The organism is Virgibacillus sp. AGTR, from assembly GCF_016919725.2.
Lineage (GTDB): Bacteria > Bacillota > Bacilli > Bacillales > Amphibacillaceae > Virgibacillus > Virgibacillus salarius.
In genome coordinates, this window is record NZ_JAJERH010000008.1 from 1 (window position 1) to 93448 (window position 93448).

Consider the following 93448-nt stretch of genomic DNA (forward strand, 5'->3'; position numbering starts at 1 on the left):
TGGTTGTTTTGTTCAGTTTTCAAAGAGCAAATATTGGTTTGCTGCTGTCAAAAACACAGCGTTTAATATAATACCAAATCAAAGAGATTATGTCAACTAAAAGACGACTTTGATTTCACAACAATAAAAAACAATCGAATGAACAAATTCGACATTTTCTATATCGCGGATTGTTATTATAGCATCAATCCCATTTAACTGTCAATAAAAAATTACATGTTTTTTAAATGTATTACTTTTTTTGCGACAGCAATAACTATAATACAGTTCGAACAGAAAAAAGTCAACCCTTTTTTCTGTTCTCATCAAAATTCCCCTTCTACTTCGTAACAGCACCTTTCCATTCAAGCATGCCACCAGTCATATTAGACACATTATAACCATTTTCACTTAAAAACTCTGCTGCTCTCATACTTCTTCGACCTGAGCGACAGACCAATACATGGTGTTTTGATTTGTCCAATGAATTTATCGCATCTGGAATTTCTTGTAACGGTATATGTTTAGCATTTTTAATCATACCTTGAGCTACTTCTTCATCTTCTCTTACATCAACAACCTCAATGTCTATTCCTTCTTTTAATTGACTTTCTAATTCTTCTGGAGAGATTTCATTTATTTTTTCCATCTTATCACCCTTTATCGTTCATTCATGTTTATGATACGTTTTCTGAGGATAACTTGCAACTTCCTTACACACACTAGCATTAATAAAAAATATTGGAGAGATGGTATATGAAGTATTTGATTACTATTATATTTATTTTTCTTGTATCAATAGGATTATCTGTTGATAACTTGAAAGCAACAGAAACAAAGGCAACATTAATTCATACGTACGAAGCTGATGTAACTGGTGATGGTCAACATGAAAAAATTGAGCTAAAAGGTATTTTGTTTTCACCAGATACGACATTTTATCGAAAGGTTTGGGCTTCTATTACTAGCAATAATCAAAAGTGGAAAATAAATTACAATGGAGGTTATGATCCTTCACTACAGTTAATTGACTTAAACCATGACACTATTAAAGATATTTTTTATCAGAGCGCAACGGGCGGAAGTGGTGGTTTATATAATTATCAATTAGATACCATCACAAATGATGAAATAAGTAATATACCATTGCCTGAGCAAACATACCTTAGTGGTGAATTTGAAGATAATTTCAACGTTACCATTCAATTAACTCCAAGTGAAAAACCGATTCAAATAGATGTCAAAAATCGTGCTGATGATTATATAAGACTTGGGATATACAATAAAGAAGGAAAATTACTTGAAACAAATAAATCTGTAATGATTGATCCCATTGCCTTCTTCGAACCATTATTAATTAGTGAAAGTAAAGGATATGGTTTAAAAAGTTATCAACAAATAAGCGGGGCTTATCATGCGGACAGGCTAGGAACAGTTGAAACAATTTGGTATTTTGAAAATGGCAAATGGATTATCTTACAAACTAAATGGATCCCCTCTTAAAATAAAGAACCTATTATAGCATAAAGCAAAGCCGAACGAATTGGTACCTACCTCAGAAGTTAGATTTTTCACTCTAACTTCTGGGGTAATCACCTTCAAACCCGTTCAGCTTTTGTTAATTCTACTATACGTAAAATCCAAGGAGAGAAATGACCACAGTAAATCTCGCCTGTATAAAGCTTTTATCACTTCATTATAATTTTGCTCGTCTTTAATGATACGTATGTGCGAGTCTTCTTTCAATTAATTTGCTACGATATTGACTAGCTTACCGGGTACTACGATGACTTTACGAATTGTTTTCCCTTCAATTAGTGCTTGAATCTTTTCGTTTTCTAAAGCTGTTTTTTCCAGCTCTTCTTTAGATATGTCTTTAGAAACACTAATTTTCGCTCGTACCTTACCCATTATCTGTACAACGATTTCAACTTCAGCTTCAACCAATTTACGCTCATCGTATGTTGGCCATGGTTCGTAGCTGATCGTTTCTGTATGGCCCAAAACACTCCATAGTTCTTCTGACACATGTGGTGCAACTGGAGATAACATCTTTACGAACCCTTCCATATAAGCTTTAGGAAGTTTATCCGCTTTATAACCTTCATTGATGAACACCATCATTTGTGAAATACCCGTATTAAAATGGAGATGATTAAAATCATCTGTTACTTTTTTCACTGTTTCATGGTACACCTTATCTAAGGCTGTATTCCCTTCATCTACTACTTTCTCTGATAATTCTCCATTTTCACCTACAATTAACCGCCATACTCGATCAAGGAAACGTCTAGCGCCATCTAAGCCATTTTCTGACCAAGCAACGGATGCATCAAGCGGTCCCATGAACATTTCATACAGTCGAAGTGTGTCCGCACCATGCGATTCGATAATATCATCAGGATTAACCACGTTTCCTTTCGACTTACTCATCTTTTCATTTCCTTCGCCAAGTATCATCCCTTGATTAAATAATTTCATAAACGGTTCTTTTGTAGGAACCACGCCGATATCATAAAGGAATTTATGCCAAAATCGTGCATATAACAAATGAAGGACAGCATGTTCTGCTCCACCAATATAAATATCAATCGGTAACCATTCTTCAAGAGCTTTTGGATCCGCAATTTCATTAGGGTTATTCGGATCAATATACCGTAAGAAATACCAGCAGCTTCCTGCCCACTGAGGCATTGTGTTTGTTTCTCTTCTACCTTTCATACCCGTTTCTGGATCGATAACATTTACCCAATCGCTATTTGCTAATGGTGATTCACCATTTCCAGAAGGCTTAATATTATCCATTGCAGGGAGCTCAAGCGGTAATTCCTCTTCTGGTACAGTGGTCATTGATCCATCTTCCCAATGGATAATAGGAATAGGTTCACCCCAATAGCGTTGTCGTGCAAACAGCCAATCTCGTAAACGATACGTAACTTTCTTCGTACCTTTACCAGTTTCCTCTAACCAGTCAATCATTTTTGCTATGGCTTTCTCTTTATCCAATCCATTTAAGAAATCAGAATTTACGTGTTCACCGTCACCCATATAGGCTTCTTTCGTAATCTCTCCCCCGGCTACCACTTCTACAATTGGCAATTCGAATTTAACTGCAAATTCATAGTCTCGGTCATCATGTGCGGGGACTGCCATAATAGCTCCTGAACCGTAGCTCATTAATACATAATCAGCGATCCATATTGGCATTTTTTCTTGATTAACTGGATTAATGGCATAGGCCCCAGTAAATACACCTGTTTTATCCTTAGCTAAATCCGTTCTCTCCAAATCGGATTTCGTTTGGATATCTTTAATATAAGTATCAACAGCAGCTTTCTGTTCATCTGTCACGATCTTTTCAACCATTGGATGTTCAGGAGCTAATACAGCATAAGTTGCACCGAAAAGTGTATCGGGTCTAGTCGTAAATACCGTAAACGTTTCATTTGAATGATCAACTGAAAACTGTACTTCAGCACCTTCTGATCGCCCAATCCAGTTACGCTGCATATCCTTCAAGCTTTCTGGCCAATCCAATTCATCTAAATCTTCGAGTAAGCGATCAGCATAAGCAGTTATTTTCAACATCCATTGCTTCATAGGTTTCCGAACAACAGGATGACCGCCTCGCTCACTTTTCCCATCTATTACTTCTTCATTCGCTAGAACCGTTCCTAAAGCAGGACACCAGTTCACAGCAACCTCATCCATATAAGCTAGACCTTTTTCATAAAGCTTCGTAAAAATCCATTGTGTCCATTTATAGTAATTCGGATCCATTGTACTAATTTCACGATCCCAATCATAGGAAAATCCAAGTGCTTGAATTTGTCTCTTAAAAACAGCAATATTTTGTTCTGTAAAATCCGCTGGACTATTTCCAGTATCAATCGCATATTGCTCAGCCGGTAAACCGAAAGCATCCCATCCCATTGGATGAAGTACTTCGTAACCCTGCATCCGTTTCATTCTTGAAATAATATCTGTTGCTGTATAGCCCTCTGGATGCCCTACATGTAATCCAGCACCAGATGGGTATGGAAACATGTCTAACGCATAAACTTTTTCTTTTTCAGAAAATGTATCCGTTTTGAATGTTTTGTTTTTCAACCAATACGTTTGCCACTTTTTTTCAATTTGTTGATGATGAAAACTCATTACATTTCCTCCTTTACTTCTACATATGTTTTTGTAAACGAAAAAAAGCCACTCATCCCTATAAGGGACGAGAAGCTTTTCCCGCGGTACCACCCAGATTAATGCAAATTCCTGCATTCACTTGAGATCCGTAACGTGGATCCACGGCAGAAACTACTTTATCACTTCTGCAACATTAAAGGTGAGTTCATAAATTTCCAGGGACAGTTTACACCAACCACTGCCTCTCTTTTCCTGTAGGGATTTATTACTAATCCTTTGCATAGTCATTATCGTATATGATGTATAAGAATTGTAATGAATTGCATACACTTTGTCAAGACAATACTACGTATAATCTGGTAAAATAAGTCTAACCATCATATTAAAGGAGTATACCATGTTACACGGAATATTACATTATGCCCATTATTTATTGGAAAATTCTATAGAAAAAAATGAGACGGTAATTGACGCGACTTGTGGTAATGGTAATGACACTTTATTTTTAAGTAAAGTTGTCGGTGAAAATGGACGAGTCATTGCTTTTGACATTCAACAGGAGGCGATTCGTTCTACGAAGCAAAAACTAGTAGAAAATAACCGTGAGAATGTCGACCTGATCCTTGACAGTCACGCAAATCTAAAAAAACACTTACCCTCCGAAGAAATTCTATTAGGTGGGGCTGTGTTTAATTTAGGTTATTTACCAAAAGGTAATAAATCAGTTATAACCAAAGGAACTTCAACAATTACTGCAATCGATACGATATTAAAGTATTTAAAGCGTGGTGGATTGATCGTAATTGTGATCTATCATGGACATGAAGGAGGAAAAGAAGAAAAGGAAGCTGTAATAAAACATGTCATGAGGTTAAATCAACGATGGTATCATGTTTTACAATATGGCTTTATTAACCAAAAAAATAATCCGCCTTTTATAATCGCTATTCAAAAAAGATAATAATGGTCTATCTCCATGCAAGGTACGCCTAGTTTCTGAGCGTGGCCCAACACGCGCCTATTTATCCACATGGGCAAATTTTGTAATTTCCTAGACTACCAGTAAAGTGGAGGACCTCCTCCACTTTTATGCTACTATACGTATTTTCATTTTCCCTTTTTATGAATATCATCCTTAAAATATCTCCCGCTACTCAATCCTGTCAACTACTAGTAACTAATCTTTTTAAGTAATAATAACTTCTCGTGTTCCAGTGAAAAAATTTCGAAGCTACTCCACTCGCTTTTAATAATTGTCGCTTCATTTGACGAGAGCCGTCAATTAACTTGAGCTTTTCATCTCCTAAATACAACCCAACTAGACCCTGCAGTACCATTTGATGAAATGGAGCATCTGGTAGCATCGTTGAATTAACGTGAGCTTCTAATAAAAAGTGCCGAAATCGTTCCTGCATCGTGATTTGATCTGGGTAATAATTACAGAAGTTCAAATCTTCCTCTTCTTTATCCTCCACTTGGTCGATATAATAATCAAGTAAAATATGCAAGCACTGAATATATGGAAAATATCCAGATACTAATCGGCTTGCTCTGTCTGAACTAAGTCTCCCAGCAAACCCATAGCAGGCCAAACAATATATTCCAAGCGTAGATCCTGCTGCTGCTGAAAATTCATACCAGCTTAACGGATATGCATTCATATTCTCTGACCACTTTGTTAATCGTGGTATACGTTCTTCCATGATCACATGCTTGTGTACCTGTAAATCCATATACAATTTTGCCAATTTAAGCGCATGCTCTTGGAAAAGATCAATGTGATTTAGTGATGCTAGTGCTTCATTACAAGTTCTAACTAACTCTTTCAAATACCCTTTGTCATCTTTACTTTCAAAATACTTATAATAATCCGTTTTACTATCATTACAAGATAGTGCATCTATCATAGCATGATGTAACAATCGGAAATTTTCTGGATCCATAGAATTACTACGATCACAAAGATTATCTAAATAGTCACTTATCGTTTGATATGCAACAATAAATCGTACAGCTTTCTGCCAGTTTTGATGTGCTAATATGCTATAAACTGCTCCTCCTTGACAATGAAAACGTTTGGAAGAAATACTTGATAAAGCCTGAGTTCTCAATTCTTGATCGGGAATTTCCGCAGCACGTTTTTGCCAATAAACTAACTCTTTCCTTACAGCTGGAAAAATTTTCAGATAAACGGTTGCCATTAAAATTATTGGGTTATTTGGTACATGATTGCTCAATTTGCTGCCTCCAATCTACATTGTCCCCGCTATAATTTTGTTATACTGTTTATATCACCATATTATCCAGGAGGATTCAAATGATACATTCATATAAAGAAAAACAACCACAAATTCATGAAACTGCATTTATTGCAGAGGATGCAACCATCATCGGTGACGTTACAATTGATGAATATTCTAGTATATGGTTTAAAACTGTAGTTCGTGGAGATGTTGCACCTGTGAAAATTGGTAAAAGAATTAGTATTCAAGATCTGTCCATGCTTCATCAAAGCCCTAATCTTCCCTTAATTATCGAGGATGATGTGACAGTCGGACATCAAGTGACCCTGCACTCCGCCATGATTAGAAACAAAGCTTTAATTGGTATGGGTTCCATTATTCTTGATGGTGCGGAAATAGGTGAAAATGCATTTATCGGAGCCGGAAGCCTTGTGCCACCTAGAAAAACGATTCCGCCACATACGTTAGCTCTTGGTAGACCAGCAAAAGTAATCCGAGACTTAACTCTAGAAGATTACGCGGAGATGGAACGTGTACGAAAATCATATGTAGATAAAGCAATCTACTACAAAAAATATACAAATTCCGGTAAGTAACTTCAAGAACAAAAGCGATTGGAGCTAGTCAACGGAGATAAAGGAATCACGGTGTGCTTGCAAGCCAATGATGACTTAGATTAGGGCGATTCGTGAAGTCACCTAGATTCTGTGCGCTGGAGCTGGACGCAGCTCAACACGCCTTCTTTATCCTTATGGAAAATATTGTAATTTAGACTATGAAAAAAGGCAGCCTAGAAGATTAAATCAGCTAGGTTACCTTTTTTCGTATCATAACCATTGTGAAGCTAAAGGATGATCAAGACTTTACTACTTAATAAGTGCTTTCAATTGCTCAACTTTGTCTGTCTTCTCCCATGGAAATAAAATGTCTGTTCTTCCAAAATGCCCGTAAGCAGCAGTATTTTTATAAATAGGTTTTTGCAAGTCTAACATACGAATAATACCTGCTGGTCGTAAATCAAATAATTCTCGAACAGCTTTTACTAGTTGCTCTTCATTTACAACACCTGTTCCAAAAGTGTTTATCGAAATAGAAACAGGTTCTGCTACACCAATGGCATAGGCTAGCTGTACTTCACAGCTTTTGGCAAGCCTGGCAGCCACTATGTTCTTTGCGACATAACGGGCAGCGTATGCAGCTGACCGATCAACTTTAGTAGAGTCTTTTCCACTAAACGCTCCGCCACCGTGTCTAGCATAGCCTCCATACGTATCAACAATAATCTTTCGACCTGTTAAACCTGCATCCCCCTGAGGTCCACCAATAACGAAACGGCCAGTTGGATTAATAAAATATTTAGTCGTCTCATCTAATAACTCATTTGGTACTATAGGGCGTATAACATGCTCTATCAAATCTTTTTCTATTTGCTCTGTAGCTATATCCTGATGATGCTGTGTAGAAATTACGATGGTATCAATTTTAACAGGTTGATCATTTTCATCATACTCAACGGTTACCTGTGTTTTACCGTCCGGTCGTAAGTATTCTAATGTCTTATCCTTCCGAACGTCAGCGAGACGCTTTGCCAACTTATGTGCCAATGAGATTGGAAGTGGCATCAATTCGTCTGTTTCATCACAAGCAAAACCAAACATTAAACCCTGATCACCAGCACCTATTGCAGCAATCTCTTGATCGCTCATTTTTCCTTGTCTTGCTTCCAATGCTGTGTCAACTCCACCAGCAATATCAGGTGATTGTTCATCAATGGCAGTTAATACTGCGCATGTCTCCGCGTCGAACCCAAATTTTGCGCGAGTATATCCGATTTCTTTTATAGTTTTACGAACAATAGCAGGTATATCTACATAAGTAGTAGTGGATATTTCACCCGCTACAAGAACAAGTCCAGTTGTAACAGTTGTTTCACATGCCACTCGGGCATTTGGATCTGTTTTTAATATCTCATCCAAAATAGCATCTGAAATTTGATCAGATATCTTATCTGGATGTCCTTCTGTTACTGATTCAGAAGTAAACAAACGACGATTAGCAGCCATGTTGCTAAATCCTCCTTCAAATATCGATTACGGAACTCTATTTATCAAATATGCTCATTCAGTAATAAGTACTAAGGTTAAACTGAAATAAGAAAGGCACCAGAAAGATTACCTACTACCGTATATTCTATTGTCACTCCTGGTTCACACGTACACGCAGGCGAATGACAATTTAGCTTAGAAATTGACTAATATGTTTATAATCGGGTTAAAGTTAGTCATCTACGTGTAGAATTTTTATAACTAATAAAAAAAGCCTTTCCCGCTTGTCATGAGGAAAGGATTGCTGGCCTTTCGCTCTTATTGTTCAAGGAAAAAAATCTCCTTGCATCAGGTTAGCACCTTTTCACTAAAGTGATGGTTGCTGGGCTTCATTGGGTCTGTCCCTCCACCAACTCTGAATAAGAGAGTATCCGTTCGAAACTTAGCTTATCGGAAGAAGCTTAATGTGTCAACTAGTTTAACTGTATTCTCAGAAGTTTTTTACTCATACTAAAGGAAAGAAAGATTCTGAACGACATTTTTTGCTGTAAACATTCAACATCTTATAAAAATTATTTTATATTTAGTATGGACTATTAACTTAAATGTGTTATACTAATAAACATATTCAGGATTATTTGGTCGTTCAACAAAAGAACGTGAATACAATTTCACATAAAGGCAGGTATTTAACATGAAAACGGTAGAAAAGTCTTTCGTAAAAGAATTATACACGCATAAACAGCTACAAACAAATTTATCCGTACCTCAGCTTGTTGAAAGAATTTTAGCAAGAGAAGAAGGCATGTTAACCGCAACAGGTGCAGTTCAAGCAACAACAGGATCTTATACCGGTCGCTCCCCAAAAGATAAATTTATTGTTACAGATGAAGTAAGTGAACAGCAGGTGGATTGGGGAACAGTAAATCAATCCATTGATGAATCTGTATTTGATCGATTGTATGAAAAGGTTATTTCCTATTTAAAAAATAAAGAAGAGCTATTCCAATTTAACGGATTTGCTGGTGCAGACCACGCGTATCGCTTACCAATACAAGTTATTAACGAATATGCCTGGCACAATCTATTTGCACGGCAGTTATTTATAACTCCAACTGCTGATGAGTTACTATCACATCAAGCTGAATTCACAGTAATATCAGCCCCTACTTTTAAAGCAGATCCTGAAGTAGATGGTACGAACTCAGAAGCGTTTATTCTTGTTTCTTTTAAAAAACGAATCATTCTAATAGGTGGTACCGAATATGCAGGTGAAATTAAAAAGTCTATCTTTTCAGTGATGAATTTCTTACTACCTCAACAAGATGTATTATCTATGCACTGTTCTGCTAATGTTGGCAAAGAGGGAGACGTGGCTTTATTCTTTGGTTTATCCGGCACGGGGAAAACCACCTTATCTGCTGATCCTTACAGAAGATTAATTGGTGATGATGAGCATGGTTGGGGTCCAAATGGAGTATTTAATATTGAAGGCGGATGTTACGCAAAGTGTATTCATTTATCTCAAGAAAAAGAGCCGCAAATTTATAATGCAATACGATTTGGTTCTGTCCTTGAAAACGTTATTCTTAATAAACAAACAAGGCTACCTGATTATGATGACACAACTTTAACAGAAAACACAAGAGCAGCCTATCCAATTGAAAACATTGATAATATCGCAGTGCCAAGTATTGCTGGGCATCCAAATACAATTATCTTCCTTACAGCAGATGCTTCGGGAACATTGCCGCCAATAAGTAAATTATCAAAAGAGCAAGCAATGTATCATTTCTTAAGTGGCTACACAAGCAAGCTTGCAGGTACGGAGCGAGGAGTGACAGAACCACAGGCTACGTTCTCTGCATGTTTTGGATCACCATTTTTACCTTTAGCTCCGGCAAAGTATGCGAAAATGCTTGGTGAAAAAATTGATTTTTATCAATCAAACGTGTTTCTTGTAAACACAGGATGGACTGGGGGATCTTACGGCATTGGTAAACGCATGAAGCTGTCTTATACACGTGCAATGATTCATGCTGCATTAGAAGGTGAACTCAATAGTGTAGAGACAATAAGAGATAATATTTTTGGATTGGAAATCCCTATCCAAGTTCCAGGTGTTCCCGATGACGTCTTAGTTCCCGAAAACACATGGGAAGACAAAAACGCTTATCAAACGGAAGCAAAATCACTTGCCATGAAGTTTCATCAGAATTTCCAAAAATTCACGGAAGCAAGCGCTGATATTATGCAGGCTGGGCCAATTTATAAAGGATAATTTATCGTTTCCTCATCCCAAAAGGATTTATTATAAATGAGTGAAAAAAGTTGTATAATTTACTGTTCAGCTATAACAGCTGGTTGCCGATCTCTTATAAAGAGATCGGCTTTTTTTAGTCTAGTAAATTATAAAGCGTATTGAGCTGCGTCCAGCTCTAGTGCCCAGAAACGAGGCGACTTCACGAATCGTCCTAATCTAAGTCATCATTGGCTTGCAAGCTACCGTGCTTCCTTTATCTCCATTGACTTGCTCCAAGTGCTACGTTTCTATTCGGGAGCTTGCGTTTCTGTTCCATAAATATTTTCGTACTATTCGATCATCTATTCATTTGACTTATTTTTTTCTAGGCATTCACACATTTTCTAAGCTGTTCATAAACTGTGTTGACATATAAATATTTGAAGGGGTCGAATAGAATGAAAAAAATAATGGTTTTTATCCTGATCTCTTGCGGGTTAATTATAACTCTTACTGCTTGTAATTCGAAGGAAAACACGTCGATCAAAATAGCAGAAGTAACTCGTTCTTTATTTTACGCCCCACAATACGTAGCTCTAGAGGAAGGTTTTTTTGAAGAAGTAGGCCTAGATGTAGAGCTGCAAACAACTTGGGGTGGGGATAAAACAATGACTGCCCTGTTATCTGAAGGAGCTGATATGGCTTTAGTAGGTGCAGAGACTTCCATCTACGTTTATGCTCAGAACTCCAAAGATTATGCGATTAATTTTGCCCAATTAACCCAAACAGATGGCACCTTTTTAGTAGCAAAAGAACCTAAACCAAATTTCACATGGGAAGACCTAAAGGATACAACATTCCTTGGACAGCGGAAAGGAGGAATGCCGCAAATGGTTGGAGAATTTGTGCTAAAGCAGCATGGTATTAATCCACAGACAGATCTCGATTTACAGCAAAATATAGAATTCGCTAACATTCCGGGGGCATTTGTATCTGGTGAAGCGGAATACGTTCAATTATTTGAACCAACTGCCAGTACGTTTGAAAAGGAAGGAAAAGGACATATAGTCGCTTCATTTGGTGAAGAGTCCGGTCACGTACCTTATACAGTATATATGACTAAACAAAGCTTTATTGACAAAAACAAAGCTGACGTAGAAAAATTCACTAGAGCTATTTATAAAGCACAGCAATGGGTTGAAACACATACCCCCGAAGAAATTGCTCAAGTAATCCAACCATACTTTGAAGATACAGAACTAGAAATGCTTACCGCATCCATTGAGCGCTACAAAAGCCAAGCATCCTTTGCAACCGATCCTGTCCTAGATAAGAAAGAATGGAATAATTTGAAGAAAATAATGAATGAAGCTGGTGAATTACCTGAGGATGTACCATACGAAGAGCTCGTGAATACAGAGATCGCAGAGGATGTAATACGTAACTAAGGAGTGAGTAAAGGTGTCATTTCTAACCTTAGATCATGTCTCACATTATTATTTCTCGAAAAATAATTATACAAAGGCATTAGATGATATTTCTTTTTCTATCCAGAAAGGAGAATTTATTGCCTTATTAGGTCCTAGTGGATGTGGAAAATCAACAATACTTTCAATCATTGCAGGTATTATTAAACAAACCGAAGGAAAGGTTAGCTTACAAAAAAAGGAAGTTGAAACGACAGCATCTGAAATCGGCTACATGCTTCAGCAAGATTATTTATTTCCTTGGAAAACCATTGTGGATAACGTTTTACTAGGACCAAAAATCACTCATACACATTCAAAAAACACAGAACAAAAAGCCCTCAAACTATTGAAGGAAGTAGGATTGGCAGAGGTCGCGAATGCATATCCTAGTTCTTTATCTGGGGGGATGCGGCAACGTGCTGCCCTTGTACGCACTCTAATTAATGATCCAAAAATTCTACTTCTTGATGAACCGTTCTCTGCTTTAGATTATCAAACAAAGCTTAAATTAGAAGAGCTAGTATCAAAATTATTAAAAGCTTACCATAAAACAACTATTCTCGTAACACATGATATTGGCGAAGCAATTGCTATGAGTGATCGCATATTCGTAATGGATGCGAATCCTGGAACCATTTCAAAGGTTTTTGAAGTGCCAATTGAATTAAGAAATGAACCACCTTTACTTGTGAGGCGACACCCTAAATATCAAATCCTCTTTGATAAGGTTTGGGAGGAGCTTGATCAAAGAGAAAATGTACAAACAAAAAAGGTGGTGAGTATAAATAATGAAGGCGACTAATACGGATGAACAACTGTTTAAGGCCTATTTAAGTAAAGTTAAAAAAGAAACTAAAATCGTATATACTTGGCAAGTAAGTATACTTATAACGTTTGTGCTACTGTGGGAAATAGCTAGCAGGCTTTATTGGATCGACCCATTATTATTTAGCTCGCCTACTACAATTTGTCAAGTAATCATTGAAAAATTTAGTAACGGCTCGTTATTTACCCACCTTGAAGTCACACTACTGGAGACCATTGCTGGATTTCTAATTGGTACACTATTCGGCATACTACTAGCTATATCTTTATGGACATCGAAGCGTTTCTCTAGAATAATGGATCCTTACCTGGTAATTTTGAATGCTATGCCAAAGGTAGCGTTAGGGCCTATCATTATTGTGGCACTAGGACCTGGGTATGTTTCAATTATAGCAATGGGAGCAATTATATCCGTTATCATCACTACACTTGTTGTTTATTCAGCTTTTAATGAAGTGGATCCCAATTTTGAGAAAGTATTAATTAGTTTCGGTGCTAGTAAATGGCAAATATTTAAACATGCCATTTTTCCAGCCACTTTACCTGCTATGATTTCCACCCTCAAAGTAAATGTAGGATTATCCTGGGTTGGGGTTATAGTCGGTGAATTTCTCGTATCTAAACAGGGCCTTGGATATCTAATTATTTATGGTTTCCAAGTGTTTGATTTTTCATTAGTCATGGCAAGCTTAGTATTAATTGCTATCTTCGCTGCCATCATGTACAAATTTGTAGAACGAATGGAAGCGTGGCTGATCAAGCATTCATCTTCCTAATAAATATATAAAATCGCCCAAATAAAGGGCGATTTTTAATAATGCTGGTGTATATATTGAATACAATGCTCAAGAACGTCATCTTTCATAATAAAGCTATAGCAATTTTGATATTTCACATTTAATGGAATAGTTTCTAAGAGTATCGGCCCATCTGTTTCATAGTATGTGTCCTGTTTTTCTAGTGCTTGGATCGAAGCATAATACACATTCTTTACTACATCTTCCTTTTTACCAGATACAAAATACTGTCCCATGTAGTTCATATTTTTCACTAACCCACCAGTCTCTTCTTTTACTTCTCTTATTGCGGCTTCCTCCGGTGTTTCCCCTTCTTCCACCTTACCTCCTGGAAATTCTAACCCTCTATCTTTGTGTTTGGTTAATAACCATTGACCCCGATATTTACAGACAATCCATACATGTTTAGGGTTTTTGGAAAAAGGAAGATAATCGAATGATAACTTAATTTCATTATTGTAATAGTCTCTGAATGTATACATTATTTCAACGCCTTTACCAATACCGTATTTATTTAGCTATGTTTGATATTAGATATTCTCCAAATATCTTCATAAGTGAACTCTATTTCGATCGTATACTTACCATGTAATGCACTTTTATTATGCTGGATAAGCTTAACCTTGTCATCATGTACTGGGATGGTACGATATGAATTGTTCTCATCTATCCATGGTGGGATTTCTGTTGGAATAATATACAACCCATTTGACCGTTCTTGATAATAATAATCAATATAAGGTTCTACAACGTTTTTTGTGGCAATTTTAGAGAATTCTTCTAAAAGCTCTTGTTTGGTATTAAATGTTATTACTTGATAATTTTCATCCGTATCCTGTTGCAGGAAATCCAAAAGTTGATTGGTTCGCTTTATAATTGTATCATGACTTAAATTATTCGTAACTTGTTCATTAGAAGTGTTATTAGCTATACCTTTATCTACTCCTGTGACCGATTGCTTCTCTACTTTTGCAGCAGCAAGAATTGGCTCTTTTTCCGTACTAATTAGAAAAACGGCTAAGAAAGTAACTCCCAAAAGAGAGACTATATTCATGAAAAGCTTCCTTTTCAATGTTAATTGCCTCCTTTACGAATATAAAAGCTCACAGATACAATACTATTCCTTGTAATTGGTAATAATAAACATTTTCATGAAATAAATCAACTAAGAGATAAAAAGGGATAACATGCACGTAATGCATTTATCCCTTACTTTTAAAGAGGTCTATCTCCTAATATTCCCATGTGCTTTATATGTTCTTTCGCACTTTCATCTCCTAATTCGTATATCATACGATACGCTTCGGTCATTTCATCGTCATAATCATCATTAGACTGATCATTATGATAGGGTGTAACTGGTACGTGAGCGCGAAAAAAAGTAGTTACTCCTGCAGCATTCATCTCATTAAATTTTTCTCTCAATAATACAATTTCATCATCAGTAGCATGTATAACAAAATTATCATTATTATCATATTTTATCTTGGAAATCTCGCCTGATCCCATATTAATATAATATTTCTTTTTTCCCATTCAACTACACCTCCTTTTAGTTAATGTTCCTAAAAGCAGGTAGAAGCATGTATGAAAAATAAAAAAGCCCGCTCTGATAAGCGGGTAATGAAAAATTATGTGCATTAATTAATCGCATTTGTAGCATTAGCAAATATACAACGTCCTTTTCCATGAGGGATGCACATTGGTGTCCCAAATCGTGGATCGAACGTAACATCACACATCATTTCAAAAACTTGATGAACCAGATTACATGTAATAATCTCCTCAGGTTTCCCTTGCGCAAATATCTGTTTATCTTTAATAGCAACAATATGATGTGCATATCTACATGCTAAATTCAAATCATGAAGGACCATAACAACTGTACGTCCTTCCTTCTCATTTAATTCAAATAACAGATCAAGTACTTCTATCTGATGAGTCATGTCTAAGTAAGTTGTTGGCTCATCTAATAAAATTATATCTGTATCCTGCGCTAAAGTCATGGCAATCCATGCACGCTGACGCTGTCCACCAGACAATGAATCAACGGGGCGATCTTTTAAATCAAACATGTTAGTAGAATCTAAAGCGTGATTAACCGCTTTTTCATCTTCGTCAGACCATTGCTTTAATAAGCCACGATACGGATGTCTACCTTGTTTCACTAATTCATGTACGGTTAACCCTTCTGGACTAATGGGACTTTGTGGAAGTATCGCTAATTTCTTGGCAACGTCCTTTGTCCCCATTTTTGCAATAGCTGCACCATCTAATACTACATTCCCTTGTTTAGGCTTCAATAATCGTGCCAACGAACGAAGTAAAGTTGACTTTCCACAGCCATTTCCGCCAATGAATACAGTAATTTCACCTTTAGGTATCTCTAGACTTAAATCGTCAATAATTATATTATCCCCGTAACCTAGCGTTAAATCATTTGCTGTTAAGGTTTGCATTGGAATCTCTCCCTTTTCCCTCCAAAAATATCGTGCGTGTTATATGTATTTTTAGAGGATCAATACAAAGCGCTATCCTTAGTGTATTTGCTTTTTCGTGATTCGTCAATGACTTTGATAATCATTTTCAATTAATTTTAAAATTTTGTTCTTTACAATATTGCTTTCATCAATCAATCTCACTAGCATATTCCTAATTAGCAAGCTATCCATGGAATAAATCCAAAATCACCTACTGCAAAATACACACTCGTATCAATGAGAGGACAATTACCTAAGCTGCTTACACCCTTCTTTACCTCTAATCTGTTTCAAATGACTTCTTACAAGTTTATTGGATGCATTACGTGGTAAAGCATCTACTTCATAAACTTCTTTTGGCTGTTTATAACTTGCTACATGCTCATCTAAATAGCTCATAATTTCTTGTAGAGTAAGTCGATATTTCGTTACAATAAATGCGATAGGTACTTCACCCCATTTGGTATCAGAGATCCCCGTAACGCCTACTTCCTTAATTGCTGGATGACCGGCAAGAGCACTTTCAATTTCCGATGGATATATGTTTTCTCCTCCAGAAATAATTAAATCATGCCTGCGTTCCACAACATATAGAAAACCTTCGTCATCTAAATAGCCTAAATCACCTGTTGCCAGCCACCCACCTTGAATTGCCTTATTAGTTGCTTCGCGCTTTTTATAATACCCCGATGTCACCATTGGTCCTTTTACACATATTTCTCCAACACCAGAATGATCTGGATCTTTTATCATTAATTGCGCTGGAAATAGAGGCTTACCAGCTGAACCTACTTTTTGCAGCGCATCTCCTGCACTAAGTGTCACAATTTGTGATGCTGTCTCCGTCATGCCAAATGATTGGAAAACTGGCACATTCATTTCCTTCGCTTGCTCTAATAATGGACGAGGAGCAGGTCCACCTCCTAATAATACACAACGAAGGGAAGTTGGATAACGATCGGTTCCAAGCTCTTCCAATAATTGTTGAAGCATTACAGTAACTACAGATACGATGGTAACGCCTTCGTGCATAATTGCTTTCTGGACACTAGTTTTATCAAACTTCTCTAATAAATAGACAGACATACCATAAACTACACTGCGAATAAGGATGGATAAGCCACTAACATGAAATATTGGTAAAGCAGCTAACCATTTATCGTCAGAATGAATCCCTAAATTAAGTGCACTCCCTATTGCACTCCACCAATGGTTTCCGTACGTATGAATGACGCCCTTAGGAGAGCCAGTTGTGCCAGATGTATACATAATGGAAAACGGAGTATTTAATTGTATTTCCGTGGTAAGGACAATATCTGCATGCTCGTGATAATTATCTATTTCCTCAAACACAGCCTTATTTAAACAGGGTATTTGCACAGCTTTCACTTTTAATTCATCTGCATAGATTAAAAATGAAGCATCTGCATCTTTAATTTGATATGTTAATTCCTCATTCGTTAATCGAGTATTTAGTAAAACGACTACTGCCTTTAAGTAGCTAATTGCATGAATTGCAGTAATCATCGCTTGTTTATTCGTCGATAAAACAGCCACATGTGAGCCTTCCTTCACTCCCCATGTAGCTAATTTCTTCGCGTACATTTGGCTTTGTTCCTTCAATTCTTGAAATGTTATTTGATATCCATTTGCGTATTGGATAGCTGCACAATTGGGCGATATATCGGCCTGTTTAGATAACCAATGTGGTATCGTATCTTGCATGTTCCTACCTCCTTCGTTCTACAATCGTTTGCCGTCTAATCTATAATAGAGAGCTATGTAAGAAAAAAACCTTTGCTAAAAAAGCAAAGGTAAGAGATCACTATTTTTGACTGCATTGCTTAAGGGAACCGTGGGAATTTTTTAAAGTCTGGCTTTCTTTTTTCTTTAAATGCATCTCTTCCCTCTTTCGCTTCATCTGTTGTGTAGTAAAGCAAAGTAGCATCGCCGCCCATTTGCTGCAATCCTGCCAGTCCATCAGTATCTGCATTAAATGATGCTTTTAAGAAGCGTAAAGCTGTTGGAGATTTTTCTAAAATTTCCTCACACCATTGGATCGTTTCCTCTTCTAATTTATCAAGTGGTACAACTGTATTAACCATACCCATTTCATATGCTTCTTCTGCATTATATTGACGACATAAATACCAAATTTCACGAGCACGTTTATGTCCTACCATCCTTGCTAGGTAACCTGCTCCATAACCAGCATCAAAGCTACCAACCTTCGGTCCAGTTTGTCCGAAGATTGCATTATCTGCTGCGATTGTTAAATCACAAACAACGTGAAGAACATGTCCTCCACCAATAGCGTAACCAGACACCATTGCAATTACTGGCTTAGGAATCGTACGAATAAGACGTTGCAGGTCTAATACATTGAGTCTAGGTACTTGATCGTCGCCTACGTATCCTCCATGCCCGCGTACAGATTGGTCTCCCCCTGAACAGAAGGCTTTTTCTCCTTCACCTGCTAAAACAATGACCCCAATATCTGAATCATCACGTGCATCAGCAAACGCATCAATCATTTCATTAACAGTTAATGGTGTAAATGCATTACGCTTTTCAGGACGGTTGATTGTTACTTTGGCGATGCCATTATATTTTTCATAGATTATTTCTTCATATTCTCTTACTTTTTCCCATTGAATAGGCATGATAATTCCTCCTTAAAGTAGTATGTAATCAATTAGTAAATTAATTGCATATATCAGCCAGATAAATATCCGTGATATACTCAGATACTATTTTACCAAAAATCTCTGGTTTCTCCACATGAATTGCATGTCCAGCTTCAGATACAATGGTTAGCAACGATTGCGGAAAGCGATTGTCCATTTCCTTCATCAGTTCACAATATTTTTTATCTAACTCACCCGCAAGTAACAATACAGGTTTAGTAAGTCGCGCTAGAGCATCCCACCAAGATGGTTGAAAACCTGTTCCCATATGTAAAAGCGAGTCAGCTAACCCCGTTTTTGACTGCATGTGACGTTCATAACGAACAGATTGCTTTATTTCTAAGGGTAACGACGTTTGACTTTGAAATAACGGTATATTTTCCCAATATGACACAAACCAATCAAGCCCTTGTTCAAGGATCCTATTGGCTAATATTCTATCGTTTTCTTGTCGTTGAACTCTCTCTTCAAGCGTATCAATGCCTGGAGATGTACTTTCAAGAAGCAAGGCTTTTATCTTTTCAGGATAATGTATGGCATAAGATATAGCTGTTCTTCCCCCCATTGAATATCCAAGCAAACAAAAAGATGAAAGCTTTAATGCATTAAATAAAGCATCTAAATCCTTACAACAAGCCTCCATCGACTTCTCCTTCGCCTTTGTCTTTCCGTGTCCTGGTAGATCAATGGTAATTAATGTCCACTTGTTTTTCCATTTATTAACGAAATAATTCCAAGTCCTACTACTCCCCGTAAAACCATGTAGCATAACAATTGGCTCACCATTACCATGAATTTCATACCAATAGTTAGATTGATTAATGGAGAAATACAATATTTATGCCCCACCCTTCAATAGTTCAGCTTCAATTGCCTGCCATTTCTCTCGGTGCCATGCTGCATTTTCTTCTCTATCTGTCTTTACTTCGATAATGGATAAACCCATATTTGCATAGCTCTGAAGCAGCGCCTCTTTGACCTCTTTTTCAGTCTGAGGGTTAAAGTAGCGCCCCCCATACATCGTAACTACATGTTCAAAATTAATATTTAATGGTGTACCAAACAAAGCCTCAAAGTGTTTTCTATCATTTGCTTGAGGCAAAAACGAAAATATACCTCCACCATTATTATTCATAAGTAAAATGGTAACATCCAATTTATAATGCATCGCTGCATGCAATCCATTCATATCATGAAAAAATGAAAGATCTCCTAAGACAAGTGTTAATCTACTCCCATTCGAGGCAGCGCCTAAACCACTAGATACTACGCCATCAATGCCGTTAGCACCGCGATTAGCAAGAACCTGAATTCGCTTTTCTGTTGTTAAAAAGAAGGTGTCTAAATCCCGTACTGCCATACTATTCCCAACAAATATACTACTGTTATCTGGAATAACATCCAGTAAACCACGCATTGCTTCACCTTCTGTAACCTGATTATTTGTTTTACGTAGTAGATGTTTTTTTGTTATCTGATTGGTTTGTTGCCATTCATACAGCCAATCTTTGTCCAACTTTAATTCTGTATTTGCGGTAAGGTGCTCACAAAATAATACAGAATCTGCAAAGACAAACTCAGTTCTATTACCAGCTGGCTCCCGAAACCCACGGTCATTCTCTACGACAAATTGTAAAATGTCTTTATGCTGTTTCACATAGAATAAGTATGCCTTTGAAACTGGCATCGCACCGATACGAATAATAAATTCAGGCTTGAGCAGTTCACGAATTGTTTCATTCCGTAAGAAGGCATCGTAACCATCAATGACGACATCCTTAGCATGTTCTCCTGACCGAACTTGTGATAATGGGTCAGCTAGAACCGGCACTTGCCATTTAGCAGCTAGCTTTGTAACGACTTCACCTAACTTAGGATCAGTCTGTGGTCCACATACAATAATACCTTTTTTCTTTTGCTTTAACTTTTCATGCATCTGATCTATTTGTGTAGGTGATAGCTGTTTTTTTCCGTCATAGGTTGGCAGGTATGGCGTATTACAAGTATCTCCCCACAAATTATCTAGTTGAAAATCTACGACCAATGGCTCACGAAAAGGGAAATTCAAGTGAACCGGTCCACAATTTCCTTCCTTTGCCATAAAAAAAGCCCTTGCAGCCTTATTCCTGGCATACAGCAGCATTTCTGGAGTTGATTCAGGAAGCGCCATTTCCTGAAACCACTTCACATATTCTCCATATAAATTCAACTGTGCTATAGCCTGAGGAGCGCCTACATCACGTAATTCATGAGGTCTGTCAGCAGTAAGAATAATTAATGGAACTCTGCTGTAAAAAGCTTCGACAATAGCTGGATAGTAATTTGCAGCAGCAGTACCGGATGTACACACTAATGCAACTGGACGCATGGTTTTCTTAGCAATACCCAGTGCATAAAAAGCAGCAGAACGTTCATCAATGATGATCCATTCTTTAATTTGTTTATGTTCGGCTAAAGTCAAAGCTAATGGTGTAGATCTTGAACCAGGTGAAATTACAGCATCCGTTAATCCATTATTTGCTAATTCATCAATGAAATTTGCTGTATAGCGTGTTAACGTCTCGGTGTGGTTCATGATTCTCCTCCTAAAACAGAAAGCATAGGTGTGAATTTAATCCGTGTCTCCTCAAATTCCGCTTCAGGAATAGAGTCCTTTACAACTCCACATCCAGCAAATAAAGACGCTTCATCATTTTGAATAAGAGCAGAACGTATAGCTACTGCGAACTCTCCATTATCATTACTATCTAGCCACCCTACAGGAGCGCCATACCAACCCCTATCTAATAATTCATAGTCTCTAATAAATGTTATCGCATCATTTCGAGGAACACCACCAAGAGCAGGTGTTGGATGTAATTGTTCAACAATGTCAAAAATACTGTATCCTGCTTTTAACTTTCCCGTTACAGGTGTATATAAGTGCTGTAGATTTTTCAATGGGTAAACAGTCGGCTCCTCTGGCACATGAACATTGACACAATATTTATTTAAGCCTTTTTTGATCATTTGCACGACAAAATCATGCTCTTCTCTATTTTTTTCATCGTGGAACAGTTGATTGCTAATTTGTCGATCCTCTGTTTCTGATTTCCCTCTAGGAGCAGTGCCTGCCAAACAGGTTGATAGCAATTGTTTATTTTCAATCTTTACTAATCGCTCCGGAGTAGCGCCGATAAAGCAATTGTTGTTACGTTCAAAAGCAAAAACAAAGCTGTTTGATTGGGTTGCTAACAACTGATCCAGTATCGTGGCAATATTAGCATTTTTATTTAATTTCACACGCATTTCTCTAGCCAATACGATTTTATCTATTGATGTATGGCGGATTTCTTCCGTTGCTTTCTTTACCGTTTTTTTCCATTCTTCAGGTGCAATGACTTTTGTAGTTAACATACGTAGTTTTTCCTTCTCTGCCTTTATTGGCGTGAGAAGGAAACGTTCAGTATCACGTAGTTGATTTGCCAATTGAATAGGATGATCCGTTTTTTTAGCCAAAACATTTATTGTAAAATAATAGTTTTCCTTATATTTCGTTAACATATATTCTGGAACAGTAAATTGAATAGCTGGAAAATCGCCCCAAAGCTCGGTTCGGTCCTTTTTAGGATCAAAATCCATTCCCCCCAATGAGACTAATCCAGTACCAGGAACATCAAACGAATTATGAATAATGGCTTGATCTATTACTTGTTTCCATTTTAATTCCATATGTTGAAAACGATTTTCATTAGCACTGATATCATACGCATTTCCAACGCCAGCTATAGAAAATGCATCATTTGTGCTCGTCCAAAAGACGCGATCCTTCTCTATCTGTCGTGCTGCTTCAAAAAAACAAACCGGATTTTTAGGTTGAATCTTTTTCGTTATGCTAACAAGCTGGACCTTATTAATAGAAAGGCTACTAATTGCGTCTTCCAGGATCTCTTCCAGTTGTTTATCTTGTACTTCAATCATCTGAATAAACCTCCGTTAAACTAACAATGACAAAACTTCCATCTTTATTCTATTCTCTTTTCAACTGTTTCTCAAGAAAATCAAACCCAAACGTTGACACTATATAGCAATTTCCATATCATTAATATGATATTGGTACAAAAACAGGAGGAGCATACCATGCAATCATTAAATAAAGTTAATATAAAGGATGCAATGAATGAAAAGGATGGTTTTCAAGTATGGTGGCGTTTATTACGTCCTCATACACTGACAGCATCTTTCGTTCCAGTATTTGTTGGGTCTATGCTTGCTTTTCGAGAAGGCCATGTTCACATATTATTATTTATCGCAATGTTAATTGCCTCCATGCTAATTCAGGCGGCAACGAATATGTTCAACGAATATTATGATTATGCAAAAGGACTAGATACCGAGGATTCTGTTGGTATCGGGGGCACTATTGTTCGTGATGGAATAAATCCAAAAACTGTCCTCCGCTTAGCACTTGCTTTTTTTGGAATTGCCATCTTAATTGGTATCTATATAAGTATTCAATCTAGTTGGTGGATAGCTGCTATCGGTTTAATATGTATGGTATTTGGTTATTTATATACAGGTGGTCCTCTACCCATAGCTTATACACCACTTGGTGAGTTATTCTCCGGTTTCCTAATGGGTACGGTCATTATTGGAATTAGTTACTTTATCCAAACAAACACGATCACTGGTGAGGTACTAATTGCTTCCATTCCAATAGCATTGTTTATTGGCGCAATCATGCTATCTAATAATATTCGTGATCTAGATAATGATAAAGAAAATGGTCGGAAAACACTAGCTATACTTTTGGGAAGAAAAAATGCAGTCCGCTTTCTAGCATTGATGTTCATTGTAGCCTTCATAACGACTGCGACGCTTATTATAGCAGACATTTTCCCACTATGGTCTTTCATTACATTTATTGGAATTATTAAAGCAGTTGATGTCATTAACAAATTTAAAGGCAAGACAGAGCCAATTGAAATGATGCCAGCAATGGCAGCAACTGGTAAAACAAACTCCATTTACGGAATTTTACTTGGGATATCTTTAGTTATTAGTATGTACATTTAATAAGGGGATATTATACTATGGACCATACGTTACTGAAAACATTAGGAATGGAAATTGAGACATTGACGAAGAATAAAGTAGTAGTCACGATGCCGGTTGATGAACGTACACATCAGCCAGCTGGATACTTACATGGTGGTGCTAGTGCTGCACTTGCTGAGACCGCTGCTAGCATTGGGGCTACATTACACGCAGATATGGAGCAAGAATCTATTTTCGGCATTGAAATTAATGCGAATCATATCAAAAGTAAGCGAACCGGTATAGTAACAGCTACTGCCATCCCTCTTCATGCAGGAAAATCAACAATGGTTTGGGATATTAAGATTACTGATGAGCAAGGCTCACTCATATGCATTTCTAGATGCACAATCGGTATTGTTCCAAAAAGACAAAAAAAGCAATAAAGAAAATTTTCCTTTGCGCAAGTATCGATAAGCAACTTTAAGCTATTGCTATTTCGCCTAGAATCGATGGTGTATTCTCCCTTTTGAAGTTGGTGTACGAAGCTAAAATTGTTAATCCAAAGCCCGAACGATAAAAATAAATGTGCATACGAGCACAGCCAAATTACGTAGACTCCTTGAAAAAGAATGTTTCTACTAGTACGATGGAACGCTTCCGAAGCCTTCCTTTGAATACCCTTGCTTTCAGCTAACGCCTACGACGACCTTCACCGTTCGGGACTTTAACCCTAGAGCGTGCGCACATGCCTGGCACACCAAAAGGAGTATAGAAAAACGAGCGTTTTTCTATACTCCTACGGCGTTACATAATCGCCCTTTTTTCTATGAAGCAATATGGACTTGTTTTTGTTCAATCCAGCTTTTTAATTTAATAAATAACGGGATAAATAACGCTCCAACGATGATACCCTTTATTACATTAAATGGAAGAACATATGCGTAAACGGAGAACCATTTAACGGAATTTGACATATCCTCCCAGCCCATAAACCAGCTGTAAGCAGGTAGAATGATGAAATAATTTAACAAACTCATTCCCAGAGCCATTATGATCGTTCCCGTTACTAGTCCAGAAACAACACTTTTGACTCCTTTATATTTATGATATAAGAGGGATACTGGAATGACGAACATAATCCCGGCCATAAAATTTGCAATAACTCCTACCGGATCTGTACCACCACTTATAGCTAAATAAAGAATATTCTTTATCGCTACAACAATAACCCCAGCTAATGGTGAAAAAATAAGGGAAGCCATTAATGCCGGGACATCACTGAAATCTACTTTTAAATAGCCTGGCAACAAAGGCAATGGGAAATTCAGGAAAAATAAGAGCAAAGATATGGTACCTAAAAGTGATAAAATAATAAGTTTTAATAGCTTTGATGATTGCATGTTACGTTTCATCATTTTCCTCCTTCATCAATTATCGATTCCTATCTCGTGATGAAGGATATGAGCCTAACAGTTAGCAAATGAAAAACCCTAAAGCGCGGCCTAACCGGGGCTTTAGGGTACCATAAATTCATTAGGAAAAAGCAGTGCGAACTAACGCACCTTTTCTTGGCTCGACATCTTCTCCCATCCAGACTGTAACTGTCGGTTCTGGACTTGCACCAGATCAGCCACAGCAAAATGCCTGCTGTGGGTCACGGACTTAAAGCAATTAACTGCTTCTTACCGTCGGTCGGGAATTTCACCCTGCCCCGAAGATGGAATCGATATTATGTTGTACCGTTATTTTAACCTATCTTTATTCGTATTGCAATATCTATGTTTACCTACTCAATCGATAAGTTTTCAATCAAATTAAGTATAGACTTTAGCGGAAAAGCAATAATCAGCTAAACTATAGAATGAACAAAAGCGCAAGCATCCGATTAGAAACGTAGCGACTGGAGCGAATCAACGGTGATAATACTATTTCAATAGGCGAACCACCAGTCGTCAACAAACAAAAACTTCTTGACCAAAACATTTCTTTCCATAACTTTTTACGGACATGAAGAAAATCCATCTTGCTAAGTCTTGAACTGGCACTTTTATAGGCATTGATGAATTTCGATCATTCACTGTTGGGTTGTGCTTTAAACAAAAAAGGAAAAAAAGCCTTTGGGCTGTCACCCAACCGAAATTCATCTCCCCCTTACCGTTGGGCTACGCCCTTCACACGCTTGAAGTTGGAGACTTCTTTCGGAAGTACGTTAAAATTTCCTAGACTACAAAAAAATCACTCCGCCCCAGTAATAATGGAGCGAAGTGATTTATACATGCTAAGAAATTATGAAGGATGCTTATTCTTCGACATTGATGAATAATTTACCTTCAGCTTGCTCACGAGTTTCATTGCCATAGTCATCTTCGACCTTTACTTCTATTACTGCCCCTTCAGCAACAACATTGCTAGTTGCAGTCCAATAACCTACATAATGTCCATCTGATGTTTCCATCATTGGAAGCTCCGTAGCGTTCATAACCGTATTGGTCAATGGCATATGAATAAAGTACGTCGCTCTAAGCCCGGGTTCACTATCAAATTCAAATTTCACCGTCTCACCTGCTTCAAGTGTAACATCTTCCTCAGGAGTCAGATTCTCAATTTCTGGTGCAGTGAAATCTACATCAATAGTAACAGATTCAGTGGACGTATTGCCTGCTAAATCATGAGCAGTTACTTCAATTTCATTTTCTCCGTTTTCTAAAAGTATTCGTTTAGAATACATGCCATCTTCAACAGCCGCTTCTTGCCCATTCACTTCCACGAAATCTAGGTTGGTATCAGAAACTGAACCTTCTACAGTTACGGTTTCACGATTAGATTTCTCTCCATCCTTAGGGCTGTCTATCGTTAATTCAGGAGACTCTGTATCCAACGTTACAGTTACAGGATCAGATTCACCTGTTGGAGTACCATCAAGTAATGATACAGCAGTTAATTCATTCGCTCCTTCCATCAATTCTACCGGAATAGCAAATGAACCATCATCACCAATTTCAGCAGTACCGGCTTCTTCTCCATTATTCATTAATTGAACGGTCGTTGTTGGTGAAGCAGTACCTTCAACAGTCAATTCCGTTTCGTTTGTAATCATATCTTCAGCTGGAGAAGTAATGACAGGTTCCTCCACCTCATAGTTTACACGAGCACGAATCATGTAATTTCCTTCATTAGCAGGAGATTTAGACCAAGCCCCTCCTACTAATTGGTAGCTGCGTTCAGCATTAGGACTGCTTTCATCTGTAGCTAGACCTGGAGCACCTGTATTTGGAGCAGTTTGGATATATACCATATAGAAATCACCATCTACAGTAATTCCATGCTCAGAAAGATCAACTACCGTCCATGCATCTTTATCGCGATTTGCCTCTGCGTCAAATGGTCCAGCAAGTTTTTCACCCGGAGCACCGTCTGGTCCTGAAGCATCCCAAACTTCTACTTGGAATGCAGTTCCACCAGGGTTAGGGAACTCTTCATCCCAGAATTTGAATACACCAGAATCAACTACCCCAGCTTCTTCTCCTTCAGGAAGAGACATTTTCACTGCCCAACCATTGAAAGCATCATAAAATGCACGAGCATTTTCTGGTGTACCATCATCATATGCTATTTCTCCACCAGGAACCGTATAGAATGGTTCTAACTCGACATCTGCTGTCGTATCGCTATCCGCTAGAGAAACTTCAACTTCCGTACCATGATAACCGCTAGACACTACTTTTAGTGTATATGTTCCTTCATAAGCTGTAAGCGAATAGTTACCGTTTTCATCAGTTGTCACAGGTTCAACATTTGCATCCTCAACTAATAGAAGAGAAGCCCCTGAGATTGGCTCGCCTGTTTGCTGATCAGTTACCGTACCGCTAACTGTGTATTGATCAACTTCTTCTAGCGTAAAATCAGCTTCAGCAGCACGATCAGCTTCAATGGTTACGGATTGTTCTGCTGATTCAAACCCGTATGCTTCTGCTTTTACCGTATATTCTCCTGCGGCATGAAGTAATGAGTAACTACCTGTTGCAGGGTCCGTAGTCACCGAACGACCACTTTCTAGGACACTAACTTGTGCACTCATAGGAAGTAGTGTTGGGCTGACTGCCTCTTTATCTACTAATGGTTCTTTCTTTGGCTTTACTGGCTGAATTTTTGCAGGATAAACTTTTTCTTTTAGCGTATCCTTTGTATCCGTTTTAATAACACCTAAAGCAGCGTTATCGAAACCAACTACCCCTATATAGCCTCGATCCTTTGCCAAAGATGCACTTTCACCATTAGAAGTATCTGCTAGTGTTACGTCATCAATATACCAGCCATCTCTAGTGACACTCCCATCTGTGTCAAGATTAAAGCCAATATATACACGCTGTCCACTATATTCAGACAAGTCTACTTCTACGCTTTCCCAACCATCTGAGGTATTCGTTATTTCCGTTAATTGTGTCCAATCTTCTTGGTCAGTTGATATAAACACATGACCGTAATCCCAATTGTTTTCAATATTGTACCATTGATTGAATTGCAAGTATGCATTTCCTTCTGGTAAATCAATTGGTGGCATAACCAGTGTAGTGTTTGTGTTACTATCATACTCACCTGCTAAATTTGTAGCATATACGTTTTCTCCTGAAGCTGCACTCTCTGGTCCAGAAGTTGGAACACCACGATCCCAGCTGTTATTTTCACCAAACACTGTCCAGCCAGCCGATGCTGATTCAAAATCGTCAGAGAAACCAACTGAGACTCCAGATAATAAAGTAACCTCATACGTATCACTGGTTACTTCATTGTTACCAAAATCATTAATTGTCCAAGTATACGTTAGAGATTCACCATCTATTTGCTCTCCAGGAATCGTTACTTGGTATTCACCTTCTTTATAATCTCCTGAAACACGTTCCGCTTCGACAGTTTGTGTTTCACCATCTTGATCTGTATACGATAGATTTACACTGTTTACACTTATGTTGTCCGATACTTGAATGGACAAATTCAAATCCATTCCAGTATAAGATTCACTAGGACCTTCATGTTCGAAGACGGGAGCTTCTGTATCCTCTCCTGCCTTAGTAACCTGTCCCTCAAGTGTTCCTAACCCTGTAACAAGTGAAGAAATGGCATCATATGCATTTACAAGCCCATGACCATAACCATTATTCGGTACCTCTGTAAAGTTGTCATCTGTTAATGGCGTAGCCGTTGTTGTAAGAATTTCTTCAATTTCATCAACAGTTAGGCTAGCATCTGCTTGCTTTAATAATGCAACTACAGCAGATACTGCTGGACCAGCCATTGATGTTCCATTCCATCCACCTTCATAGCCACCACCAGGTACACTGGAACGAATATTAACACCAGGTGCTGAAATTTCAGGTTTAATTTCATCATAAGGAGATGGTCCCTGAAGAGAAAACCCTGCTAATACATCATTAACATCTGTTGCACCAGTTGCAAATGATTCCGGATAGTTTGCTGGCACAGCTACAGAACCTGGTCCACCTGGGTTTCCAAGCGATGTGTTACCCGCTGAAAATTCAGGGAATATTTCTGCTGCTCTCCAAGCAATAACCACATCACGGTACCACTCGTCTAAGCCAGGTCCACCACCCCAAGAATTATTTACGACATCTGGAGCCATTGACGCATCTCCACCAGGAGCAAGCATCCATTCAGCTGCAGCTATCAGCCATGTATCATAGCCACTACCTGCTGCATTTAATCCTTTGGCTGAAATCCATTTTGCACCAGGTGCTACACCAACTTGGTTAGAACCATCAGGTTCACTTCCAACCATTGTCCCGGTAACATGTGTTCCATGTCCATGGTCGTCATATGCTTCTTCTTCATCTGCAGTCGCATCGAAAAAGCTATAGGTATGATCAACTTCACCGGTATCATTATTATAGCCACGATATTTTTCCTGTAATGCTGGGTGATCCCATTGTGCACCACTATCAATACTAGCTACTACTGTACCAGTTCCATCAAAGCCCATCTCCCAAACAGACGGCGCTCCAACACGATCCACATTCCACTCAATATTGGTTAATTCCGATTCGATTTTTCCAGCCTCTTTATCAATTGTCACATCATAAAGTTCGCGTTCTTCATTTGGTAATATTTTTTCTACCTCTGCAAACGTCGCTAGCTTTTCTGCTATTTCTTTTGTAGCAGTTACCGCCATTCCATTTACAATATGGTAGGATTTGAAGCTCTCAATATTACCTTTTGCCTCTTGCTCCTCCAGAAAAGCTTTTACATTTGCTTGTGATTCTAGTGCAGTAGTCTTTAATTCGGATATTACAGCTGAGCGCTGCATATGCTCCGCCTTTTGTCCTGACAAGCTTGCTTTTGCTGCATCAGATCTTGCATTTTTTGCGACCTTCATGACATCTGCTTTTTCATTAAATTTTACCAGGAAGGTTACTTTGTCGTCGTCTTTAAATGCTTTTACTAATCGATCACTCACTTTTGCCTCGGCTATCTTATTAGAATCATGGGCAGACTGATGAAGCTTACCGCTTGATTCCGCGCTGGCTATTCCTGGTGTAATTAACGAAAATGTCATTAATACCGTTGCTGCAATACTTAGTGCTTTAGATTGACGTCGTCTTCTTTTAGCCTTCACAGCTATTCCTCCCCTCAATTTTTGACACATTCTGATGCAGACAAGAACCAACAAATTAAAAACACCTTCTGCCTCCCCCCTTGAAAATTTGGTTCTTAACTGACAGTGGTGCCTCCAGAAAAATCTAAGTTGTTACAGCAAGTATAGTAGATTAACTAGATAAAATAGTGTCGAATCAAGTCGAATAAAAGCTGAATTTTCAAAATTGATAGATTAGTAATATTTTTTCATCAACTTTTCATAGGTATTAATTCGTATGTTTCACCTACTAAAACTTCATAAAAAACCCCTCATTCCTTATAAGATAAGGAATGAGGGGTTACTTTCCATTACTTTACAGCCTAGAAAACAGTTTACTGCTTCACTAAAATGAAGCTATTTACCTAGGCATATCCCTATTTTAACATTGATGTTTTCTTCAATACAGAAAACATACTACTATATTACTTTATTTTGTAATATTCCATAGATAATAATTCTTATTTTTCGATACATTCTTAATGTTCGCACAATAATTCGGCCTATAGAATGAAATATTGTTAACTTTGCGTTATAATGCAGAAACCATACGCACTTACTGATAGCTACATACCTTTAATCTTCATCTAATGGGTTTAAACTTTCATTTCCAGTTAGAGAAGCAATCATCGTAACTAATAATTCAATTTCTTGTTCCATATCTTTCAAGCTAGACGTTTCTACAGGGGAGTGCATGTAGCGTAAAGGTAACGACACTAAAGACACAGGAACCCCTTTACCGGTTAATCTCATTTTATCTGCATCTGTACCTGTCATTCTTGGTGTAAGCTCATATTGTACATTCATCTTTAACTGCTTCGCGGCTCTTTCTAACCATTGATTTATTTTCCTATTAATCGGCGCCCCTTTAGCAAGAACTGGTCCACCCTCTAGTCGGACATCACCATATTTATTTTTATTCACTCCTGGATAATCTGTAGCAAAAGTAACATCACAAGCGATTGCCATATCTGGTGCAACTCCCGCAGCTGCAAAATAGGCTCCGCCCATATTTGTCTCTTCATTAACCGTACTTGCTGCATAGACACCAACCTCACAGCCTCGTTCCTTTAACCCTTTTAAAACCTCAGCCACTATAAATGCGCCCGTTCGATTATCAAGTCCTCGGCCAGAAACGTATCTATCACTTAAAATCTCTGGTTTTGTATTGTAAACAACTAAATCTCCTATTTGGATATGTTGTTCAGCCTCTTCCTTCGTTTTGTACCCACAATCAATAAATAAATCTTCCAAGCTGAAATCATTCTTTAATCCACCGTGATGCTGAGCATTTACACCGATTACACCCGTAATCGTTTGCTGATAGCCTAAAACAGTAACTTTCATTCCAACAGCCGCTTTTGGATTAATGCCTCCCATTTGATCAAAATGTAAAAACCCTTGATCATCAATGCGGTTAATCACAAGTGCAATTTCATCACAATGACCTGCAAGTAATACTTTAAAAGGTGCATCTGGATTTAGTACACCAATCGCGTTTCCAGCATGATCCGTTCTAATTTCGTCAGCAAATTCTTTTACATACTGTATCCACTTTTTTTGTATTTCCATTTCACTACTTGATGGTGATGGTGTTTGTAATAAATTTAATAAAAAATCTTGGTTTGCTAATACCACTCTATTTTCCTCCTTATTCGATAACTTGATGATGTACTACTATTATGATAGCAAAAAATTCGATGAAGAGCACTTTTGTTTACGCGTATAATAACTATGTGTACACTTTAATAAAGTGAAACTTCAATCTGTGGGGATTTTGTGTATCCCACACGGATTGGTAGTACCAAAAGGGTATGACCTAAAGGCCCTAGAACCAATCGGACATTTACGGGCAATTGATCCCTTACTTAACAATATTGGTTTTACTGTATTGCTTGATGTGGGGGGCTTACTGCCAGTTATATGGGGGATAAAAAGATTTGAAGGAGAGAAAATCGATGGACTTAAATCAATGGTATAATATTGGTATTTCACCTGACACATATATTGAAACAATGGAACAGCATCAAGAAAACTTATTACATATTTATGATCATTTCTCCTTACCAGCTGATGAGGAGTTTTTTGCAAGCGTAAAAAAGAAAAATTTACGTGTAATTGTTTTAACGGAAGACTGGTGTGGCGATGCTATGTTGAACATCCCTATTTTATTACATATTGCGGAAGTAGCCCAAATTGATGTTCGTTTATTACATCGAGATAAAAACCTGGAACTGATGGATGAATACTTAACCAACGGTAAATCTCGCTCCATCCCCATCTTCATTTTTATCGACAAAAATGGCAATGAAGTTGCCAAATGGGGGCCGAGAGCGTCAGCAATTCAATCCTTTGTAGAAAAATCTCGAAGCGAATTACCTAGCAAAGAGTCTACAGATTATAAAGTAAAATTTGATGAAATGATCCTCTTTATGACAAAGTCTTATCGAAACCGTACTTCTTTTTGGACTGATGTATACCAAAGTTTAAAAGAAACACTGCAAAAAATAGAAGTTAATCAGTGATTCAGTTAACATAGCTGTGTTAATCCGTTGTCCTATTGGAGATTATAATTAGCGAAGCCTGTCCATAATGGAGAGTATAAGAGTAAAAAACTACGTTGAATCGTGTATTTTTGGGGACAGGTGACCGTTATGAGCATTCGAATTTTTAAACAAATCTACTTCAGACTGCCTATTTTTATTAGACTACTTGTAGTTATATTTTTGCTTATGTTTCTTTTTGGTGGCCTAATCCATATCGTAGAGCCAACGCAATTCCCAAGCATATTTGATGGCGTATGGTGGGCATTTGTAACTGGAGCCACGGTGGGTTACGGAGACTTTGTACCGTTAACCGCAACCGGAAAGATCGTTGCAATTTGTTTAATCTTGACTGGCGGTGGGTTAATTGCTTTCTATATAACCTCTTTATCTGCTGCAACAATTCAACACGAAAAGGACCTTGCACAAGGTAAACTCCCTTTTAAAGGTAGTAACCATTTAATTTTAATCGGATGGAACGAGAGGACCAGACAATTAATTGAAATTATTTCAACATCTTCCGTGCATATCCGCATGGTTCTAATTGATACAACCTTGGACCATGTTTCTTTTCCAGATTATCCGGTACACTTTATACAAGGTGATCCTTCAGAGGACCGTATATTAGAAAAGGCAAATATAAAACTAGCAGAACGTGTATTAATTACTGCAGATATCACTAAAAAGGAAAGGGATGCAGATAATCATTCTATCCTTACAGCCGTTGCTATTAGAGGAAATAACGCTAAAATTCCGATCATAGTGGAAATACTTTCTTCTATACAAATAGACAATGCACATCGTGCCGGCGCAACAACCATTTTAAGATCTAATGATTTCACCAGTGCTCTTTTTTACCATGAGTTATCTAGAGAAACCAAGGCGAGACCATTTGAGGATATTTATCATATCTTAACAACTCAACAATTTCATCATGCTACATTACCAGAAGAATTGGAGAATGTATCCTTTGGAGAGGCAGCCGCCATTCATCGGAAGAGCCAACAGATTTTATTAGGTATTATTCGAAATAGCACCTATTATATCAATCCAACATCAAAATTTATCCTAAAAAAAGACGATGTACTCATCGGACTAATCCCTTGGAATGATTAAGTCCTCAACTCTTTTCATTAGTTCTTTACCAGTAGTTATATACGCTTCTGGAACTTCAGCGTCAGGATCTGTTGGAGCTTGAAACTGATTAAATGTGCCTTGAAAAGCTCCTGCAGATCCGCTTTCATCGTAGCCTTTCTGATATTGATGTGCTAATAAAAACGGTTTTTCCAATCGGACAGTAACACCTGGGTAATCTAAGGAACCTTGCACTGCATAAAATGGTATTCGCAAAAAATAGTAAGTTCCTTGATCATCTATTTTTAAATCAAAAAATCCTTTCTCATAATCCCAATTTGAACCAATTACAAATCCTTCAGGCTTTAACAATTCCTCAAGTACAAATAAAGAATAAATTTTGTTTTCCAATTTTGATTCTAGTGGTACCAATATAAATCACCCTTTCATCAGCGTTATCTTTAATATGTTTTGCCACATGTTAATTATTATGCTAAAATATTTTATTGTGTAAAATGAATCGAATAATGGTATAGGAGTTGTTCAGCATGACAAACAAATTTGAGAATGGTCAAATTTTAGATGGAAAAGTTACAGGAATTCAACCATATGGTGCTTTTGTGGCACTTGATGACGAGGTTCAAGGTCTTGTTCACATATCTGAAGTTACACATGGATATGTAAAAGATATTAATGAGCACTTATCTATCGGTGATGAAGTAAAGGTAAAGGTTTTACAAGTTGATGAAGAAAAAAACAAGGTTTCATTGTCTATCCGCGCAACAGAGGAAGCTCCAAAGAAGCAAGCGAAGCCTCAGAAGGTACAAGCAAAACATACAGATAATGATTCTGCAGGTTTTAATACACTAAAAGATAAGCTTGAAGAATGGATCAAGCAATCAGAAGGTAATTATAGTAAATAATGATAAGGCAAACTCAATCGTACGAGTTTGCCTTATTATTTAACTGTCAGCCCTCCCAGGCTCACGTTGATCTGCAAATGCTTCATCCGTTTTAAATAATAAAGGTAGCAATACTAGGCCGCTTATACCTACCAATGTATAAATCACACGCGCGAAAGCAGCACTTTGCTCACCACCAAAGATAGCTGCTACTAAATCAAATTGAAATAAACCAATTAAGCCCCAGTTAATTGCACCAATGATTGTAATTGCTAAAGCGGTACGTTGTAATCCATTCATCATTTACCCTCCTTTTCTCTTTTATTCACCTTAGCTTATGCATCTTATAAAAATCTATACAGTGTCTTTCTTGATTTCATAACATCACTTGGGTAAAGTAAGTTATGTACAGGTTTGAAAGTGCTGATGAAGGAGGAAATAAGATGACACATGTAACATTTAATTACAAGAAGGCTTTTGCTTTTTTTAATGAACAGGAAATAGATAATCTAGAAGGTGCCGTAAATGCTGCACATCATGCCATACATGAAAAAACGGGTGCAGGAAACGACTTTCTCGGTTGGGTTAATTTACCTGAAACGTATGATAAGCAAGAATTTGCTCGAATTAAAGCAAGTGCTAAAAAAATCCGCGAAGATTCAGATGTATTATTAGTCATTGGGATTGGTGGCTCTTACTTAGGTGCTCGAGCTGCACTTGAAATGCTTAATCATTCTTTTCAAAGCTACTTATCGAAGCAAGAAATCGATGCGCCGCATATTATCTTCGTTGGGCATCATATGAGTTCAACCTATATTCATGAATTAATGGATGTTTTAAGAGATAAGGATTTCTCTATCAATGTAATTTCCAAGAGTGGAACAACAACAGAACCAGCCATTGCTTTTCGGATTTTCAAAAAAATATTAGAAGAAAAATATGGTGAGGAAGCTGCAAAAGACAGAATTTATGCTACAACGGATAAAGAGAAGGGTGCTTTAAAAACTTCCGCTGATCAAGCTGGTTATGAGACCTTCGTGATCCCTGATGCCGTTGGTGGTCGTTACTCCGTTTTGACAGCCGTTGGTTTGCTTCCTATTGCTGTTAGCGGCATTTCTATTGATGACATGATGAACGGTGCTCATGCAGCCATGAACGATTTAGCAGAACCATCAATCAAGAATAATCCTAGTTATCAATATGCAGCAGTTCGTAACATTCTATACAACAAAGGAAAAACGACAGAAATGCTTATTAACTACGAGCCAAACCTTCATTATTTTGCTGAATGGTGGAAGCAGCTTTTTGGAGAAAGTGAAGGAAAAGATAATAAAGGGATATATCCATCTTCTGCAAATTTCTCTACCGATTTGCATTCACTTGGTCAGTATGTACAGGAAGGTCGTCGTAATTTATTCGAAACAGTATTACACGTAAATGAGTCCAAATATGATATTACGGTAGAAGCGGAAGAAGATAATTTAGATGGCCTGAATTATTTAGCAAGTAAAACGATTCATGAAATAAATGACAAAGCCTTTCAAGGCACATTATTAGCACACACTGATGGCAATGTACCTAACTTAATTGTAGAGATACCAAAGCTCGATGCATATACATTTGGTTATTTGGTTTACTTTTTTGAAAAGGCGTGTGCCATAAGTGGCTATCTACTTGGTGTTAATCCATTTGATCAGCCTGGAGTTGAGGCTTACAAAAGAAATATGTTTGCCCTACTAGGAAAACCTGGCTACGAAGATGAAAAAGAACAGTTAGAATCAAGATTATAGTGCTTTCCAAAAAACTTACCAATTTAGGTTTAAATTTCTATTTAACAGGGTATACTATCAAATGTAAGACTTTCTCGTATTCCCCCTGTAAGCAAAGCGATATCGCTTTGCTTTTTTTATGGATAAATCTTCGTTTACTCCCCTGTTAAAAAGGCATATTTCTTTAGTTTAATTATAAGAAGTATAGTGAAAGAAATGTTATACTATAAAAAATAAATAGCTAGGAGGTCACAAATGGGAATATTTGATTTGCAACATAATAGAAAAAATACACGTTCGGTTAAATGGGATATGCTTAAACCAATGTTTCAAACAGAAGATGTATTACCAATGTGGGTAGCAGATATGGACTTTAAAGCTCCTGAACAAGTAAATCAAGCTTTAATTGAACGAGCACAGCATGGTATATACGGCTATACGGTGATTGATGATGAAGTCAAGAATTCTATACTTAAATGGTTATCACAAAGACATCAATGGAATATCAAACAGCAATGGCTATCATTTAGTCCTGGTGTTGTTACAAGCCTACATATGGCAGTACAAGCTTTTACAGAGCCTGGAGATAAAATTATTATACAAACTCCTGTGTATACGCCTTTTTATAAGGTAATAGAAAGTCACCAAAGAGAGATTGTGAAGAACCCACTCATCTATAAAAACAATTATTATCAAATTGATTTTGCTGACTTTGAAGAGAAACTAAAACAAGGAGTTAAAGCGTTTATTCTTTGCTCCCCGCACAATCCAGTAGGACGAGTTTGGAAAAAAGATGAATTAACTGAGCTAGCTCGTTTATGTATGAAGCACAATGTTCTAATTATTTCTGATGAAATTCATGGAGATCTTACATTCCCTGGTGAAGTGCATATACCGATTGCGTCACTTTCTGAGGAAGTCGCCGAACAAACCATAACTTGTATGTCCCCATCCAAAACATTTAATCTTGCTGGTTTACAAGCATCTTATGTCGTGACTTCTAATAAAGAAAAAAGGGAATTACTAGATGCTCAATTTGCTAAGCAAGGTGTTAATATGCTTAATACAATGGGAAATACTGCATTAGAGGCAGCTTATACACATGGTGAAAGTTGGCTTGACGAGCTTCGGCATCTTTTAAAAAATCACCAAACGTATGTAAAGGAGATGTTTGAAGAACATACACCAGAATTAAAAGTTATCGATTCTGAAGGAACCTACTTATTATGGATTGACTGTAGTGCGTTAAAGCTAGATCATAAAGAACTCAAATCGTTTATGATAAAAAAAGCAAGGGTAGGCTTAAATACGGGAGTTGATTATGGACAAGAAGGCGATACTTTCATGCGCATTAATATCGCTTGCCCTCGAGCAACCCTCGAAGAAGGAGTGCAGCGAATCATTTCTGCAGTTAAAAATAGATAATTAATGAGTTTGTGCTAAACAGAGAATTTGCAAGTCGAATGGTCATCCTATTGTAAACTGAAGTATGGTAATCCTTTCCACAGGTCCAGCTAACACGCTAACTTAGAAGCTGCTTAGCAGTGCCGCTCTTCGGACATTTGCGGATCTGCAGAAGTCATCCATATTGCCTCTGCTAGATTTACACTATTTTCGCCATTCCTTTCGCTTAGATACGTCACCATATAAATGAATATTCCGAACTGTAATCCGGTTATAACCGTATACGGATTACGGTTCGGAGTTTCTTTATCTTTTGTCTCGTCCTCTATTCTTCCTGTTTTTCATTATATTGCGTAGGATCTGTTGGAGATTCTTCTTGTTTTTCGTTTTTAGTTAATGTACCGCATATAATTCTTTCGCCTGAATTACCACCAGGTTGGCTCATTCCATCATCTTCTCCTTCTGTAACAATGACAGCTGTCCCATCCCCTCTTGTCAGAGAATTTTTCCCATCCAACAATGTTGCTTCCGGAAGCATAAGATCTGCATCAACCAAACCTCCTGAATCTGCCTCAATATTTGGCAAATCTCCTAAATGAGCACCCTCTGGATGCATGAGTCCATGCTCTTTTCCCTCTGGATTAAAATGATTTCCTGCTGATTTAAAATCCGGGCCTTCACACTTAGCGTATTCATGCATATGAATACCATGGAATCCTGGAGCTAAACCCTCAAGCTTTACTTTAAGATTCACGCCACCTGACTGTTCATTAAAAGTAATAGTTCCGAGCATATCTCCAGAAGCATTATACATATCAACACTTTTACTCTTTTCATCTTTCGGTTGGCAGCCTGTTATTAAAAGCATAATTAGAATAAAGGATAACCAGCGCATACGATTGTCTCCTTTTAACTGATTTGCCCTTTATTCTTTACCTATTTTAGAAAATCTAATCGTTGTGTAGGGATAAAGTGATACTTCAATCAGTGGAAGTTTGATTTATCCTCCACTGATTGTTAGTATCACAAGGCTAGGACCTAAAGGTCTTTGAATCAATCGGACATTTACTGCCATTCGTCCCCTTCTTATCCATATTGGTTTCTCTTTATTGCTTAGTGGGATTCTTACTGCTAGTTATATGCGGGAAGACAAAATCGCAAGTGCCCGATTAGAAATGTAGCGACTGGAACGACAACGAAGATAAAGGAATCACGGAGCTTGCGAACCGATGATGATTTATCCGTAGGGCTATTCGTGAACTCGCCTAGTTCCTGAAGGCTCTGGACGCGGCTCAACAGGCCCATATATATCCACAGGCTCAAATTTTATAATTTCGTAGACTATGAAAAAAGAAGATTTAGTACACATTATTCATTATTTTTATCGTTTAATTGCTCATTATATTGCTCATTAAATTTTTTCTCATCATTTTTAGATTTTTTATAGAACAAATACATTACAATACTAGCAGCAATTAAAAAGATGACTAAAGTGATTACAGCTGGGATATATTCTGATTTATCCTCTGGGAAATAGAGAAATGGCATCATTTTCATTCACTTCCTTCTTTGCTATTATAGCAAATTCCACTATATAACTAAATGAGTGATCTATTTTGTTCGCTAAACGGATACATTTTTGGCACAATAATAGTAAGGAGGACGATAAATATGCCAGAAGTTCAACTAGGGGAAACAGTTAAAGCCCATTATCGCTCAGGAACATATATCGGTAAAGTAATGGACGATAAAGGAGATCGCTATGTTGTAGAGGTCCTTGCTGTTAAGAAGCATCCAATGCAAGGAGATTTGCACAATCCGAATCAAACCGAAGGGGTTTTCTTCCATGAAAGAAAAGCCCTTGCACATCATGAAAAAATGAATGTAAAAAAACCAGCTGTACATTCATATCCAGATCCTATACCTAACTACATAGTATCATTAAAAGAAGCTGTAGAAACGTATCGAGCAAAGCTGCTTAAAGACGATACTGCATATCACAGAGCAGCACTGGAGTGTTTAAATAGGTTAGAAGAACAGTATTATGACAAAATATAGAAGAGGTCCAAGCCCACTTTCACGCTATAAAGATTTACTACACCCAAGCCTGATTAGCTAATTCATTACTATCAGCAGTGCTAGATGAAGGCAGCACCTTTTCACTATATGTAAAAAAGGCTGGGACAAAACACAACTTCTTTACCCAAAATACGAATAATCATATTATCAATAAGAGCATCATCGCCACACCGTGAAAATATACGCGCTTTTCGCGGGCACGGCCTCAGCTAACTTGGTAAAGAAAAACACGTTACCAAGTGGATTTTCGGACTCGTGCTGTTCCCGCCGGAGTCTCGCTTATTTTAGGTGCTAAATGAATGATTCTAATCAAAAAACGAACGATAATTAATTTCAATTAATTATCGTTCGTTTTTTATTGTTTCTTCATTCTTTTGTCTCAGCCTTATGATAAAGGACATTTAACAAATAACTTTAAATTATTATTCACCTAAATGCTCTTTAATTACTTCCTCTACACCCTTAAGCGCTTCTTCCTCATCAGTTCCTGTAGTGGTAATTTTAATCTCTGCACCTTTAGGAATTCCTAAGGACATAACACCCATTATTGATTTTAGATTTACTGTCTTCTCATTGTATGAGATTTCTACTTCTGACTCGAACTGACCTGCTTTATTTACCAGAAGTGTAGCTGGACGTGCGTGAACTCCTGTATCCGCTGTAATTGTAAAATTTTGTTCTTTCATCCTCATTCATCCTTCCAAAGATATTATCTTTTTATGTACATACAGTACATTGGTTTTTCATATGTTATTAAGTGAAAAACTGAACTAATAATATTATATACAATAATAAGCATTTTTGAAACAGATAAGCTACAGTTTTTTATGTATCGACAAAGATTTAACAACTTCTGCTTCTATTTTCAATCATGATACGATAGTTTATACCTATTATTTGTCAGAAAGGATGAATTATAGAACTATTTGTCTTTCCTAATAGCTTATGATAACGTTATTTTGAAAGTATTCCATTTATACTAGGAGGAATTAACATGAGTGTACATATAGGTGCAAAGCAAGGAGAAATTGCTGACAAAATATTATTACCAGGTGATCCCCTTCGTGCCAAATATATCGCAGAAACTTTTTTAGAACATCCAACACAATATAATAGCGTTCGCGGTATGTATGGATTTACAGGAACATATAAAGGAGAAAGGGTATCGGTTCAAGGAACCGGAATGGGAGTTCCTTCCATCTCTATATATGTGAATGAATTAATCCAGAGCTATGATGTAAACAAACTAATCCGCGTAGGTACTTGTGGAGCAATACAAAAAGATGTCAAGGTTAGAGATGTTATTCTTGCTCAAGGATCTACCACTGATTCACAAATGAATCGCATGACCTTCGGTGGTATAGACTACGCTCCACTTGCTGACTTCCATTTATTAAAAAATGCATATGATGCTGGAATAGAAAAAGGATTAAACTTGCGAGTAGGTAATGTCTTTACAAGTGACACGTTCTACCGTGATAACGCAAAAGAAATCAATGAAAAGCTTGCTGCTTATAAAGTGCTTGCAATTGAGATGGAAACAACTGCATTATATACCTTAGCAGCAAAGTATGATCGCCAAGCTCTTTCCGTTCTTACAGTTTCTGATCATATATTAACTGGTGAAGAGACGACCTCCGAAGAAAGACAAACAACCTTCAATGACATGATGGAAATTGCATTAGAGGCAGCGATTAAATAGCATAACATAGAAGGTGGGAGCCTACACCCACCTCTTTTATTCTCCTCTCTACTTTTCTTCCTTAAAGAAATTATCTAACATAGAAATAGTTTATCTAGCATTTAACAGCCACAATTTTTGTTAACCTAAAAAAAATGAGGTTGACAAAAATCCATTCTCCAATTACTATCATATACAGAGAGGATGAGATTATGAAAGGATTACGAACAATTGATCTTACATATGGAGCCGTATTTGTTGTTTTAATGGCTATAGGTGCAAATATTACGGTTTGGTTCCCTATGCTGGCAGTTCCAATCGGCGGGACAAGCGTGCCTTTATCCTTACAGACATTCTTCGCCATATTAGCCGGATTAATGTTAGGTAGAAAGCTAGGAACTCTTTCTGTTCTAGTGTATATACTTGTCGGATTTGCTGGTGTTCCCGTATTTGCTGGATTGTCAGCGGGACCTACAGCATTATTAACTCCAACTGGTGGATTTATCATATCTTTTATTTTTGTAGCCTATTTTACTGGATGGATGGTCGATAAACGGAAAGAAAGCTCTCTTTTTTATTACTTACTTGCTGCACTCGTTGGAACCATCATTAATTACGGTATAGGTGTATCATATATGTATGTCGCCTTAAATACGTGGTTAGCGGCTCCTATAACTTATCCATTAGCTTGGGCTTCGATGATTCCATTCTTGATTAAGGATATCGCCTTTGCTGGTTTAACTGCTTTATTTATGGTCAGAATTGCAACACGTATTCCAGTAGTTCGCCAAGCCAAAATTGGATAAATACTAAATTTATAAAATAATTCTTTGGTGCGCCTGATTACTAGCCATTCATGTGATAATATAGCATTAGATACCATGCATATTGTCATCTAACAAGGGATAAACTTTCCTTTAGAAAGGATGTTTAGACGACCATGGAATTATTTCATAATTACCCATTGTTTGCTGCTCTAACTGCAATAATTTTTGCTCAAGTTGTTAAAATTCCCATTTCGCTTATCGTTACAAGAGAATTTAAACCGGATTTAGCTTTTAGTACTGGAGGAATGCCAAGCAGTCATTCAGCTGCTGTAGCTGCATTAACAACAGGTGTAGGTATTGTAGAAGGAGTTTCCTCTACCATGTTTGCTATCTCATGTGTATTTAGTGTGATCATCATGTTTGATGCTACTGGTGTTAGAAGACAGGCCGGGGAGCAAGCCATCGTGTTAAATCAATTAATTAAAGATTTCCAGCTATTTATTGATGGAGCAAAAGATTGGACAAATAAAAAGCAATTTGAAAAACGCCAAGAACTAAAGGAATTATTAGGTCATCAGCCGATCGAAGTATTTTTTGGCGGATTAACAGGTGTAGCGATTGCATTCATTTTAAATGCATTGCTAAATTAATTCATGCTGGAGCAATAGTATTTTAGTTTAAGCAAAAGCCGAACTATCATTCGAAATATTTGGTACTGATCTCTTGAAATTAGATTACTCTAACTTCAGGGAGCGGTACCATCAGAACTCTTCGAATCTGTTCGGCTTTTTTGCTTTTAAACTATTTATTGGAAAAGCACTATTTAGCTGATAAAAAATACATAAACTTCTGTTGACCTATTTTAACTAATTATACTTTTTTAACTATCCGTTATTTCCTGCCTAAATACTTGTAAAGCTTGATTCTCATTTAATTCATCCAATTTCTTTTCCGAAAGCTTACCATTACCTTTTTCAATCACGTATACATCAAGTTTCTTTTTCCCCCACTGACTGTATACGTCCTCGACCGTATTATAATAAAGGTCAATTTTATTCCCATTAATAGCACTGCCCTTATCAGCAACAACTCCAAATCCATAATCAGGAATAAATAAGATAGTGCCGATAGGATATACATTAAGATCTGCTGCTATCGTAGAGTACAAATCTCTTTTTACCTTGACCCCAGAATAAGTAATCCCATATTCCGGATGATCTGGTGTCTTTCCTGTTGACTCAATTCCAGCAGTATATCCTGTTGCAACAACATTTGCGCTTGGATACTGTTCAAAATTAATTACATCAGCTAATGTCTCTGCACCTTCAATTTCCTCACTAGAAATATAGCGCTTCTTCTCCTTTAGATGATTCAATGATTTCCCTTGTAATACCGTATGCCTAAGGGAAGAATCAGACGCCTTTGCTTCCTTAATCATATGAACAGCAGGTGATTTCAGCTTGGACCACACCTCTACTTCTGCAAAAGATACATTGGTTATGGACGAAATAGTAGTAAGAAACGCTACGATTGCTAAGATTACTAAACTTGTTCTACGAATAAAACTTTTGACATTCATAAATAACACCTCTCTGGTAGTGAACCTTTGTACAGTCTATAGAAAGTTCCAGTAAATCAAGCTCTTCCCTGACTCAGGACAGATAGTTGATATGGACAAAACTCCCAACAAAGGTTTCCTTTTTCCTACCAGTTCAGCATTTCCAATTAATCAAAAAATATACAAAACCACATAAAATTTTTTAGATAAATATGAAAACTTTAAATTTATAATCGTAATGTTTGTTTATTTATAAACGAACTAAAATCTTAATACCAGTTATGCATGTATAGTAACTAGAGAATTATTCCTTTCAAAAAAACAATCCGAACTACTTTCCGAAAATAAATATACTCGGATTATAGTCCGGATTTACTGATCATAAATCCACTTATCTCTTTTTCTTTGTTATAAACAAAGCTTTTAAAACATTTGATATCCACTTTTTCTTAATAACTTAATAATGATTCCAGACACAATTGTACCTGCAAATCCTGCTACTAATATGGCAATATCAACTGGAGTGATTTGCATTAGCCTGGAAAAAGCTTCTGAAAATGCAGATCCTGGTGCCTTTAAATACTCCATTGTAGACATATTATCTACAATAATTAATACGACAAATGGATATAAAAATGCCATCAACCATGTTCTTCGTAATAACATATTCAATATAAATGCAATACCAAAAAAGATGACAAAATATAATATAATCGACACTACTAATTGAATCAAAACAGGTGGCTCCCTTCGCAACTTTACTCACCTAACAAGCAGTTAGACATTATTATGTATAAACAATTTCTTTTCCCTTTTCCATTTTAAATGAATTTAGAAAAAAAGCAAAGACAGTGGCACTGTCCTTGCTACATCCACACTTAATAAAAAATGTTAAACTTTCCTTTTTTCATTAATAAACTTAGTCCACCTAATTTCAATAAGTACCGATTATCAATTATTTTTTTCATCACAGTTGCTTTCCAGCCAAACAATTTTTGATCGTTAAATATAACCCCTATCGCATCATTATGGCCTAGAGAAGCTACTGTACCAAGTATTTCCGGTTCAAAGTGCTCCATTTCTCCGCCTTGAATATACGCTTTTACATTATGGGCAACTACGGCTGATTGTTGAATAGCAATTTGTGCTGTTGGTGGATAAGGTCTCCCCGTTTGTTCATTCATAATAAGTGCACAATCGCCAATTACAAATACATTATCATAGTCTGGCGCTCGCATATCCTTTTCTACTGCCACTTTGCCTCGATTATTTTCAAAACCGGACTTCTCAACAAGAGCGTTTGCTTTTACACCAGCTGCCCATACCGTTGTTAGTGTTGGAATTTCCGTTATTTCACCATTTTTTTCATAAACAACACTAGTAGCTGTGCATTCTTTAAGCATTGCTCCAGTAACAAATTCAACTCCGCGTGATTCTAATGAATTCATCGCATATTCTACTAATTGTGGATCAAACCCAGGCAAAATAGTAGGTGATCCTTCAATATTAATTATTCGTACTAAATTTTTATCAATATCATATTCTTCGCAAAGCTCAGGAATACGATTTGCAAGCTCACCTAGAAATTCAACTCCAGTAAACCCACCACCGCCTACAACAATATTTAATCGTGCGGGATTTTTTTCTGATTCGTTGTGATACAAAGCAAAATTATATTCCATATGTTCGCGAATAAGGCGAGCACTATTAATGTTTCCAATTGTAAACGCATGTTCTTCTAAGCCAGGAATACCAAAGGTTGCTGCTTCAAATCCAAGCCCGATTACCAATACGTCATAATCTAATTGGCCATTTTCCAGTTTAACTTTCTTTTCATCTGGCTTAATAGAAATAACTTTATCTTTAACAAATTTCACCTTGCTCATATTTATTACATCTTTAATCTGTATACGAGTTCGATCATGATGTAAGGTTCCTGCTGCGTTTTCATGAAGCCAAGTGGTTTGGTAATGATAATCATTTATATTCACAAGTGTTATATTTGCCTCATTTACTCCTAATGTCTTTTGTAATTTAACTGTAGTCATCATGCCACCGTAGCCAGCACCTAGAATTACTATATTCGGTTTTTTCATTCTAATCACTTCCATTTTTTTACTATTTTGTACGTTTGTGACATATTTCACTTAATAGTCATTAGAAAAAACTTGGCTACTTTACCAAGTGGATAGAAAAATTAATAGATTTATAATGTCGTTGTCACATAATCGTAATAAACATCCTTGATAATAGTAGCCTTTTTCTATCTACATTTCAACCCTTTCTTTTGTTTCCCCAATTATTAAATTTTTCTTAATAGTAAGTTACAGAGTGCTTTCATGTTCTACTAAGGGGAATTTATGGTACTATAAACAATGGTATACTAAATTTTATCGGAAGTGGAGGGAATTATTGTGACCAAAGAAGTCTATGATGTTACTATCATCGGCGCAGGTCCCGTAGGTTTATTCACAGCCTTCTATGGCGGTATGCGTCAGGCAAGTGTTAAAATAATTGAAAGTTTACCACACACTGGCGGGCAATTAACTGCTCTATATCCAGAGAAATATATATATGATGTTGCTGGTTTCCCTAAGGTTAGAGCACAGGAATTAGTAGATAACTTAGAGGAACAAGCAAACTTATTCGATCCAGAAATTGTTTTAGAACAGGCAATCGAAAATGTAGAAAGGCTTAAAGATGGAACGTTCAAATTAACATCCAATAAAAAGGAAGTACATTATACAAAGACGATCATTATTACAGCAGGAAACGGAGCTTTTCAGCCTCGACGTTTAGACATAGATCAATGCGATAAATTTGAAAACATTAATCTCCATTACCATGTTAAAGATATGAACCAATATAAGGGTCAACGTGTTGTCTTACTTGGAGGTGGAGACTCAGCTGTTGATTGGGCGCTTATGCTAGAACCGATTGCCGAAAAGGTAACTCTTGTGCATCGTCGTGATAAATTCCGAGCCCATGAACACAGTGTGGAAAAGCTTTATGCATCGAACGTAGAAATCCTAACACCGTTTGTACCATCAAATATCGTTGCAAATGAGCGTATTGAACAAGTCGTTTTGGAAGAAGTAAAAGGTGACCGAGAAATCACATTGGATGTCGATGCCGTTTTATGCAATTATGGATTTGTTTCTACACTAGGACCAATTAAAGACTGGGGACTCGAAATTGAAAAGAATAGTATCGTAGTAAATTCAAAAATGGAAACCAATATACCAGGGATTTATGCTGCTGGAGATATTTGCACATACGTTGGAAAAGTGAAACTCATTGCAACTGGATTTGGCGAAGGTCCTACGGCTATAAATAATGCAAAACAATATATTGATCCGAAAGCCAGAATTCAACCAAAACACTCAACTAGCATGTTTTAAGATACTAACTATAGATAGATATAAATAATAGCTGAAGCAACTTATTGCTTCAGCTATTTTTCTAACAATCGCCAGGCGCGCCTGCCTTATCTTTTGTTCTAAAAGATGATCCACAACCACAAGATACGATAGCGTTCGGGTTATCAATACTAAATCCGCCACCCATCATATTTTGTTTGAAATCAATCGTTGTTCCTTCAATTATAGGAATATCCTGATTATTGAGAACAACTGGTATTCCATTAATTTCTTTCGTTGTATCTAACTCTTCATTTATTTCGTATTCAAAACCTAGTGAATAGGATAACCCACTACATCCGCCACCTTTTACACCAAAGCGCAAATAGGCACCATCAGACTCTTCTTTCATCATATTTTGAATCTGCTTACTAGCATGATCGGTAATATTAATAGCCATCTCATGGACCTCCCTTTAAGATGATTGCTTATCTTCTTTAAGTATACAAAGTCCTTGAATAGGATTCAACTGATGATACTCAATCGTCATAGTAATAATCTCCTGTAGCTATAACTTCTGCTCCTCCAGTCATCCAGACATAGCCCTGATCATCCCATTTAATAAACAAATCGCCGCCTGGTAAATGAACAGTTATTTGTTCATTACGGTTAACCAAATCATTCAACGCGGCTGCAACTACTGCCGCACAAGCACCAGTACCACAAGCCTGTGTAATACCAGACCCTCTCTCCCATACACAAAAATTTATTTCAGTAGGAGTAAGCACCTCAATAAATTCTACATTTATCCCCTGTGGGAACCGTTTGTCCTTTTCAATTGATGGTCCTAATTCTACTAAAGGGGCATCATCAATATTGTCAACAACAAAAACAGCATGCGGGTTGCCCATAGATACCGCTGTTACTTTAAGCTGCTGATCCATTATTTTAAATTGTTCTGCTACTACTTTTTCTGTTTCACTGCCTATCATTGGAATGTCCGCTCGGTTAAGCTGTGGCTTCCCCATGTTAATTGTTACAAGCTGCACATTATCATTCTGTATTTGAACCTCTGCCTCTACAATATTAGCTTTCGTTTCTATTTGAAATTGAGTGACATCAACAATTCCATGTTCATAGGCATACTTCGCAGCACACCTTAATCCATTACCACAACTCTGCCCTTCTGAACCATCCTTATTAAATATCCGCATACCTAGTGCCGCTCTTTCACTGGGATGAATTAAAATGATACCATCAGACCCTATTCCTGTGTTCATATTAGATACGCTTTGCGCTAATGCTGGCAGCATTGCTTCCTCTAATTTATGCTGGAATAAATCAATATATATATAGCTATTTCCAAGTCCATGCATCTTCGTAAAAGGGATTTTCATGTTCGTTTCCTCGTTTCTATTTATTCTGTAATGGAATGTTATGTTTATCCAATGCATGATAAACTGTTTTTAACCGCGGTATACCTTCAGCAACCATTTCGTCATTGATCATGACAATGGGATAGAATAAATCATCACGCACTATCTTTTCAATAAATGCCTGATGCTTTTCCACATTTGGAGGTTGATCAATATCTATGTATTCATATTTTAGGTGATCATCTATATATTTCCGACCAATAGCAGCTTGTAGCCATTCATAAGTATCCCTAGAGCCTGGTGCGCCAACACAGCTCGCACAAATCTGTTCTGCCCCATATACCGTTATCTTTATTTGCTTCATCCCATCTAGCCTCCTTTATACGATATCTTTTATTTTACAAAATGTTTATCTAAAGATAAAATAAAAATGATTATCAGTTTCAATTATGCCATAGATTTTTTGAAGAATCCGTTCTATAATAGATAGAAGAAAGGAGAAGATGGATAATGCGAGACCAAGTACAAGAAGTATTAAATAAATTACGTCCATTCTTGCTACGTGATGGTGGCGATGTGGAGTTAATCGATGTAGATGAAAACGGCATTGTGCTTCTTCGTCTGATGGGTGCATGCGGGAATTGCCCGAGTTCTACCATTACATTAAAGGCTGGGATTGAACGCGCCTTAATGGCCGAAGTACCTGGAGTAACAGAAATAGAGCAAGTATTTTAAAACAAACTAAATCGATAACATAGCTAATAATTATATTTTATCCTATACAAAGAAGGCCTCCAACGATAAGGATGCCTTCTTTATTTTTGTCTAGGAAATATTGAGCCGCGTCCAGTTCCAGCGCCCAGAACTAGATGACTTCACGACTCGCTCCAGTCGCTACATTTCTAATCGAGCGCTTGCGCTTTTGTTCCTATCTATTTTACCAAACAGGCGTCTTCGGCTGACCGCCTGTTAATACAGAAAGCGTATTATCCAAACACAATTTCCACATAGCAGTTCGTGTTTCTGTACTCGCCGAACCAATATGTGGAAGTGCAACAACATTCTTCAACTGCATTAATGGATGATCAGCATGAATAGGCTCCTCTACAAAGACATCCAATCCAGCTGCCTTTATTTCTCCAGTTACTAAAGCATTCTCTAACGCTGTTTCATCTACTACTGCACCTCTAGAAATATTAATAAAAATACCAGTATCTTTCATTTTATGAAAGGTAGTCTTATTAAATAATTGCTCCGTTTCACCAGTTAAAGGCACAACAGATACCACAAAATCTGAATGGTGAAGCAACGTATCGAAATCTGTATAAGTGGCATTTAGCTGTTCTTCCGCTTCAACATTTCTAGAACGGTTATGGTATAAAACTTCCATTTCAAATCCCTTGGCTCTCCTTGCAATTGCTTGCCCAATTCTTCCCATACCTACAATCCCAATTGTCTTATGGTGAATATCGGATCCCGCCAATAAATACGGCCCCCAGTTGTCCCACTTATCTTTCCGTATATAATCATTTGCCTCCATAAGCCTTCTTGCAGTGGCCATTAACAGGGCAAACCCTAAATCAGCAGTTGTTTCGGTCAGCACATCTGGTGTGTTAGTTACAGCAATATTTCTAGCCTTTGCTGCTTCCATATCAATATTATCGAAACCTACCGCTAAATTCGCAATTACCTTTAAATGAGGAGCTGCATCTAGCAACTGCTGATTAATCTGTTCGCTTAACATGCAAATTAATCCCTCTGCCTCTTTTATTTCTCGCAACAACACATTTTCTGGTACTGGGTCATTCTCTTTTTCCCAAAATTTTATACGGAAGCTATTAGTATAAGGGGCGATTAATTCTTCTGGTATTTTCCGTGTAATATAAATCAATGGTTTCTTCAACGGTATGACCTCCATACGTAATTATGTTCATCATTCTATAGCCAGTGTACCACAGGAATTTGCAGAAGATCACAATCCACCTCTACTTGATTATAAAATTTCCCGAGCTTTTCTTCATATTCTGATTGTGTTTGAAGTAATTGCTTGAATTGCTCGAGTGCATCGTCATTTTCAGATGTTAAATTCCATTCCAAAAAATCAAAAATATGAATAGGAAAAAGTAACCTTGCATATATTAAACGCCAGCTAAACACAGATAATGGTCTGATCGCTTGATAATCATTTAAAAAATTGGAAGAAATTGCACCTGGATCCTTGTTTAAGATGTGCTGTCTTAAAAATTCAGAAATATCTCTCGATGGGTGATCATAAACTAATTCCATTGGCCACATAATGGGCTTTATCAGTTGATTTGTATATCTTCGAAAAGCAATCGTTCCCTGATCTACTTCATAAAATCGCTGTTCCTGTTCACTTTCACGAATATATTGAATTGCATTTTCACTTATACCGATGAAATAAGGAAGTACATCCATTACTAGACGGTAATATGCTGAAGGGGTTTCACGTGCTCTCTGCTCAAGATGATTCTCTAATGTGTTCACTTTATCGATCCATAATTCCTTCCATTGTCCATAGCTGGAAATAGCCTTTGGTTCATATCCATAAGCATTACCAATCTGATGAAATTCGGCTAGTAATTTTCCATCAGATAGAGTAATCTCTCTATATGAAAGTTTGCCTTGAACAACCATAAGCTGCGTATCCTGAAAAACTGTAAACCATTCTCCTTGATTATTTGATATTGGAATTGCCATATGTGTATAGTAGTCTTCCGCTAAATAATAAGCTACAACCGCCTGTTCCATATAAATAATTTCATTGTTATCAATAGAAATGGTAAAATAAACATATTCTCCAGATTTAAAGCATTCTTTGCCGTCAATCCATCTTTTTTCTTCTGGTTGAATGTTGTAATTTTCATAAAGCCACTTTTCATAAGACAAGTAGATCCCTCCTCTGGGCATTTATACTAATTGTATGTTGAAAAGTTACCTTCTTTACTTAAAACTATAAAAAGAGAGGAAGTTACATGATGGGTCAAGAGACAAATCAGAGTGAATTAGAAGTTAAAGCTAGACAATGGCTTACTGAACGTGGAGTGACGATTGATGATATAGCAGAACTCGTTTATTATCTACAGTCTAAGTACCATGATGATTTAACAATAGAAGTTTGCAGACATAATGTTGATCGTGTTCTAACAAAAAGAGAAGTACAAAATGCCATCCTGACAGGTATTCAATTAGATGTATTAACAGAAAAGAAACAGCTAGAGCAGCCGCTACAAAAAACCATTGAGGTTGACGAAAGTTTGTATGGTGTAGACGAAATCATTGCATTATCAATCGTCAATGTATATGGCTCAATCGGCTTTACAAATTACGGGTACATTGATAAACAAAAGCCTGGCATATTACAAAAATTAAATGATAAATCCTCAGGAGAGTGTCATACGTTTTTGGATGATATTGTAGGTGCAATTGCAGCTGCGGCATCTAGTCGCTTAGCACATTCCACTGATGAAGAAAGTTACTAGATAAAGTGAAACTTCAAACCATACTTTTAACTTAGACTGTCAAGCAGTTCTTCTTATATTAGAAAAAATCTAGATTAAGCCATCACTTTTAGCATACAAGAAGAGAATAAAAGACGAAGATATCGAAGTCTTATATAGTAAACAGAGAGTAGATATACCATTGGTTCTTCTACTCTCTGTTTACTTAAATATGTTGAAGCCATTCATGTAAACTATGCACATAATAGGTCGGCTGGATTTCAAGGTTTGGGTACTCCTTAATAGGAGTAACACCAGTAAAAACCATCAATGTATCCATCCCTGCACCTATGCCAGCTCGTATGTCTGTAGCATAATTATCGCCAACCATTAACGCTTCATCCTTTTTCACTCCTAACACAGTTAGGGCTTCCTCCATAATAATGGATTCTGGCTTACCAATAAAGGTTGGCGCTACTCCAGTACTAACTGTAATTACAGATGTCAGTGATCCATTCCCAGGTAATAATCCTCTTTCACTGGGAATCGCTACATCGCCGTTCGTAGAAATAAAAGTAGCGCCATCCCTGACAGCCAAACAAGCTTTTGCTAGCTTATCATATGAAATGTTCCGGTCAATGCCAACAACTACAAAATCACAATCCTGATCTGTAATAGTCAGTCCTTGCTCTTCTATAGCTTGATGTAATCCATCTTCTCCTATAACATAACATCTTGCTTGTTTCTTTCTTGCTTGAATAAACTTTGCTGTAGCTATACTCGTTGTCACTATCTGCTGTGCAGTTGCAGTAATCCCCATTTTATTTAATTTCGTAGATACATCTTCTTGTGTTTTTGAAGAGTTATTAGTTACGAACACATGTGGAATGTTATTGGTTTTTAATGTAGCAATAAATTCTGCAGCCGCTTCAATTGGTTCATTTCCTCGATACATCGTACCGTCTAAATCAATTAAATAGCCTTTATACGCATGTTTCATGAATATTCCTTCTTTCTAAACTAAAAAGTCCAAGCGACCTTGCTCACTCAGACAACGTCTTCTTTATTCAACTGCAGGAGAAAGATATAGTCCTTCACCTTTCTTCCAACTGCTTTATTGTCCACATACAATAAGGTTTTCCATCAGTAATACATGTATGTGAAATAACTTCACAGGTAGAAAAGATGTCTTGATACATTGCTTTTTCATTTTGACATACTTGTGTATATTTAGAGGATAACGCAGAAATCGGACAATGATAATTTTTCATTTCATAGTGTCCTACATCTACCTTTTTCAATTCTACCATATATCCATTTCCATCTTGAAACTTAGCCATTTCTTTAACCTTACCATCAAAGTCACTGTCACCTACGAAATCCTCTAGCTGATTCCGTTCCCGCAGCATTCTTTGCCAAAGTAAATCATCAACCGCTCTCTTACCTTGAAGATACTCAAGATCCTGAAGCAGCTCTAATGGCAGTTTTTCGTTTTGATTTGGGAATAATCCATGCCCCTTCTCTGTAAGCTCATAAGTAAAATATGGTCTTCCTAGTTTCTGCTTTATACTATTTTTCTTGATAAATCCATCCCGCACTAGAGATTGTATATGCTTTCGAACAGCAATTTCCGAAATCGTAAAAAAAGGCAACATATCTGTTATAGTTACTTCATGTCCTTTTTTTATTAACGTCAATAGCTTTTGCTTCGTAGGTGTTTGTTTCATAACGTATCACCCCTATGATTCATTTGAAAAAGCGTTAGCTACTCCTAGTTCATTATCTAAGTACACTCTTATATGTGCTGAAAATTGTTTATATACATGATAATTAGCTTGAATCGTATGTATTAACTTGTTATGGTCGATGTTTGTATAGTCGGTTACCAACACTTTTCTTAGCTGTATTAATTCTTTATAAGCAGTTTCCTCATCTTTAGGAAGAACCTGTTCATCTAACAAAATATCGATAATATCGTTATAACTACCTGGATCACGCATAATAAATCCATCGATCATCATATTTCCAACATCTAATGTACATTCTATTACTATATGTACAGCTCTTTCCAAACTTAATTTATCGATTAACGTTTCTGGAGCGTTCATTTTCAATACATTGATGACCTGGTCCATGTATTGAAGCGTCTGCTGAATCTTACTCCTATCTACAAAATACATGTAACAACCCCCCCATTATGAATTACAATCTTATCATACCATATATTATAGGATTATTGAGCAAAACATGATATAGTTAAGGAAAATGTCAATATTCGGAAAAGAGGGATATGATGGGAAGTAAGTATGAATTAATTAAAGATGAAACTGTTACAAAAGAAGTGCGTTATATAAGTTTCATGGGAAAGTTACAGCGTTATGATTTTGCTTTTTTAAAGAATGATGATGATCCAAGCAAAACCACCATTATCAATTTGCGTAAAAATCGATTTACAGTAGTAGGAAAAGAGGATTTAAACGATCCAGGAAAGATAGAGCATATCTTCCATGAGACAGCTATGGAAGCTGATGAAATTCGGAACTTCCTACATGAAGTTCTTTAATTACAGCAAATTTCATGCATAATTTAAATACGAGGAGAATGAAGGATGATGGGAACTGTGATCTCTTCCAACAAGGAAGATATACTTAATTTAGATGTTACAGCTATATCCCATGCTATTAAAGAAAGACAGTTTTCAGTGTTAGAAATCGTTAGTGTTTATATAGAAAAACAAAAACAAATAAATCCGATTATTAATGCAGTAGTAGAAAATCGGTACGTTGAAGCGCTACAACAAGCAAAAGAGCTGGATATGTTTTTAAAAAATAATGAGCCATTATCCCCTCTATTTGGTGTCCCAATAAGTGTAAAAGAATCCATTCATGTCAAAGGTATGAAAACGACTGGTGGACTAGAACATAGAAAAGACTTAATTTCTAGAAAAGACGCAGTAGTTATATCGAAATTACAGGAAGCTGGAATGATTATCTTAAGTAAGACAAATACACCTGCCTTATGTTTTTGTCAGGAAACAGATAATCGACTATATGGTCGTACCAACAATCCTTGGGATATCAATAGGACCTGTGGAGGCTCAAGTGGAGGTGAAGGAGCCCTGTTAGCAGCAGGAGGTGCTCTTGCAGGAATTGGCTCTGACATTGGTGGTTCCATTCGATTTCCCAGTCACTTCAATGGCGTTATTGGTTTTAAGCCCGGTTTTAAACAGGTTTCAGCTCATGGGCATTTTCCAGCTGTTACAAATGATATCCAAAATAGAATGTTAAGCATTGGACCAATGGGTAAATCCGTTCGGGATATGGAACTTATCTATTCAAGCATCTCCGAAAATGAAATAGATGATTGCTCTCTAAAGAATTTTAAGATAGAAATTTTACCTAGTAATATGGAACAACCATTAAATGAAGTAACGAAAAGACTGTTAGACGATATTGAAAAAGTACTAACAAGATCGTTTTCTACTTTTCGACGCATTCCTCCAATGTATCATAACTGCGCTACATTATGGCAAGAAATGCTCTCAAGTAATGGCAGTGAATTAATTGAAAAAGCTGCATTTAACAATGACAGGTCTTTTCTCTTGAAATCTTTTCTTAAAGAAAAACTAACGCAACGCTCTAAGATTCATCCGTATCTGTCGAAAGCAATTTTTGGAGCAAAGCTTTTTAAACCATCGATTAGCCGCATTCGAGAGATGGAAGAGACGATTTTACAGGGAGACAAGATTCTGGGAGCGTATTTACAAAATAGGCTACTCATTTTTCCAATTTATCATACGGGAGCATTAAAGCATGGAAAAGTCTATCGACAAATATTCTCCATGCGGCGAACATTTCTCACTTACATGCCTTATGTAGCCTATGCAAATGTTTGGGGATTACCTGCATTGACCGTACCGGTAGGAAATGATGAAAATAATATGCCAATTGCTGTTCAAATAATAAGTAAATCAGGAAATGAGGATGCAATTTTTCGATTAGGAAAAATGCTTGAAAAAAAATACAGAGGCTATAAACGTTGTGAGCTTTAATCCTAGCATCATTTCATACGAACTGCCTTTATTTTCTACCCATACAACTCACTATATAGTCAAAACTAATACCAACACCTTTACATTAGTTGTTGGTATTTTGTGTGAAAAGGATGTGTTTAGTTGATGGCAAAAGAAAAAAAGAAGACATATTCAAACTTTACCAATGTGGAAAGTATGCACGACAAGTTAATTCCTGAGGAATTCCCAGAAGGATCTTTTGGTTCTCCAATGAATGAATATGCTCTAGTGGAAGGTAAATCGACTCCTTGGGAAAAAGGACAACGACGGGATAGTGCTTTTGTTTACCCTGATAGAGAACGTCATAAGGACTTACCTAGACAGGCTGATGGCTCACATGACCCACATAATAATCCTGATGGCGATTTTGGAAAAGAGTAGTAGCAACATCGAGCTACTGCTTTTTTATGTAGCAATTTTTTGAAGGACAAAATAAGCACATCCAAAATTACAGTATTCATATAAATAGTCATCTAAGGCACTTATCTTATTGTCAACAGGTGCTTTTTGGTTTTGATCTGCATAAAAGCCTTTTAATCGTAACTGGTCATAACCCCAGTCACCAACAATAAAATCATACTTAGCTAATATATCTGAGTACCGTTCTTTTAACATATCCTCACTAAATCCATTTTTATGATTTTCCACAAGCTCGTATTTTTTCCCTTGCAACTCTATCATATAAATCCCCCCATATATCGTGTCTACAGTTTATCATCTTTTCGAAAAACCCTCCAGAAATAAAATAGTATGATTTTCAACTCAAATTGCAAACTAATGATGAAAAGATATTTTGAATGGAGGATAGCAATGAAAACAAGAACACTTATACCAATCGGCCTGACTTCTTTGCTACTCATTACTGGTTGTGCAAATAATAACAATGCTATTGATGAAAGAGACCAAATACGGAATGAATTAGATCCCAATCAAGAGTTACGAGCTCCGGCAGAAGATGGTGCTGATGATAAACTTGGCTATGTGCGTTATACGAAAGAACAAATGGAAAATAATACAGAAAAAAATCATTCCGTAAGTATTGACCGTACTGAAATGGCGAATATGATTACGCGAATTATGTTGCGTGGTGATGCTTTCGATGAAGTCGCAACACTTGTAACGGACGAAGAAGTGTTAATTGCTTACCAAAAATCTGGCCGTTATGATCAGGATAGAACAGCGGATATGGCAAAGCGTACGGCAATGTCAGTTATGCCTAGATACTTTAAAGTATATGTCTCGGACAATACAAGTTTAATTAATGATATCCACAGTTTGCATAATCTAAGTACAACAGAAGGTGATTATGATAATACAATTCAGAGCATTATTAAAGAAATGAAAAAATCACCTCAAGGTAGTAATAAAGGTATGTAATCAAAAACAGAAAGGAACTGATTGGAATTCCAATTAGTCCCTTTTATTTTATTGTATAATCAGAACTACTTTGACAAAAAATACAGAACATCAGCTACTTATAACGTTATTAAGTAAAGAAAATATGCGTGTAAGGTAAGGGTGAAACATTTTGTATGCAAAACGTTTTTTTTTCATGATCATAATTCTATTTTCGATTTTTCCGCATACATTTGCACATGCAGAAGAGAAAACGATTTATGATAAAAGAATGGCATTATTCAAAAAAACAGAAGCTTTAAGTCAAATTCCTTGGTACTATTTCGCAGCAATTGATAATTACGAGCGCAACAAAAAACAGGATTCAGATGATGAGAAAGTTATCTCTATTGAGGTGCCACCTGAATTATGGTATGGATTAGGAAATTCTTCTATGATCAAGGATGAACGATTAATCGTCTTTTTCAATGGAAAGGGTAAAGATGGCGATGGTGATCAAAAAGCCGACCCGAGAAATTCGGAAGATATTCTTCATACGATGGCAAATTATTTACTTGAATACGGTCAAACGAAGGATGATATAAAGATTGCATTATGGAATTATTATAAGCGGGATTTATCCGTACAGACGATAATGAACACTGCAAAGGTGTTTAAGGAATTTCAAGATATTAATTTAACGGATAGGGATTTTCCTGTTTCTATAACTCACAATTATAGTTATAGAAGCACATGGGGTGACCGAAGAGGATTTGGCGGATTACGAATTCATGAAGGTACCGATATTTTTGCAAATTATGGAACACCTGTAAAATCAACAACATATGGTGTTATAGAAATGATGGGCTGGAATCTCTATGGAGGATGGAGAATCGGTATTCGTGATATTTATAATATTTATCATTATTATGGACATATGAACGGTTACGATGATGATATTAAGGTTGGTCAAGTTGTTAAGCCTGGAGATATACTGGGGAGTGTTGGTTCGACAGGTTATGGACCGCCGGGAACATCTGGAAAATTCCCTCCACATTTACATTATGGTATGTACAAAGATAACGGCAAAAGCGAATGGTCCTTTGATCCATACCCTTATTTACGTAAATGGGAACGAATTGCGAAACAAAAAGATTAACAAGATAGTCAATTTAAACTTATATGACTTCTTCGCCTAGACTGGATAGAAAATAAATAATAAATTGAAGCGTTCAAAGGTCTGTTAGAATCGAAAAGGCTTCCCTTCACCTAGCTATAGCAACTAGAGAAGGGAAGTCTTTCTGCTACAAATTCGATAAAAAGGTCACTTCTTATTTTACTTCTTTTGATTTCTTCACAGCATACATAACACTTGCAGCTAATCCTCCCCAAATAATTACCATACTAAGAATCATCACTAAAATGACACTGCCAGTCATAGTTATTTGGCCTCCCTCTCCTCTGAATGCTCACTAACACCTTTAGCTTCGGACCTCCACTTAGTAGCAGCCATGACAATACCGATAATAAGGGCTGCTGCTGCAACAAACCAACCTCCAAATACGATAAATATATCTGCATATCCTTCATAATTTCCAGTTTCTGTGTCAAATTGCTTCATTAGGTTTAGTCGGAATAAATCGAACATCATATACCCCAATACTAGAGGTGTAATAACATTTAGACTTATCGACCACCACCAACCTAGGCGAATATCAGAAATAGCATTGGCATGTGTTTTTAGATCCTTTACTTTACGAAGAATCCATGCAATAAGCACTACTTCAACAAGTCCTATAAGCGCTACTCCAAATTGATTAATAAAGTAGTCAGCTGCATCCAAGAAGAACAGACCACCTTGAGTCGCAAATAAAAGTGAAATAATTGCGGCTATTCCACCTCCAAATAAAACTGCCTTTGATCTGGATATTTTGAATTTATCTGTTAAACCAGCAACATATGTCTCTGTAATTGACATCAATGAAGTTAATCCAGCAAGTACCAATGAAGCGAAAAACAAAAAGCCAAATAATCCATTCAGTCCTGGGAATTCATTAATTATCGCCGGAAAAACTACGAAGGCAAGACCAACTCCTCCTGAGACTACTTCCTCTACCTCTACACCGGATTGAGCTGCCATAAATCCAAGAGCAGAAAACACCCCAATACCAGCTAGTAACTCAAAGCTTGAATTACCAAATCCTGTAATAAAGGCATTGTTGGTAATATCCGATTTCTTAGGTAAGTAGCTTGAATATGTGATCATAATAGCGAAGGCAATCGATAAACTAAAAAATATTTGCCCATATGCTGCCACCCATACTTCTCCATCTAATATTTTACTGAAGTCTGGAGAAAAAAATGTTTGCAATCCATCCATAGCTCCGTCTAATGTAATTGCTCGAATAACAATAATAAGGAAAATAATAACTAAAGCGGGAATAAAGATGCGGTTTGCAATTTCTATTCCTCTCTTAACTCCTTTAAATAAAATACCTAGAACTACAACCCAAACGATAATTAATGGAATAAGTACACCTGGTACAAGACTTCCTATTTGTCCTGGTTCTACGGTACGATGTAAAAAGTCATTCATTAAAAACCCTTCCGTATCTGCTCCCCAGCTTAAATTAATTGAGAAAACAGAATAGGATATTGCCCAGGCAATAATAACAGAATAGTACGTAGAGATAACAAACGATACGAGCACTGCCCACCAGCCAATAAATTCTGTCTTTTTATTTATTCGCTTATACGTAAGCGGTGCAGAACCACGATATTTATGTCCCATCGTAAATTCCATAATCAAAATAGGAATACCGGCGGTTAGTAGTGCGAACAGATAAGGGATAAAAAAGGCTCCTCCACCATTCTCATAAGCGACAGCTGGAAAACGCCAAATATTTCCTAGTCCAACCGCTGAACCCACAGCAGCCATAATAAACCCTGCTCTTGTCCCCCATTGTGAACGAGTTTCCATTACAATACCTCCCCCTCTTCCTTACCAAAATAGTTGGTTTAAGGAATGTTTTTAAAGTTTTATTTTTTCAGATATTTCTGTTTGTATTATAACGGTACTTTTATACTATGTCAAAGAATTATTTGAATTTCAAGATATTTCTAATTTTAATTAACAAAAAAACAGCATATATAGTTATTAGATATTTTTAAACAATTATTATAGGCTTTTAGATTAGGTTATTCGTTACTTCTCCAGAAGAAAAAATACTCGATTCCTCATCGTAACACTAGAGATTCTTCGGGTATTTGTACAAAGCTTCTAGCTACATTCCCTCCACACAGAACAAAGACTTCATTTCGTAGCTTTAAAAGTTGGACAATATTTTTTCTACTATATAAAAATACTGCCGAGAAAAAATTCCCGACAGCTTGGATTTTAGCTTAAAGTTTTTATTTCCACAGAATACCATCGCCATGTTATTTAAACTGACTACAACAAGCGAAGTTTTCTATTGTAAGCACCGTAAGAGTATAACCTATTGGTCTCTATTCTAAACCGGCGATTTTACTGTATGTTACATGCCCGATACATAATCATTCGTAGCATAACACCGATCTCGTATTATGACTTTGTGTTCGATAAAAAGTGCAGGATTAATGCAATAGCTAAGACGATAACAAGTGTAGCAATTAAAGGAAATACGACTTGATTGGTGAAACCAATTATAAGATAGCCAATTCCAGCTGAAACAGCTGCCAAAATCGCATATGGCAATTGAGTCAAGACATGATCAATATGATTTGCACCAGCACCCGTTGAAGATAGAATTGTCGTATCCGATATTGGTGTACAATGATCACCAAAAACAGAACCAGCAAGCACTGCAGCCATAGAAGGTAATAACATAGAAATATCTGTAATTACTGTCACCTCAGCTGCGATCGGAAGCATGATACCGAATGTCCCCCAGGATGTGCCTGTAGCTAAGGCCATAAATCCTGCAATCAAGAAGAATAACAACGGTAACCATGCCGGACTAATCGAAGCATTATCTACAATTTGTGCTAAATACTCCCCTGTTTTTAATGTTCCTATCACTGAACCAATTGTCCAGGCCAATAATAGTATATAAATAGCAGGAAGCATTGTTTTCAAACCTTCTACAATAATTTTTCCTGCGTTGCTTTTCGGTTTCCTTTGTAATCCATGAAAAACAAATGATGTTAAAACAGCGATTGTACCACCAATAAATAGCGATAGATTAACATTCGTATTTGCAAAAATGGATATAATGCTAACATTACCATCGCTTGCATTTGCACCTGTAACAAGCATGGATACCACAGTAGCAAGAATCAAAACACCAATTGGGACAAGAAGATGATAGATTTTCCCATCTGTATGTGCTGCAAACGTATCGGTTAAATCTCCCGGTACTCTATCCTGCTTAGGATTTAGTAATTCTCCTGTCTGAATTGCCCTTTGCTCATGTGCTTTCATCGGGCCAATATCCATCTTTAAGTAGGCTACTAAAAACACAAGTAGTATGGCTCCTAATGCATATAAATTATATGGGATCATTTTAATAAACGCCTCTAAAGGTCCTATATCTGTGATGCCATTTGCTACAAATAAGCCACCAATAATACCAATGATATATGCTCCCCAGCTCGATATCGGTGATATTACCGTAACTGGTGCCGAAGTTGAATCAATAATATAGGCTAGCTTTGCTCGTGAAATCTTATGTCGATCTGTTAAGGGTCTTGCTATTTGCCCTACAGCCAAGCTGTTAAAATAATCATCAATAAAAATGATAATACCTAGCACCGCACTCATTGCTTGCGCACCGACTCTTGTTTTTACACGTTTGATCATCCATTCACCGAAGGCTCGACTCCCACCTGAAGCTTGGAGAAAAGCTGTCATTATTCCTAATAAAAGTAAAAATCCTAATAACAGAAGGTTACCTGTATTTAGCGAGCCTTCCGATATAAATATAGTATAAATAATAATTCCTATTTCCTTTAGGGAATCCCATATTGAAAAATCATGAATGAGAAGTGCTCCTGCTACAATCCCAGTTCCTAAAGATAATAATACATTTCTCGTTACTAATACCAATACGAGCATTAATATTGCAGGAATAAGGGAAAAAATTGTTCCTTCCATTGTTGTAACCTCCACTATGATTGTTTGCAATAATGAAAGAAAACATACTGTTCAAGAAAATGGGATACGTGGAAAACGGGGCTGCGTCAGAGAATGGGGGCTCTGTAAACACAAAAAGACAATGATAGAAAATAACCTACCATTGCCTTTACAATATACGTTATCCTCCATTTCGATCAGTAGTTCTCCATGCACATTGCTTCTTGCATGACAGTATACTTCTTATTCAAAAGCACACCAGCAATAATAAGGAAGACACTTATTATGCTTCGGCAATACATCCTTTCATCAATCATCATCGTTGTCATCCTCCGACTGATTAATCATATCCATTGCACCTCTACCTCACCGATCTGATAAGGTTTAAATATTCAACTAGCTAATAATAATTATTATAACAAGTACTTAATCAATATTCAAGTCATCCTTGGGAACGGCTATGTTTGGACCACTACTTCCTTCTCCACCACCAAAAAATTCTGGAACATCACCCATAAGTACCCTTGAGTCAACATATACCTTCGTTGTAATTTCCGCAGGCTCGGTCGTAAATGGTACGACAATCTGTGCATTAACGGTAACCGGTATATAAATTTCAAACAATGCAGCATTAATACCAAATTCTTTCATTTCGTATTTTATATCTGATTGAATACTGCCAACAATTTCAAAATGAACAGGGACTTTGGGTCCTAAATTAGCTAAAATAGTACTTCCGGTCACTTGACCGATGGGAATCTCGACTACCGTTGGATCTTTGTCAGCAAGTTCATTTGCTGAATCTCCGTAATCCTTTGGTTCCATATCTGGATCATCCGTATTTAACATTTCTCCTTTGTTCATTCCGTATAAAAAGTATTCCGCTCTAATGGTAGCAGCTCGCAATGCTCTGCTCACTGCTGAAGCATTCCAACCAACAATGGTAGGATATCCATTTTCATCTTTACTAACGTCCATTAAGTCTTCAAAGCTTATGTTTTCCGTTGACTTCACAGCTTCATTAATCGTTCTAGTCGCGAATTCAACTGTCTTCCTTTTGGCTATCTCCATCAGTGGAGGAGTTATCCCTTTATCTACTATTAGAATACTAAGGGAGGTTAATATGACAAATGTAATTGAAGTCATTAAAAAAATCGCCTTAGCTGGAGAAGTTGCTTTTATCTTTAATCCTGATCGTCTACCCATCTAAAAACCCCCTTGCAACAAACATATGCTTGTTCCAAGAAGGTTAGAATGTAAAAAATCTCAATCTATTTTGCATGAGAAAACCACCACATTTAGTACGTTAGCTAAATTAACATCATATGGTTTAGCTAATTTTCTCCCTTGCTCCTTGTTAATTCGAATAATTGGTCTGTCGCAAACATGCGGATTTTGTTTTACAACAATACCTTGTCTCCCATCATTTAGATCAACCATAATACCATTTGGATAAACAACAATAGAACTCTTTAACGCTTCAATCATTTCTCTATCATATAATTGTCCAGATCCGGCATATAAGATTTCTAAACCTTCGTGAGGAAGCATGGGATCACGATATACACGATTACTTGTAACTGCGTCGAACACATCTGCAATCCCTATTAATTTTGCATATTTGTGTATCGATTCAGAAGTTATTCCAAGTGGATAGCCTGATCCATCCAACCGTTCATGATGCTGTAAGGCACAAAGTGATACAACAAAAGGTACACTATCCTGACCTACAAGAAAACGGTATCCCGTTCTTGTATGGTTTTGAATAATTTTAAATTCTTCTTCTGTTAATTTTCCTGGTTTTTGTAATATATCTGGGTTAATAAACAGCTTTCCAACATCGTGCAGCATTGCTGCCATCCCTATTTCTTCTAATTGCTTATTAGATAGCTTTAACTTAACACCAATAGCCAGTGCATAAATGGCTACATTTAAAGAGTGTTGAAATATATAATTATCCGATACAATCATATCGGTTAATAATGATAATGACTGTTCGTTTTGTTGCAGCTCATTCGTGATTTGCTGAACAATCACTGAAAGTTCCGATCCTTTTTGATCAAGGATATAAGATCGGTTTGTCAATCCATTATGCTGTAGGGAAAGAAATACTTCCTTAATCGTTTCTGAAGCCTCTCGTCTGAGTGATTTTGAAATGGTCGGCATTGCCGCTATATCCTTCATTTCTTCATCCTCAATATAAATGTATGTAATCCCGTGCTTTACTAGTCTATCAAGAAACTGCTTTGTTAAGGCAACACCTTTATTTACCAGAATGACGCCACTTTCATTATATATTGTTTTTGCTAGAATAGCGCCTGGTTCTATTGATCTTGTATTAGCAAGTCTCATTATGTTCTCCTAACACACATATATAGTTATTTACACCCATTCAATTACATAAATCCACTTATTTTAACATAAATCTAATCAAATAGTACCAGAACATACGTGAAATATCTATACCTATTCCTTTATAAATCTATGATTCTTAAGAAACGTATTCATCATTATATGGTAGGTCGTAGGATGTAAAAAAGTGTCTGGTACGAAACGAAAATAGTTAGTCCAAAAGCCGAACGATAAAACAAAATGTTACTACATGGCGCAGTCAAAATCCGTAGGCGCTTTGAAAACAGAGCGTTTTTTCTGTGTACGATGTATCGCTACCGAAGTCTTCCATATCCTGTGGGAACAGCGCAAGCTAAAGACCCCGCGCAGCAAAACGCTCTTTGCTATCCAAGGAAGCTGAAGCCATGTCCGCAAAAAGCGTAATATTTTGCTGGAGCGGTGAGCGCGAGTAAACAAATAATCTGAACTGATTCGTTCGGATTACGATGTGAATAAAGTAATAATTTTTTCCCTGTCTCGACAGCTAAGAGATTCGGATCAATGCATCTTTCCCTATCATTCCTTCTTCCCAACCATATTGCTTGGATGCATCTGTTATTTTTTGTAACGGTGCATGCAAAAGCTCATCAATTGTCCGAACACCTACCGCACGACCAGCTACTACCTTTCGATCTGCTAATTTTTCATTTAATATATCCACATCTAGAGCTGCACACATGATATAACCGACTTCATTCGAAATAATTAACAAGTTCGTTTTTGGTAATTCTACAACGATAGCCGTAAAAAAGATTCCATCTACTTCTAGCGGGTTTACTGTAATCATAAACGTGTATGGCCTCCTTCATTCTCTTCTTCATATCTATATGCAAATGAAGGGCCTATTGTCACAAAAGCCTAAACGCTTAATCCTTAAATCCTTCTTTTAATGTATAAACTAATATATCTCTTAAGAATTCTGGTAAATAATATTGTTTGATTTCTGATTTAGCAACTTCAGGTAACAGCCTGCCAAATGTAAACGTATCCGCAGTAGCAACCGTATACGTTTTTTCTGGATCTAATGGATAAGACCCTAAAAATGCCTGTTTTACAAAGTACTCCCCATTTTTTAACTCCTCCATATCCATTTCAAGTCCAGCAAACGCCATTTTACCTAATACTTTTCCGCGAAAACCAAAACCCTTTAATTGTAATTGCATAAATTCTTTTGTTTGTGATGCTCTTATTACCTCCAGTAATTCGTCACCATTCAACTCTACGACACATGTATTTATCGGATGCGGACAAATGCGATGTACATCACCATAAGTCACTTTACCAGCAGGTAAACCTTCTAATAGGAGTCCAGCATTTAGCATGGCGCAATCTGCCTCTGTTTGTTTCTTAATAGATTCTGTTAAAGCCTGCAATATTGGCGTTGACTGAAACCAATTTACCTCTAAAGGATATGCTAATTCTATAATCGGTTTAGCAAGAATGGTAGTAGCTTGTTTAGATAATTGCTCTATTCTTCGTTCTGTAGTTTTATCTTTTGGTAAATGAGTTATATTCAACGCGTATGCCTCTTTACGACTCAGTTTATGCTCATCATGGTCCCAAGTTAGAATAACTTCTCCTACATAATGACAATGTTTTCCGGCAGCAGTTATTAATGTATTATTAACATACTCGCCATTACGCAACAGATGATGTGTATGTCCGCCGATGATAACATCAATATCAGGGAAGTTTTTGGCAATTTCTTGATCCTCACTATACCCTAAATGCGATAGCAGAACGACAATGTCTGCCTGTTTTTTCACATTATCAATCACCTGTTGTAACTGTTCAAATGGAGGTGATACATACCAATCTAGTAACTGATAAAAGGCATTAAATGGTGCCGTTAAACCGATAACTCCTATATTTACTCCATGAGCGGATTGTAGAATCGTACTCTGTTGCAGCCACGCTGGTTCTATTTGATCGCTACTATGTAAGTTGGCACATACTATTTCAAAATCAGCTTCATCATAAAGATGGAAAAGATCCTGATGCGATAACGTAATACCTTCATTGTTACCTAACGTAACGACATCATACCCTGCTTCATTCATAAGTTGAACATTTGCTTTTCCCATAAAGGCATCTGATATAGGGTGAACTCGGTCTACATGATCACCAATATCAACTGCCCAACAAGAACAGCCTAATTTACGTCGACTATCCCTTGTCTCTTTAAGATATCCTGTAACACGAGACCATTGATCAAAATTGCTATGTAAATCATTCGTATAATAAAAATAGATATTCTCTTTCATTATGTTATGCTCCTTATGATAGCCCTTGAGAAATCATGCGAATCCCAATAATGATTAATACAATTCGTAATATCCATTCTAGTGTTTTACCTGTTAGAAGTTGGTTAACCCAAGCACCTAATTTTCCACCAATCCATGCACCAGGAATAAACAAGAAAACATACTGCCATTCAATATGCCCTAAAGCAATATGTGTTCCAGCTCCAATAATGCTAATAAAGAAGATCATAAACATCGAGGTAGTAGTAGCAATATGCGCCGGTATTCCAAATAATAATATCATCGCAGGCACCATAATGGATCCACCGCCAATACCAAATAACCCAGACAGAGCTCCTACTATTAATGATAGTACAAAAGCTACCCATTTAGACACCGTATATTGATATGTTATTCCATTTAATTCGAATGTCCTTATCTCACTTATGTTATTACTTATCTGCTTTGTTGGCTCTTTTCGCTTAATAAAGAAAAGGAGCGAAATGACAATTGTAATACATCCAAAGTAGAGTAGAAATTGATCACCATCAATAAATTGATTTAACCAAGACCCTATCATGCCGCCAGGTAAACTACCAGATAAAAACAGTAGACCTGTTTTATAATCAACACGTCCACGCTTGTAATAAGCAATAGTTGATGACATGGCGGTAAAAACCATAGAGACTAATGATATTCCAACAATAGCTTGAGGGGTTGCCCAAGAAAATGCATCGGAAAGCTGGTTTAAAAATAATAGGCTTGGAATGAGAATAATTCCACCGCCTAGCCCCATTAAACCACCTACAAAAGCTGTCAAAATTCCTATAAGTATACAAATAACAAAGACCAATCAATATCCCTTCCATCCAACCATTTTTTCTGTCTTATTCAATACTAGCATTGATTTTTAATAATTCCTATATGGAAGCATTCAGTTTAACATAAACTTCAAAACCTCTAATGAAATATTGAAAAACAGCCGTAAACCAAAAGGCTTAAGACTGCTATCTCGTCAACATATAAAGTCTTTTTTTCACGTAATCGATACAAAAAATATTAATAACTTCGTCCCATAATTGAATCAAAAATAATCTTTCTGGAGATAATATATACAAAAGCAAAGGAGGGATGTGGATGATATATATTCAAGTCAAAGAGAATATTATATTGATAAAAACTTGGCCCATAATTATGACAATCCTACTCATCAAACAATTATGGGCACTGCTATGAAGAGGGGCTTGTCCCCTCCTTCCATTTATAGTATGGATAATTATATATAAAAATATACTATATGGAATAAATTTAATAGAAGATTCTATTAGACATAGACCTTAACTTATGAATCCTACTAAGTCTATAGACTCTATTAAAACTACAAATTAAAACGTAACATTATTTTTCCAGATGTTCTTGTACATTTTTTAAAAATTCAATTCGGCTATAAGCTGGACCACCCTCCATTAGTGGGTCAACTACGTTCACAAACACGTGATCATTTTTAAATGCATTGATGTTTTGTACAATCGAATTCTTTTTCATTTCCTCGAAGGCAGTTTCATTTTCTTCATTTTCACTAGTAGAGAATTGCACAAATAAATAATCCGGATTCATATCAGCTAGTTGTTCAACAGATATTGCCTCTTGTGTTTTCGCTTTCTTCACCTCGTCTGGAACTTCTAATCCCAGTTCATCATATAGTACAGGGTTAAAGAATACACCTTCTGGATAGACGAAAACTTGCCCGCCACGAACTCGAATAGCTGCTACTTTTTTACCTTGGAGCTTCTCTGTTAATGATTCTTCTGCAGTAGCCATATCTGATTCATATTCAGACAAGATTGTTTCTGCATCTGCTTGCTTTCCAGTTAATTCAGCCATTAGCTTCAAATTAGCTTCCCAGTTTGTTGAAATATGCGAAACTAAAATAGTTGGAGCTATTTTCTGCAATTTCTCTTGTACTTCTTCAGGAAATTTCGTTGTTCCAAGTATTACATCTGGCTTCAATTCCAGTATCTTCTCAAAATTTGGCTGTTGTTTTTCTCCAATGGATTCAGCTTCCTCGGTCGCTGCAGCATAAATCTCTGGGAACTCTCCTCCCACAGATATCGCTCCTGTTAAGTTTACATCAAGTACTGTAGCATCCTCCATTGCTTCCATTGCTCCTGTCACAACAACTTTTTCTACAGTTTTTGGTACAGTGTACGCTTCACCAAGATACTCAATTGTTCTTGTTTCGCTTTCCTCGCTAGTATCCTCATTTGCTTGAGCCGTGTCTTCACTATTATTAGAAGAACTTGACTCACTATCTTTATCTCCTCCACATGCAGCTAATACAACCATTAGTAATGCGATTAAACTAACGAACATAAATCTTTTCATCTTTCCTAAACCCCTTCCCGCTATAATAATAGTAATACTTAAAATCTAAGCTATCTTCCAATTAATTGTTTCACTGATAAAAACTGATATCCAATCAGACTTATTTCAGTGACAGTTTATGTGATACCTAAATGCTCACGTAAGGTAGACCCAGTATATTCACTCCTAAACAACCCTCGCTCAACTAGCATTGGCATCAGCTCGCTAAAGAACAGTTCCATCGATGTTTTCGAGCCTCCTGGTAAAGCAATAAACCCATCTGCAGCACCTGTTTCAAACCACTCCGTAATTTCATTTAGCGCGTCCTCAACTGTTCCTACGACGACCCAATGTGCAGAACCGACTACCTCCGGCCTTGACAACAGTTCTTCCACTGTGGGCTGCTGTCGTGTAATTAACCTGCGCAACAAATCAGCATGCGTCCTACTGCGAACTGATTGATTTTGATCGGGTAGCATATCGACTGTTATCGATTGATCTAAAGGTAGTGTACTGATATCCATACCAAGTATGGATTTTACTGAAGCATATCTATGCTCTTGACTTAGATGTGCATGCGCTTTCCGATGTAGTTCTAGTGCTTCCTCACGCGTATTGGCTAGGAAAAAATACAATCCAGGCAAAACTCGTATTGCGCTTGGATGGCGTCCATGCTTCTTCGCTCGTCTCCTTAGGTCATCACGTAATTCAATACCTGAAGCCATATCTGGAGTGGCTGCGAAAATAGCGTCCGCTACCGAAGCTGCAAAGTTACGTCCCGATTCTGAGGCGCCTGCTTGGAACAAAGGAATGGTCCCTGATTTATGTGCCGGTACATTAAGCGGTCCTTCAACACTAAAAAAATCACCGGAATGATTGATCGGAGAAACCATTTCCTTATCCGCATATTGTCCTGTAGAACGATTAATAACCAGCGATTCGTTCGGATAACTATCCCATAGCTTGCGGACAATGTCTGTGAATTCACTTGCTTTCTGATATCTTTCCGGTGATGACGGCATCGGATCATCCCCGAAATTTCCAGCACCTTCAATGGAAGTGACGATATTCCACCCTGCACGCCCATTGCTAATCCACTGCAAAGACTGAAGCTGCCTAGCAACCGTATATGGTGAGTTGAAAGTGGTAGAAGCAGTAGTAACCAGTCCAATTCGGTTGGTCTCACGAGCAATCGAAGTTAGCAGAAGCGTCGGATCTAAGCTGCCAAAGCCAGGTGAATTCCCCAGTACCTCTTTGTTCAGAAACAATGTATCTGGCCTAAAGATAAAATCAAGTTTCGCCTCTTCTGCCATCTTCGCTAATTGCACATAAAAGTCGCTTGAATATAAGTTTTCTACACCACTGTCTGTATGTCTCCAGCCATTCCCCTTCATCCATGTTGTTGACAAGGACAAACCGATGCATAGCTGCCTATTTGTGGTCATATGTACCAAAACCTTTCCTACAAAGTAAGTTGTACCCGGAAAATGCTTTAATCAGAAGTATTTTCTACATATGGGCACAGCAGCCATATAATAGTCTATGAATGGTAACATTGTTTTGGAAATTATGTCGCCTTGACCAATGAACTCCTTAGAACAAAAAGGAACACACTTGCCCTGCCCAATAATTAGTTAAACAACTAGTAACCATGCCTCCTTTTTTATTTCTACTTCTTCTGTAACATGATTGGCTACAACACCAAACGACATTTGCTGTTCCTACATCATTAAAAGACAGAATAGAAAGTCAGTAGATTATCTAATTGATATTGATTATCATTATCATTATAATGCTTGTGAAGCATAAAATCCAGAATAATTTTGTACTTTTTTCTAATTAGAAACGAAATCACGAAGTCTATATCAAGATTTAATGTTATTACGCAGTCCCAATCGTATTTCTGTAGTAGACGCAGGCAACAAAATTCACAAAAGAAAAACCTGTATATCTGAAGATACCTAATTAAATGAGCTAGAGGAAAAAGCACCCCGAGAGTCATATCTAAAATAAACGACTACTATGGAGATGCTTTTATTATTGGAGAAAAAGAAATATGTGTTTACAGAAGAAGGGGACCCCAAGTGATTGAAATAAAGGTATCTATATAACAGAATCTCGGGTCAACAGGCAAGGTAAAATGGTGGAATAACTTGTTAATAATCATCAAGTTTTTAAAGCTTCATTATAATGCTTGGCGTAATCACTAATATTTCTTATCGTAGCGGGAACATTTTCCTTTTTTATGGAAATTGTTGCATATTCTTTCATGGCGTGTTCTCCTACACAAACACTATATGTAGCATTTCTAAATAACTCTAAATCATTTTGATCATTCCCAAATGCGATAAATTCCCTTGATTGTATTCCCAATTGGTTTAATCCGTTCATTTTATGTATTCCTAATGGAGATATATCAAGCAAATTCTCTCTCCCATGTTCATAGATCTGTACAGGTAAATGACTCAAATTATGCTTGATTTCATCAGTAGTCGTAAATAAGACGATTTTGGTTATCATCTTTAATTCGTCTAATGACTTATTTTCAGCTTGCTTTTCAGGGTCTAGATTACGAAATATAGAATGCTGCACCTCACCTGTATAGCTGTAATCCCAATCACTGTCTACTAAATAGGTTAAGTGATACTTTTCAATTAATCGCTTTATTTTTAAAACTAAGTTAGGAGTAAACGTGCGCACATGCATTTTTCCATTTTCAAATGTGAAAGCTCCATTTCCTCCTACCATTCGAAAATGGCGATATCTCTTCGGCAAAACTGGTAATAAATCACGAATCGGTCGAGCTGAAGCAAATATGATCTCATGTCCATGCTGAATACAAACATCTAATGCCTCACGCATCTCATAACTTAATGACTCACCCTTAAAACAAATCGTACCATCTAAATCAAATACAAAAATCATTTCTTTCACCTCGCTTACAGTATAATCCTGTTTTGTTATAATAAAAAGGACCAATGTCCCGAAGGAGAACGAAATGACTACATTAATGAATTATATCCAAACCTTTCAGCTTCCATTTCCTGATCATCTAGAACCGTATATAGAATTGATATCCTTTCAAGCAGGTCAGCAGGTTGTCAATACAGGAGATAAAGCTTCAGGCTTCTATATATTGACAGAAGGGAAATATCGTGTAACTACAAATGAAGTAACAGGAAAATCGCTTCTCCTGCGATTTTGTTCACCAGTATCAATTCTTGGTGACATCGAATATTTTCAGAAAAAAACAATCCAATCAGATGTTATTACGATACATCCAGCTACTTTTATTTATATACCTTATACCATCTATGAGCGCTATTTAAGAACTTACAGCCCATTTACAGAGATGCTTTTAGAGGAGTTAAGTTACAAGCTACAAACCTGTACTGTGGCATCCCGAATTAATGCGCTTGCTCCTGTAGAAGCTCGATTCGCTGCATACCTGTGTACCATTTATTCCGATGCAAAATTTGGTAAACAGCTTTTTACGACGAACACGAATGAAGTAGCTTCACTTATCGGCACTACACCTCGTCACTTAAATCGTGTTTTGAAAAGGTTAAGCGAACAACATGTCCTTATCCGTAATAAAGAAAAGCTACATATTAAAAATTGGCCGGTGCTTCTACAATTATCAGAAGGCATTCGATATGAATAACAACAAAAGACGATGCAAAAATGCATCGTCTCGCAGCACTGGGTATAGCTAATTTTCTTATAAATCTGAACAACGAAAGCTTCCTATATAAAATCCTTGGCGATTTCTTCTTGTTTCGGTTTAAGCGTCTTAATTTTCTTGATGAAATAGTATTGTTTATAAAGAGCAAGTATCACTAATAAAATTTTCACCAAGAGAATGTCCACATAAAATACGGAAAACAGGATAAAAGCATCGGCAATCAAATTGATGCGAATTTTTTCTTTACGTGTCATACCCTTTTTTTGGCGGAATCGTTCTACATATTTTTCATAAAACGAAGTTCCCTTAAACCAATTTTCGATTCGCTTTGAACTTTTCGCAAAGCAAAAAGACGCGAAAAGAAAAAATGGCCCACCTGGCAGTACAGGAAGTACGATACCTGCAACACCAATTCCTAGCGAGATCGATCCAAGCAGAAAGAACAGGATACTTTTAATATTTTTAATGGTTATCACCTTACTTTTATTATACTGCAATAGATGACATAGAAATAAGATATTATTAGCTATAACTACATGATTACGAAAGCACTTATAGCTTTCTCATTGTCTGCGAAAAAATCTTACCTATACTCTTTCATAAGTATACAACATGGAACAATAATTGGGTAAGTCCGAGTGAAATTGTAACAGATAATTACTATTTTGGATATTCTTCAAGCTTCTTAAGGTAAATTCGTAACCGCTCTTCCACTTGTTCTTTCGTTCCAAAGCGAATTATTTGTTCACGGTCTAACGGTGTTTCATTTACTAACTTATAGTGTGTATACGTCATTGTAAGTAACTTTAAGAACACTTCAATATGTAGTGCATGACGCTTCTGTTTTGAACTACCAGTATACCCTTCAATAAAACCTTCTGCACTCACTATTAATTGGGATATATAAAGATGATAATTCCCTTTGCGATATCTTTTTGTGTTATGAAACAAGTGGAATAAGGCTTGATAATTAAACACATAATTGGCAGCAAAAGATACTCCTGTATATAGCAGTGGATAGGGATCTATAATTTTAGCACCACGCTTTGTATAGATAATATTTTCAGGAGATGTATCCTGATTTGTCAGAATAATTTTCTCATCGTTTATCGAACGACGAGAAATGAAACTTTCCCCAGCTTTTACAACTTTTGCCCTATCAAATTCGTAAGGACTATCAATTAATTTATTTAATTCCTCTTGATATTCTTTAGTTTCTTCAAAAACAAACGCCTTTAAATCCATATCTAGTTCACCTTTTAACTCACCTGTTTGTCCAATTTCCAAATGACCTATGCCCTTATAAGGAGAATTTAAGTTTTCAAGAGCAAGAAAAAACGCTCCTAACTCTTTTCCATACCTTCTCGATAGATCTGTTGTCTGACGCTGAAGGCCAATAGATTTGCCTAGTTACGATTCAATCGTATAGGTCAGTTTCTCATCAACAAAGAACTTAAATTGCTCCGGACAAACTCCCTCTTTCGCTCTGTTGGCATGTTGGTAAAATGCTTTTGTAGCAGCATATTCCGACGTTAGCGCTTTTCGATTGAATACGACTTCTTTATCATAGGCAACTCTCTTTGGAATACGAAGGACGAGCTGTTCCTTTTCGATTAAATATGCATGATGCCAAGCACCTTCACCTAACCTATTAATTTCAGTTTCCTTTGAAATCTCTTTTAATCCCTCGTTTCTCAAAGCATTATTTAAAAGCTCCAATTCTGTTAGATTTTCTGTTGTAAGTAATTTCATTTCCGTTGTTTTCCCTTCACTATCCTTTTTATTATATACTTCAATATAAAAAGACGTATCCCTTCTTATACAATTCCTATTCTTTCAATCAATTATTTCGCCCAAAATGCAGCATGTAGCTCCAATTTATTCCAGAACAAAAGTCCAATTAGAAATGTAGTTACTGGAGCAAGACAACAGAGATAAAGAAGTCACGGTGAGCTTACGAGCCGATGATGACTTAGATTAGGGCAATTCGTGAAGTCACCTAGCTCTCTGGGCGCTGAAGCTGGACGCGAGCCCCATATTTATTCACATGGGCCGATGTTATAATTTCCTAGACCATAAAAAAAGCTTACCTTATTACAGATAAGCACATCCGTCTTTATTATTCATCTATTTTTCAGATTCATCTTTGCCATGAAAGAAATAATGGTGATAAAAATCAAAATAAATTCTTGGTAAAGGAATACTATTAATCATTTTTTTGCCTTTGCAAAAAATGGTACACCGCTCCTATCATATTAGCATCTGCATGAAATGTACAGCGATCAACTCTTGGAACAATTGTTGCTACATCTACCATACCGACAACCCTATCTATTTCTTTTCTTAATCGTAAAAGTAAATCATCTCTTGCACTAATTCCTCCACCAATTAATATTATCTCCGGATCCAAAGCATATTGAATATTATATATTCCAATCGAAAGCATCGTGATAAATTCGGAAATAGCTCTCTCACACACCTTATCTCCCTGGTCAGCTAAGGTGAAAATCTTTTCACCTGTTAACGATGATATTTCTAGTTGTTTTTCACTGGCGACACGCTTAATAATAGAATAGGTAGAGGCTACTTCACTAAATGTATTCATGCCACTACTTAGATTATGTGGATTAAGTATCATATAGCCAAATTCTCCACCATGCAGTGTGTTCCCTTTATGAACGATTCCATTTTTTATCAATGCGCCACCTATACCCGTTCCAATGACGACAACACATACATCTTTTTTTCCTTTGGCAGATCCTTTCCATACTTCAGCTAATCCAACACAGTTCGCATCATTTTCTACTTGTGTTGCTAATCCTGTTTCTTTTTCAATAAGATGCTTAATATTGGGACCATGAATATACGGAATAGCGCTTGACCCATAAATGAAACCATCTTCTGAAACGGAACCAGGAGCGCTAACCGCAATCCCTTTCATCTCTTTATTGGTATAGGTTAGCACCTTGCTTTTAATAAACATTAATAAATCTTCAAGTGTAGATGGTGTTTGCATAAAATTCTTATGAAGTATATGCCCTTCTGTATCTATTAAACCATATTTTATATAGGTCCCACCGAGATCAAATGTGAGAACATTCGCCATATAGATCCACCTCTATCGTGTAATAATTTTTCATTTAAAAGCCATTTTTCCTAGCTACATCGCCAAACCACTGTCCACTCTTTTTAAGGGAACGTTCTTGTGTCCTTATATCAACACGATATAGTCCATAACGATTCTTATAAGCGTTGAGCCATGACCAATTATCCATAAATGTCCAAACATGGTAGCCAAAGCAATTTGATCCTTCACGAATAGCTTTATGCAGCCATTTCAAATGTTCTTTATAAAATTCAATTCGATAATCATCTTGAATCATACCTGACTCATCTGAAAAACGCTCCTCATTTTCTACTCCCATACCATTTTCAGCTACATACCATGGGATATTTCCATAATTATCTCTAATATTAATAGCAAGATCGTAAATGCCTTTTTCGTATATTTCCCATCCACGATAAGGATTCATCCGACGCTCTGGCCAAATATATGATCCAAAGAACTTTTCAGGTAAGATTTGATCCGATTGATATGGCTTCTCTCTCTCCTTCACCCTTCGTGGCTGATAATAATTCACTCCGAGAAAGTCAACAGTATTATTTTTTATAATCGCTAGATCTTCTTGATTTGTTTCTGGTAATAAATCATATGATCTGAGCAGTTCAGTCAATTCCTCAGGATAAGACCCATAAACAGAAGGGTCTAAAAAGCTTCTATTAAAAAATAGGTCAGCTATACGAGCAGCTTTGACATCCCCTTTTGTGTCACTACGAGGGTATGATGGTGTTAAATTTAAAATAATACCAATCTTACCTGTTTGGTTCGATTCATGATAAGTCTGGATTACTTTTGCACTTGCTAACATGGAATAATAAGCAACCACCACTGCTCGCTTCATGTCAACGACACAAGGGTAATGGTAATGATTCAAATATCCCATTTCTACAGGAACAATAGGTTCATTAAAGGTCGTCCACCTCTTAATTTTTTCACCGAATAGCTCAAATGCCGTATGAGCATAATAATTGAATGCTTCCACTACCTCAAGGCTCTCCCATCCACCCTTTTCCTGCATAAGTAAAGGCATATCAAAATGGAATAGGTTAACAATGGGTTCAATACCATGTTCAATAAGTTGATCAAACATTTTTTGATAAAAGGAAACTGCTTCCCCATTAACATTTATTCCATCAGGAAGCAATCGAGACCATGATATAGAAGTTCTAAAGGAATTTAAATGAATTGCCTTCATCCGCTTAATATCCTCAGTATAACGCTGGTAAAAATCGGATGTTTTCATCGTTCCTACGCCTTCATGAAATCGTTCCGGGTTTAGTTGATACCAGTAATCCCAAATATTCTTTGCTTTATTTTCATCATTAGCAGATCCTTCCGTTTGAGTTGCAGAAGCTGCCGCACCCCATTTAAAATTTGTTGGAAATATATAATCGTTTGCATGCATCGGTAACACCTCATCTTTGCAAATAATAGTTCGTTACGAATGATATAAGTAATACTTTTTAAATAGACATGAAGATGATTGGTCTTTAATGTCCCTGTAAATAGGCTTGCTCCGTTTCAATCCATTTACTTACATTTTCTCTAAACATATTAATATATTGCGAATAAAGCACGTCGATAATAATCAATAAAGGAATTTGCCCAGAAATTTGTTCCACTTCATTTGCATTTTTAATCTGTGACGTTAGTAAGGTTACATTTGCAAGATCACCTATATCTGAGGATTGATTTGAGGTAATAATAACAATCGTAGCCCCTTTTTCTTTTAAACGTCTTAATGATTGAATGACATGCTTGTTTTCACCACGTAATGATAAGTATATAATTAAATTTTCCTTATTTAGAAGGGATGAGATCATCTCAATAGAATCATAATCTTGAACAACTTCTACATATTTCCCTATCCTAGTAAAACGAAACTTAAAGTCTTCACCAGCAATGGCACTCAACCCTAGTCCATAGATGTGAATAATCTTATGACTTTTTATATAGTTACATACCAATTTAACATCTTCTATATCAATTTTTTCATCAATTTCATTAATCATTTCTTTATATCGATACTGTAAATTCCTTGTAACCTTATTCTTATCATTCGAATGTTCTTTTACCATTTTTCGATAAAAATACATTAATTCTTTATAATTTTCAAAACCTATTTTTTTACAAAACCTTGTAATGGAAGCTGCTGATACATTAATTTTTCGAGCAAGAACAGATTGCTTAAGTGGCGGTTTGCCACTTAAAAAATAATCAGCTATCTGCTCATCAACTGCTGTGAATTTTAATTTTGAGCTTTCTATAGTTAAAAACAAATCACTATTCAACAATTATTATCACCCACATGCTTCAGTAATTGCCAAAACAAGTCTCAATTCTTATGCAAACTGAACATAAATTGTTTTAATCTCTTTAGGTTTAAACATCCCTAGCTGAATCGTATTTTCTTGATAGACATCATTTTCATTTATGGTTTCCTCCATGTTGGTAAACGACCATCGTATGGAACCATGATGCGATATCACTTCCCCACCGTCCTCAATCTTTTTACAGGTAGGATTAAAAAAGCGAATGATAAACCCTTTCCCATCCCATGACTTTTTAAATGAGCTAAAAACAACCTTTTTCACTTTAGTCGTATCAAGCAAAGACAAATGATTAGGAACGGCATTAGATAATGGTTGCATGACAAAATATTTTAATGTTGTTGTAAATTGATTTAATGATTGCTGCTGATAATATGGCACAGAAATAGCATATTCTTGATAGTGTCTAAAAGCTTCAGACTCGGAAAAGGACTTTCCAAGCATTAACGAAAACTTATATTTTAGCTTCTTCTGTAACTGACTATCTGGTGTTTGAATGTATTTAAATTGATTTCCAGAAGCTACACCAGGTCGTCTAAGTAGATCTGGCTTCCCTAAATATCCAACTGCTCGGAATAAGGTAAGCGCGATTTTCATGTCATCTTTTCCAATTATTTCATACTCTTTAACCCCTTTTGAATAGACAGTAACACTTCTTTGCCCGTCATGTATGTTCACAAAATTCAACATTGGGTAAATTCCAGTTGGCTCTTCTTTCCATGCTTTTTCTTGCCATGACTGTAGATTTGGATCGGTTATCGGGCGAGAAATAGTTCCAAATGGAGTATCTGATATGCTTTGTTGCGTATTTACATTTCCATTTATAAGTAGTCGCATTCGGTGATCTAACGCGTTGTTTTCAAGCTCTAGTTGAATACCAATGGATCTTTCTCCTGTTTTCAATGTAATATAACATTCATAAGGGATTTCGCAAGTATTTTTCATCTGAATCCGTTCTTCCTGAGATAAAGGAACAATGAATGTTCCAGATAATTTGAGACAACACGCGAACGTCCCTTGAGAACATTCGATGAAACTATTCGAAAATCCAAGCATTATCGTTTTATCCTCTAATGGTGGCGAATAATCATAGTTATCTCCATCATCACCAGTGTCTTCAATCATGAAGAGCTTTTCATAGAATGTATCAGAGACTTTGTCATATACATTAATCTCTCCATTGACATAGTCTATCTTATAATATTCATTTTCTATATAATTTTTATGCTTATTTTCAACTATTTGAGGAGTATCTCCTTTATTCCCTTCGATAACATCTAAAACTTCATATCCTAGTGGAGCAAGCTCTAGTTTAAGTGCTATTTCTATCTCAAAATAATATGATTTTGGAGACGTGTTTGCTTTCTTTCGTATTGGTTCATTTGAATGTTTTTCCATACTGATAATTTCATAAGGAAGTTCTTTTCCATTATGATAAATTACAAAGTCGGATTGAGATAATGAAACCTTCAGCCTCAACACTTGTTCCCTGCGCATTGGCAATGTATTAAAAACAGTAATTTGATTATCCTTTATCTCTTTCCTAGATTCACTAATCTTCCTTGTTAAGTAATCAACCATAGAATAGGATAACTGATCAGCATCAATAAGCCTTTGTAGAATAGCTTGATTTGTTTTATCGCTATTACACGCCCCTGCACTATCATGTGCATGATTTTTTAAGGTTAGCTTCCAAATTTTATCCACTAATTCCTTTTTATAAGGAATACCTATCTGAGTTGCAATAGCCATTAAAGGTTCTAATTGATATATTAACCGACGTTCCACTTTATCATTTATATATTTATGATCATACCTAGAGGAGTATATAGAACGATGAATTTTCGATACTTCCGCATTCAATAATTCACCTTGAACCTTTGGCAAATCTTTTCTTTCGCTGTTTATTCCTTCAAACAAGTCATCATAATTACTTTCTATTAATCTATCAGATGACAAAGCTTTATTGTAGTCAGCAATTCTTTCTTTTAGATTAAAGTCTACATATCGTTGATCTCCACCCACAGGAAGTGCAATATGGGATGAGGTTGTCCCTTTCTTAATTTGCTTCATTAAAGATTCACTGTTATTGCTTTCAATAAGTTGAACTCCCACAAAATACCCGTCTTTTAGATTATAAGCTAAGACCCGGCTACCATCCTCGGATTCCCAAAATAATTCTCGTTGATTAGCTTTATCAGATGATAATCCCCTCCAAAATACAGCTTTATCTATCCCCATTTGTGCAAATATTTTCGGCATATCGATAGATTGTCCGAATGCATCAGGTACATAGCCTAATCGATCTGCTCCTCCTAGTGAATCTCCCAACTCCATTCCGATTTGCAGGTTACGTACAAGCGATTCTCCACGTATAATCATTTGATCTGACTGTGTGTACCATGGCCCAACCTTCAATTTTCCTTTTTTAATTAAGGCCATAAGCCTTTCTTTTTTGTCTGTATTTACTTCAAGATAATCCTCGACAATACTCATTTGTCCATCAAGCATATAATAATCCAAGACACCTTCTTCTAATGCTTTAATCACTTCATCTACATGATAACAAAGTTGGATGAACGACTCACTACTCGTGAAATACCATTCATAATCCCAATGTGTATGCGCTATTACATGAATCTTATTTGTCATTTAACACCCTACCTCGTCTAATCCTAATTGTTTTAATTACTAAATTTTCTCCTAATCAATTTGTACATCCCCGCTTCAGATGTAACAGATAAAAGCGAATCGATAAATGTTTCATCAATTAATGCACGAGAAATGGTACTTAGTGCTTTTAAATGCTCTTGATTTTCTCCCTCAGGAATCGCTAATGCAAATGTGATATGGACAGCTTTTTTATCCATTGATTCCCATTCAATTGGTTGAGTAAATTTCACAAGCATCAATGCAGGTTTTAATACCGTTTTATGTTTACAATGCGGAATCGCTATTCCATCTTTAAACCCTGTGGTCACTTCTTTTTCTCTCTTTTTCAGTCCTTTATAATAGGATTTAGAAGATTTAACAATTCCAATATGTTCTGCAAATGAAGCAATAAAACGCAATGCGTCATCTTTCGTTTCTATATCTGAATTAAATACAACATGATTTGCATCAAACATTTCATTTATCATCTTTTACTCGACCTTTCTTTTCGTAAGTCCAATAATTATGGCGGTTACTAATACACCCATCATGACGCTAAATATCCACGTAACAAAAGGAATTGGCTGTTCAATATACCCTATAAATGCTCCTAATGGTGATCCTATTCCTCCATAAAACTTAATTCCTAATCCAGCAGCAAGACCACCAGCAACAGCGGAGCCGGCAACAAAAGCAGGTATCATTCGAATAGGATCTTGTGCTGCAAATGGGATAGCCCCTTCTGTCACACCAACAATTCCCATGCCAAATGCACTGTTTGCAGACACCTTTTCTGTTTGGGAAAACTTTTTCTTAAACAGTAAAGATGCTAACCAAATTCCTAGTGGAGCGACTGAAATAGCAGCCTGTGTTGCTGTTTGTGGAACAAAATTTGCTCCCTCGATTCCATATTTTGCAACTGTATCTGTAAAAACGGCGGTACCAAACACTAAAGCTGTCTTGTTAATCGGTCCCCCTAAATCAAATCCAACCATAGCTCCGATAATGACACCGATAATAACAGGAGCTGCCGCATAGTTTTCATTTAAGGTCGTTAACCCATCGTATAAAAAGTTCATCATGGAGGCCATTGGATTTCCGACCACATATAAGACAAATAGTGCTATTAAGAGGGTACTTATTAATGGAATCAGCATAATTGGAACAATTGGTTGAATCAATTTAGGATATGGGATTTTTTTAAGTAGCTTTACCAAATACCCGGCAGTAAAAGCAACAAGTATCGCGGCTAAGAAGCCTCCTCCGGCTTCTGCACCAAGCATTTCTGCATCATTAGCAATATAAGTCCCTATCATAGCAGCAGCGATAGCTGGTTTGCCTGCAATTGAATTTGCAACAAACCCAGCAAAAAGTGGAATCATTAATAAGAATCCGACTTGTCCAACACTAAATAAATTGGCCATTAATTGGCCCATTGCTGTTGATATATCAAATCCCCATTCAACAATTCTTCCTGCCTCATCGCGTTGAAATGCATAAACATTTGCTATAGCTAAAATAAGACCAGAAGCAATTACCATTGGAATCATATATGAAATTCCAGCCATAATATGTTGGAAAAAACCACCCTCATCCGTTTTTCCCATTTTTGCAATACCAGCCTTTGTACCTTTTTCTCCATAAGATTTCGCTTCATTCAAAGCGCTTTCAATTAATGCATCAGGATTTTTTATTGCTTCAGATGCCCTGACACGCATGACACGCTTCCCAATAAACCGAGACATATCAATATTTATTTCAATAGCTAATATAACCACATCAGCTTCTTCAATTTCCTGATCAGTCAAACCGTTTTCAATACCAATTGACCCCTGCGTCTCCACCTTAATCTGATATCCTTTTTCTTTTCCAGCTTTTTCAAGAGATTCAGCAGCCATGTAAGTATGAGCTATTCCAGCAGAACAAGCTGTAACCCCAACAATCTTTTTCTGTGACATGTATATTCCACCTTCCTTTACAACGTTTATTTATGAACTATTTTCCTCTTACACTTTCTATGGTACTTAAATGTAACCTCTCACCGCCTAATCATTTAATGAATACTTATATGAATACAATAATTACAATGCCTTTTAGCTCTTGCACCTCATTATATGTTCAAATTGTTTGAATGTATATACTTTCAATGAAACCTGTTTCAACTATCAATTTTACAGCATTTAATGAAAATACTTTCATAAATCAATTATTCAGTTTTAAGCGAATATAAAGATGTAGCTGATTAGGAAAGTAGAGGCCAGAGGAAATCAACTATTGAAATTAAAGGCTCAGGGGGGGTTATAGAGAAAATATCGAAAAAAAAAGCCTATGGGGCACTTTGTAAGATTGGGAAAGTAATGTATTGTAGCTAGCAGGATTCGTATTTTCCCTTCCAAAAGTAGCAATTCCTATCAAATTTCTCATACAAAATAAGCTTGTTTTTCTAGTATGGTTCATGCTTATTAACAGTCGTAGCAGAATACAGGAAGAGATATTTTAGCTACGAAATACTTTCGAAGGACACACGACTCAATTAGCACGATCATTACAACAATTACCTTCATGATTTAACATTCTTAAGGACAAAGCTTGCTCTCTGCTTCACCCCTATTTTTGGTACCTCAATAAGCTCATAATCAAGTTGCTCATAAATCCTAAACATAGCTTGATAAGTTACGACCGCTTCTTCATAATCTTGTTTTCTCTCATCATCATTTTGGTATATGTCCTTCCAAGGTGGTAAAATAAATACCTTTTTATTATACCTGTAGCTTTTGACGGCGTAGTCAAGCTGTTCCGAAACAGGAATGTTTATTAAATATGTATAGGTAAGCGTATCTGGAATGCCCCGATCGAAAAATAGGGGTTGGTTAGAGGGATTCGTCAATGCTGAAAGATAACTTTCTATGGATTGAACTAGCATGAGATCACGATATTTTGTTACATTTCCCCAAGGCAGAGCATCACCATTCGAAGCAAGCTGTGCTTTAATAATCTCCCTTGCAACCTCAGGAACAAACGATTGATTATGTTTCTTTAATTCATGCAACAGGGTCGTTTTTCCAGATCCTGGTCCTCCGGTAATAATGATAAAGTCATTTCTTACTATACGATTCATTAGAAAATTCCTTTCTTTGTTCAAAAATAAGATGCTATCTATTTGTAGCATACTGTGAAGTAATAAATGGTAGTGAATCGTTTATGTAATTTCGGCATGATATATGTAGAAGAATTATTAAAATCCTGGCGTTATAGGAAAAATAAAGAGAAGGATCAAATCTTATTGGGCTGATTGGGGAAAAAAAGGATTCGGGTAAAGTTTAACGTTTTAACAATCGCAAATGTTGTAAGCTCAGATAGATAATAATATGCCCTTGTTAGAAATAGTGATTTTCAACTCCTACTCCGTTAACAGAATAAACTTCGTGCTAGAATACCATCGCCTCTCATGACTGCTAATAATTGAAAGAAGCAAATGTTCCAAAGTGTTCCACACGCTTTCAATTATTCACACGCCTCAGCTTTATCACTAACCTAGGTTTTCTTGTATAGAATTTCCTTCGGATTTATTATAATTAATATAATTGCGAAAGCAAAATAAGCAAGCATAACATATACCAAAATATCTAATAATTCTCCTTTTATCAACACAAGAGAAAAATTAAATAGTTGGTGGGAAATAATTGGTATCATTAGGTTCTTATTTAGGTTGTAGAACAGCGTCATAATAATTGAAAAAGATATAATTCCAATCATAAAAAGTACGATGTACTTGATTAAATTGACTGCAGTATAGCCTGAGACAAACCATAGTGGGGTATGCCAAAATCCCCATAAAACGCCTACTAATAGGGCTGATTTCAAGGGAGAGTACTTTTTTTGAAGTTCATTTAAAGCATATCCTCTCCAACCTAATTCTTCACCTAAAGGTCCCCTTACTAAATTATCTAAGAATGCAAAGAACAATAATCCAAGACCTGCAAAGGATAGTGTCAATTTTTGAGTATCGTTTGTAATGGTTAGAAGAAATAAAGTCACAGCGATAATCATAACCTGAATAATCACCATGGTACTAAGAGAGGAAAACCTAATTTTGGGAGAAAATTGGTCCTTTACAAAGTCTTTTAACTTTAAACCCGGATAGATCTTTCTAAATAAAATAACGAAGGCAAAGGTTGATGACCATGCAGAGATGATTTGCAAGAGGTTTGTTATGCTACTAGGTGCTCCAAAAATCATACTTATCCCGATAAATATAAAAAATACAAAGAATATTACATAGCTTGTACTAACAAAACTTAGTAATGGGTGCTTTAATGCTTTTTTCACTTTTATCATAATAATCCACCTCGTTAAATCGTTCGTAAATGGATTATATAATTATTAATAATCAAATGCTTCAGACTAGAGGCTGAAACGCTATGTTTTTTGTTGAATACTCCAGTAACAATCATTAAACAAGCTGGCTCGATTTAGAAAGTCACCTTCTTATGTGAGAATGGTACCCTTCATGTTTCAGGATAGAGGTAGCTTATTTTTTGAAAACATCATCTACAGTTGTACCAAGAACAGCTGCTATTTTAAACGCAAGCTGCAGTGTAGGGTCATATCGGTCGTTTTCAATTGCATTAATTGTTTGCCTTGACACATTACATTTTTTTGCTAACGTATCTTGTGTGAACCCTTTGTTTTTCCGAAGCTTTGTAATTTTATTTTCCATTTCCACTCATCCGCCGTCTATAAATCCAGTAATATACAAAGTAGCTAATAATCGCAATAAAAAAGTAAAATAAGCCTGGATATTCAAACTCTACCATTGCTAAACGCTCATCATTTAAGTTAAAAAAGTCAAAAACAAAATTAATAATAAAAAATACAATTAGCAGTAACCAACTGTTTACGATTGCCTTTTGTTTAATCAACTGCGAACGCTCATCATCCTTTGTCTTAACTCCACCATATTCATCCGTGCCAGTAACCCAGCCTATAATAAAAAACACAGCCAATCCAACTAAAAACGGAACCGTCCATTTTACTAACAATGCTATCACCTTCTAAAAATGTCAAAAATTCTTTCCATTTACTGTATCGTAAAAGACTTGCTTATGTCAAAACATTTTTACATAAATTATCCAGCACCGTGCTACATAAAAGATGATAGCAAAGCAAAACACGCTCATTCTTATGCCTTCGGGAAGAGCTTGGTCGGTTGCTTTATTTTTCAAAAAAATTAAAGTCTTCTTCTATATTGCTTAGTTTTATTAAAAACGGATGAAGTGACATAATCAAAAAGAACAAAACAGGAAATAAACGAAGCAAGATAATTCCAGGAATATCAAAGAAAATATTAAATAATAGTGGTAGAGGAACGAAAAAATTCAGAAGCCCTGCTTTCTTTTTTGACTTTTGTGTTAGATATTGTTTTTCTCTACAATAGGGGCAAGTCATTCCGGTATCCAATGTAAACATCTTCTTAAGGGTTTGTTTCCAGCTCCACTTGTTATTGCACTTTTGACAGATAGGCATTGAATTTATCACTCCTTGTTAAACACTGAGTTTCAATCGAGGTGCAACATTTATGCAATGCTAGCACTGTTAGCTTATTAAAGTATAGATTGTAACAAAAAAGCTAAAACCAGATGCAAGCATAAGCGTAATGGCAGTTGGCTTTCGTTTTTTAAATTCAATAATGCCTGTAACAAAGAGCATTGTCCCTAAAAATAATAATATATAAAGAATTATTACTTCAGATGTATCCGTTATCAAACCATAACTTGATAATGAAACTACAATAATAGCTAACACAAGTCTAAGTACTTTCAATAATATCTCCCCCAAAAACTAAAATGTAATATGCTATTTATTAATAGTTATATAAGGAAAATGATTAATTAAATAGCCAACCACTAATAACTTGAAAAGCTACTATTGCAACTGCTATAGCTGGACCAACGATAAGAACTCCAATGAACAATGATTTTAATATATCTCCTATAATGAAGAGTGGTTTGCCACCGTTTTCCATGTCATCTATTTTGTTGCTCCTATGCTGTAATGATTTATTTATATTTTTTAACTCCTCTAAGATTTGGCGTTCCGTACTATTTTCCATATCAAATCTCTCCTTTCAGATTTACGAACAGGCTCGAGCCAAGAAAATTAATGGAACATGGTATCCCTATTGTTTCATACCAATTATCAAAGTAGTTTGACTGCTTTTAAGTTAAAAGTTAAAGCCCCTTCCTAAAAGATAGTGGGGGCTTTGCTTTTTCGATGACCTATCCATAATACTTTCCATAGATAAATGGTTACTGCTAGCAATCTTCGATTCTTGTTTTACATATTGATACAAGTTGTCTTACCTTCAGCTGTATACCAGCACTTCTTTTCTTGTTCCATTTTTTGAATATCTTCCTTTTTGAATGTTCCTTCTATAAAGTTCTGATGCCACACCATAAACATAAGAACTGTCCAAATTTTCCTGCTATAATCAACTTTTCCCTGACAATGCGCTTGAAGTAATTGTAAAATGTAATCCTTGTGTAGCAAATGATCTGTTTCACTGTTTCGAATAAGTTGTTTAGCCCAACTGTTCAATTCATTTTTCAACCAATGGCGAATAGGTACTGGGAAGCCTAACTTCTTACGATCAAGTACATGATCAGGAATAATCCCACGAGAAGCTTCTCGGAGAATCTGTTTTGTTGTACCATTAGCAATTTTCATATCAACAGGAAGTTGCCTAGCAACCTGAAAGACTTCTTTATCCAAAAAAGGCACGCGTAATTCAAGGGAATTAGCCATTGTTACTCGATCTGCTTTTAATAGTATGTCACCACGCATCCATGTATTAATATCAATATATTGCATTTGATTTACCAATGGATATTCCTCTACATTATCAAATAGTGATTCAGTGATTTGCTGATATTGTACATGGTCGTTGTATTTCTTTAATAGTTTTCGTTTTTCTTCTTCTTCAAACATCTTAGCATTTCCAATATAGCGGTCACGTAAAGGAGTTGTACCACGATACAGGAAGCTTTTACCTTTTACACCTTCAGGTAAAACAGCTGAAACTTTAGCTAGCAAACCTCTTACAGGTGCTGGAACGGAATCAAATACCTTTAGGGATTCCGGTTCACGGTATATATTATAGCCACCAAATAGTTCATCAGACCCTTCTCCGGATAAAACTACTTTTACATGTTGACTTGCTTCCGTTGACACAAAATAAAGTGGCACACAAGAGGGGTCAGCCAATGGATCATCCATATGCCACATTATTTTTGGTAGGCTATTTATATATTCTTCAGGAGAAATAATTGTAGCTATATTTTCCACATTTAATTTATCTGCAGTTTTTTTAGCTACATCCATTTCGGAAAATCCTTCTCGCTCAAATCCTACTGAAAATGTTTTAATATTTGGATTGAATTCCCTCGCAATAGAAACAATTAAGGTTGAATCAATCCCTCCAGACAAAAATGATCCTACCGGCACATCGCTACGCAAATGCTTATTCACCGAATCGTACATTACATCTTGAATTTGTTTTATCCAATCATGTTTGTCCTTAGTTACTGGCTGAAATGTAGCATGCCAATATTGAGTAAATACAATTGATTCACCTGGTTTCTTTTTAAAATAGTGACCAGGTTTTACCTTTTTTATCCTACGGGACAATGTCATTGGTTCTGGGACGTATTGAAAGCTGAAGTAGTGTTGTAATGCATCTAGATTTACTTCCTCCTTTTCCATCATTAATGAGATACTTTTCTTCTCTGAGGCAAAGCATGTCCCTAAATCATTTTCATAATAGAAAAGCGGTTTAATTCCAAATGGATCTCTTGCACCATAAAATTCTTTCCTTTCTTTATCCCAGATTAGAATAGAAAACATTCCTCTTAAGTATTTAAATGCCTCCTCTCTATACTTAACAAATAAAGCTGCAATCACTTCTGTGTCTGAATCAGTGTCAAAGTGATAACCCTCTTTAATCAGGTCTTGTCTAAGTTCTAAATAATTATAAATCTCCCCATTAAAAACCATCCATATTTGCTTATCATTATAGCTTAATGGTTGTGTTCCACTCTCTATATCAATAATACTTAATCGGCGGAACCCAAATGATACATAGGAGTCAAAATAATATTGCTCCTCATCCGGACCGCGGTGGGTTATAATATTATTTTGTTCCTTAAATTGCGCAATATCTTGTTCAGATCTTTCCATTGGAGTATCAAATAACATACCTACAAATCCACACATATCATATATCCTCTCTAAAAAAGGGAAGGCCCTATCAAAATTGTAATATTAACGTTACATTAAAGTAATGCAATAGAAATATTTTAACATGAATTTAAATAAAGAACCATCATTTAAATGATATGTAAAATAATGGTTTTACATGAGAATCAAAATTATATCTGAGTACACACGATCCTATAGAAATTAAGCAATTTCTTCATGATAAGACATTTTTAGAAGTGAAGCATTATTACATTAGAGAATTTACTTGCTTTCATTAATATTGGAGACATTCATAGAAAACTCCTCAAAACTTAATTGTCCTAAGGCAAACTTCATACTTTGAACAAATATACGTTCATTTTTAGTTAGTTCTCGTTTTGCTTCCTTTTCAATCCATTCATGCTCTATGTCCAAAATATCCAAAACATGCTTTTGTTTTGAAAAAGCTTCATAGTATCTTAATCCAAATTTTCTTTGGGAGATTGCATCAATATGAATGCCATCTGGATTTGCTGTTAAGTCTTTTGATGTTACAATATAGCAATTTTTTTCGGTATGAGCTACTTTAGATAATATCTGGTTTATTTGTTTATATTCTACAGCGCTTTTTCCAAATCCGACCTCTCCAAGGTAATGGCCCAATTCACCGATAATAATCGGGATATCTGGTGCATTCAATTCTTCTCTCAAGTGTTTAAATAATGAAAGCAATTTATCTTCATACGTCTGATAACGTTCTCCGTAACTGTCGCTTTCTCCTTGATGCCACAGAATTCCCACTATTTCACTTGTTTCCATAGCGAATTTTGCTTCAGAAATCGCATGTCTTGTTAATAGTCCATCAATTGACCACTCATCAATAGAGCTTCCTCCCTCGGCACAGGTTATTAGCCCAATGGACTCGCCCTGATGATCCTCTGTCCATGCCTGAGCAAAAGAGGCTGCCGGCCCAATACCAGATACGTGACGATCAAAATTAAGCGGTTCTGCCATCATTTGCCATCTGCCGTTTCGCAACATATGTATGTACTCATTATAAATTGGCGGTACATCCTCAATAAATCCTCTGCCTGCCATATTTGATTGTCCGATTAATAATATAGATTTCATCGAAAAACCTTCTTTCTTTGTTTGCAATGGTCTAATTAGACTAAATGGGGTTAAGAGTATTACTCAATTAGTCTTTTTGTCAAGTCAATTTTGTCTTTATTCAACTAAATAGCCCTTTAATGAAAATGAGCGCTGACCCTTATTCGGAAAAGCGCCCGTTAACGGAATAAGCAGTCCTATCAGTTCGTTAAAATCACTTTGCCTTGATTTCCCCTCGATAATTCAACAATCCGAACAGCTTCCTGTATTTCCGATAAACTGTGATATGATTTAGGTCTCATAAGCCTTAATTTTTTACCATTAACCAATGTTATTAAATGGTTAAATGTCTCCTGCCAAACATCGGCTGAGACTCTTTTATTCCAATGCCGCAAATGAAATAACTTTGCGTTCACTTTTGCCTCATTTGTAATCCTAGCCCAGTCTACTTGGATTCCTGATAAAAGACCTAAGGTTAAAAAAGTACTTTCAGGACGAACGCAAAAAGCTAGATCATTACCGACTGATCCCCCAATTGAATCAATAGCTGCATCGGCCCCAAACCCACCAGATAAATCCATAACTGTTTCACGTAATGGATCTATAGAGGTATTAATTACATAAGAAGCACCAAGCCTTATTAGATCCTTTGAATACTCATCATTCCTAGTTATCGCAATTAGCCGGAAGCCCAGCACTTTAGATAATTGGGCAAAAATATGCCCGATAGATGAACCACAGGCATTGACTAAGAGGATATCATTTGGTCTTAATCCTAACTCCTGAGTACAGATGACCAAGGCTGTAATTGGATTTATGTACATTTGCGCAGCTGTAAAGTCATCAATAGAATCTGGAATTGCCACTGTAAATTCTGCTGATGTTTTAACAAACTCCTGCCAAGTACCTTCTCCCCTTAGAGGCAAAACCCGCTTGCCAATAAGATTTTGAGATAACAAGGAACCTACGTTTTCGACAATTCCAACTCCCTCATAACCCGGAATATTTGGTAAAGAAATCCTGTGAGAGTAAGCACCCCTTATCGGTATTAAATCAGATGGGTTAATTGGTCTAGCTACCATGCGTACAAGAACCTCGTTTTCTTTTGGGGGTTGAATGTCTTTATATTCAACTTTAAGTACTTCTTGGGGGTTGCCAAATTCATTGAATTTAAGGCATTTAGCTTTCAAGAAACCCTCTCCTTTGGTCATAAAAAATTACATTTATTGTAAACACATTTTCTTTCCTAAACAGTTCCATGTTCTTAAGCAATCTGCCCCTTTTCTTAAACACAGGACGCAGTTGTTTATTCCAGAATCGCGACCGATTAATGAATGTTTCATTATTATTAAGCCAAACGGTTTGATTTTTGATGTAAAGTGTTATGCAACTTTTTTCGGTATATATGCTGAAAAAGTTTGCTATCAATTTTATTACCACTGAACTTTCCAATGACTTTACGCACATCTTTATCATAAACAATTAGTTCTTTATAGTTTTTATTATTTAAAAGGTCTTGAAACCACTTATATTTCTTCAAGCGGTTTATATTACTACAAATATCTTCTTCATCGCCTTTTAAAAATGGTAAATAAAGACCAATATTTAAAAATACAATCAAAGCTAGGATGAAAAAATAAAATATAAGTTTCAAATTACCCCTCCTGAAATAAAGCATTTAATTGAAATACGACTGCTCTTATGAAAGGTTTCATTTTATTAAACATTATGGGACCTATAGAAGCGCAGCTCTTATTCTACAACTGCGACCGATTCTGGAGTACGGTTATAAGATCTCTGAGTAGAAACAATCATTAACTAGGCTTTTAACTGAAGAAAAAAAGGAAACTCGGTTTCTACAATTGTAGATGTGGATAAGCATTTCTATAACAATATGGCCCGATTGAGGCGCAATTCCAGATAGGTGACCTAAGTGTTACCTGTTATTAATTTTTCAATGAGACTCCTTTGGTTTCGTTTTCCTTGCTGATATAAAGATTCCAGAAATAACTAGAGATATAATTGGAAAATATATATTCCAAGATGTGAAACTAATCTCCAAATCAGGATAATAATATTTTGCATACCATACTTCATACAACAAATTAAGAATTAATGTCACTAAAGGTCCGACAAAGATTCTTTTAGTAGTAACTGCTGACAAAACACCTAATCCAATTACTACAATAGGGACTATGTGTGACCGTCAAGTAAAATGACACAATTTCTGCTTATTAATTTGAAACACTTTA

Annotated in this window: 91 protein-coding genes, 1 pseudogene, 3 riboswitches and 1 other annotated feature; of the genes and pseudogenes, 27 read left to right on the top strand and 65 right to left on the bottom strand. The window is 36.5% G+C overall.

Annotated features, from left to right (window positions below; translation table 11 throughout):
* Positions 1–319: 319 nt before the first annotated feature.
* Positions 320–628 (bottom strand): rhodanese-like domain-containing protein, encoded by a 309-nt coding sequence (locus tag JUJ52_RS05540; RefSeq protein ID WP_026681494.1) that lies wholly within the window; start codon positions 626–628, stop codon positions 320–322.
* 107 nt (positions 629–735) lie between these two features.
* Here JUJ52_RS05540 and JUJ52_RS05545 point away from each other — a divergent pair, with 107 nt between their 5' ends.
* Positions 736–1482 (top strand): hypothetical protein, encoded by a 747-nt coding sequence (locus JUJ52_RS05545; protein ID WP_205388747.1) that lies wholly within the window; start codon positions 736–738, stop codon positions 1480–1482.
* Between the two features lie 243 nt (positions 1483–1725).
* Here the strand turns inward: JUJ52_RS05545 and leuS are convergent, their stop codons facing one another.
* On the bottom strand, positions 1726–4137 hold the full coding sequence (gene leuS / locus JUJ52_RS05550) for a leucine--tRNA ligase (RefSeq protein WP_166530995.1): 2412 nt from the start codon (positions 4135–4137) through the stop codon (positions 1726–1728).
* A 60-nt stretch (positions 4138–4197) separates the two neighbouring features.
* Positions 4198–4410, bottom strand: a binding site (T-box leader).
* 106 nt (positions 4411–4516) lie between these two features.
* Here leuS and mnmM point away from each other — a divergent pair.
* Entirely contained in the window at positions 4517–5080 is a 564-nt protein-coding gene (gene mnmM, locus JUJ52_RS05555; protein ID WP_121605561.1) for a tRNA 5-(aminomethyl)-2-thiouridylate-methyltransferase MnmM, read from the top strand.
* A gap of 202 nt (positions 5081–5282) precedes the next feature.
* Here the strand turns inward: mnmM and JUJ52_RS05560 are convergent, their stop codons facing one another.
* Positions 5283–6356, bottom strand: coding sequence for a tetraprenyl-beta-curcumene synthase family protein (locus JUJ52_RS05560; RefSeq protein WP_226983533.1), 1074 nt, complete (start codon positions 6354–6356; stop codon positions 5283–5285).
* Positions 6357–6436: 80 nt separating this feature from the next.
* On the opposite strand from JUJ52_RS05560, the gene JUJ52_RS05565 reads away from it, so the two are divergent.
* A complete protein-coding gene (locus JUJ52_RS05565) occupies positions 6437–6958 on the top strand; it encodes a gamma carbonic anhydrase (protein ID WP_026681499.1) in 522 nt (173 codons plus the stop codon).
* 270 nt (positions 6959–7228) lie between these two features.
* On the opposite strand, the gene metK is transcribed toward JUJ52_RS05565, so the two are convergent.
* Entirely contained in the window at positions 7229–8425 is a 1197-nt protein-coding gene (gene metK, locus JUJ52_RS05570) for a methionine adenosyltransferase (protein WP_026681500.1), read from the bottom strand.
* 297 nt (positions 8426–8722) lie between these two features.
* Positions 8723–8833: riboswitch (SAM riboswitch) on the bottom strand.
* A 268-nt stretch (positions 8834–9101) separates the two neighbouring features.
* Here metK and pckA point away from each other — a divergent pair.
* The 4 genes from pckA (at position 9102) to JUJ52_RS05590 (ending at position 13719) form a co-directional block, all read left to right on the top strand.
* Positions 9102–10688: a phosphoenolpyruvate carboxykinase (ATP) gene (gene pckA, locus JUJ52_RS05575; protein WP_026681501.1), complete on the top strand. Its 1587-nt coding sequence runs from the start codon at positions 9102–9104 to the stop codon at positions 10686–10688.
* Between the two features lie 419 nt (positions 10689–11107).
* Positions 11108–12097, top strand: a complete 990-nt coding sequence (locus JUJ52_RS05580) for an ABC transporter substrate-binding protein (RefSeq protein WP_026681502.1) — start codon at positions 11108–11110, stop codon at positions 12095–12097.
* Between the two features lie 13 nt (positions 12098–12110).
* Entirely contained in the window at positions 12111–12920 is an 810-nt protein-coding gene (locus JUJ52_RS05585; protein ID WP_026681503.1) for an ABC transporter ATP-binding protein, read from the top strand.
* The gene (locus tag JUJ52_RS05590) at positions 12907–13719 is read left to right on the top strand and encodes an ABC transporter permease (RefSeq protein WP_026681504.1); all 813 of its coding nucleotides are present in this window, start codon (positions 12907–12909) and stop codon (positions 13717–13719) included. The genes JUJ52_RS05585 and JUJ52_RS05590 overlap by 14 nt, the downstream gene beginning before the upstream one ends.
* Before the next feature lie 35 nt (positions 13720–13754).
* Here the strand turns inward: JUJ52_RS05590 and ytkD are convergent, their stop codons facing one another.
* From ytkD to JUJ52_RS05635, 9 genes are all read right to left on the bottom strand, one after another.
* Positions 13755–14222 carry an RNA deprotection pyrophosphohydrolase gene (ytkD, locus tag JUJ52_RS05595; RefSeq protein WP_026681505.1) on the bottom strand — a complete coding sequence of 156 codons (468 nt, stop codon included), beginning with the start codon at positions 14220–14222 and terminating at the stop codon, positions 13755–13757.
* A 32-nt stretch (positions 14223–14254) separates the two neighbouring features.
* Positions 14255–14794: a hypothetical protein gene (locus JUJ52_RS05600; RefSeq protein WP_152525427.1), complete on the bottom strand. Its 540-nt coding sequence runs from the start codon at positions 14792–14794 to the stop codon at positions 14255–14257.
* 161 nt (positions 14795–14955) lie between these two features.
* The gene (locus JUJ52_RS05605) at positions 14956–15276 is read right to left on the bottom strand and encodes a hypothetical protein (protein WP_026681507.1); all 321 of its coding nucleotides are present in this window, start codon (positions 15274–15276) and stop codon (positions 14956–14958) included.
* A gap of 104 nt (positions 15277–15380) precedes the next feature.
* The gene (locus JUJ52_RS05610) at positions 15381–16199 is read right to left on the bottom strand and encodes an ABC transporter ATP-binding protein (RefSeq protein WP_026681508.1); all 819 of its coding nucleotides are present in this window, start codon (positions 16197–16199) and stop codon (positions 15381–15383) included.
* 270 nt (positions 16200–16469) lie between these two features.
* Entirely contained in the window at positions 16470–17945 is a 1476-nt protein-coding gene (locus JUJ52_RS05615) for an o-succinylbenzoate--CoA ligase (protein ID WP_121605563.1), read from the bottom strand.
* Between the two features lie 119 nt (positions 17946–18064).
* Positions 18065–18883, bottom strand: coding sequence for a 1,4-dihydroxy-2-naphthoyl-CoA synthase (gene menB, locus JUJ52_RS05620; protein ID WP_026681510.1), 819 nt, complete (start codon positions 18881–18883; stop codon positions 18065–18067).
* Positions 18884–18923: 40 nt separating this feature from the next.
* Complete coding sequence (menH, locus tag JUJ52_RS05625; RefSeq protein ID WP_026681511.1) at positions 18924–19742, bottom strand: 2-succinyl-6-hydroxy-2,4-cyclohexadiene-1-carboxylate synthase; 819 nt, start codon at positions 19740–19742, stop codon at positions 18924–18926.
* A gap of 3 nt (positions 19743–19745) precedes the next feature.
* Complete coding sequence (gene menD / locus JUJ52_RS05630; protein ID WP_026681512.1) at positions 19746–21482, bottom strand: 2-succinyl-5-enolpyruvyl-6-hydroxy-3-cyclohexene-1-carboxylic-acid synthase; 1737 nt, start codon at positions 21480–21482, stop codon at positions 19746–19748.
* A complete protein-coding gene (locus tag JUJ52_RS05635) occupies positions 21479–22867 on the bottom strand; it encodes an isochorismate synthase (protein WP_205388748.1) in 1389 nt (462 codons plus the stop codon). The genes menD and JUJ52_RS05635 overlap by 4 nt, the downstream gene beginning before the upstream one ends.
* Positions 22868–23026: 159 nt before the next feature.
* Here JUJ52_RS05635 and JUJ52_RS05640 point away from each other — a divergent pair, with 159 nt between their 5' ends.
* Both JUJ52_RS05640 and JUJ52_RS05645 read left to right on the top strand, forming a co-directional pair.
* Positions 23027–23962, top strand: coding sequence for a 1,4-dihydroxy-2-naphthoate polyprenyltransferase (locus JUJ52_RS05640; RefSeq protein ID WP_026681514.1), 936 nt, complete (start codon positions 23027–23029; stop codon positions 23960–23962).
* 17 nt (positions 23963–23979) lie between these two features.
* Positions 23980–24369, top strand: coding sequence for a hotdog fold thioesterase (locus JUJ52_RS05645; protein ID WP_205388749.1), 390 nt, complete (start codon positions 23980–23982; stop codon positions 24367–24369).
* Positions 24370–24750: 381 nt separating this feature from the next.
* Here JUJ52_RS05645 and JUJ52_RS05650 read toward each other — a convergent pair whose 3' ends face one another.
* The 4 genes and pseudogenes from JUJ52_RS05650 to JUJ52_RS05665 all read right to left on the bottom strand — a co-directional run bounded on the left by JUJ52_RS05650 (position 24751) and on the right by JUJ52_RS05665 (position 32210).
* Positions 24751–25341 carry an ECF transporter S component gene (locus JUJ52_RS05650; protein WP_374488101.1) on the bottom strand — a complete coding sequence of 197 codons (591 nt, stop codon included), beginning with the start codon at positions 25339–25341 and terminating at the stop codon, positions 24751–24753.
* A gap of 159 nt (positions 25342–25500) precedes the next feature.
* Positions 25501–25649, bottom strand: a riboswitch (FMN riboswitch).
* A 131-nt stretch (positions 25650–25780) separates the two neighbouring features.
* A pseudogene (locus JUJ52_RS05655) lies at positions 25781–26026 on the bottom strand (transposase); the annotation flags it as partial.
* Positions 26027–26225: 199 nt separating this feature from the next.
* Positions 26226–30494, bottom strand: a complete 4269-nt coding sequence (locus JUJ52_RS05660) for a S8 family serine peptidase (RefSeq protein ID WP_374488122.1) — start codon at positions 30492–30494, stop codon at positions 26226–26228.
* 654 nt (positions 30495–31148) lie between these two features.
* Complete coding sequence (locus JUJ52_RS05665) at positions 31149–32210, bottom strand: M20/M25/M40 family metallo-hydrolase (protein WP_205388752.1); 1062 nt, start codon at positions 32208–32210, stop codon at positions 31149–31151.
* 320 nt (positions 32211–32530) lie between these two features.
* On the opposite strand from JUJ52_RS05665, the gene JUJ52_RS05670 reads away from it, so the two are divergent.
* Together JUJ52_RS05670 and JUJ52_RS05675 are read left to right on the top strand one after the other, a co-directional pair.
* Positions 32531–33097 carry a thioredoxin family protein gene (locus JUJ52_RS05670; RefSeq protein WP_121605566.1) on the top strand — a complete coding sequence of 189 codons (567 nt, stop codon included), beginning with the start codon at positions 32531–32533 and terminating at the stop codon, positions 33095–33097.
* 129 nt (positions 33098–33226) lie between these two features.
* Positions 33227–34231 carry a potassium channel family protein gene (locus JUJ52_RS05675; RefSeq protein WP_121605567.1) on the top strand — a complete coding sequence of 335 codons (1005 nt, stop codon included), beginning with the start codon at positions 33227–33229 and terminating at the stop codon, positions 34229–34231.
* Here JUJ52_RS05675 and JUJ52_RS05680 read toward each other — a convergent pair.
* Positions 34211–34621, bottom strand: a complete 411-nt coding sequence (locus JUJ52_RS05680; protein WP_026681522.1) for a YugN-like family protein — start codon at positions 34619–34621, stop codon at positions 34211–34213. The genes JUJ52_RS05675 and JUJ52_RS05680 overlap by 21 nt on opposite strands.
* Before the next feature lie 116 nt (positions 34622–34737).
* Between JUJ52_RS05680 and yugI the strand changes: the two genes are divergently transcribed.
* Positions 34738–35112: a S1 domain-containing post-transcriptional regulator GSP13 gene (gene yugI, locus JUJ52_RS05685; protein WP_026681523.1), complete on the top strand. Its 375-nt coding sequence runs from the start codon at positions 34738–34740 to the stop codon at positions 35110–35112.
* A 39-nt stretch (positions 35113–35151) separates the two neighbouring features.
* Here the strand turns inward: yugI and JUJ52_RS05690 are convergent, their stop codons facing one another.
* On the bottom strand, positions 35152–35391 hold the full coding sequence (locus JUJ52_RS05690; protein ID WP_026681524.1) for a DUF378 domain-containing protein: 240 nt from the start codon (positions 35389–35391) through the stop codon (positions 35152–35154).
* A gap of 143 nt (positions 35392–35534) precedes the next feature.
* On the opposite strand from JUJ52_RS05690, the gene JUJ52_RS05695 reads away from it, so the two are divergent.
* Both JUJ52_RS05695 and JUJ52_RS05700 read left to right on the top strand, forming a co-directional pair.
* Positions 35535–36881: a glucose-6-phosphate isomerase gene (locus JUJ52_RS05695; RefSeq protein ID WP_026681525.1), complete on the top strand. Its 1347-nt coding sequence runs from the start codon at positions 35535–35537 to the stop codon at positions 36879–36881.
* Positions 36882–37115: 234 nt separating this feature from the next.
* Complete coding sequence (locus JUJ52_RS05700; protein WP_121605568.1) at positions 37116–38285, top strand: MalY/PatB family protein; 1170 nt, start codon at positions 37116–37118, stop codon at positions 38283–38285.
* Positions 38286–38589: 304 nt separating this feature from the next.
* Here the strand turns inward: JUJ52_RS05700 and JUJ52_RS05705 are convergent, their stop codons facing one another.
* Together JUJ52_RS05705 and JUJ52_RS05710 are read right to left on the bottom strand one after the other, a co-directional pair.
* The gene (locus JUJ52_RS05705) at positions 38590–39159 is read right to left on the bottom strand and encodes a superoxide dismutase family protein (RefSeq protein ID WP_026681527.1); all 570 of its coding nucleotides are present in this window, start codon (positions 39157–39159) and stop codon (positions 38590–38592) included.
* A 473-nt stretch (positions 39160–39632) separates the two neighbouring features.
* Positions 39633–39821: a hypothetical protein gene (locus JUJ52_RS05710; protein WP_371413974.1), complete on the bottom strand. Its 189-nt coding sequence runs from the start codon at positions 39819–39821 to the stop codon at positions 39633–39635.
* Positions 39822–39935: 114 nt separating this feature from the next.
* On the opposite strand from JUJ52_RS05710, the gene kapB reads away from it, so the two are divergent.
* Positions 39936–40322, top strand: a complete 387-nt coding sequence (gene kapB, locus JUJ52_RS05715; protein ID WP_026681529.1) for a kinase-associated lipoprotein KapB — start codon at positions 39936–39938, stop codon at positions 40320–40322.
* A gap of 443 nt (positions 40323–40765) precedes the next feature.
* Here the strand turns inward: kapB and JUJ52_RS05720 are convergent, their stop codons facing one another.
* On the bottom strand, positions 40766–41029 hold the full coding sequence (locus JUJ52_RS05720; protein WP_026681530.1) for a phosphocarrier protein HPr: 264 nt from the start codon (positions 41027–41029) through the stop codon (positions 40766–40768).
* Positions 41030–41337: 308 nt separating this feature from the next.
* Between JUJ52_RS05720 and deoD the strand changes: the two genes are divergently transcribed.
* The 3 genes from deoD to JUJ52_RS05735 all read left to right on the top strand — a co-directional run bounded on the left by deoD (position 41338) and on the right by JUJ52_RS05735 (position 43441).
* Positions 41338–42045, top strand: coding sequence for a purine-nucleoside phosphorylase (gene deoD, locus JUJ52_RS05725; RefSeq protein ID WP_205388753.1), 708 nt, complete (start codon positions 41338–41340; stop codon positions 42043–42045).
* A gap of 191 nt (positions 42046–42236) precedes the next feature.
* Positions 42237–42830: a biotin transporter BioY gene (locus JUJ52_RS05730; protein ID WP_205388754.1), complete on the top strand. Its 594-nt coding sequence runs from the start codon at positions 42237–42239 to the stop codon at positions 42828–42830.
* A gap of 134 nt (positions 42831–42964) precedes the next feature.
* A complete protein-coding gene (locus JUJ52_RS05735) occupies positions 42965–43441 on the top strand; it encodes a divergent PAP2 family protein (RefSeq protein ID WP_026681533.1) in 477 nt (158 codons plus the stop codon).
* A gap of 230 nt (positions 43442–43671) precedes the next feature.
* Here the strand turns inward: JUJ52_RS05735 and JUJ52_RS05740 are convergent, their stop codons facing one another.
* The 3 genes from JUJ52_RS05740 to JUJ52_RS05750 form a co-directional block, all read right to left on the bottom strand.
* Entirely contained in the window at positions 43672–44370 is a 699-nt protein-coding gene (locus tag JUJ52_RS05740; RefSeq protein WP_026681534.1) for a 3D domain-containing protein, read from the bottom strand.
* 402 nt (positions 44371–44772) lie between these two features.
* Positions 44773–45084, bottom strand: coding sequence for a YuiB family protein (locus JUJ52_RS05745; RefSeq protein WP_026681535.1), 312 nt, complete (start codon positions 45082–45084; stop codon positions 44773–44775).
* Between the two features lie 143 nt (positions 45085–45227).
* Complete coding sequence (locus JUJ52_RS05750) at positions 45228–46445, bottom strand: NAD(P)/FAD-dependent oxidoreductase (RefSeq protein WP_026681536.1); 1218 nt, start codon at positions 46443–46445, stop codon at positions 45228–45230.
* Positions 46446–46763: 318 nt separating this feature from the next.
* Here JUJ52_RS05750 and JUJ52_RS05755 point away from each other — a divergent pair, with 318 nt between their 5' ends.
* Positions 46764–47750 carry an NAD(P)/FAD-dependent oxidoreductase gene (locus JUJ52_RS05755; RefSeq protein ID WP_205388755.1) on the top strand — a complete coding sequence of 329 codons (987 nt, stop codon included), beginning with the start codon at positions 46764–46766 and terminating at the stop codon, positions 47748–47750.
* A gap of 61 nt (positions 47751–47811) precedes the next feature.
* On the opposite strand, the gene JUJ52_RS05760 is transcribed toward JUJ52_RS05755, so the two are convergent.
* From JUJ52_RS05760 to JUJ52_RS05770, 3 genes are all read right to left on the bottom strand, one after another.
* A complete protein-coding gene (locus JUJ52_RS05760) occupies positions 47812–48168 on the bottom strand; it encodes a HesB/IscA family protein (protein ID WP_026681538.1) in 357 nt (118 codons plus the stop codon).
* 79 nt (positions 48169–48247) lie between these two features.
* Positions 48248–49105 (bottom strand): diaminopimelate epimerase, encoded by an 858-nt coding sequence (dapF, locus tag JUJ52_RS05765; protein ID WP_205388756.1) that lies wholly within the window; start codon positions 49103–49105, stop codon positions 48248–48250.
* Positions 49106–49121: 16 nt separating this feature from the next.
* The gene (locus JUJ52_RS05770; protein WP_026681540.1) at positions 49122–49448 is read right to left on the bottom strand and encodes a YuzD family protein; all 327 of its coding nucleotides are present in this window, start codon (positions 49446–49448) and stop codon (positions 49122–49124) included.
* A gap of 146 nt (positions 49449–49594) precedes the next feature.
* Here JUJ52_RS05770 and JUJ52_RS05775 point away from each other — a divergent pair, with 146 nt between their 5' ends.
* Complete coding sequence (locus tag JUJ52_RS05775; RefSeq protein ID WP_026681541.1) at positions 49595–49819, top strand: NifU family protein; 225 nt, start codon at positions 49595–49597, stop codon at positions 49817–49819.
* 202 nt (positions 49820–50021) lie between these two features.
* On the opposite strand, the gene JUJ52_RS05780 is transcribed toward JUJ52_RS05775, so the two are convergent.
* Positions 50022–50987, bottom strand: a complete 966-nt coding sequence (locus JUJ52_RS05780) for a 2-hydroxyacid dehydrogenase (protein WP_026681542.1) — start codon at positions 50985–50987, stop codon at positions 50022–50024.
* A 35-nt stretch (positions 50988–51022) separates the two neighbouring features.
* The gene (locus JUJ52_RS05785; protein ID WP_026681543.1) at positions 51023–51994 is read right to left on the bottom strand and encodes a protein kinase family protein; all 972 of its coding nucleotides are present in this window, start codon (positions 51992–51994) and stop codon (positions 51023–51025) included.
* A gap of 89 nt (positions 51995–52083) precedes the next feature.
* Here JUJ52_RS05785 and JUJ52_RS05790 point away from each other — a divergent pair, with 89 nt between their 5' ends.
* Positions 52084–52587, top strand: a complete 504-nt coding sequence (locus JUJ52_RS05790) for a phosphatidylglycerophosphatase A family protein (protein WP_026681544.1) — start codon at positions 52084–52086, stop codon at positions 52585–52587.
* 184 nt (positions 52588–52771) lie between these two features.
* On the opposite strand, the gene JUJ52_RS05795 is transcribed toward JUJ52_RS05790, so the two are convergent.
* The 3 genes from JUJ52_RS05795 to JUJ52_RS05805 all read right to left on the bottom strand — a co-directional run bounded on the left by JUJ52_RS05795 (position 52772) and on the right by JUJ52_RS05805 (position 54725).
* Entirely contained in the window at positions 52772–53545 is a 774-nt protein-coding gene (locus JUJ52_RS05795) for a TIGR01457 family HAD-type hydrolase (protein ID WP_026681545.1), read from the bottom strand.
* Between the two features lie 94 nt (positions 53546–53639).
* Positions 53640–54272 carry a helix-turn-helix transcriptional regulator gene (locus JUJ52_RS05800; RefSeq protein ID WP_051388330.1) on the bottom strand — a complete coding sequence of 211 codons (633 nt, stop codon included), beginning with the start codon at positions 54270–54272 and terminating at the stop codon, positions 53640–53642.
* 12 nt (positions 54273–54284) lie between these two features.
* The gene (locus tag JUJ52_RS05805; RefSeq protein WP_026681546.1) at positions 54285–54725 is read right to left on the bottom strand and encodes a DUF86 domain-containing protein; all 441 of its coding nucleotides are present in this window, start codon (positions 54723–54725) and stop codon (positions 54285–54287) included.
* Positions 54726–54838: 113 nt separating this feature from the next.
* Here JUJ52_RS05805 and JUJ52_RS05810 point away from each other — a divergent pair, with 113 nt between their 5' ends.
* The 3 genes from JUJ52_RS05810 to JUJ52_RS05820 all read left to right on the top strand — a co-directional run bounded on the left by JUJ52_RS05810 (position 54839) and on the right by JUJ52_RS05820 (position 56998).
* Positions 54839–55108, top strand: a complete 270-nt coding sequence (locus JUJ52_RS05810) for an SAV0927 family protein (protein ID WP_026681547.1) — start codon at positions 54839–54841, stop codon at positions 55106–55108.
* Positions 55109–55153: 45 nt separating this feature from the next.
* Positions 55154–56596, top strand: coding sequence for an amidase (locus JUJ52_RS05815; protein WP_226983534.1), 1443 nt, complete (start codon positions 55154–55156; stop codon positions 56594–56596).
* Positions 56597–56722: 126 nt separating this feature from the next.
* Positions 56723–56998, top strand: coding sequence for a hypothetical protein (locus JUJ52_RS05820; RefSeq protein WP_026681549.1), 276 nt, complete (start codon positions 56723–56725; stop codon positions 56996–56998).
* Between the two features lie 24 nt (positions 56999–57022).
* Here JUJ52_RS05820 and JUJ52_RS05825 read toward each other — a convergent pair whose 3' ends face one another.
* Positions 57023–57298 carry a YutD family protein gene (locus tag JUJ52_RS05825; protein WP_026681550.1) on the bottom strand — a complete coding sequence of 92 codons (276 nt, stop codon included), beginning with the start codon at positions 57296–57298 and terminating at the stop codon, positions 57023–57025.
* 129 nt (positions 57299–57427) lie between these two features.
* Between JUJ52_RS05825 and JUJ52_RS05830 the strand changes: the two genes are divergently transcribed.
* Together JUJ52_RS05830 and JUJ52_RS05835 are read left to right on the top strand one after the other, a co-directional pair.
* Positions 57428–57994: a YhcN/YlaJ family sporulation lipoprotein gene (locus JUJ52_RS05830; protein ID WP_026681551.1), complete on the top strand. Its 567-nt coding sequence runs from the start codon at positions 57428–57430 to the stop codon at positions 57992–57994.
* Positions 57995–58142: 148 nt separating this feature from the next.
* Positions 58143–59111: a M23 family metallopeptidase gene (locus JUJ52_RS05835; protein WP_374488124.1), complete on the top strand. Its 969-nt coding sequence runs from the start codon at positions 58143–58145 to the stop codon at positions 59109–59111.
* A 172-nt stretch (positions 59112–59283) separates the two neighbouring features.
* Here the strand turns inward: JUJ52_RS05835 and JUJ52_RS05840 are convergent, their stop codons facing one another.
* The 11 genes from JUJ52_RS05840 to JUJ52_RS05890 all read right to left on the bottom strand — a co-directional run bounded on the left by JUJ52_RS05840 (position 59284) and on the right by JUJ52_RS05890 (position 72988).
* Positions 59284–59391 carry a methionine/alanine import family NSS transporter small subunit gene (locus tag JUJ52_RS05840; RefSeq protein WP_121605573.1) on the bottom strand — a complete coding sequence of 36 codons (108 nt, stop codon included), beginning with the start codon at positions 59389–59391 and terminating at the stop codon, positions 59284–59286.
* Positions 59392–59393: 2 nt separating this feature from the next.
* Entirely contained in the window at positions 59394–60932 is a 1539-nt protein-coding gene (locus tag JUJ52_RS05845; RefSeq protein WP_205388758.1) for a sodium-dependent transporter, read from the bottom strand.
* Between the two features lie 603 nt (positions 60933–61535).
* The gene (locus JUJ52_RS05850) at positions 61536–63086 is read right to left on the bottom strand and encodes a Na+/H+ antiporter NhaC family protein (RefSeq protein WP_121605574.1); all 1551 of its coding nucleotides are present in this window, start codon (positions 63084–63086) and stop codon (positions 61536–61538) included.
* A 172-nt stretch (positions 63087–63258) separates the two neighbouring features.
* A riboswitch (Lysine riboswitch) is annotated at positions 63259–63437 on the bottom strand.
* A 54-nt stretch (positions 63438–63491) separates the two neighbouring features.
* The gene (gene yunB, locus JUJ52_RS05855) at positions 63492–64271 is read right to left on the bottom strand and encodes a sporulation protein YunB (RefSeq protein ID WP_026681555.1); all 780 of its coding nucleotides are present in this window, start codon (positions 64269–64271) and stop codon (positions 63492–63494) included.
* A 60-nt stretch (positions 64272–64331) separates the two neighbouring features.
* Positions 64332–65417 (bottom strand): HD-GYP domain-containing protein, encoded by a 1086-nt coding sequence (locus tag JUJ52_RS05860; protein ID WP_205388759.1) that lies wholly within the window; start codon positions 65415–65417, stop codon positions 64332–64334.
* A 523-nt stretch (positions 65418–65940) separates the two neighbouring features.
* A complete protein-coding gene (locus JUJ52_RS05865) occupies positions 65941–66243 on the bottom strand; it encodes a YunC family protein (RefSeq protein ID WP_026681557.1) in 303 nt (100 codons plus the stop codon).
* Between the two features lie 79 nt (positions 66244–66322).
* On the bottom strand, positions 66323–67720 hold the full coding sequence (locus JUJ52_RS05870; protein ID WP_166529779.1) for a bifunctional metallophosphatase/5'-nucleotidase: 1398 nt from the start codon (positions 67718–67720) through the stop codon (positions 66323–66325).
* A gap of 13 nt (positions 67721–67733) precedes the next feature.
* A complete protein-coding gene (locus tag JUJ52_RS05875) occupies positions 67734–68552 on the bottom strand; it encodes a sulfite exporter TauE/SafE family protein (RefSeq protein ID WP_205388760.1) in 819 nt (272 codons plus the stop codon).
* A 545-nt stretch (positions 68553–69097) separates the two neighbouring features.
* Positions 69098–70084 (bottom strand): ABC transporter substrate-binding protein, encoded by a 987-nt coding sequence (locus tag JUJ52_RS05880; protein WP_026681560.1) that lies wholly within the window; start codon positions 70082–70084, stop codon positions 69098–69100.
* Positions 70085–70200: 116 nt separating this feature from the next.
* Positions 70201–71508: an NtaA/DmoA family FMN-dependent monooxygenase gene (locus JUJ52_RS05885; protein ID WP_121605578.1), complete on the bottom strand. Its 1308-nt coding sequence runs from the start codon at positions 71506–71508 to the stop codon at positions 70201–70203.
* A 721-nt stretch (positions 71509–72229) separates the two neighbouring features.
* Positions 72230–72988, bottom strand: a complete 759-nt coding sequence (locus JUJ52_RS05890; protein WP_205388761.1) for an HAD-IIB family hydrolase — start codon at positions 72986–72988, stop codon at positions 72230–72232.
* Positions 72989–73061: 73 nt separating this feature from the next.
* Here JUJ52_RS05890 and JUJ52_RS05895 point away from each other — a divergent pair, with 73 nt between their 5' ends.
* Entirely contained in the window at positions 73062–73727 is a 666-nt protein-coding gene (locus tag JUJ52_RS05895) for a Crp/Fnr family transcriptional regulator (protein ID WP_205388762.1), read from the top strand.
* Between the two features lie 83 nt (positions 73728–73810).
* Here JUJ52_RS05895 and JUJ52_RS05900 read toward each other — a convergent pair whose 3' ends face one another.
* The 20 genes from JUJ52_RS05900 to JUJ52_RS05995 all read right to left on the bottom strand — a co-directional run bounded on the left by JUJ52_RS05900 (position 73811) and on the right by JUJ52_RS05995 (position 92850).
* A complete protein-coding gene (locus JUJ52_RS05900; RefSeq protein ID WP_228088847.1) occupies positions 73811–74224 on the bottom strand; it encodes a YbaN family protein in 414 nt (137 codons plus the stop codon).
* 184 nt (positions 74225–74408) lie between these two features.
* Positions 74409–75035: a hypothetical protein gene (locus tag JUJ52_RS05905; RefSeq protein WP_205388763.1), complete on the bottom strand. Its 627-nt coding sequence runs from the start codon at positions 75033–75035 to the stop codon at positions 74409–74411.
* A gap of 123 nt (positions 75036–75158) precedes the next feature.
* Positions 75159–75500: a hypothetical protein gene (locus tag JUJ52_RS05910; protein WP_205388764.1), complete on the bottom strand. Its 342-nt coding sequence runs from the start codon at positions 75498–75500 to the stop codon at positions 75159–75161.
* Between the two features lie 454 nt (positions 75501–75954).
* Positions 75955–76854: an ROK family protein gene (locus tag JUJ52_RS05915; RefSeq protein ID WP_121605582.1), complete on the bottom strand. Its 900-nt coding sequence runs from the start codon at positions 76852–76854 to the stop codon at positions 75955–75957.
* A gap of 34 nt (positions 76855–76888) precedes the next feature.
* A complete protein-coding gene (locus JUJ52_RS05920) occupies positions 76889–78274 on the bottom strand; it encodes a glycoside hydrolase family 1 protein (protein ID WP_205388765.1) in 1386 nt (461 codons plus the stop codon).
* An 85-nt stretch (positions 78275–78359) separates the two neighbouring features.
* The gene (locus tag JUJ52_RS05925; RefSeq protein ID WP_121605584.1) at positions 78360–79163 is read right to left on the bottom strand and encodes a MurR/RpiR family transcriptional regulator; all 804 of its coding nucleotides are present in this window, start codon (positions 79161–79163) and stop codon (positions 78360–78362) included.
* Positions 79164–79211: 48 nt separating this feature from the next.
* A complete protein-coding gene (locus JUJ52_RS05930) occupies positions 79212–81851 on the bottom strand; it encodes a glycoside hydrolase family 38 N-terminal domain-containing protein (protein ID WP_205388766.1) in 2640 nt (879 codons plus the stop codon).
* A 32-nt stretch (positions 81852–81883) separates the two neighbouring features.
* Positions 81884–82339 (bottom strand): PTS sugar transporter subunit IIA, encoded by a 456-nt coding sequence (locus JUJ52_RS05935; protein WP_121605586.1) that lies wholly within the window; start codon positions 82337–82339, stop codon positions 81884–81886.
* A 3-nt stretch (positions 82340–82342) separates the two neighbouring features.
* The gene (locus JUJ52_RS05940) at positions 82343–83809 is read right to left on the bottom strand and encodes a PTS fructose transporter subunit IIC (RefSeq protein ID WP_205388767.1); all 1467 of its coding nucleotides are present in this window, start codon (positions 83807–83809) and stop codon (positions 82343–82345) included.
* A 602-nt stretch (positions 83810–84411) separates the two neighbouring features.
* On the bottom strand, positions 84412–84969 hold the full coding sequence (locus JUJ52_RS05945) for an AAA family ATPase (RefSeq protein ID WP_121605588.1): 558 nt from the start codon (positions 84967–84969) through the stop codon (positions 84412–84414).
* Positions 84970–85385: 416 nt separating this feature from the next.
* The gene (locus tag JUJ52_RS05950) at positions 85386–86186 is read right to left on the bottom strand and encodes a CPBP family intramembrane glutamic endopeptidase (RefSeq protein WP_121605928.1); all 801 of its coding nucleotides are present in this window, start codon (positions 86184–86186) and stop codon (positions 85386–85388) included.
* 196 nt (positions 86187–86382) lie between these two features.
* Entirely contained in the window at positions 86383–86571 is a 189-nt protein-coding gene (locus JUJ52_RS05955; RefSeq protein ID WP_121605589.1) for a helix-turn-helix transcriptional regulator, read from the bottom strand.
* On the bottom strand, positions 86561–86893 hold the full coding sequence (locus JUJ52_RS05960; RefSeq protein ID WP_026681573.1) for a DUF2178 domain-containing protein: 333 nt from the start codon (positions 86891–86893) through the stop codon (positions 86561–86563). Before JUJ52_RS05960 ends, JUJ52_RS05955 begins: the two co-directional genes overlap by 11 nt.
* A gap of 172 nt (positions 86894–87065) precedes the next feature.
* Positions 87066–87377, bottom strand: a complete 312-nt coding sequence (locus tag JUJ52_RS05965; RefSeq protein ID WP_121605590.1) for a TIGR04104 family putative zinc finger protein — start codon at positions 87375–87377, stop codon at positions 87066–87068.
* Positions 87378–87446: 69 nt separating this feature from the next.
* Positions 87447–87674 (bottom strand): DUF3953 domain-containing protein, encoded by a 228-nt coding sequence (locus JUJ52_RS05970; protein WP_205388768.1) that lies wholly within the window; start codon positions 87672–87674, stop codon positions 87447–87449.
* Positions 87675–87738: 64 nt separating this feature from the next.
* The gene (locus JUJ52_RS05975) at positions 87739–87963 is read right to left on the bottom strand and encodes a hypothetical protein (protein WP_121605591.1); all 225 of its coding nucleotides are present in this window, start codon (positions 87961–87963) and stop codon (positions 87739–87741) included.
* A 224-nt stretch (positions 87964–88187) separates the two neighbouring features.
* The gene (gene asnB, locus JUJ52_RS05980) at positions 88188–90122 is read right to left on the bottom strand and encodes an asparagine synthase (glutamine-hydrolyzing) (protein ID WP_166529771.1); all 1935 of its coding nucleotides are present in this window, start codon (positions 90120–90122) and stop codon (positions 88188–88190) included.
* A 246-nt stretch (positions 90123–90368) separates the two neighbouring features.
* On the bottom strand, positions 90369–91217 hold the full coding sequence (locus tag JUJ52_RS05985) for a sialate O-acetylesterase (protein ID WP_205388769.1): 849 nt from the start codon (positions 91215–91217) through the stop codon (positions 90369–90371).
* Between the two features lie 179 nt (positions 91218–91396).
* Entirely contained in the window at positions 91397–92386 is a 990-nt protein-coding gene (locus tag JUJ52_RS05990; RefSeq protein ID WP_121605594.1) for a zinc-dependent alcohol dehydrogenase family protein, read from the bottom strand.
* A gap of 158 nt (positions 92387–92544) precedes the next feature.
* Positions 92545–92850, bottom strand: coding sequence for a hypothetical protein (locus JUJ52_RS05995; protein WP_121605595.1), 306 nt, complete (start codon positions 92848–92850; stop codon positions 92545–92547).
* Positions 92851–93448: the final 598 nt, after the last annotated feature.

Excerpts from the sequence above, each read along its gene's own strand:
- JUJ52_RS05870 (WP_166529779.1), bottom strand. The coding sequence starts at position 67,720 with ATGAAAGAGAATATCTATTTTTATTATACGAATGATTTACATAGCAAT.
- leuS (WP_166530995.1), bottom strand. The coding sequence starts at position 4,137 with ATGAGTTTTCATCATCAACAAATTGAAAAAAAGTGGCAAACGTATTGG.
- dapF (WP_205388756.1), bottom strand. The coding sequence starts at position 49,105 with ATGAAAATCCCTTTTACGAAGATGCATGGACTTGGAAATAGCTATATA.
- JUJ52_RS05860 (WP_205388759.1), bottom strand. The coding sequence starts at position 65,417 with ATGAGACTTGCTAATACAAGATCAATAGAACCAGGCGCTATTCTAGCA.
- JUJ52_RS05675 (WP_121605567.1), top strand. The coding sequence starts at position 33,227 with ATGAGCATTCGAATTTTTAAACAAATCTACTTCAGACTGCCTATTTTT.
- JUJ52_RS05690 (WP_026681524.1), bottom strand. The coding sequence starts at position 35,391 with ATGAATGGATTACAACGTACCGCTTTAGCAATTACAATCATTGGTGCA.
- JUJ52_RS05590 (WP_026681504.1), top strand. The coding sequence starts at position 12,907 with ATGAAGGCGACTAATACGGATGAACAACTGTTTAAGGCCTATTTAAGT.
- JUJ52_RS05840 (WP_121605573.1), bottom strand. The coding sequence starts at position 59,391 with ATGACTGGCAGTGTCATTTTAGTGATGATTCTTAGTATGGTAATTATT.
- JUJ52_RS05910 (WP_205388764.1), bottom strand. The coding sequence starts at position 75,500 with ATGAAATTACTTACAACAGAAAATCTAACAGAATTGGAGCTTTTAAAT.
- JUJ52_RS05610 (WP_026681508.1), bottom strand. The coding sequence starts at position 16,199 with ATGCAAACCTTAACAGCAAATGATTTAACGCTAGGTTACGGGGATAAT.
- metK (WP_026681500.1), bottom strand. The coding sequence starts at position 8,425 with ATGGCTGCTAATCGTCGTTTGTTTACTTCTGAATCAGTAACAGAAGGA.
- JUJ52_RS05615 (WP_121605563.1), bottom strand. The coding sequence starts at position 17,945 with ATGCAAGATACGATACCACATTGGTTATCTAAACAGGCCGATATATCG.
- JUJ52_RS05890 (WP_205388761.1), bottom strand. The coding sequence starts at position 72,988 with ATGATTTTTGTATTTGATTTAGATGGTACGATTTGTTTTAAGGGTGAG.
- JUJ52_RS05805 (WP_026681546.1), bottom strand. The coding sequence starts at position 54,725 with ATGTATTTTGTAGATAGGAGTAAGATTCAGCAGACGCTTCAATACATG.
- JUJ52_RS05695 (WP_026681525.1), top strand. The coding sequence starts at position 35,535 with ATGACACATGTAACATTTAATTACAAGAAGGCTTTTGCTTTTTTTAAT.
- JUJ52_RS05815 (WP_226983534.1), top strand. The coding sequence starts at position 55,154 with ATGATGGGAACTGTGATCTCTTCCAACAAGGAAGATATACTTAATTTA.
- JUJ52_RS05830 (WP_026681551.1), top strand. The coding sequence starts at position 57,428 with ATGAAAACAAGAACACTTATACCAATCGGCCTGACTTCTTTGCTACTC.
- JUJ52_RS05850 (WP_121605574.1), bottom strand. The coding sequence starts at position 63,086 with ATGGAAGGAACAATTTTTTCCCTTATTCCTGCAATATTAATGCTCGTA.
- JUJ52_RS05660 (WP_374488122.1), bottom strand. The coding sequence starts at position 30,494 with ATGACATTTTCGTTAATTACACCAGGAATAGCCAGCGCGGAATCAAGC.
- JUJ52_RS05635 (WP_205388748.1), bottom strand. The coding sequence starts at position 22,867 with ATGATTGAAGTACAAGATAAACAACTGGAAGAGATCCTGGAAGACGCA.
- JUJ52_RS05915 (WP_121605582.1), bottom strand. The coding sequence starts at position 76,854 with ATGGCGAATGTTCTCACATTTGATCTCGGTGGGACCTATATAAAATAT.
- JUJ52_RS05730 (WP_205388754.1), top strand. The coding sequence starts at position 42,237 with ATGAAAGGATTACGAACAATTGATCTTACATATGGAGCCGTATTTGTT.
- JUJ52_RS05775 (WP_026681541.1), top strand. The coding sequence starts at position 49,595 with ATGCGAGACCAAGTACAAGAAGTATTAAATAAATTACGTCCATTCTTG.
- deoD (WP_205388753.1), top strand. The coding sequence starts at position 41,338 with ATGAGTGTACATATAGGTGCAAAGCAAGGAGAAATTGCTGACAAAATA.
- JUJ52_RS05760 (WP_026681538.1), bottom strand. The coding sequence starts at position 48,168 with ATGGCTATTAATATTACCGATCATGCTAGTAAGCAGATTCAAAATATG.
- asnB (WP_166529771.1), bottom strand. The coding sequence starts at position 90,122 with ATGTGTGGATTTGTAGGTATGTTATTTGATACTCCAATGGAAAGATCT.
- JUJ52_RS05865 (WP_026681557.1), bottom strand. The coding sequence starts at position 66,243 with ATGATTACAGTAAACCCGCTAGAAGTAGATGGAATCTTTTTTACGGCT.
- JUJ52_RS05810 (WP_026681547.1), top strand. The coding sequence starts at position 54,839 with ATGGGAAGTAAGTATGAATTAATTAAAGATGAAACTGTTACAAAAGAA.
- JUJ52_RS05885 (WP_121605578.1), bottom strand. The coding sequence starts at position 71,508 with ATGACCACAAATAGGCAGCTATGCATCGGTTTGTCCTTGTCAACAACA.
- yunB (WP_026681555.1), bottom strand. The coding sequence starts at position 64,271 with ATGGGTAGACGATCAGGATTAAAGATAAAAGCAACTTCTCCAGCTAAG.
- JUJ52_RS05750 (WP_026681536.1), bottom strand. The coding sequence starts at position 46,445 with ATGAAAAAACCGAATATAGTAATTCTAGGTGCTGGCTACGGTGGCATG.
- JUJ52_RS05945 (WP_121605588.1), bottom strand. The coding sequence starts at position 84,969 with ATGAATCGTATAGTAAGAAATGACTTTATCATTATTACCGGAGGACCA.
- JUJ52_RS05640 (WP_026681514.1), top strand. The coding sequence starts at position 23,027 with ATGCAATCATTAAATAAAGTTAATATAAAGGATGCAATGAATGAAAAG.
- JUJ52_RS05735 (WP_026681533.1), top strand. The coding sequence starts at position 42,965 with ATGGAATTATTTCATAATTACCCATTGTTTGCTGCTCTAACTGCAATA.
- menD (WP_026681512.1), bottom strand. The coding sequence starts at position 21,482 with ATGAACCACACCGAGACGTTAACACGCTATACAGCAAATTTCATTGAT.
- JUJ52_RS05645 (WP_205388749.1), top strand. The coding sequence starts at position 23,980 with ATGGACCATACGTTACTGAAAACATTAGGAATGGAAATTGAGACATTG.
- JUJ52_RS05605 (WP_026681507.1), bottom strand. The coding sequence starts at position 15,276 with ATGGGAAAAAAGAAATATTATATTAATATGGGATCAGGCGAGATTTCC.
- JUJ52_RS05845 (WP_205388758.1), bottom strand. The coding sequence starts at position 60,932 with ATGGAAACTCGTTCACAATGGGGGACAAGAGCAGGGTTTATTATGGCT.
- JUJ52_RS05565 (WP_026681499.1), top strand. The coding sequence starts at position 6,437 with ATGATACATTCATATAAAGAAAAACAACCACAAATTCATGAAACTGCA.
- menB (WP_026681510.1), bottom strand. The coding sequence starts at position 18,883 with ATGCCTATTCAATGGGAAAAAGTAAGAGAATATGAAGAAATAATCTAT.
- JUJ52_RS05600 (WP_152525427.1), bottom strand. The coding sequence starts at position 14,794 with ATGAATATAGTCTCTCTTTTGGGAGTTACTTTCTTAGCCGTTTTTCTA.
- JUJ52_RS05740 (WP_026681534.1), bottom strand. The coding sequence starts at position 44,370 with ATGAATGTCAAAAGTTTTATTCGTAGAACAAGTTTAGTAATCTTAGCA.
- JUJ52_RS05580 (WP_026681502.1), top strand. The coding sequence starts at position 11,108 with ATGAAAAAAATAATGGTTTTTATCCTGATCTCTTGCGGGTTAATTATA.
- JUJ52_RS05650 (WP_374488101.1), bottom strand. The coding sequence starts at position 25,341 with ATGATGAAACGTAACATGCAATCATCAAAGCTATTAAAACTTATTATT.
- JUJ52_RS05975 (WP_121605591.1), bottom strand. The coding sequence starts at position 87,963 with ATGGAAAATAGTACGGAACGCCAAATCTTAGAGGAGTTAAAAAATATA.
- JUJ52_RS05720 (WP_026681530.1), bottom strand. The coding sequence starts at position 41,029 with ATGAAAGAACAAAATTTTACAATTACAGCGGATACAGGAGTTCACGCA.
- JUJ52_RS05700 (WP_121605568.1), top strand. The coding sequence starts at position 37,116 with ATGGGAATATTTGATTTGCAACATAATAGAAAAAATACACGTTCGGTT.
- pckA (WP_026681501.1), top strand. The coding sequence starts at position 9,102 with ATGAAAACGGTAGAAAAGTCTTTCGTAAAAGAATTATACACGCATAAA.
- JUJ52_RS05710 (WP_371413974.1), bottom strand. The coding sequence starts at position 39,821 with ATGAAAATGATGCCATTTCTCTATTTCCCAGAGGATAAATCAGAATAT.
- JUJ52_RS05955 (WP_121605589.1), bottom strand. The coding sequence starts at position 86,571 with ATGGAAAATAAAATTACAAAGCTTCGGAAAAACAAAGGGTTCACACAA.
- mnmM (WP_121605561.1), top strand. The coding sequence starts at position 4,517 with ATGTTACACGGAATATTACATTATGCCCATTATTTATTGGAAAATTCT.
- JUJ52_RS05920 (WP_205388765.1), bottom strand. The coding sequence starts at position 78,274 with ATGCATGCAAACGATTATATATTTCCAACAAATTTTAAATGGGGTGCG.
- JUJ52_RS05770 (WP_026681540.1), bottom strand. The coding sequence starts at position 49,448 with ATGAAGCAAATAAAGATAACGGTATATGGGGCAGAACAGATTTGTGCG.
- JUJ52_RS05795 (WP_026681545.1), bottom strand. The coding sequence starts at position 53,545 with ATGAAACATGCGTATAAAGGCTATTTAATTGATTTAGACGGTACGATG.
- JUJ52_RS05965 (WP_121605590.1), bottom strand. The coding sequence starts at position 87,377 with ATGCCTATCTGTCAAAAGTGCAATAACAAGTGGAGCTGGAAACAAACC.
- kapB (WP_026681529.1), top strand. The coding sequence starts at position 39,936 with ATGCCAGAAGTTCAACTAGGGGAAACAGTTAAAGCCCATTATCGCTCA.
- JUJ52_RS05540 (WP_026681494.1), bottom strand. The coding sequence starts at position 628 with ATGGAAAAAATAAATGAAATCTCTCCAGAAGAATTAGAAAGTCAATTA.
- JUJ52_RS05705 (WP_026681527.1), bottom strand. The coding sequence starts at position 39,159 with ATGCGCTGGTTATCCTTTATTCTAATTATGCTTTTAATAACAGGCTGC.
- JUJ52_RS05670 (WP_121605566.1), top strand. The coding sequence starts at position 32,531 with ATGGACTTAAATCAATGGTATAATATTGGTATTTCACCTGACACATAT.
- JUJ52_RS05820 (WP_026681549.1), top strand. The coding sequence starts at position 56,723 with ATGGCAAAAGAAAAAAAGAAGACATATTCAAACTTTACCAATGTGGAA.
- JUJ52_RS05935 (WP_121605586.1), bottom strand. The coding sequence starts at position 82,339 with ATGATAAATGAAATGTTTGATGCAAATCATGTTGTATTTAATTCAGAT.
- JUJ52_RS05930 (WP_205388766.1), bottom strand. The coding sequence starts at position 81,851 with ATGACAAATAAGATTCATGTAATAGCGCATACACATTGGGATTATGAA.
- JUJ52_RS05790 (WP_026681544.1), top strand. The coding sequence starts at position 52,084 with ATGGGTCAAGAGACAAATCAGAGTGAATTAGAAGTTAAAGCTAGACAA.
- ytkD (WP_026681505.1), bottom strand. The coding sequence starts at position 14,222 with ATGTATACATTCAGAGACTATTACAATAATGAAATTAAGTTATCATTC.
- JUJ52_RS05545 (WP_205388747.1), top strand. The coding sequence starts at position 736 with ATGAAGTATTTGATTACTATTATATTTATTTTTCTTGTATCAATAGGA.
- JUJ52_RS05880 (WP_026681560.1), bottom strand. The coding sequence starts at position 70,084 with ATGAAAAGATTTATGTTCGTTAGTTTAATCGCATTACTAATGGTTGTA.
- JUJ52_RS05940 (WP_205388767.1), bottom strand. The coding sequence starts at position 83,809 with ATGTCACAGAAAAAGATTGTTGGGGTTACAGCTTGTTCTGCTGGAATA.
- JUJ52_RS05825 (WP_026681550.1), bottom strand. The coding sequence starts at position 57,298 with ATGATAGAGTTGCAAGGGAAAAAATACGAGCTTGTGGAAAATCATAAA.
- JUJ52_RS05985 (WP_205388769.1), bottom strand. The coding sequence starts at position 91,217 with ATGAAATCTATATTATTAATCGGACAATCAAATATGGCAGGCAGAGGA.
- yugI (WP_026681523.1), top strand. The coding sequence starts at position 34,738 with ATGACAAACAAATTTGAGAATGGTCAAATTTTAGATGGAAAAGTTACA.
- JUJ52_RS05895 (WP_205388762.1), top strand. The coding sequence starts at position 73,062 with ATGACTACATTAATGAATTATATCCAAACCTTTCAGCTTCCATTTCCT.
- JUJ52_RS05800 (WP_051388330.1), bottom strand. The coding sequence starts at position 54,272 with ATGAAACAAACACCTACGAAGCAAAAGCTATTGACGTTAATAAAAAAA.